Origin of the sequence: Rufibacter immobilis (assembly GCF_003721565.1) — a bacterium.
In the GTDB taxonomy this organism is placed as follows: domain Bacteria; phylum Bacteroidota; class Bacteroidia; order Cytophagales; family Hymenobacteraceae; genus Nibribacter; species Nibribacter immobilis.
The window spans coordinates 1-114,853 of sequence record NZ_RJJE01000003.1 but is presented as its reverse complement, the minus strand read 5'-3'; the positions used below and the strand labels follow the sequence as shown (position 1 = coordinate 114,853).

At 53.8% G+C, this 114,853-nt stretch carries 99 protein-coding genes (1 of these 99 cut by a window edge); 48 read left to right on the top strand and 51 right to left on the bottom strand.

All coding sequences use genetic code 11. The features are described from left to right. Positions 1-901 carry the 3' end of a TonB-dependent receptor gene (locus EFA69_RS05445; protein ID WP_123132090.1) on the top strand. The gene continues 1,361 nt to the left of window position 1, outside the view, so only the last 901 of its 2,262 coding nucleotides appear in the window; its start codon lies off the left edge, out of view; it ends in the stop codon at positions 899-901. Between the two features lie 245 nt (positions 902-1,146). Beyond that, complete coding sequence (locus tag EFA69_RS05440) at positions 1,147-1,332, top strand: SET domain-containing protein (protein WP_123132089.1); 186 nt, start codon at positions 1,147-1,149, stop codon at positions 1,330-1,332. 57 nt (positions 1,333-1,389) lie between these two features. Here the strand turns inward: EFA69_RS05440 and EFA69_RS05435 are convergent, their stop codons facing one another. Together EFA69_RS05435 and EFA69_RS05430 are read right to left on the bottom strand one after the other, a co-directional pair. Beyond that, a complete protein-coding gene (locus EFA69_RS05435; protein WP_123132088.1) occupies positions 1,390-2,577 on the bottom strand; it encodes a fatty acid desaturase family protein in 1,188 nt (395 codons plus the stop codon). A gap of 316 nt (positions 2,578-2,893) precedes the next feature. Then, positions 2,894-4,513 carry an FAD-dependent oxidoreductase gene (locus EFA69_RS05430; RefSeq protein WP_123132087.1) on the bottom strand — a complete coding sequence of 540 codons (1,620 nt, stop codon included), beginning with the start codon at positions 4,511-4,513 and terminating at the stop codon, positions 2,894-2,896. A 149-nt stretch (positions 4,514-4,662) separates the two neighbouring features. Here EFA69_RS05430 and EFA69_RS05425 point away from each other — a divergent pair, with 149 nt between their 5' ends. Together EFA69_RS05425 and EFA69_RS05420 are read left to right on the top strand one after the other, a co-directional pair. Further along, positions 4,663-5,232, top strand: coding sequence for an SDR family NAD(P)-dependent oxidoreductase (locus EFA69_RS05425; RefSeq protein ID WP_317125620.1), 570 nt, complete (start codon positions 4,663-4,665; stop codon positions 5,230-5,232). 200 nt (positions 5,233-5,432) lie between these two features. Further along, positions 5,433-6,074: a DsbA family protein gene (locus EFA69_RS05420; protein WP_123132197.1), complete on the top strand. Its 642-nt coding sequence runs from the start codon at positions 5,433-5,435 to the stop codon at positions 6,072-6,074. Positions 6,075-6,083: 9 nt separating this feature from the next. On the opposite strand, the gene EFA69_RS05415 is transcribed toward EFA69_RS05420, so the two are convergent. Next, the gene (locus EFA69_RS05415; protein WP_123132086.1) at positions 6,084-9,332 is read right to left on the bottom strand and encodes a DUF3098 domain-containing protein; all 3,249 of its coding nucleotides are present in this window, start codon (positions 9,330-9,332) and stop codon (positions 6,084-6,086) included. A gap of 129 nt (positions 9,333-9,461) precedes the next feature. On the opposite strand from EFA69_RS05415, the gene EFA69_RS05410 reads away from it, so the two are divergent. From EFA69_RS05410 to EFA69_RS05395, 4 genes are all read left to right on the top strand, one after another. Beyond that, on the top strand, positions 9,462-10,742 hold the full coding sequence (locus EFA69_RS05410; RefSeq protein WP_123132085.1) for a sensor histidine kinase: 1,281 nt from the start codon (positions 9,462-9,464) through the stop codon (positions 10,740-10,742). A gap of 177 nt (positions 10,743-10,919) precedes the next feature. After that, positions 10,920-12,122: an alpha/beta hydrolase family protein gene (locus EFA69_RS05405; protein ID WP_123132084.1), complete on the top strand. Its 1,203-nt coding sequence runs from the start codon at positions 10,920-10,922 to the stop codon at positions 12,120-12,122. A gap of 87 nt (positions 12,123-12,209) precedes the next feature. After that, entirely contained in the window at positions 12,210-13,316 is a 1,107-nt protein-coding gene (locus tag EFA69_RS05400) for a DNA alkylation repair protein (protein WP_123132083.1), read from the top strand. 3 nt (positions 13,317-13,319) lie between these two features. Then, the gene (locus EFA69_RS05395) at positions 13,320-14,036 is read left to right on the top strand and encodes a response regulator transcription factor (protein WP_123132082.1); all 717 of its coding nucleotides are present in this window, start codon (positions 13,320-13,322) and stop codon (positions 14,034-14,036) included. A 36-nt stretch (positions 14,037-14,072) separates the two neighbouring features. On the opposite strand, the gene EFA69_RS05390 is transcribed toward EFA69_RS05395, so the two are convergent. Then, positions 14,073-15,020, bottom strand: coding sequence for a hypothetical protein (locus EFA69_RS05390; RefSeq protein WP_123132081.1), 948 nt, complete (start codon positions 15,018-15,020; stop codon positions 14,073-14,075). A gap of 506 nt (positions 15,021-15,526) precedes the next feature. On the opposite strand from EFA69_RS05390, the gene EFA69_RS05385 reads away from it, so the two are divergent. Continuing rightward, complete coding sequence (locus tag EFA69_RS05385; protein ID WP_183906700.1) at positions 15,527-15,883, top strand: transporter substrate-binding domain-containing protein; 357 nt, start codon at positions 15,527-15,529, stop codon at positions 15,881-15,883. After that, positions 15,880-16,851: a cation diffusion facilitator family transporter gene (locus EFA69_RS05380; RefSeq protein WP_123132079.1), complete on the top strand. Its 972-nt coding sequence runs from the start codon at positions 15,880-15,882 to the stop codon at positions 16,849-16,851. The genes EFA69_RS05385 and EFA69_RS05380 overlap by 4 nt, the downstream gene beginning before the upstream one ends. A 68-nt stretch (positions 16,852-16,919) precedes the next feature. Here the strand turns inward: EFA69_RS05380 and EFA69_RS05375 are convergent, their stop codons facing one another. Together EFA69_RS05375 and EFA69_RS05370 are read right to left on the bottom strand one after the other, a co-directional pair. Continuing rightward, positions 16,920-19,121 (bottom strand): PAS domain S-box protein, encoded by a 2,202-nt coding sequence (locus tag EFA69_RS05375; RefSeq protein ID WP_123132078.1) that lies wholly within the window; start codon positions 19,119-19,121, stop codon positions 16,920-16,922. A 368-nt stretch (positions 19,122-19,489) separates the two neighbouring features. Beyond that, positions 19,490-19,795: a hypothetical protein gene (locus tag EFA69_RS05370; protein WP_123132077.1), complete on the bottom strand. Its 306-nt coding sequence runs from the start codon at positions 19,793-19,795 to the stop codon at positions 19,490-19,492. A gap of 203 nt (positions 19,796-19,998) precedes the next feature. Here EFA69_RS05370 and EFA69_RS05365 point away from each other — a divergent pair, with 203 nt between their 5' ends. The 8 genes from EFA69_RS05365 (at position 19,999) to EFA69_RS05330 (ending at position 28,372) form a co-directional block, all read left to right on the top strand. Then, on the top strand, positions 19,999-20,451 hold the full coding sequence (locus tag EFA69_RS05365) for a MarR family winged helix-turn-helix transcriptional regulator (protein WP_123132076.1): 453 nt from the start codon (positions 19,999-20,001) through the stop codon (positions 20,449-20,451). A gap of 44 nt (positions 20,452-20,495) precedes the next feature. Then, positions 20,496-21,815 (top strand): TolC family protein, encoded by a 1,320-nt coding sequence (locus tag EFA69_RS05360; protein WP_123132075.1) that lies wholly within the window; start codon positions 20,496-20,498, stop codon positions 21,813-21,815. Positions 21,816-21,833: 18 nt separating this feature from the next. After that, on the top strand, positions 21,834-22,910 hold the full coding sequence (locus EFA69_RS05355; RefSeq protein WP_123132074.1) for an HlyD family secretion protein: 1,077 nt from the start codon (positions 21,834-21,836) through the stop codon (positions 22,908-22,910). 234 nt (positions 22,911-23,144) lie between these two features. After that, positions 23,145-24,719: an MFS transporter gene (locus EFA69_RS05350; protein ID WP_148041269.1), complete on the top strand. Its 1,575-nt coding sequence runs from the start codon at positions 23,145-23,147 to the stop codon at positions 24,717-24,719. 12 nt (positions 24,720-24,731) lie between these two features. Continuing rightward, positions 24,732-25,406 (top strand): TetR/AcrR family transcriptional regulator, encoded by a 675-nt coding sequence (locus EFA69_RS05345; RefSeq protein ID WP_123132072.1) that lies wholly within the window; start codon positions 24,732-24,734, stop codon positions 25,404-25,406. Positions 25,407-25,564: 158 nt separating this feature from the next. Continuing rightward, complete coding sequence (locus tag EFA69_RS05340) at positions 25,565-26,152, top strand: glutathione peroxidase (protein ID WP_123132071.1); 588 nt, start codon at positions 25,565-25,567, stop codon at positions 26,150-26,152. A gap of 307 nt (positions 26,153-26,459) precedes the next feature. Beyond that, positions 26,460-27,998 (top strand): SulP family inorganic anion transporter, encoded by a 1,539-nt coding sequence (locus EFA69_RS05335; RefSeq protein WP_123132070.1) that lies wholly within the window; start codon positions 26,460-26,462, stop codon positions 27,996-27,998. A gap of 125 nt (positions 27,999-28,123) precedes the next feature. Further along, entirely contained in the window at positions 28,124-28,372 is a 249-nt protein-coding gene (locus EFA69_RS05330; protein WP_123132069.1) for a hypothetical protein, read from the top strand. 138 nt (positions 28,373-28,510) lie between these two features. Here the strand turns inward: EFA69_RS05330 and EFA69_RS05325 are convergent, their stop codons facing one another. Then, entirely contained in the window at positions 28,511-29,923 is a 1,413-nt protein-coding gene (locus tag EFA69_RS05325; RefSeq protein ID WP_221175675.1) for a PQQ-dependent sugar dehydrogenase, read from the bottom strand. Between the two features lie 159 nt (positions 29,924-30,082). Here EFA69_RS05325 and EFA69_RS05320 point away from each other — a divergent pair, with 159 nt between their 5' ends. Continuing rightward, positions 30,083-30,445, top strand: coding sequence for a hypothetical protein (locus EFA69_RS05320; protein WP_148041268.1), 363 nt, complete (start codon positions 30,083-30,085; stop codon positions 30,443-30,445). 241 nt (positions 30,446-30,686) lie between these two features. Here the strand turns inward: EFA69_RS05320 and EFA69_RS05315 are convergent, their stop codons facing one another. The 3 genes from EFA69_RS05315 to EFA69_RS05305 form a co-directional block, all read right to left on the bottom strand. Beyond that, positions 30,687-31,064 (bottom strand): DUF1456 family protein, encoded by a 378-nt coding sequence (locus EFA69_RS05315; RefSeq protein WP_123132067.1) that lies wholly within the window; start codon positions 31,062-31,064, stop codon positions 30,687-30,689. 74 nt (positions 31,065-31,138) lie between these two features. Beyond that, positions 31,139-33,637: a TonB-dependent receptor domain-containing protein gene (locus EFA69_RS05310; protein WP_221175674.1), complete on the bottom strand. Its 2,499-nt coding sequence runs from the start codon at positions 33,635-33,637 to the stop codon at positions 31,139-31,141. A 331-nt stretch (positions 33,638-33,968) separates the two neighbouring features. Further along, the gene (locus EFA69_RS05305) at positions 33,969-35,816 is read right to left on the bottom strand and encodes an outer membrane protein assembly factor BamB family protein (RefSeq protein WP_123132065.1); all 1,848 of its coding nucleotides are present in this window, start codon (positions 35,814-35,816) and stop codon (positions 33,969-33,971) included. Between the two features lie 239 nt (positions 35,817-36,055). On the opposite strand from EFA69_RS05305, the gene EFA69_RS05300 reads away from it, so the two are divergent. Further along, positions 36,056-36,346: a YciI family protein gene (locus EFA69_RS05300; RefSeq protein ID WP_123132064.1), complete on the top strand. Its 291-nt coding sequence runs from the start codon at positions 36,056-36,058 to the stop codon at positions 36,344-36,346. A 98-nt stretch (positions 36,347-36,444) separates the two neighbouring features. On the opposite strand, the gene EFA69_RS05295 is transcribed toward EFA69_RS05300, so the two are convergent. The 7 genes from EFA69_RS05295 to EFA69_RS05270 form a co-directional block, all read right to left on the bottom strand. After that, positions 36,445-37,428 carry an ABC transporter ATP-binding protein gene (locus tag EFA69_RS05295; RefSeq protein ID WP_123132063.1) on the bottom strand — a complete coding sequence of 328 codons (984 nt, stop codon included), beginning with the start codon at positions 37,426-37,428 and terminating at the stop codon, positions 36,445-36,447. Positions 37,429-37,561: 133 nt separating this feature from the next. Then, the gene (locus EFA69_RS20580) at positions 37,562-37,690 is read right to left on the bottom strand and encodes a hypothetical protein (protein ID WP_262696967.1); all 129 of its coding nucleotides are present in this window, start codon (positions 37,688-37,690) and stop codon (positions 37,562-37,564) included. A 15-nt stretch (positions 37,691-37,705) separates the two neighbouring features. Continuing rightward, positions 37,706-38,131: an HD domain-containing protein gene (locus EFA69_RS05290; RefSeq protein WP_245964505.1), complete on the bottom strand. Its 426-nt coding sequence runs from the start codon at positions 38,129-38,131 to the stop codon at positions 37,706-37,708. A 144-nt stretch (positions 38,132-38,275) separates the two neighbouring features. Continuing rightward, positions 38,276-38,512 carry a hypothetical protein gene (locus tag EFA69_RS05285; protein WP_123132062.1) on the bottom strand — a complete coding sequence of 79 codons (237 nt, stop codon included), beginning with the start codon at positions 38,510-38,512 and terminating at the stop codon, positions 38,276-38,278. A 264-nt stretch (positions 38,513-38,776) separates the two neighbouring features. Then, complete coding sequence (locus EFA69_RS05280) at positions 38,777-39,172, bottom strand: hypothetical protein (RefSeq protein WP_123132061.1); 396 nt, start codon at positions 39,170-39,172, stop codon at positions 38,777-38,779. A 495-nt stretch (positions 39,173-39,667) separates the two neighbouring features. Next, entirely contained in the window at positions 39,668-40,687 is a 1,020-nt protein-coding gene (locus tag EFA69_RS05275; protein ID WP_123132060.1) for a PorP/SprF family type IX secretion system membrane protein, read from the bottom strand. A gap of 5 nt (positions 40,688-40,692) precedes the next feature. Beyond that, positions 40,693-45,921, bottom strand: a complete 5,229-nt coding sequence (locus EFA69_RS05270) for an Ig-like domain-containing protein (protein ID WP_123132059.1) — start codon at positions 45,919-45,921, stop codon at positions 40,693-40,695. Positions 45,922-47,126: 1,205 nt separating this feature from the next. On the opposite strand from EFA69_RS05270, the gene EFA69_RS05265 reads away from it, so the two are divergent. From EFA69_RS05265 to EFA69_RS05240, 6 genes are all read left to right on the top strand, one after another. Then, positions 47,127-47,759, top strand: a complete 633-nt coding sequence (locus EFA69_RS05265; protein ID WP_123132058.1) for a hypothetical protein — start codon at positions 47,127-47,129, stop codon at positions 47,757-47,759. Between the two features lie 157 nt (positions 47,760-47,916). Continuing rightward, positions 47,917-48,183, top strand: a complete 267-nt coding sequence (locus EFA69_RS05260) for a hypothetical protein (RefSeq protein WP_123132057.1) — start codon at positions 47,917-47,919, stop codon at positions 48,181-48,183. Between the two features lie 114 nt (positions 48,184-48,297). Then, entirely contained in the window at positions 48,298-49,287 is a 990-nt protein-coding gene (locus EFA69_RS05255) for a hypothetical protein (RefSeq protein WP_123132056.1), read from the top strand. 319 nt (positions 49,288-49,606) lie between these two features. Continuing rightward, positions 49,607-50,032 (top strand): hypothetical protein, encoded by a 426-nt coding sequence (locus tag EFA69_RS05250; protein ID WP_123132055.1) that lies wholly within the window; start codon positions 49,607-49,609, stop codon positions 50,030-50,032. Next, a complete protein-coding gene (locus tag EFA69_RS05245) occupies positions 50,029-50,676 on the top strand; it encodes an SCO family protein (RefSeq protein WP_123132054.1) in 648 nt (215 codons plus the stop codon). The genes EFA69_RS05250 and EFA69_RS05245 overlap by 4 nt, the downstream gene beginning before the upstream one ends. 3 nt (positions 50,677-50,679) lie before the next feature. After that, entirely contained in the window at positions 50,680-51,081 is a 402-nt protein-coding gene (locus EFA69_RS05240; protein ID WP_123132053.1) for a c-type cytochrome, read from the top strand. A 110-nt stretch (positions 51,082-51,191) separates the two neighbouring features. Here the strand turns inward: EFA69_RS05240 and EFA69_RS05235 are convergent, their stop codons facing one another. Next, on the bottom strand, positions 51,192-51,623 hold the full coding sequence (locus EFA69_RS05235; RefSeq protein ID WP_123132052.1) for a hypothetical protein: 432 nt from the start codon (positions 51,621-51,623) through the stop codon (positions 51,192-51,194). 290 nt (positions 51,624-51,913) lie between these two features. Here EFA69_RS05235 and EFA69_RS05230 point away from each other — a divergent pair, with 290 nt between their 5' ends. Together EFA69_RS05230 and EFA69_RS05225 are read left to right on the top strand one after the other, a co-directional pair. After that, the gene (locus EFA69_RS05230) at positions 51,914-53,017 is read left to right on the top strand and encodes a PA0069 family radical SAM protein (RefSeq protein ID WP_123132051.1); all 1,104 of its coding nucleotides are present in this window, start codon (positions 51,914-51,916) and stop codon (positions 53,015-53,017) included. A 609-nt stretch (positions 53,018-53,626) separates the two neighbouring features. Next, positions 53,627-54,730 carry an endonuclease/exonuclease/phosphatase family protein gene (locus tag EFA69_RS05225; protein WP_183906699.1) on the top strand — a complete coding sequence of 368 codons (1,104 nt, stop codon included), beginning with the start codon at positions 53,627-53,629 and terminating at the stop codon, positions 54,728-54,730. Positions 54,731-54,930: 200 nt separating this feature from the next. On the opposite strand, the gene EFA69_RS05220 is transcribed toward EFA69_RS05225, so the two are convergent. Beyond that, complete coding sequence (locus EFA69_RS05220) at positions 54,931-55,926, bottom strand: cation diffusion facilitator family transporter (RefSeq protein WP_123132049.1); 996 nt, start codon at positions 55,924-55,926, stop codon at positions 54,931-54,933. Between the two features lie 400 nt (positions 55,927-56,326). Between EFA69_RS05220 and EFA69_RS05215 the strand changes: the two genes are divergently transcribed. After that, entirely contained in the window at positions 56,327-56,521 is a 195-nt protein-coding gene (locus tag EFA69_RS05215; protein WP_123132048.1) for a hypothetical protein, read from the top strand. 153 nt (positions 56,522-56,674) lie between these two features. Here EFA69_RS05215 and EFA69_RS05210 read toward each other — a convergent pair whose 3' ends face one another. Next, positions 56,675-57,328, bottom strand: a complete 654-nt coding sequence (locus tag EFA69_RS05210; RefSeq protein ID WP_123132047.1) for a response regulator — start codon at positions 57,326-57,328, stop codon at positions 56,675-56,677. A 269-nt stretch (positions 57,329-57,597) separates the two neighbouring features. Between EFA69_RS05210 and EFA69_RS05205 the strand changes: the two genes are divergently transcribed. Beyond that, entirely contained in the window at positions 57,598-57,957 is a 360-nt protein-coding gene (locus EFA69_RS05205; protein ID WP_123132046.1) for an STAS domain-containing protein, read from the top strand. Positions 57,958-58,004: 47 nt separating this feature from the next. Beyond that, a complete protein-coding gene (locus EFA69_RS05200) occupies positions 58,005-58,340 on the top strand; it encodes an STAS domain-containing protein (protein WP_123132045.1) in 336 nt (111 codons plus the stop codon). A 228-nt stretch (positions 58,341-58,568) separates the two neighbouring features. Here the strand turns inward: EFA69_RS05200 and EFA69_RS05195 are convergent, their stop codons facing one another. Then, entirely contained in the window at positions 58,569-61,652 is a 3,084-nt protein-coding gene (locus EFA69_RS05195) for a PAS domain-containing sensor histidine kinase (RefSeq protein WP_123132044.1), read from the bottom strand. A gap of 243 nt (positions 61,653-61,895) precedes the next feature. After that, the gene (locus EFA69_RS05190; RefSeq protein WP_123132043.1) at positions 61,896-64,868 is read right to left on the bottom strand and encodes a CheR family methyltransferase; all 2,973 of its coding nucleotides are present in this window, start codon (positions 64,866-64,868) and stop codon (positions 61,896-61,898) included. A gap of 270 nt (positions 64,869-65,138) precedes the next feature. On the opposite strand from EFA69_RS05190, the gene EFA69_RS05185 reads away from it, so the two are divergent. After that, entirely contained in the window at positions 65,139-66,212 is a 1,074-nt protein-coding gene (locus EFA69_RS05185) for a chemotaxis protein CheB (protein ID WP_183906698.1), read from the top strand. Positions 66,213-66,375: 163 nt separating this feature from the next. Here the strand turns inward: EFA69_RS05185 and nhaA are convergent, their stop codons facing one another. Continuing rightward, positions 66,376-67,563, bottom strand: coding sequence for a Na+/H+ antiporter NhaA (gene nhaA, locus EFA69_RS05180; protein WP_123132041.1), 1,188 nt, complete (start codon positions 67,561-67,563; stop codon positions 66,376-66,378). A 286-nt stretch (positions 67,564-67,849) separates the two neighbouring features. Here nhaA and EFA69_RS05175 point away from each other — a divergent pair, with 286 nt between their 5' ends. Then, positions 67,850-68,149, top strand: a complete 300-nt coding sequence (locus tag EFA69_RS05175; protein ID WP_123132040.1) for a hypothetical protein — start codon at positions 67,850-67,852, stop codon at positions 68,147-68,149. A 115-nt stretch (positions 68,150-68,264) separates the two neighbouring features. Here the strand turns inward: EFA69_RS05175 and EFA69_RS05170 are convergent, their stop codons facing one another. Beyond that, the gene (locus EFA69_RS05170; protein ID WP_183906697.1) at positions 68,265-69,503 is read right to left on the bottom strand and encodes an aminotransferase class V-fold PLP-dependent enzyme; all 1,239 of its coding nucleotides are present in this window, start codon (positions 69,501-69,503) and stop codon (positions 68,265-68,267) included. A 230-nt stretch (positions 69,504-69,733) separates the two neighbouring features. After that, positions 69,734-70,681, bottom strand: coding sequence for an isoaspartyl peptidase/L-asparaginase family protein (locus EFA69_RS05165; protein WP_123132038.1), 948 nt, complete (start codon positions 70,679-70,681; stop codon positions 69,734-69,736). 531 nt (positions 70,682-71,212) lie between these two features. Between EFA69_RS05165 and EFA69_RS05160 the strand changes: the two genes are divergently transcribed. Both EFA69_RS05160 and EFA69_RS05155 read left to right on the top strand, forming a co-directional pair. Next, entirely contained in the window at positions 71,213-71,557 is a 345-nt protein-coding gene (locus EFA69_RS05160) for a hypothetical protein (protein WP_123132037.1), read from the top strand. A gap of 62 nt (positions 71,558-71,619) precedes the next feature. Beyond that, a complete protein-coding gene (locus EFA69_RS05155; protein WP_123132036.1) occupies positions 71,620-72,003 on the top strand; it encodes a hypothetical protein in 384 nt (127 codons plus the stop codon). A gap of 28 nt (positions 72,004-72,031) precedes the next feature. Here EFA69_RS05155 and EFA69_RS05150 read toward each other — a convergent pair whose 3' ends face one another. Continuing rightward, the gene (locus tag EFA69_RS05150; RefSeq protein WP_123132035.1) at positions 72,032-72,514 is read right to left on the bottom strand and encodes a phospholipase D-like domain-containing protein; all 483 of its coding nucleotides are present in this window, start codon (positions 72,512-72,514) and stop codon (positions 72,032-72,034) included. A gap of 281 nt (positions 72,515-72,795) precedes the next feature. Between EFA69_RS05150 and EFA69_RS05145 the strand changes: the two genes are divergently transcribed. From EFA69_RS05145 to EFA69_RS05130, 4 genes are all read left to right on the top strand, one after another. Next, positions 72,796-73,479 carry a hypothetical protein gene (locus EFA69_RS05145; RefSeq protein WP_123132034.1) on the top strand — a complete coding sequence of 228 codons (684 nt, stop codon included), beginning with the start codon at positions 72,796-72,798 and terminating at the stop codon, positions 73,477-73,479. 320 nt (positions 73,480-73,799) lie between these two features. Further along, the gene (locus EFA69_RS05140) at positions 73,800-75,293 is read left to right on the top strand and encodes a peptide MFS transporter (RefSeq protein WP_123132033.1); all 1,494 of its coding nucleotides are present in this window, start codon (positions 73,800-73,802) and stop codon (positions 75,291-75,293) included. 216 nt (positions 75,294-75,509) lie between these two features. Beyond that, complete coding sequence (locus tag EFA69_RS05135; RefSeq protein ID WP_123132032.1) at positions 75,510-76,016, top strand: DinB family protein; 507 nt, start codon at positions 75,510-75,512, stop codon at positions 76,014-76,016. A gap of 104 nt (positions 76,017-76,120) precedes the next feature. Further along, positions 76,121-77,059 carry an alpha/beta hydrolase gene (locus EFA69_RS05130; RefSeq protein ID WP_123132031.1) on the top strand — a complete coding sequence of 313 codons (939 nt, stop codon included), beginning with the start codon at positions 76,121-76,123 and terminating at the stop codon, positions 77,057-77,059. A gap of 136 nt (positions 77,060-77,195) precedes the next feature. Here EFA69_RS05130 and EFA69_RS05125 read toward each other — a convergent pair whose 3' ends face one another. Together EFA69_RS05125 and EFA69_RS05120 are read right to left on the bottom strand one after the other, a co-directional pair. Next, a complete protein-coding gene (locus EFA69_RS05125) occupies positions 77,196-77,387 on the bottom strand; it encodes a cold-shock protein (protein WP_123132195.1) in 192 nt (63 codons plus the stop codon). 208 nt (positions 77,388-77,595) lie between these two features. Continuing rightward, positions 77,596-77,787: a cold-shock protein gene (locus EFA69_RS05120; RefSeq protein ID WP_062542011.1), complete on the bottom strand. Its 192-nt coding sequence runs from the start codon at positions 77,785-77,787 to the stop codon at positions 77,596-77,598. 446 nt (positions 77,788-78,233) lie between these two features. Between EFA69_RS05120 and EFA69_RS05115 the strand changes: the two genes are divergently transcribed. Then, the gene (locus tag EFA69_RS05115) at positions 78,234-78,431 is read left to right on the top strand and encodes a hypothetical protein (RefSeq protein WP_123132030.1); all 198 of its coding nucleotides are present in this window, start codon (positions 78,234-78,236) and stop codon (positions 78,429-78,431) included. Positions 78,432-78,659: 228 nt separating this feature from the next. After that, the gene (locus EFA69_RS05110) at positions 78,660-79,745 is read left to right on the top strand and encodes a fatty acid desaturase family protein (RefSeq protein WP_123132029.1); all 1,086 of its coding nucleotides are present in this window, start codon (positions 78,660-78,662) and stop codon (positions 79,743-79,745) included. A 97-nt stretch (positions 79,746-79,842) separates the two neighbouring features. Here the strand turns inward: EFA69_RS05110 and EFA69_RS05105 are convergent, their stop codons facing one another. The 6 genes from EFA69_RS05105 to EFA69_RS05075 all read right to left on the bottom strand — a co-directional run bounded on the left by EFA69_RS05105 (position 79,843) and on the right by EFA69_RS05075 (position 85,351). After that, positions 79,843-80,085: a hypothetical protein gene (locus EFA69_RS05105; RefSeq protein ID WP_123132028.1), complete on the bottom strand. Its 243-nt coding sequence runs from the start codon at positions 80,083-80,085 to the stop codon at positions 79,843-79,845. Between the two features lie 118 nt (positions 80,086-80,203). Next, positions 80,204-80,854, bottom strand: coding sequence for a CatA-like O-acetyltransferase (locus EFA69_RS05100; RefSeq protein WP_123132027.1), 651 nt, complete (start codon positions 80,852-80,854; stop codon positions 80,204-80,206). Further along, positions 80,835-81,509, bottom strand: a complete 675-nt coding sequence (locus EFA69_RS05095; protein ID WP_123132026.1) for a Crp/Fnr family transcriptional regulator — start codon at positions 81,507-81,509, stop codon at positions 80,835-80,837. Before EFA69_RS05095 ends, EFA69_RS05100 begins: the two co-directional genes overlap by 20 nt. 208 nt (positions 81,510-81,717) lie before the next feature. Next, positions 81,718-83,364: a M1 family metallopeptidase gene (locus EFA69_RS05090; protein ID WP_123132025.1), complete on the bottom strand. Its 1,647-nt coding sequence runs from the start codon at positions 83,362-83,364 to the stop codon at positions 81,718-81,720. Positions 83,365-84,263: 899 nt separating this feature from the next. Continuing rightward, positions 84,264-84,848 carry a hypothetical protein gene (locus EFA69_RS05080; protein WP_123132023.1) on the bottom strand — a complete coding sequence of 195 codons (585 nt, stop codon included), beginning with the start codon at positions 84,846-84,848 and terminating at the stop codon, positions 84,264-84,266. Continuing rightward, positions 84,842-85,351 (bottom strand): RNA polymerase sigma factor, encoded by a 510-nt coding sequence (locus EFA69_RS05075; protein ID WP_123132022.1) that lies wholly within the window; start codon positions 85,349-85,351, stop codon positions 84,842-84,844. Before EFA69_RS05075 ends, EFA69_RS05080 begins: the two co-directional genes overlap by 7 nt. A gap of 678 nt (positions 85,352-86,029) precedes the next feature. Between EFA69_RS05075 and EFA69_RS05070 the strand changes: the two genes are divergently transcribed. Then, entirely contained in the window at positions 86,030-87,070 is a 1,041-nt protein-coding gene (locus EFA69_RS05070) for an aldo/keto reductase (protein ID WP_123132021.1), read from the top strand. Between the two features lie 158 nt (positions 87,071-87,228). Here EFA69_RS05070 and EFA69_RS05065 read toward each other — a convergent pair whose 3' ends face one another. Continuing rightward, positions 87,229-87,663 (bottom strand): hypothetical protein, encoded by a 435-nt coding sequence (locus EFA69_RS05065; RefSeq protein WP_123132020.1) that lies wholly within the window; start codon positions 87,661-87,663, stop codon positions 87,229-87,231. A gap of 522 nt (positions 87,664-88,185) precedes the next feature. Between EFA69_RS05065 and arsC the strand changes: the two genes are divergently transcribed. Next, a complete protein-coding gene (gene arsC / locus EFA69_RS05060) occupies positions 88,186-88,527 on the top strand; it encodes an arsenate reductase (glutaredoxin) (RefSeq protein WP_123132019.1) in 342 nt (113 codons plus the stop codon). On the opposite strand, the gene EFA69_RS05055 is transcribed toward arsC, so the two are convergent. The 4 genes from EFA69_RS05055 to EFA69_RS05040 all read right to left on the bottom strand — a co-directional run bounded on the left by EFA69_RS05055 (position 88,517) and on the right by EFA69_RS05040 (position 93,497). Further along, a complete protein-coding gene (locus tag EFA69_RS05055; protein ID WP_123132018.1) occupies positions 88,517-89,815 on the bottom strand; it encodes a TCR/Tet family MFS transporter in 1,299 nt (432 codons plus the stop codon). The two genes, arsC and EFA69_RS05055, sit on opposite strands and share 11 nt — an antisense overlap. A gap of 323 nt (positions 89,816-90,138) precedes the next feature. Beyond that, positions 90,139-90,336, bottom strand: a complete 198-nt coding sequence (locus EFA69_RS05050) for a CsbD family protein (RefSeq protein ID WP_123132017.1) — start codon at positions 90,334-90,336, stop codon at positions 90,139-90,141. A gap of 163 nt (positions 90,337-90,499) precedes the next feature. Continuing rightward, the gene (locus EFA69_RS05045) at positions 90,500-91,570 is read right to left on the bottom strand and encodes a J domain-containing protein (RefSeq protein ID WP_123132016.1); all 1,071 of its coding nucleotides are present in this window, start codon (positions 91,568-91,570) and stop codon (positions 90,500-90,502) included. Positions 91,571-92,033: 463 nt separating this feature from the next. Next, positions 92,034-93,497: an aminoacyl-histidine dipeptidase gene (locus EFA69_RS05040; protein ID WP_123132194.1), complete on the bottom strand. Its 1,464-nt coding sequence runs from the start codon at positions 93,495-93,497 to the stop codon at positions 92,034-92,036. Between the two features lie 253 nt (positions 93,498-93,750). On the opposite strand from EFA69_RS05040, the gene EFA69_RS05035 reads away from it, so the two are divergent. After that, entirely contained in the window at positions 93,751-94,695 is a 945-nt protein-coding gene (locus EFA69_RS05035) for an NADP-dependent oxidoreductase (protein WP_245964504.1), read from the top strand. Between the two features lie 96 nt (positions 94,696-94,791). On the opposite strand, the gene EFA69_RS05030 is transcribed toward EFA69_RS05035, so the two are convergent. Continuing rightward, a complete protein-coding gene (locus tag EFA69_RS05030; RefSeq protein ID WP_123132014.1) occupies positions 94,792-96,141 on the bottom strand; it encodes an APC family permease in 1,350 nt (449 codons plus the stop codon). Between the two features lie 305 nt (positions 96,142-96,446). Continuing rightward, on the bottom strand, positions 96,447-97,466 hold the full coding sequence (locus EFA69_RS05025; protein WP_123132013.1) for a zinc-dependent alcohol dehydrogenase family protein: 1,020 nt from the start codon (positions 97,464-97,466) through the stop codon (positions 96,447-96,449). A 306-nt stretch (positions 97,467-97,772) separates the two neighbouring features. Between EFA69_RS05025 and EFA69_RS05020 the strand changes: the two genes are divergently transcribed. From EFA69_RS05020 to EFA69_RS05010, 3 genes are all read left to right on the top strand, one after another. Further along, positions 97,773-100,070, top strand: a complete 2,298-nt coding sequence (locus EFA69_RS05020; RefSeq protein ID WP_123132012.1) for a GH92 family glycosyl hydrolase — start codon at positions 97,773-97,775, stop codon at positions 100,068-100,070. A gap of 187 nt (positions 100,071-100,257) precedes the next feature. Beyond that, positions 100,258-101,220: a dienelactone hydrolase family protein gene (locus EFA69_RS05015; RefSeq protein WP_449415973.1), complete on the top strand. Its 963-nt coding sequence runs from the start codon at positions 100,258-100,260 to the stop codon at positions 101,218-101,220. A 113-nt stretch (positions 101,221-101,333) separates the two neighbouring features. Next, positions 101,334-101,645, top strand: a complete 312-nt coding sequence (locus EFA69_RS05010; RefSeq protein WP_123132010.1) for an antibiotic biosynthesis monooxygenase family protein — start codon at positions 101,334-101,336, stop codon at positions 101,643-101,645. Between the two features lie 72 nt (positions 101,646-101,717). Here the strand turns inward: EFA69_RS05010 and EFA69_RS05005 are convergent, their stop codons facing one another. After that, on the bottom strand, positions 101,718-103,658 hold the full coding sequence (locus tag EFA69_RS05005) for a PAS domain-containing sensor histidine kinase (RefSeq protein WP_123132009.1): 1,941 nt from the start codon (positions 103,656-103,658) through the stop codon (positions 101,718-101,720). A gap of 381 nt (positions 103,659-104,039) precedes the next feature. On the opposite strand from EFA69_RS05005, the gene mgrA reads away from it, so the two are divergent. Continuing rightward, entirely contained in the window at positions 104,040-105,029 is a 990-nt protein-coding gene (mgrA, locus tag EFA69_RS05000; RefSeq protein ID WP_123132008.1) for an L-glyceraldehyde 3-phosphate reductase, read from the top strand. Between the two features lie 137 nt (positions 105,030-105,166). On the opposite strand, the gene EFA69_RS04995 is transcribed toward mgrA, so the two are convergent. From EFA69_RS04995 to EFA69_RS04955, 9 genes are all read right to left on the bottom strand, one after another. Next, a complete protein-coding gene (locus EFA69_RS04995) occupies positions 105,167-105,832 on the bottom strand; it encodes a basic secretory protein-like protein (protein WP_123132007.1) in 666 nt (221 codons plus the stop codon). 69 nt (positions 105,833-105,901) lie between these two features. Further along, positions 105,902-108,208: a GH92 family glycosyl hydrolase gene (locus tag EFA69_RS04990; RefSeq protein ID WP_123132006.1), complete on the bottom strand. Its 2,307-nt coding sequence runs from the start codon at positions 108,206-108,208 to the stop codon at positions 105,902-105,904. A 200-nt stretch (positions 108,209-108,408) separates the two neighbouring features. Beyond that, positions 108,409-109,365: a phosphatase PAP2 family protein gene (locus EFA69_RS04985; protein ID WP_123132005.1), complete on the bottom strand. Its 957-nt coding sequence runs from the start codon at positions 109,363-109,365 to the stop codon at positions 108,409-108,411. 1 nt (position 109,366) lies between these two features. Further along, a complete protein-coding gene (locus EFA69_RS04980; protein WP_123132004.1) occupies positions 109,367-109,987 on the bottom strand; it encodes a sterol desaturase family protein in 621 nt (206 codons plus the stop codon). A 12-nt stretch (positions 109,988-109,999) separates the two neighbouring features. Then, the gene (locus EFA69_RS20500; protein ID WP_245964503.1) at positions 110,000-110,566 is read right to left on the bottom strand and encodes a DUF4833 domain-containing protein; all 567 of its coding nucleotides are present in this window, start codon (positions 110,564-110,566) and stop codon (positions 110,000-110,002) included. Positions 110,567-110,578: 12 nt separating this feature from the next. Beyond that, positions 110,579-111,313: a CDP-alcohol phosphatidyltransferase family protein gene (locus EFA69_RS20495; RefSeq protein ID WP_245964502.1), complete on the bottom strand. Its 735-nt coding sequence runs from the start codon at positions 111,311-111,313 to the stop codon at positions 110,579-110,581. Between the two features lie 12 nt (positions 111,314-111,325). Next, on the bottom strand, positions 111,326-113,932 hold the full coding sequence (locus tag EFA69_RS04965; RefSeq protein ID WP_123132003.1) for a DUF5686 and carboxypeptidase-like regulatory domain-containing protein: 2,607 nt from the start codon (positions 113,930-113,932) through the stop codon (positions 111,326-111,328). Continuing rightward, entirely contained in the window at positions 113,919-114,290 is a 372-nt protein-coding gene (locus tag EFA69_RS04960; RefSeq protein WP_123132002.1) for a GtrA family protein, read from the bottom strand. The genes EFA69_RS04965 and EFA69_RS04960 overlap by 14 nt, the downstream gene beginning before the upstream one ends. Next, a complete protein-coding gene (locus tag EFA69_RS04955; RefSeq protein ID WP_123132001.1) occupies positions 114,291-114,749 on the bottom strand; it encodes a phosphatidylglycerophosphatase A family protein in 459 nt (152 codons plus the stop codon). Positions 114,750-114,853: the final 104 nt, after the last annotated feature.

Sequence of the window (114,853 nt, the reverse complement as noted above, 5' to 3'; positions counted from 1 at the left end):
GCACAAGCTGCTGCTGGGCTACCGCTATGACTATGACAAACGGCACGGGCACATCCAGTCGCCCAGGGTAGCGTACAAGTGGTCGCCGGGGCCGCAGCATACGGTTCGCGCGAGTTTCGGGACAGGCTACCGGGTGGTGAGCCTTTTCACCGAGGACCACGCCGCCCTCACCGGGGCCCGCGAGGTGGTCATCACCGAGGAACTGAAGCCGGAGCAATCCATCAACAGCAACCTCAACTACATTTGGCAAGCCCCGCTGGATGCCTTTCTGGTGACCGTAGACGTGACCGGCTTTTACTCGCGCTTCAGCAACAAGATCATCGGCGACTTTGACACTGATCCGCAGAAAATCATCTATTCCAACTTGCGCGGCCATGCCGTTTCCAAAGGCATTACCGTGAACACCGAGTTCTCGTTCTACAACCCCCTGAAACTTTCGGCGGGCGTCACCTACATGCAGGTGTACCAGAAAGAGGCCGAAGGCGAGGGGCCGCTGGTGAAGCGGGTGCAACTGCACGCCCCGGAATGGTCGGGGAATTTCCTGGCGGGCTACACCTTTGCCGGGAGTTTTACGGTAGACCTCACCGGCACCTTCTACGGCCCCATGCGACTGCCCATCCTCCCTAATGATTACCGCCCCGAGTACTCGCCGTGGTTCAGTCTGGTGAACGTGCAACTCACCAAGAAATGGCAGAACGGGCTGGAGGTGTTTGGCGGCGTGAAGAACCTCTTCAACTTCGTACCGAAAGACCCCATCATGCGCCCCTTTGATCCGTTTGACCGCATGGCGGCTGACCCCATCTCCAACCCCCACGGCTACACCTTTGATCCAAGCTACAACTACGCTTCCTTGCAGGGCATGCGCGGATTTCTGGGCGTGCGGTATAATTTGTTTCAATAGGAAATGGCATTCTGTGTTTAGGGGCTCTTTTTCCAAAAACAGCCCCTAAACACACAGGAGACAGCAAGTTGTACAGGCGGAGTTACATTTGGCAGAGAAATTGGTTTCAGCAGAACAGGTAGAATACTTGAAGGAACCACCGTGAGCTGTACCTCCTTTTCTGCATAGAGGCGCAAGATTTAGCCGTGGAGTAAATAGGGGAGATATATCCATTTAAAAGTAGAGGGCAGCCGTATACCTTAAGTATGATGGAAAGCCAATATCCCGAAGGATCAACCGTATATGCAAACGAACAGCCCGAACAGAAACTAACCGTAAGGCGCTACGCGAAACGCGTTTATTACTGCACCGTGCAGGACCAGCCCAACCAACGGGAACTGGTGTATTACGGACGTGAACTCAGCTTTGGCCCAGATAGGGCCAAGCAATAACCAACTAAAAAGGAGAAGGCCACAGGATTATCTGTGGCCTTCTCCTTTTTAGTTGGTTTATACCAGAACAGGTTTGTCCAGCGGGTGCGCAGTTGCCTGGGGTAGCGGGCTTAGAATGCCTTCTCTTTCTGGACCGGCTTCTAGCGGTTCTTTTGCCTGCGCCTCATAGGCTTCTTTGCCCAACTTTCTGAGCATGCGGTAATGTGAGGCCAGGGCCGCCCTGAAACTTTTAATCTCCAGATAAGGCAGATGAAACTCCTCGGCGGTTTGTTTCACAATTCTGGATATAGCCGGGTAATGCACATGGCATACCTTAGGGAACAAGTGGTGCTCTATCTGCCGGTTCAGGCCGCCCAGCAGAAAACTGGCCACCACGCTTTGAGGGGCGAAATTGGCGGTAGTGCGCATCTGGTGGTTTGCCCAGGCTTCTTCCACGTTGCCCTGCTCATTAGGAACCGGAAAATCTGTGCCTTCCACCACGTGGGCCAGCTGGAATACCAACCCCATGACGGCCCCTTCGGCCAGGTGCATGATCAGGAACCCAAGAGCCGCCTGCCACCAGGCAAGATCCAGTACCAAGAGGGGCACCCCAATAAATACGAAGTAGTGGACAAACTTGTAGAAGAACAGGTTGAAATACTCCCGTTTAGGGTGTTGGTTACGGTGCTGGCCAATCTGCTTCTGGAAGAATTTCACGTAGTCTTTCCGCAGCGCCCAAGACAGCGAGGCTAAGCCGTACAGCCAGAAGGCATATACGTGCTGGAAACGCTGCACTTTATTAACCTTCTCGCTTTCATCTAACCTAATAAGGCCTGGAGCTACTTCAATGTCTTCGTCGTGGCCGGGTATGTTGGTGTAGGTATGGTGCACCACATTGTGTGAGATACCCCACAGATAAGGATTTGCCCCAATGAGGTAAAAGAGGTAGCTAAGGCCTTTGTTTACCTTGCTGCTCTTGGAGAAGGAACCGTGTATGGCATCATGGCAGATATTAAAGCCAATGAACGCCGCAAAGGCGCCCAGGGCCAAGGTTAAGCCTACCATTACCCCCATGCCAAACCAGCCGGAGAGAATCAGAAAGTAAAGGGAGAAGAAGCCCGCCAGAAAGAAAGCAGTCTTGATCCACATGAAAGTGTTGGCGTGTTTAGAGAGCCCGTGTTCCTGGAAATAAGCATCTACGTTTTTTCGGGCTGTGCCGAAGAACGCAGACTGATTGGTATTGATGAATTTTAATTTTTGTGACATGTGTGCTTGATAAAAACTGGAATAAACTTCTTGATGTGGTTATCCCAGTGCCTCAAGCGCTGCAAAAACAAATCAGAAAGGAGGAAAGAATTGGAAACTGCTCTTGAAGAATGGTGATCTATCTGAATATACACAAAGGTGCAGTTTCCGGTGGCGACAGATAGGAGGTAATCGTATTTGTACAACGCTACTACTACGGTATTAGTGCCACCCTCGGTCTAGTATTTCCTCTAAATATATGAAAGACCAAGGGTGGCACCTGAGTTCCTCTGCTAAACAGTTTAGGTATGGACTTGTTTCTCTGTGGTTTACTGTGCTACTGAACTGGGCCTTTCTCCCAGAGCGCCTTTCTTAAAAAGTATGCACCAACCAAGGCAGATGCGGCAAAGAAAAAAGCCGAGGTGATCTTTTTGTACCGATTGGTAGAAGCGGGTTTGTCTTCCATTCTGGAGAGGTCAAGATAAGCCGGGCCTTCCAGCACCTTTCCGTCTACCCCGAAGCGGCTGCCGTGGCAGGGGCAATCCCAGCTTTTCTCGGCTTTGTTGAAATGCACCAGGCAGGCCATGTGCGTACACACCGCCGACACCACGTGCAGTTTGCCGGTATCATCGCGGTACGCGCCGTAGTTCTTGCCGTCCATCTCAATGTTCTTCCCGTCGCCCGGCTTAATATCGGCTAGTTCCTCTACCTGGCTGCGGTACGGCAGGTCTTTGAGGTATTGGGCCATCACGTCTACGTTTTCCTTGATAAACTTGCCAGCCGCTTTCTTGGGGTTATGGCGGGTAGGGGAGTACATCTCGGCCCACTGGTTTTCCTTGCCCAGAATGAGGTCGCTGATGATCATGCCCGCCAGAGTCCCGAAGGTGAGGCCATCGGCCTCGTAACCGGTGCCCACGTAAATCTCTGAGTTTTTGTCCCGGCGGCCAATGTACGGCAGACTGTCGGCGGGTTTGTAATGTTGGGCGGCCCAGCGGTATTCCACATTCTTCACATCAAACCGCTCGCGCGCGAACTCCTCCAGTTTCCGGAAAGAGGCTTCGTTGTCTTCTTGGTGCCCCACTTTGTGTGGTTCGCCCAGAATGAGCAGAAACGGCTCCCCGGCATCGTTCACGTAGGTGCGCATGGAGTGGTGGTGCATGGCGTGGAAATCCCAGAAGGTGCCCTCGGGGTAGGGCGAGTTCAATGACACTGCCAGCGCGTACTCGCGGTAGGGCCCCAGCAGCGTGTGCAGGAACCAGATGCCCTTGGGTGTGTGGGTGGCGTGGATGACCTGTTTGGCGCGTACTTTCCCGTGCTCGGTGTGCACCACATTGGGCGAGCCTTCCTCCACATACGTGACCTGTGAATTCTCAAAAATCTGGCAGTTGGGCCCCGCGGTGTGGGCGGCCAGGCCTTTGACGTATGCCATGGGGTTAAACTGCGCCTGGTTTTCTACCCGCATAGCCGAACTGATGGGGAAAGGCAGCGCCGATTTGCTTTCGTCCAGATAAGCGGGCAAACCCGCCGCCTGGGCGGTCTCCGTCTCGGCGCGGATGAAGGCGTCTTCTGCCTCGTGCTCGGTGAGCAGGTAAAACGGGATGCGCTTGAAATGACAGTCAATCCCGAACTGCTGGGTCAGGCGCTCAATCTGGTCAATGGCCGCGCTGCGGGAGGCTACCAGAGCCTTCACCGTTTCAGGGTCGTACTTCTTTTCCAGCACGTTGAGGTAGGAGCCCACGGGCGCGTACAGGTTTCCGGTGGAGTACCCGGTGGTGCTTTCGGCTACCTTCAGGGCTTCCAGAACCACCACCCGTTTGCCCGCCGTGGCCAGCAGATGCGCGGCGGTCATGCCGGTGATGCCGCCCCCGATAATCACGACATCGGTCTCCATCTCCGTTTGTAAGGTGGGGTAGAAGGTTTGATCGGCGTCTTGCCGCCAGATTGAGTCTGTTTTCATAGGTTTATCTTAAGTGAAGCGTTGCGCGGTATTTGCTTTCTTTAACGGAACCGTCTGGAAAAAGTAAGTCTTTCCGCGCCATTGAGCTTCTGCCAAAGCCCAACTTCCTTTGCGCTTTCCCCGAATACACCAGAGAAACCCAAGACAAAATGAATCCCTACTATACATCAAGAGTTATCCTGATTACCGGAGGTGCCCAAGGCATTGGGCGGGGCATGGCCCAGGCGTTTGCCCGCGAAGGCGCCCAGGTCATCCTCACCGATCTGGACCCCGAGGCGGGCGCCGATGCCCTGACCTGGCTGGACAGCCAATACCTGAAAGCGCACTTTGTGGCCTGTGACGTACGCCAGGAGCCGCAGGTGCAAGCGCTTTTCCGGCAGGTGGCCGAACAGTACGGGAAGTTGGATGTACTCATCAACAACGCTGGCATTGCCTCCCCAGCCCGCAAGCCGCTGCACGCGTTACCCACGGCAGAGTTTGACCAGGTGCTGGGCGTGAACCTGCGCGGACCGTTCCTGTGCGCCAAGTACGCGTTGCCCTTGCTGGAGAAAGCCCAGTACCCGGCTATCCTGAACATTACCTCAACCCGCGCCTTCATGTCTGAACCAGATACGTTCGGGTACTCGGCCTCCAAGGGTGGGCTGGAGGCGCTCACGCATTCGTTGGCGGTGAGTTTGGGGCCGCAGCGCATCAGGGTCAATGCCATCAGTCCGGGTTGATCACGGGCCAGAGCCTCACCATAGACGGCGGCATGACCGTGAAAATGATTTACCACGAATAGCCGTTTAGGGGCTCTTTTTCCAAAAACAGCCCCTAAACGCAAAGCAGCTTGGCGGCAGTTATTTTGGATTTTACTCCCAAATACAAACCTTTCTCCTTTCTTTTGCGGTACATTGCTAAGAACCCAACTCAACTGCCTATGCAAAAGCTGCCCGAAAACCCTGTTCTGATGTACGTTACTGATCCAATGTGCGCCTGGTGCTACGGGTTTACGCCCATCGTGAGGAGGCTGAAGGCGCTTTGGTTCGGGCGGATTTCGGTGCAGGTGCTGGTGGGTGGTTTGCGGCCGTACGCCCAGGAGCCTCTGACTTCTTCAGACAAGGACAAGCTGGCTGTGAGCTGGCACCGGGCCCAGGAAAAATCACAGTTACCCTTTGACTACGGCTTCTTTCTGCAGCCCCAGGCGGTGTACAACACTGAGCCGGCCTGCCGCGCCCTGCTCACGGTGCGCCACTTGCGGCCAGGCTTAATCCTGGAGGTACTGCGCGCGCTGCACTCAGCGTTTTACGCCGATGGGCTGGACATTAGCCAAACCGAGGTGCTGGTGAAGGTGGTGCAGCCGTTCGGGATCACGGAGAACCTGTTCCTGGCCGTTTTTGAAACCGAGGAAATCTACCAGCAGACGCAGCAGGAGTTTGAATTGGTGGAGCGCCTGGGAGTGAGCACGCTGCCCAGTGTGTACCTAGACCATGCCAGCGGCCCCCGCCTTATCTCCCGCGGTTTCTGCCAACTCCCCGAGTTGGAGGACCGTCTGCTGCAGGCCCTGCAGATTCCTTTTTAGGGCGTCACATCATTTTCCTTCTCCCCGCAGCGCGGCGTAGTGCCGCCTGAATTTCTCCTCCAGTCCTTTGGCTTGTGGCAGGTTGGCCGCGTGGGTGGCCTGTACCAGGTTTTGCAGGCCGTACAGGTTCAGTTGCTTTTCCCGATCATCATAAGCCGGCTGGGTTTGGTAGTAAGTCAGGAGTTGGTCAAAGCGCTGGCCCAGCAGTTGGGCGAGTTCCTGGGCTTCCTTTTGCATGCCCGCCTGCGCCAACGGCCACACCAAGGCCACACTCTCAAAGTTGTGCGGTGCCCCGGCGTCTGGCAGGATCCGTAAGCATTTCTGGAGCACTTTGCGGGCGTTTTCGGGCTCGCCGTGGTGCAGATACGCCAGGGCCAAGGCTGCGAAGTTACGGCGGTAAACGGGCACTATCTGGTTCACAAAATTCTCCTCATAATAATTGTCTGGCTTGGAAAGGCCGGTGAACCGGAACTGCTGCATGAGGTTGCGGTAGGTGCGCACGCGGTCCACGAAGGCTTCGCTCTCGGGGTCTGGGTTGCGGGCGGGTGTCAGGCGCAAGGCCATGCCCTCCAGTTGCAGGAACGGTTGCAGACCCAGCTCGGCCGTTTCGCTGCCGGTAGAGGCGAAATAAATGGGGCGCCGCCACTGGTTAGAGGCCATGATATCCAGCAGGAACAGGTGTTTCTTTTCCAGGGCCTCGGCCTGTAGTTCCCACTGCATTACATCTGGCACCTGGGTGGCCCTTTCCTGAGCTACCGTCCGGTTTTGCAGCACCGCGTTTCTATGCACCTGCAACTGTAGCTTTTTGGTGGGCAAGATGCTGAGGGTTCGGCCGTCCTGGGTCTGTACCTGAAGGGCCGGGTGGCGCTGTTGGAGCAGGTGCAGGTACTGGTTCAGGTCCATGCCGCTGTCCTGCACGCTGGGGTTGGGCACGTAGGGCAGGTAATTGTTCGTGCTGTAGGCATAGTGCGGCATTTCCAGTGTGGAAGGCAAGGCGGCCGAAGCGTTTACCTGTCGTTTGGCTTGCTCAAGGTACCAATCGGTGTTGAGGTAGGTCATGACCAGCACGCGCACATCGGTCCTGAAACCTTCCACCTCCTGCGCGTACCACAGCGGGAAGGTGTCGTTGTCGCCGTTGGTGAACAGAATGGCGTTGGGGGCCACGGAGCTCAGCAGGTTCTTCGCCGAATCAAGGGCGTGGGACCGGCCGGAGCGGTCATGGTCGTCATAGCCTTCGGCCAGAATGAGGACCGGCACCAGAACCGAAAGCCCAATTGCCAAGCCCGTGGCCGGCGCTGCCTGTTTCAGGAGTTTCCGTAACCCTTCGGCCAAAGCCAGGACCCCAAGGCCCATCCAGAGGCTGAAGGCGTAGTATGACCCGGCAAAGGTGTAGTCGCGTTCGCGGGGTTCTACGGGCGGCTGGTTCAGGTACAGCACAATGGCGATGCCTGTGAAAAAGAACAGCAGGGCTACGGTCCAGGCATCGCTGGTTTGGCGCCTAAATTGGAAAAACAGCCCCGAAACGCCCAGTAGCAGCGGCAGCAGGAAAAACTGGTTCCGGGCTTTGCTGGAGGAGAGCGGCGCGGGCACATCGTGCTTCCGTTCCCAGGGCCAGAGCACCCCGGCGTGCTGCGTGTCATGCTCCCGGCCAATGAAATTCCACCCGAAGTACCGCCAGTACATGTGTCCCAGCTGGTAGTGCCACAGAAAACTCAGGTTCTGCCCAAAAGTGGGTTTCTGCCCCGCCTGCACGTTCACCCAGTGCTGGTAAGCCCGCAAATGCACGGGCTGGTCGGAGTACAGGCGGGGCAGCAGCGACTTGTCCTGGTCAGCGTACACCGGATCGTATTTGGCATCTACTGCCTCGTATCTGCGGTTTTTGGGCGCGTAAATGGACCCGGCTTGGTCAAAACGCTGCGCCTGCCCCTGAAACTGCGGCCCGTACAGCAGCGGCCGGCTGCCGTATTGTTCGCGCTTGAGGTAACTCACAAAGCTGAGGATGTTCTCGGGGTTGTTCTCGTCAATGGGCGGGTTGTAGCCGCTCCGGATAGGCACCATAAGGTAAGAGGAGTAGCCCACCAGTACCAGCACCACCGCCACCAGCGCCTGGTGCCACAGCACCTTTCCGGTTCTCTTCGCCCAGCGCAGCCCGTAGACCAGCCCGGCCACCAGAAGCACCAGAAAAATAACGGCCCCGCCCCCGTAAGGCAAGCCCAGGCTGTTCACGAAGAATACTTCAAACGCCCCGGCTACGGAGGGCAAACCGGTAATAACGCCTTCCATCACGGCCAGCACAATGGCCGCGCCCACGGCTAAAGCCGCTATAATGCCCCATTTGGAAGGTGTGCGGCGGCGCAGGTACACCAGCAGGGCAATGGCCGGTATAGCCACCAGGTTGAGCAGGTGCACCCCAATAGACAAACCCACCAGGTACGCCAGGAACAGCAGCCAGCGGTTCGCCTCGGGTTGGTCTGCCTCGGCTTGCCACCTCAGCGCCGCCCATACCACCGCCGCCGTGAAAAAAGAAGACATGCCGTACACCTCGGCCTCTACCGCGCTAAACCAGAACGAATCAGTGAACGCGAAGCCCAGCGCCCCCACGGCCCCGCTACTGAGCAGCAGCAGGCGTTGGTGGAAGGTAGGGCCTTCGGCCGAAAGCGGAAGCAGGCGCTGGGCCAGCAGTGTGATGCTCCAGAACAGAAACAGCACCGTGCCCGCACTGCTCAGCGCCGAGAGGAAGTTCATGCACCAGGCCACTTGGGTGGCATCGCCGAAGCTCAACAGCGTGAACAGCCGCCCGATGAGCAGGAACAGCGGCGCCCCCGGCGGATGCGGAACCTGCAGTTTATAGGCTGCGGCAATGAACTCGCCGGTATCCCAGAAACTGGTGCTGGGCTCCAGCGTGCGCACGTACACCGCCAGCGCCATGAAGGCCGTGCCCCAGCCCAACAGCGTGTTGCTCCGCCGGTACACCCGCCAGGCGGGCAGAAGAGCTGGGGTTTGCGTTTCCGGGCTGTTTTTCCTGAAAATGGCCCAAAACGGCACCAGCAAGCCCAACACCACCAGTGCCGGACCCAGCGTGAGCCCCAGAAAGCCGTAGCCGTGCGGGGTGCTATCCGTGGCCATCAAGAGGAAACCCAGGGCAATGACGCCAATGCCCGCTAACAGAGGAATGAACTGCCGTCTGGTGAAGAGGAGGGGAGCAATGGGCAAAATGACAGGTTTAGGCGACTGAGTTGGGCTGATTTTGAGGGCCATAGGTAGCAGAAGTAAGTCTGGTGCAAACTTATCGGCTGGGGCAACGCACTCTGGTTAACGGTTTGTAAAAAGATGTTAATGAGATGTTAATGACCCGGGAAGCACGCAGAAATTCTGTACTTTAGCCCCATGAGCCGTCAAAAGATTCAAAGGATTTTGGTGCTGGCGTGCGTGGCACTGGTGGCGCTGCTGAGTGTGCAGTTGGTGTGGCTGAACAAAGCCTACAATGCCCAGGAACGCGCCTTCAACCACAGCGTGCAGGTGGCGCTGACCAGCGTCTCTGACCAGTTGCTGACCAAGGCCGGAAAGGAAAACCTTACTTCGGCGGAGCCGGTGCAGCAGGTGGCCTCCAATTTCTTCGTGGCCGAGCTGAATGCCGACGTAGACCCTGCCCTGGCGAGTCAGTTGTTGCAGCAGGAACTGGCCAAGCGCCAGCTGCACGACCGTTACGAGTTTGGCCTCTACAACAGCCTGGATGACACGCTCATGTTTGGGAAGTACATCGCGGCTCCGCAGCGGCAACTCGCCACGGACAAAGCCCCGGTGATTCGGCATGAAGTAGCGGGAGCGGTGCCGATGTATAACCTGGCGGTGGTGTTTCCGGGCAAGACGTCGTTTATCCTGAAGGAGATGGAGTTCTGGTGGTATTCAACCGGCGCGCTGCTGCTGGTGGTGCTGTTCTTCGCGTACACCATGTTCCAGATTCTGCGCGAGAAACGTCTGGCTGAGCTCAAAACCGATTTCATCAACAACCTCACCCACGAACTGCAGACGCCCATCACCAACATCGGGTTGGCCAGCGAGGTGCTCCGCAAACGCTCCGAGACGCTTTCCCCGGACCGGTTGACCCGCTACCATGACCTCATTTATTCCGAGAACGAGCGCTTGCGGGCGCAGGTGGAGCGGGTGCTGCAGATGGCCACTCTGGAACGGCAGGAACTGGCGCTGAAGAAAGAAACCATTGACCTGCACGCGCTGCTGGAGGAGACCGGTCAGAACCTGACCCCGCGGCTGCAGCAACGCGCCGGCCATTTAAGATTAGACCTGCAAGCTACCAATCCCCTCATCCACGCCGATGGCTTGCACGTGGCCAACGCCCTCTACAGTTTGCTGGACAACGCCGAGAAATATTCTGCCCAGGCCCCCGAGATTGAGGTAAGCACCCAGAACACCGACCAGGGTATTTTGATCAGCATCCGGGACCGGGGCATCGGGATAAAGCAGGAGTTCCAGAAGTTTCTGTTTGACAAGTTTTACCGCGTGCCGCAGGGCAACGTGCACAACGTGAAAGGCTTCGGGTTGGGGTTGAGTTACGTGAAGGCCATCATGGAGGCGCACCACGGGCAGGTGACCGTAGAGAGCACCGAGCAGCAGGGCACCTGTTTCCGGTTAGTCCTGCCGGTGAGGTAAACCAGCAACTGGGCATATTTGTGTCTTGCCAGTTAAGGTTAAGGCTACTATTTAGCTGTGAACAGATAAATAAGGTGGGCTTGAAAGGCCTGATTCAGTTATTATTGAATAACTTGATTGTAGGGGAGGCTTGAGGCGGTGGTTGGGTCACATAAGCAACATAAATTAGGAGTAACCATGAAGAAAAATTTACTAGCCCTGCGCTGGGTTGTACTGGCGCTTTTTGTATTCAGCAGCTGTACTTCCTCCAATGAGGAAGATCCGCAACCCGCCGGGAGCCAGTATTTTGTTTCGGCTAAGTCGCTGGGTATCCTACCCAAGGCAGCCTTGCAGGTGTACGCCGCAACGGGCGGCTTCTCCCAGTTTGTACCGTACCTGAATTATGATGTGGCGTTCTATCAAGTGGTGTACAACACCACGTACAAAGGCACGCCGGTGCAGGCCTCTGGGCTCTTATGCCTTCCGCAGGGCACCCCGTCGCCGCCAGCCGTGGTAAGTGCCCAGCACGGTACCATTTTCGCCGATGCCGATGCTCCTTCCAATTTCCCCGGAGGGTTCTCAGGCTTTGAGATGTTAGCCGCGATTGGGTATGTGACCGTAATCCCCGACTTTATTGGCTACGGCACCACCAAAAACCTGGTGCACCCTTATTACGACGAGGAACACTCGGCGGCAGCGGTGGTAGACATGCTCAAGGCGGCAAAATTCTATCTGGAGCGGGAGAAAGTAGCCACCAACGACAACCTGTTCCTGATAGGCTATTCTGAAGGCGGTTATGTGACCCTGGCCGCCCAGAAAGAGATTGAGGCAAATCCCTCGAATGGCCTAGACTTAACGGCGGTGGCCGCCGGGGCCGGAGGCTATGATCTGACGGGGATGATGAGCACCATTGCCACCGTGCCCACCTATGCAGAACCGTCCTTTCTGCCCCTTATCCTACACGGCTATAACGTGACCTACAACTGGAACCGCCCTTACTCAGATTTCTTTCAGCAGCCGTACGCGGGTAAAATTCCGGGGTTGTTGGACGGCACCAAAGACCGGGAGCAGATCAACGCGGAGCTTACTACCTCGCCATCGGATTTGTTTAACCCTACGTTCTACGCCAACCTGAACGTATCTGCCGGTGAGCCGGTGCTCAAGCAGGCGCTCATCCAGAACAGTCTGCTGGACTGGGTGCCTAAAACCCGTACCCGCCTGTACCACGGTACCGAAGACGAAGCCGTTTTCTACCAGACCTCGGTGACCACGTATAACCAGTTTCTGTCAGCGGGGGCCACTAATGTCACGTTTACGCCTATCCAGGGCGGTACGCACAGAACCAGTATTGAACCCATGATGCTGGACGTGCTGCCGTGGTTTGCGTCCCTGAACCAGTAGTCCGCCTCAGATTCGGGACCGGAAAAAGGAATAGCGTTTTACGCCTGTTTTCCAGAAATTAGCCCCTAAACGCAATTGCCCCTGCTTATGGCCTCCCTCCTGAAAGATGTCTACTTGCCCCAGTTCTTCTCTGCTTTCGCGCGGGTGTTGCAAAAAGTGGTGCCAGCGGTAGACCCGGAGGAGTTCAGCCGTCGTATTTTTACCCCAGACTGGGAAGCCAAAGAACTGAAAGCGCGCATGCGGCACACGACCCTGGTGCTGCACCATTTTCTGCCCTCTGCCTTTGCGGAGGCCGTGCCGGTGCTGCTACAGACCATTGAACAGCTCAAAGCCGACCAGTTTCCCGTGAGGCACGTGGAGTTCATGTTCTTTCCAGATTACGTGGAGCTTTTTGGGTTGGAAGACCTGCAAACGTCCATCCACGCGCTGGAACACATCACGCAGTTCATCAGCGCTGAATTTGCGGTGAGGCCGTTTCTCCTGAAATACCCCGAACCGATGATGGAGCAGATGGTGGCCTGGTCTACGCACCCACAGCACACCGTGCGGCGGTTGGCCAGCGAAGGATGCCGGCCGCGCCTGCCCTGGGCCATGGCTTTGCCGTTTCTGAAGAAGAACCCGGCACCCATATTGCCCATTCTGGAGAACCTCAAAAATGATCCCTCAGAATTTGTGCGCCGCAGCGTGGCTAATAACCTCAACGATATCTCCAAAGACAACCCGGAACTGGTGCTGCAACTGCTGGCTCGCTGGAAAGGGCAGAGCCCCCACACCGATTGGGTGGTGAAACACGGTTGCCGCACCTTACTCAAACAGGGGCATACACAGGTCTTGCAGTACTTCGGGTATGAAAAAGAAGCGCCGCTGGCTTTGCAGAATTTTCAGGTGCACACCCCGGAGGTGGCTCTGGGCAACGAGCTGCAATTCTCTTTCGTGCTGAAAAACCTGGCGCCGCTGCCCCAGAAAATTAGACTGGAGTACGGCGTGTACTACCGGAAAGCCAATGCGTCGCTCGCCCGCAAAGTGTTCAAGATCAGTGAGCGCGAATATGCGCCCGTGGAGGAAGTGACCATCAGCCGCAGGCAAAGTTTCCGGTTCATCACCACCCGCAAATATTACCCGGGGGCGCACCGCTTGTCACTGATTGTGAACGGACAGGAAAGGGAAACTCTGGACTTCACGGTAACTCAGTAACCCATGGCGCACCTCCTCCTTGTAGAAGACGATCCCAATCTGGGCTTCCTGCTGCAAGACAGCCTGGAGAGCGCGGGCTACACCGTGACCCTCTGCCCCGATGGCGAAGCCGGCCTGAACGCCCTGTCCGCCGCGCGTTATGACCTCTGCGTGCTGGATGTCATGCTGCCCAAGCTGGATGGTTTCTCCGTGGCCCGGCAAATGCGCCAACGGCAGGTAGACGTGCCCTTCATGTTCCTGACCGCCAAAGCGCTCAAAGCCGACCGTTTGCAGGGCTTTGAACTGGGCTGCGACGATTACCTTACCAAACCCTTCGGGCTGGAGGAACTGGTATACCGCGTAAAGGCCATCTTGCGCCGCACCGCCCAGGTACCGCAGCCCGCACCCTTAGAAAAACTTCCCGCTCCGGCAGAGACCATCAGATTTGGGGCATCGGTGTTAGAGTTCCAGAACTTATTGTTGCACGTGGGCGGCCATACCCACACGCTCACCCACCGGGAAGCCGAGCTGCTTCGGCTCTTCGCCCAGCACCCGCAGCAACTGCTCAAAAGGGAGGACATTCTACAGCGCCTCTGGCAGGATGATGGCTATTTTGTGGGCCGAAGCCTGGATGTGTTCATCTCGCGCCTGCGGAAATACCTGCAACCAGATGCCCACCTAAAGATCACCACCGTGCATGGCCGGGGGTACAAACTGGAAGTAACCGGGCCGGACGTTTAGGGGCTGTTTTTCCAAAAAGAGGCGCTAAACAGATAATCAACTTTCTTTCTTTTCCTGTTTCTTCTGTTCTTTCTCCGCCTTTTTCTGGGCCTTGTTCGTTTTCATGATTTTCTTCATCTGCTGCATCACGTTGATGGAGCCCGTTTTCACGTTGTCCATGGCCACGGTGCCCACCACGTCGCTTTTAGGTTCCAGCACCGAGTACGTGACCATGCGGTAGGGCCAGTCTTTGTCCCCGAAGATGGTTTTGAACGCGGTTTTCACGGGTTTCTGGATGTCTGAGGTGGCCACTATGTCAATGGGGGTTTTGCTTTGGGCTTTGATGAGGTAGTCTTTTTTGAGCTTACCGGAGGTGAACATGTGGTCTTTGAGCTGCATCTTCACATCATAGCGCCGCACGTAAAAGTCAAAGTGGTTGGGGTTGTCTATGAGCAGCGTCATGGTCATTGCCATGTTGTCCAGCCCAAAATCGTTGATCTTCACGTCTATCAGTTCCTGGCCGGGCAGGGCCGGGATGATCAGGTCCAGGTCCTGGTTTATGTCAAATTCCCTGGGGCCCACCAGTGGCAGGTCACTGTACGCCTCCAGGTGCGCCTGTACCTTGCCGCCTTCCCGCACTTGCCTCCGCACCAGCTCACGGGTCACGTTGTGGTTCATGGTCATGGGGAGTTTGAGGACCTGGGCTTTCCCTTCCTGCTCTGCCCGGCTAAACGTCTTCTTGCCCTTCGCGATGGGGGTGCCGTAGAGGCTGAACTCATATTCCACGCTGTCCACAAAACCAGAGAGGAGCGAAGGCTTCACTTCGGCCAGTAGGTTCATGGTGGCTGTCTGCTCGTTTATCCGCGCATCGGTGACCCGCAGGTGGTCTATGTCCGGGGCCAGGAACGAGATCAGTTTGCGGGTGGGCGTAAGCGCGAAGAATATACCGCCGGCCACCAAGAGTACCAGAAGCACCAGTAACGTGATTTTGAGTCCTTTTTTCATGAGCAGGGAATATGGCGATGAAGTAAGCAGAAATAAGCGCTCTTAAGGCTAACGGAACCAGTTGCTACTAGTTGGTTACGGTTTGATAATTAAGTATTTATCCTGTGTGGGCTGCGGTTAGCAACAGAAAGAGAGCGAGGTGCCGCCGGGCGGGAGGGGAGGGCTTCACCGGTGTCTGGGGCGTTTAGGGGCTGTTTTTCCAAAAAGAGGCGCTAAACGGAAACCTGCTCCCAAAGGGCACCGCGGGGCAGCGGGAGATTAAACATCGGGCGCAGCCTTCCGTATTAACAGCAATTTCAGAAAGCTGACATTGGGCGGCATCCGGTTGCCCTGTTTCCTGCCGCTTCACAAGCGCCTCACCACCAGACCCCTTATCTCCATGATGCACCCGCCCATCTATAAGATCCCGCTCCTGGCCTTTGTGCTGTTCCTGCTTTCAGCGTGCGGCCAATACCCCAAAGATCCTCGGCATACCTTGGACCAAGTGACGGGGGGGCACCCTCATTGTGGGCTACTCAGAGAACCCGCCCTGGGTAGTGAAAGGCCCCAACGGCCCCACCGGCATTGAGCCCGATCTGGTGAAAGCCTTCGCCCAAACCCTGCAGGCCGACATTAGGTGGCGCAACGACACGGAGCAGAACCTGCTGGAGGAACTGGAGCAAAACAAGCTGCACCTGGTCATGGCCGGCATCACCCATGACACCCCCTGGAAAAAGAAAATAGCCTTCACCCGGCCTTACCTGGAGCAGGGCAAGAAGAAACACGTGCTGGGAGTCATAAAAGGGGAGAACGCGTTTGTGCTTGCCCTGGAGAAATTTCTGCACCAGCAGGAGCCTTTCCTTAAAACCCTCGCCACGCCATGAAACCCATAGACAGATTTGAGTACCCTAAAGAGTTGCAGGAAGATTTCAGGAAAGCCAAGCGGCTGGAGTGGATCACCATTTTCTACCTGCTGTCAACGGCGGCGCTGGTCATGGCCACCATGGGCAACTCCCAGGCCATGAAAACCGCCTGGTTTGAAGACATCCTGAGCCTTACCCCGGCCATTTCATTTCTGGTGGCCTCCCGGGTGTTCCATAAAGCGCCCAACAAGAACTTCCCGTACGGGTACCACCGGGTGGTGAGTGTGGCGTATCTGTGCAGCGCCGTGGCCCTGTTTGGGGTAGGGGCTTTCCTCATCTTTGACTCCGCCAGCACCCTGGTGAAGCAGGAGCACCCCACCATTGGCATGAAAGTGATCTTTGGGCACCAGGTCTGGCTGGGCTACCTCATGATGGCCGTGATGGTGTATGGCACCATTCCGGCGCTCATCTTAGGCCGAATGAAGCTGCCCCTGGCCGAAAAGCTGCACGAGAAAAACCTCTACACCGACGCCGACATGAACAAAGCCGACTGGATGACCGCCGCGGCGGCCATTCTGGGCGTGGCCGGCATAGGCATGGGCTGGTGGTGGGCAGATTCAGTAGCGGCGCTCATCATTGCGTTTGACATCATCAAAGACGGGTACACCAACCTGAAACAAGCCGTGTTTGATATCATGGACGAGCGGCCCAAAACCGTGAACGACCAACAGGACGATCCGCTGCTCCAGGAAGTCAAAGAGGTGCTGGAACGGGAGACCTGGATCAAAGAACACGCTTTCAGGATGCGCGAGGAAGGCCACATTTACCTGGGCGAAGGTTTTGTGGTGCCCAAACAGGAACAAGATTTGGTAGACAAGATTGAGCAGCTCACCCAGAAAGTGGAAGGGCTAAGCTGGCGAATTCAGGAGTTTGTGGTGATGCCCGTACGGGAATTGCCCCTTCCCAACGGGCAGGATGGCGAAGAATGACCAAACCCTTCTTTGCGTTTAGGGGCTCTTTTTGTAAAAAGAGCCCCTAAACGCAAAGAATGACAGAATTAGTGAGGGAAGCAGAGTTTGAAGGTAGTGCCCACCTGCGGGGTACTTTCCACGGAGATCTTGCCGCCCAGGCTTTCCATCTGGGTTTTCACCAGGTGCAGGCCCAGTCCCTTGCCTTCGGTGTGGAAGTGGAACCGCTTGTAGAGCTTAAAAAGGTTGTCTTTCTCTTTCTTCAGGTTAATGCCCAAGCCGTTGTCTTTGATCTGGAAGCAGAGGTACTCTTCCTCTTTTTCGGTCTGGATGTTGATCTCCAGCGGCCGGTCTGGGGAACGGTACTTGAGGGCGTTGGTGAGCAGATTCTGCAAAATGCTGGTCACGTAGCTGCGCACCGAGAAAATCTCCTTTCCCCCGGAAAAATCGGTGTAAATGGCGGCCCGGCAGGCTTCCACCTGCTGCTGAATACCCGAAATAACTCCCAGCAGCTCTGTCTTCAGGTCAATGGGTTCCTTCAGTTCCACCATTTGGCTCCTGATGGTGAGGATCTGGTTCAGGTCTCTAATCACGCCGTCTAGCCGTTCAGACGCTCCGTGCAGGTTCTTGATGATTTTGGCGGCCGTTTCCTTGTGTTCCAGGTTGCGGGGCAACAACTGCACCAGGCCCAGAATGTTGGCTACCGGAGCCCGCAGGTTATGGGAGACAATGTAGGCGAACTGCTGGAGGTCTTTGTTCTGGCGCAGGAGGTCTTCGGTGAGCATGATGCGGTCCTGCTGCGCCACCTTTATCTCAGTGATGTCTGTGGTGATGCAAACCACCCGTTTCAGTTCCCCGGCCTCGTCTAAGATAGGCGTGAACTCTAGGTGGAGCCAGGTGGTAGAGCCATCTTTGTTGTAACGCAGAATCTCCTCGCGTACCAGCACTTTCTCCACGCTCACTTTCTGGTGGATGCGGCGGTGCACTTCCATTTCAGTTTCGGGGCCACTCAGTACATCTGCGGGGTATTTCCCTTTGATTTCTTCCAGGGTAAAGCCGGTTTCCTGGCTGAAGGCCTCGTTCACCCATTCAAACTTCCCATGCTTATCTGTGACCACAATGCCGTTTTTAACTTTGCTGGCCACTACAGAAAGCTTCTGGAGTTCGCGTTCCGTTTCTTTGGCTACGGAAATGTCCCGTACAATGGCGTATATGCCTTCCACCTGGCCGTCTACCAGAATAGGAATAAGCGTGAGGCTGATGTCTATTCTCCGCTCCCTGTGATCAAGAAAGACCGTATCTAGGTAATAAGAGGTGCCGGAAATGCTGTTCTGGAACAGCTGGCGGCAATTTGCCTGCTGTCTGGGGTGAATGAAACGGTTGAAATGGTGGTGAAGGATGGTGTTTTCCTCCTGTTGCAAAAGCTGACACCCGCTGGTGTTCACCCCCTGGATTCGGCCGGTTCTGTCCAGGGAGAAGACGGCGTCTGGGTGGTGCTCAAACAGGGATTTATAGCGCTGCTCGCTTTCCTTCAACTTTTGTTCGGCCTCAATTCTGTCTGTGATGTCTCTGGACTTGAGCACTACTCCCTTGATGGCATGGTTGTCGGTCTGGTTGGTGACCACCGTCTCCAGCCAATGCCATCTCCCGTTGGCGGCCCTGAACCGGAAAGGTACATTCTCAATTGTAGAGTTGATCTTGGTCAGGTACTGGTAAAAGAGGTGTTTCACAAAATCAATATCCTCTGGGTGCACAAACTCAAAGCAGGTTTTCCCCAGCAGGTCTTCCTGCGGATAGCCCAGAATACGGGTAATAGAATCACTGACAAATTTGTACTCCCCCTCCGTAGACACAATATTGACCATGTCATAGCCATTGTCGGCCAGGGCGCGGTAGCGGGCTTCGGCGGCCAGCAGCTTTTGGGTAGTCAGGTCCAGTTGGGTGCGCTCGCGGGCCACGCAATAAGAGATTCTTTCCTCCCGGTCCCAGTGCAAGACCCATTCCAGGTGCACCAGGCTACCGTCTTTCCGGAGGTAGTGGTAACTGGTTTCCACTACCTCCCCCAAAAAGAATTTTTCCTCCCAGGCAGACTGTACTTTCTGGTAATCTGGAAAGTAAATTATCTCCAGAAACTTTCGGCCGATGAGCTCAGCAGGGAGGTAGCCTAAAATTTGCTGGCAAGAATTACTCACGAACAGGAAGGTGCCTTCTGCGTCAAAGGCACAACTCATCTCACGGGAAAGATGGATGAAATTCTGTAAATTGATTTTTTGCTTCTCCGGCTCCTCCATTACTCGTGCACGTACACCTGATTCAGGTAAAAATCTTGCGTGTTCTATTGGGCCAGCGGGCAGATAAACGCTTACTCCAGAAGGAAAGAAACGCCAAAAAGCTGGCTGCCACTAAAACAGCTTCTAAATAAAAAATAATGGGGGAATGCTGCAAAATTACAAATTATCTGGGGATTTAAGGCGAATGCTCTATGAAAAAGTCAAATAAGGGAAATATACTTCTGCGTGGCGGGGAGAAACGGCAGAATTGGGATTATTCCTGAAACTAACCTTCCACCCATGTCAGGCAGGAGGGGCTGGTAAACAGAAAGCATAAAAAAAGCCCTACCTGAAAATAGGTAGGGCTTTTTTATTAAGAGCGGGGGCCGTTAATCTACTTTCTCCCCTACCTTCTGAACCCCTTTCTTAGTGGTGTTCTTTACGGCTTTACCGGCTTTCTTGGCGCCTTTGCCCGTAGCCTTGGCACCGCTCACGGCCAGGTTCTTGGTTCCTTTCCCCACCGATTTGGCACCGTGGCCCACCTGGTGAGCTCCTTCCTTGGCTCTTTCCTTGTTGGTCTGTTTCACCTGGGTGGTGTCCTGCACAGGTTGCACGGGAAGATCAGTGGCTGAGGCGGTAGTTATCTGGAGGTTGGCTGCCACAAACAGGGCCGCTAAAAATGTTATCTTTTTCATTTTGCTTCAGTTAAGTGAGAATATCTGTTGCCTTCCTTAAAACGGTGCGCGTGCGGGAGGGTTGCTCTCTGTAATGAAAGAAATGCGTTTAGAGGCTCTTTTTCCAAAAACGGCCCCTAAACAGGAGTAGTGGAATTCTTTGCAAAGACTGGAATCTTTCATAATAGTTGCACGTTTAACTATTGTATACTTAACTTTGTGCCATGAACGAGAACCACCGTGAAAACGCCATCCTTTTCCTGCAGCAGATGTCTAAAGTGACTTTAGCGTTGAAGGGGTTCATGCGTCAGAAGTTCAAGGCGCATAACCTGGACATCACCTTTGAAATGCTACAGGTCCTGCGTTTCCTGTGGGCGAAAGACAATGTGAACCAGCAGGAGATTGCCAACGCCATCATCAAAGACAAGGCCAGCCTCACGTACCTCATAGACAATCTGGTACGCCGTAAGCTGGTGCAACGTACCGAAGACGGGCAAGACCGCCGCAACAAGTTAATTACCCTCACCCCGGAGGGCCGGAACCTGCAAAGTTTGGTCACGCCCTGGCTGGAGGAAATGTACGGACTGGTAGCCAAGAACATCTCTGAGGAGACGCTGGAAAACGGATTGCGCATTTTTGACAGCATCTATAAAAGCGTGCAGGAAACTGCTGAGTAAATTTTTTTGTAGTAATAGTTAAACATTTAACTGTAAAGAATTTTATGATTAAGGAACCAATCGTTTTGAGTCTGCTGCTGTGGCTGCTGGTTTGTCTGGGCGTACAGGCCCAGGAACTGGTGCCGCAGGTGCTTACGCTAGACGAACTTTTCACCTTGGCCGAGCAGAACAGCCAGCAGCTGCAGGTGTCGCGTACCGGCATTGAGCTGGCCGGCCAGCAGCGCGCCGTAGCCGAAACCCAGCAGCGTCCCAGCCTGAGTGTGAGCGCGTCGGGTAGTTACCTGGGCGACGTGAAGATCCTCAACCCAGACCTGTCGGAGGCTAGAAGCGTGGAGATGCCGCACTTCGGGAACTCCTTCTCGGTGCAGGCTAGCCAGGTGGTGTTCAAGGGCGGAGCCATCCTAAACAGTATTGAACGCGCCCAGCTGAGCCAGGAAGTAGCCCAACTGAACTTTGATAAGAACCGCGCCGACATAAAATTGCTGCTGGTGGCCCGCTACGTAGATCTGTACCGGCTGGCCCGCCAGCGTGAGGTCTACCAACGCAACATTGAGCTGGCCCAGCTGCGCATGAAGAACATCCAGAATCTGTACAAGCAGGGCATGGTCACGCGCAATGACTTGCTCCGCAGTGAGCTTCAGATCACCAACCTGAGCATGGCGGTGCAGGAAGTGAGCAACAATCTGGCTATCTCCAACCACCAGCTGCGGCAGATTGTGGGCTTGCCCGCCAACATCCAGATTGTGCCAGACTCCTCGTTCCTGCAGACCCAACTGGAAACCCGTGACTACCACACTTACCTAGACCTGGCCCTCCAAAACTTCCCAGACCTGAAGGCGGGGCAAGTGAATGTAGACATCGCCCGTAAGAACCTGCAGATTGCCAAGGCAGATAAATTGCCCACCGTCTCGCTGCAGGCGGGTAACTCGCTGTCACGGCCGCTTACCAACGTGAGTCCGGCCATAGACATGTACTCGCAGGGCTGGAACATGGGGGTAGGCATCAGCTATAACCTGTCTTCTTTGTACAATGCCCGCCACAGCATAGCCGTGGCTAACACTGCCGTAATCCAGCAACAGCAGATGCTCGCGCTGCAGCGGCAGAACATTGAGAACGAAGTGAACAGCGCTTTCATCAAACATAACGAGGCCCGGGACCGGAGCCGGAGCTTTGCCCAGGGCGTACGCCTGGCCAACGAGAACTACCGCATTGTGGAGAAGAAGTACTACGGCAACCTGGCCCTTATTGTGGACCTGCTGGATGCCACCAATGCCAAGCTGGACGCTGAACTGCAGAAAGCCAATGCAGACGCCAACATCTTCTACACCTATTACCAATTACAACGCTTAGCCGGAAACCTTTAATAGAAATCATTCATCATCATGTCACAGCAGAAAGAACAAACAGAAGCGCAAGCACAGCCTAAGAAACGGAAAGTGGGGCCAATGGTCCTCAACACACTGTTGCTGCTGGCGGTAGCCGGTGGGTTGCTTTGGGTGGCCAGCCTCTTCTTTGATTTTAGCCATCACGAAGTCACCAACGATGCCCAGGTGGAGCAGTTCATCACGCCCATCAACGCGCGCGTGGGAGGCTACATAGACCAGATCCGTTTCACAGAGCACCAACCCGTGAAGAAAGGAGACACTCTGGTGGTCATCAATGACAACGAGATCAGGATACAGTTGGCCCAGGCCGAAGCTGCCTATCTGGACGCCGTGGCCAACCGGAACGTGACCAGCTCCAGCGTGAACACCGTGAGCAACAACGTGGGGGTGTCTGAAGCCAACATCGCGGAGGCCAAAGCCCGCCTGGAGAACCTGGAAGTGAACTACAGACGCTATGAGAGTCTCCTGCAAGATGAGGCCGTGACACGCCAGCAGTACGAACAGGTGAAAACCGAGTATGATGCCGCCCGCGCCCGTTACCGCGGACTTTTAAAGCAAAAGCAGACCACCCAGCTCTCTACCCAGGAGGTGAAGTCCAGACTGGCCGTGAACGACGCCAACATCAAACGCGCCGCCGCCGCCCTGGACATGGCCAAACTGAACCTGAAGTATACCGTGATCACCGCGCCGTATGACGGAGTGGTAGGCCGCCGCACCATCCAGGAAGGGCAGCTGATTCAGCCCGGACAGGCTTTGGTGTCTATTGTGCGCGCCGGACAAATCTGGGTGGTGGCCAACTACAAAGAAACCCAAACCGGCCACCTGTCCATAGGGCAGAAAGTGGAGGTGGAGGTAGACGCCATCAAAGGGAAAGTGTTTACCGGCCAAATCACCGCTATCTCTGAGGCCACCGGGGCTAAATACTCCGCCGTGCCTACAGATAACTCCACCGGTAACTTCGTGAAAATCCAGCAGCGGATTCCCGTGCGCATTGACTTTACCTCCGCCAACAGCCCAACCGATCTGGACAAGCTCCGCGCCGGCATGAACGTGGAAGTGAAGGCGCTGCTGTAACCTGCGCCTGCGTTTAGGGGCTCTTTTTCCAAAAACGGCCCCTAAACGCCAAGAGGTGCTCAGGACTAGCAACCCGGGGTGCGCTCCGCATTTCGGCGAAGCCGCTGGTGGATTCACCTCAATCACATACTACTGCGTTTAGCGGCTAATTTGAGAAAAAGAGCCCCTAAACGGGAAGAAGAAAAGAACTATTGGCTCTGCCCCCGCAGAGCCACCAAAGAAAGGAAGTATAAAATGTCTGAAGTGAAAAAAGGGTTGTTCCATGATTGGGTACCCAAGCCGGTGGGGCTGTTGGTCCTGTTGGTGCTTACCTTAACCGTGCTTACCACCAACGGCCTGTACACTGCCAATATCACAGACATGGTAGGCGGGCTGGGCACCCTGGCCGAATACCTGACCATGGCCAACTTTGCCTCATCTATTGGCATGGTGGTGGCGTTCCCGCTGCTGTTGAAGGTAAAATCGCAGGTAAGGACGCGGCACATTCTCCTCATCTGCCTGAGCGCCACGGCAGCCCTAACGCTGCTCTGCGCCCACACCACCAGCCCCCAGGTAATGATTCTGGCCAATTTCCTGCTGGGTACGTTCAAGATGTTCGCCATGATGGAGGTAATCATCCCGGTGATGGGCATGATTAGCCCAGACGGGAACCGGGGCCGTTTCTACGCGGTGTTTTACCCCATCAGCATCATAGCGGGGCAGGCTTCGGCGTACTTTACGGCCCAGTTGGCCTATGACTATAACTGGCAGCTGGTGTACTACTTCATGCTGCCGGGGCTGCTGCTGAGCTTGGCGCTGGTAACTGTCTTTTACCACAATGAGCGGTCCATCCCCAAAGCGCCCTGGACCGGGGTAGACTGGCTGAGCCTGCTGCAACTGAGTGGTTTCCTGATGCTGCTCAACTACATTCTCTGTTTTGCCAAAGTGGAGGACTACTTCAACTCGCTCTACATCCAGGGGGCCTGTCTGGCGTTTGTGGTACTGGTGCTGTGGTTTATCCGGCGTCAGTTTACCTTGGCGCAGCCGCTGCTGAACCTGGCCATCCTTAAGCGCCGCAACGTGTGGGGCGCGCTGCTCATGGTCTTTCTGGTGGGGCTGTTCATGGGCACTGGTTCAATCCAGAGTGCGCTCACCGTGGGAATTCTCAAGTTCAACCCGGTGACCAACGCGCAGATCAACCTCTGGATGGTGCCAGGCATTGTGGCGGGTGGTTTTTTCCTGTTCTTCTGGAACAAGTATCAGCGGAGGCTCAAGGAGATGGTGCTGGTGGGGTTTGGGGTGTATACCCTGGCGCATGTGGTCATGTACGTGAACGTGCATCCCGGGGCGGGTGTGCAGGATTTTTACCTGGCCTCGGCCATGAAAGGCTTTGGCATGGTGGTGCTGTTTGCCACCCTGGGGGTTTACGCCGCCGATAAATTGCAGATGCAGGAAATGTTCACGGCCTCCACGTTTCTCATCATCTTCCGCTCGTTTGTGGGGCCGGCATTTTTCTCGGCGCTGGTGTCTTATGGCATGTACCACGGGCAGATAGACAACCTGAACCAACTGGCCCAGAACATGGACGCGCTCCATCCCGCCGTGGCGGCCCGGGCCTTGGCGTCTGGGGTGCAGGGGCTGTACGGTTCTGTGACGGTACAGGCCGTGCTCCTGACCGTGCAGGAAATGTTAGGTTATGTAATTCTGGCGGGCGGTGCTATCTTAGCGGGAGTTGCCGTGTTCCGGTTTGGCAAAATAAACCGCCGCAAACTAGTGAACTGGCGTAAAAAGTGGCGGGCCGCGGTGGCGTTCCAGACCATTACCTCTTAAAAACCAGACCAGATGGAGTACAACTATAAGCAAATCCAATTGATGGAAACAGCCGAGCGCCTGTTTGCCACCAAAGGCTACGCCGCTACTTCCATCCGGGACATTGGCCGGGAAAGCAAAGCTAATTCGGCTATGATCTCGTATTATTTCGGCTCCAAGGAAAACCTGCTGCAGGCTATTCTGGACTACCGCACCACCAACCTGAGCCAGTTCCTGAACGAGATTGTGCACCGCCATCTCTCGGCCCGCAAACGGATGCAGCAGGCGGTGAAGGTCTACGTGCAGAAATGCATTGAGCGGCGGTATTTCTTCGCGCTGCTCATTCAGGTGCAGATGCTGGAGAGCGATTCTCAGGCGCTGGCGCATTTCTACGCCCTGCGCGACCGCAACGTGCGCTGGGTGCAAACCATCATTAGGGCGGGGCAGGCCAACGGGGTGTTCCGGAAGAAGCTGGACGTGCCGTTGCTTATGAGTACCATCTCGGGTACGGTGAACCACTACATCCTCAATCAGGCCTACTTCAGGAAGATGAACCAGTTACAGGATTTGCCCGAGGCCGAGTTCCTGCACCACCTGCAGCGCGAACTCAGCCGCCACCTGGACCTGATCCTGCAGAAGATCCTGTTCAAGAAGCAAAAGAAGGCCAAAGGTATCTCAGAGGATAGTACGGGGAGTACTGCTTCCTAAGCCGCGTTTGCGTAATGTTGTGGGGTTTCAGGAAAGGTTTGCCCATTGGCTCCTTCGCTGGTTTAGTGCCGTTTTTTGAAAAACAGCCCCTAAACGGAATCACCCAGAAACTCTCCTGCGCGTAAAACCCCAGACGCATTAAACTTGTTTAGCCCCATATGGACCTACGGAAAAAGATCATGAAATGGCTCTACCCGCTCATCATGCGGCTGAGCAAAGGCACCAGCAAGGGCCGGGTGTTGCAGAACGAGAAAAAAGCCTCTCCGGCCCAGCCGTTCTACAACCTCAGCGCGGTGCTCAGCAACGGCCAGCCGCTGGACATGGGCCAGTTCAAAGGCAAGAAGGTGCTACTGGTGAACACGGCCTCCAACTGCGGCTACACCGGCCAATATGAAGAGCTCCAGCAGCTGCATGAGCAGCACAAAGACCAGCTGGCCATCATCGGGTTCCCGGCCAATGACTTCAAAGAGCAGGAGAAAGACGATGACCAGACTATCTCGCAGTTCTGCCAGGTTAACTTTGGGGTGACCTTCCCGCTGGCGAAGAAAAGCGTGGTGGTGAAAGACCAGAACCAGAACCCGGTGTACCGCTGGCTCACCCAACCCAACCAGAATGGCTGGAACGGCCACGCCCCAGACTGGAACTTCAGCAAATACCTGCTAGACGAGAACGGGGTGCTCACGCACTACTTCGGGCCGGCCATTTCGCCGCTGGGCGAGGAAATGCAACAGGCGCTGAAGAAATAAGTTCTGGTTTTTATTACGCACGTCTGCGTTTAGGGGCTGTTTTTTGAAAAACAGCCCCTAAACGCAGACGCAGTTTTTTTATGGCGCGATGGCGCAGCCGGTGTGGGGAACTCAGGTTTCAGGGCTGGGCACTTTTCCGTACTTTTGCGGCTCCTTATGAGAAACACCTTCCTTCCGCAAAGCCCAGTTACTCCACCGTGAGGCGGGGCAGCGCCTTTCCTGTTTCCTTTTCGTTTTAATTCGGCGGGCCTTCTTTGCCGCCGGAACCTCCTTTCTATACTTTACTTGTAACCTTGATCTTTAAAGGATGAAGCCATATGTACGTTTATTTGATTTTAGCCAGAAAGTGAATTACCGCGCGGAGATTCTGGCCGGGCTCACCGTGGCCATGACCATGATTCCGGAGTCTTTGTCGTTTGCAATTCTGGCCGGTTTTCCGCCGTTGGTGGGGTTGTACGCGGCCTTTATCATGGGCCTGGTGACGGCGGTGCTGGGCGGAAGACCCGGTATGGTGTCTGGTGGGGCGGGGGCCACGGCGGTGGTGCTCATCGCGCTCATGCAGAGCCATGGGCTGGAGTATGTGTTTGCGGCCGTGGCGCTGGCGGGCGTGTTGCAGGTGCTGGTGGGCGTGTTCAAGCTGGGTAAGTTCATCCGGCTGGTGCCGCAACCGGTCATGTACGGGTTTGTGAACGGACTGGCCGTCATCATCTTCATGTCGCAGATAGAGCAGTTCAAGACCGTGGTGAACGGCGAGGTAACCTGGCTGTCTGGGGCACCGCTCCTCACTATGGCGGGTTTGGTGGCCCTCACCATTGCCATTATTCTCATTTTCCCCAGAATCACGAAAGTCGTACCGGCCTCCCTGGTAGCCATTGTGGTGGTGTTTGCCGTGGTGCTGGGCTTTGACATAGACACCAAAACCGTACGGGACATTGCCGAGGTGGGCGGGGGCTTGCCGCCTTTGCATATTCCGGCGGTGCCGTTCACGCTGGAGACCCTGCAGATCATCTTCCCGTACGCGCTCATTATGGCCGGGGTGGGCTTAACCGAAAGTCTGCTCACGCTCAACCTGGTGGATGAGATTACGGGCACCCGCGGCAACGGAAACCGTGAAAGCGTGGCGCAAGGCACGGCCAATGTGCTCAACGGCTTTTTCTTTGGCATGGGCGGGTGCGCCATGATTGCCCAGACGCTGGTGAACCTCTCGGCGGGAGCCCGCGCCCGGCTGGCGGGTATCATTGCAGCCTTCACCATTCTGCTCGTGATTTTGCTGGGTGCGCCCCTCATTGAGCTGGTGCCCATGGCGGCGCTGGTGGGCGTGATGGTGATGGTGTCTGTGGGTACGTTTGAGTGGATCAGCTTTAGAATCATCAATAAAATGCCGCGGCAAGACGTGTTTGTGGGCATGTTGGTGGCGGTAATCACCATCTGGCTGCACAACCTGGCGCTGGCGGTGCTCATTGGCGTAATTATCTCGGCCTTGGTGTTTGCCTGGGAAAGCGCCAAACGCATACGCGTGCGCAAGCACCTGGATGCTGACGGGGTGAAGCACTACGAGGTCTACGGTCCGTTGTTCTTCGGGTCAACCGCGGTGTTCACCGAGAAATTTGACGTTGCCGATGACCCAAATACCGTGATCATTGATTTCAAAGACAGCCGCGTGGCCGATATGTCTGGGATTGACGCCCTGAACAAACTCACGGAGCGGTACCAGAAAGCCGGAAAGAAACTGCTGCTCCGCCACCTGAGCCCCGACTGCCGCCTGCTCCTGCAAAACGCCGATGCCGTGATTGAAGTCAACATTCTGGAAGACCCCACTTATCACATCGTCACAGATAAAATCTAGGGCCGGTTGTTCTTTGGGTGGAGGCAGGACATAGAATGGTCCCTTCTTTACGTACACCCTAGACAGCCCCGCCTGCGGAATGAAACCAAGAAGCGGCAGCGGCTTTTTACCCAACCACAGAAACAATGGATGAGCAATTATTAGCGGCTGTGCAGGAGGCCGCGCAAAAGAAGAAATTCACCAAGATACAGTACGTGACTAACCTGCAGGAATACCTCACCGTGACGGCCCTGATTAAACAGGTGCAGGAACGGGAAGACGGTATTTACCTGGAGCTGGCCACCGGCGAAGAGATTAAGTTTGACCAACTGGTAAAGGTAGGAGACACGCCCTCCAACAAATACAACAGCCGCGATTTCACCTGTGACTGTTAACTGTTGCCCCACTTGCGTTTAGGGGCTCTTTTTCCAAAAACGGCCCCTAAACGCGCAGTCAAAGTAAAAGGCATGTCTGTAGAAGTGTTTTCCTTCTGCAGACATGCCTTTTCTGTTCACTACTTTGTACGGTTGAACCTATCGGCGCCAGCCGGGCACCAGCTTGTAGACCTTGCCGGTAGTGCCTGTGGGGCCGGTGAGGCTGGAAACGGTCAGGTAGAGTTCGCCCTGGTTGTCTTGCCCGAAGCCTTTAAGATAATAACCCAGGTCATTGGGGCGGCCTTTCAGGTTGACTTCCTGGTAAGACCATAGGCTGCGTTCGCCCATGGGAGTGGCCATGAACAGCTCCCCGTTGGGAGTGCCGGGGCCCTGGGAGAACGTCCCGAAGAAGTATTTGCCGTGGTAGCCCGGCAAAGTAATGCCGCGGTACACGTTGCCGCCAATGATGGTGGTGGCCCTTCCGCCTTTGGGGTTGCGGTAGTTGTTCATCTCAATGACCGGGTCTGAGAGCGGCACGCCGTAAGCATCTACGGTGGGGCAGTTGGCAAGCTCCTGCAAAGGGTTGGCGGCGTCAAAGCAGTGGGTGCCTTCCTTCACGTTCCAGCCGTAGTTGCCGCCGCTTTTCACAATGCTAACCTCCTCGTAGAGCAGCTGCCCGGCATCGCCCACGAAGAGCTGGCGGCCCCCGGCCATGTCAAAGGAGAAACGGTAAGGGTTCCGGAACCCGTAGGCGTAAATCTCGTCGCGGCCCGGGCGGCCCACCAGCGGGTTGTCTCTGGGAATGGCGTACGGGGCGCCGCGGTCCACGTCCAGCCGCAGAATATCCCCGAACAGGTTGGCTTCAATGTCCTGGCCGTTGCCGCCGGCGTTGGCTTTGTACCAGTCTTCCACGTGGCCGGGAGCTACGTCATTGGCCCCGCCGCCATCACCAATGGCAATGTAGAGGTACCCGTCTGGCCCAAAGGCAATGGTGCCGCCGTTGTGGTTCGTCTGCGGATCGTCTAGCTGGAGAATGACGCGTTCAGTACCTATGTCGGCTTGGTTGGGGTTAGACGAGGAAACCCTGAATTCTGAGATGCGGCTCAGGTTGTTCCAGGTAGTAGTGGGCGTGGGCCCGCCCGCTCGTGGCGGAAGCGTGTAGTAAATGTAGAACCGGCCGTTTTGGGCATACTGCGGATGGAAGGCCAATCCCAGCAGTCCGCGCTCATCATAGTTGGGGGAAAGGGGCACCATTTTGCTGCTCACGTCTATGAACGGCCGGGAGAGTTTGCGCCCGTTCTGGTCAATGACCCAGACTTTGCCCACCTGGTCAATCACGAAGAGCCGGTTGGTTTGGTCCGGGACGGCCACTACGCCCAGCGGGGAGGCCAAGCTATCGGCGACCAGCTGGAGGTCCAGGGGAGCGCCGCCGGTTTGGGGACGGGCTCTGTCTTCCAGAATTTCCTCAATTTCTTCGCAGCCGGGCAAGGTGAGGGCCATGCTGGTAAGCACCAGGAGCAGGAGGGAGGCAAAGGTGAATCTAGCTTTAGGAGCTGTAAAGGTAATCTTCATGAGATTTGGTTTTGTGACATTGGGTTTCATTTGAATGCAGATGCACAGGAACAAAGGCTTACCCGGTTAAAGAAGTTGGTAAGCCCGCCGGAGACCATGAAGTAGAACTGTTCCTTCGGCCTTGGGGCCAAAGAGTACGCTGGTAAGAAGAGAAGTACTGTGAAAAGGCTAGAAAGAGGTCATTCGCAAATCAGAAAACAAAGCCGAAAAGCCGCTTTGCCAGATGGGGTGCAGAGGATGGAAAAAGGGGAAGCGATGTGCTCACAAGACCATATTTCTTGCAGAGTTGGGTTGGCTGAATATGTGCTGGAACAGGAAACGGCCAAAACTAAATCATACGCTCTTAGGAAAGAGGAGAGGAGCCAAGATTTGCAGCTACAGGCATTTTGTGCGCCCTATCTGCTGGTTTACAGTATGAAGATTGCTTTTGTTGTTGGTAAAAGTAAAAGTAATTTTGAATTAATGCTATTATTGGTAGAAAAATATGTACCAACAGTAAATGCGTTTAGGGGCTCTTTTTAGAAAAAGAGCCCCTAAACAGAAACTCCATGAGCAAGAACCGTGGAGTTTCTGTTTAGGGGCTAAAAGAAGAAAGAGGAATCTGGTCAGCAACAGGCAAGTTGAAAAGAGCCATCTGCTAGTGAGATATATGCGCTGAACTCAGGCAGAATAAAATGGTACGCCCACCTTGACAACTTCTATTAGAGGCAAGTTTTCTTGCCCTGCACTTGCTTAGGTGACCGAAGGAGTTCTGCTGTGGTATTTACCGTTTACCTCTGGGCGGACGATTGTCCTCCCGGCGGTCCCGGCTGCCTCTCTCCTGATCTCTGTTCCTGTCATTTCTGGGTCCGAAGTTTTTGTCACCTCTGGGGGCGCCAGCGGAAGGGCCTGAATTCTGCTTGGGAACTGCGGGCTTGGCCGGGGCCTGCGGGCCGCGCAGGTGAATGACCAAGCCATTAAGGAAATTGCGCAGCAGCTGATCGCCGCAGGGTTTGTAGTTAGGGTGGTCTTCCTGCCGGAAAATAGCGCCCAGCTCGCTCTTGGTCACGTTGAAATCCACCAGCTTCAGGATACTGATAATGTCATCGTCCCGGAGTTGGAGCGCCACGCGCAGTTTCTTCATGATATCGTTATTGGTCATAGCCTTGCCTTAAATGGTGCACGAAAGTACGTATACGCAGCAAAAAAGCAAGCCAGCCATGGGAGTTGAATAGATCAACCCTTCTTTTTAGGATCTGGCGTAGTGAATTTCTCCAAGGCTTTGTTCCGCTTGAATTCCATTTTCCCAAACCGGTAGTTCACGCTCAGCCGCACAATGCGGTTGTAAGTGTTGTTGAGGTTCACGTTGTTGGAGTTGGCGTTGTTCACGGTGGTTCTTATGGAGTTATTGCCGAACAGGAAGTTCTCCACATTGAGACTCACCCCGCCTTTGCGTTTCCAGAATTCCTTGCGCAAGCCCAGGCTGTACGAGTACTGGTAGGTGCTGCGGCTTTGCAGAGACAGGCGCGGCGAAGTAAACGAACCGGCTGTCTGCACACTAAAATCATTCACGAAACGGTAAGACGCGTTTCCGCTGAGGTTGTACATAAACCCCGACCGCTGAATAGCTCGCTGCCCCACAAAGCTGTTGAGGTCATTGTAGAAAAGGTTCAGGTTTAAGCCAACCTGCCCTTTCTGGTTGAAACGGGTATTGGCAGAAAGGCTGGTGCCGTAGGTGGCATTCTTGCCCAAATTGTCAAAAGTGGTGTTGAGCGTGTCATTGTTGAGCGAGACCGGAAACTGGTACTGGGCAATGTCATTATTGGTTTGCCGCCAGTAAGCCGAAACATTGAGGCTGGTGCTTTTATAGAGCCAGCTATAGTTGATCTCAGTGTTGTGGGTGAGTTCGGCCTCCAGGTTAGGGTTCCCGTACCGGATGTTCAGCTGGTTGCTCTCGTTGCGGTAGGGATTGAGCTGCGAAATGCCGGGCCGCTGGATGCGGGTGGCATATGACAACCGCAGCCGCTGGTTATGCGGGAGAATTTTCATGAACATCACGTTGGGCATGAAATTATGGAAAGGCTTCTGCAGGTTGGTGGTGATGTTGTTGGTGGCGAAGTCACCGGCTACGTGGGTATACTCATAGCGCCCGCCTACCCGTATGGTATAGATCTTTTTAAGCCGAAGGGTATAGGAAAGGTAAGAGGAGTACACGTTCTGGTTGTATTGAAACTCGTTGGAGCGGGCGGGGTCTTCGGCCAGCGGGGCGGTTTCTGAGCGGGAGAAACGGAAGTCATAGTCACTGCCGGAGTTACGCAGCACTGCCCGCATCCCCGCCTCCAGCCTACCCAGTTTCTCTAAGGGGTGGCTGTAGTCCAGTTGCAGATTCACTTCCCGGTTCTGGCTGTGGTTATCGCTTTTCTCCAGGCGGGTGACGGTTTCCTGTCCGTTTTCCTCGGCCAGCGCGTAATCGCTGCGGTGTTGGTTGGTGTTAAAGCTGGAGATAAAATCCAGTTCCCGTCCTTTTTGCCGGAACCGTTTCTTGTAGTGCAGATTGGTTTCAAAGCCCTGGCCTTTGTTGGAGTTGTCAATATCTCGGAAGCGGAAGTTGGCCAGTTGCTCCTCCCCGGAAGGAGTGTACTGGCGGGTGGACAAGGTGCGGTCGGTGAGGTTGCGTGAACCGTTCAGGCGCACGTTCACGCTCAGGTTGTTGTTCTCGTCAAAGTCATAATCGCCGCCCAGCTGGCTGAAGATGGACCGGCCGTTGTTCTCAAACGTGCTGCTCTGTCTAATAAGCTTGGAGGGCGTCTGGATGAGGTTCTCCTCCCGAAAATAGACCTGGTCAGATTCAGAATCGCCGTTGCGGTCATTGAAGTTGCCGCCCACGCTCGCTCTCAGGCCTAGTTTATTCTTGCGGTAATTGAGGTTGGTGTTCAGGTTATTGGTGCGGTTGCCGGTGGTGGCGGTCACTTGGCCGGTCATGCCTTCCATGGAGCTCTGTTTGGTGATGATATTGACCACGCCCGCCGTGCCCTCTGCCTCATACTTAGCCGATGGGCTGGAAATGACTTCCACGCTCTTGATCATGTCTGAAGGGATCTGTTGCAGGGCTTCGGCCAGGTTGTCTGAAAGCATGGTGGAAGGCTTGCCGTTGATCAGGATCTTGATCTTGGGGCTGCCGCGCATCTCCACGTTCCCGTCTATGTCCACAGCCAGCGACGGTACTTTCTTCAGCACGTCGGCGGCCGTACCGCCAATGTTGGTGATGTCGTTTTCGGCGTTGTACACCAGCCCGTCATCGGTTTCCTGAATGAGGTTCTTTTCTCCGGTCACCACCACTTCCTCCAGGGCTTTGCTGTCGGTCTGCAATGGGATCTGGCCCAGTTGCAGGGTTTTCTCAGCGGCGGTAACGGTAATGGGGTGCAGCTTGGTTTGGTACCCGATGAAACTGATGGCCAGGTCATAGGCGCCGGGCGCCACGTTGGGGAGCGTGAACGTACCGGTGGCATCACAGGGGGCGCCGCCAATAGGTTTGCCGCTTTTGTCCTGAAGGGCCACCGTGGCAAATTCTACCGGGGCTTTGGTGAGGGCATCTACTACTGTACCCGTTACAGAAACACCCGCTCGCTGAATTATAATTGCCCTACGTTCCGCGCGGGAGGGCAGGCTCCAGCCAATGAACAGCAACAGGATCAGAAGGAGCGTAGGTAAGCGCAGAATCATAAGCTGTAGCATGTGTTTCATGGAACAGGGGCGGCAGTTGTGGACAATGAACAGAAATGGACTATTTACACAACGTGCACGCAGTCTACCTCTGGCTGAATCCTATAGACAAAGAATAAATCCATAGGTTTAATCCCTGACTTTAAATTTATTAAAAATATTATTGGCCGAGGCTTGCTTTAAGGTTTAAAAAACTAACAAATAGTTGAATTCTGTGAAAATATAACAGCCAGCTGTGGTAGTAGCATTGAGGAACAAGTGCTGTTGGATCAAGTTGGGGCTTAAAAAAAGAGGAGCCAGACATTTTAGCCTGGCTCCTTTTTAGGTAGGACTTTTTATGGTTCTAATAGGTGAGCATTTCCACTTTACCGTCCATGGTGGCGGCAATGAGGCGCCGCTTGGGCAGCACATTCACGGTATTCACCATGGAGTTGTCAATTTTATGGGCCCAGTTTACCTGCTGGGTCTGCGGATTGATGCTGTACACCACGCCGCTCTTGGTCCCGAAGAACACGGCCCCGTCTTTCTCAATCAGCATGGAAGGCACGTGCTCATACCCGAAACCGGCGTTCATTTTCCAGGCCAGTTTGGGAGCGGTTTTGTTTGTCTCAAACGCCACTACCTGGTCTTGCATGGTTTTGCCGTACACCAGTTTTTTATCGGCCGACAGGCCAAGGGATTCGCGCACGGTGGCTTCTTTGCTGCGCCAGAGGGCTTCTCCGGTTTGGCTGTTCAGGGCGGTGATGAAACGGTCTGGCGCCACAATGTACACCACGCCGTCATGGGCCACTGGAATACACATGGCCGGGGAGAACATGCGGTTAGGGGAACCGTTGTTCCATTTCCAGGCCAGGGAGCCGTCTTTCTGGTTTACCGCGTACAGATGGCGGTCCCAAGCCCCGAAGATGATTTTCCCTTCATAGGCCAATGGTGTGCTCACCACGGCTCCTTCCAGCCCGGCAAACTCCCAAACGGGCTTACCGTTGGCCGCCTCCAGGGCTCTGAACTTCCCGTCGCTGCCGCCAATGTAGACCGTTTTGTTTTGCACCAGCGGAGAACCCAACACTGAGGCACCGGTAGCGGCTTTCCAGGCGAGTTTGCCGGTTTTGGCTTTCAAGGCGTAGATGTTCCCGTCGCCGGACCCGAAGATGATGAGATCTTTGTACACCGCCGGGGAAGAGAAGATACCGCCGCCGGTCTGGAAGGACCATTTCAGTTTTCCGTCTTTCTCAGAAAGCGCTTCCACTTTGCCCACGCTGTTGCCAAAGATCACCAGACCTTGCGCGTTCACGGGCGTGGAGATCACGTTGGCGTCTGAGTGGTAGCTCCAGGCTTTTTTGGTGGCGGCGTAGGTGGTGTTCACGTCAAAGGAAGGACGGTCATAGGTTTTGCCGTCATTGTAGTTGCGGGTGCCCAGGGCCAGGCGGCGCCATACGGGTTTGGTGCCCACGCCCGGGGTTCTTTCTGAGAACAGCACGGAGTCTGCGCGCATCTCCACCAGGTTGTACCCGCCAATGGCTTCTTTGGCCCGCAGGTTAGAGCGGCCCATGGTGCCCGGCAGGCCCTCAGAATCTACCACGGTGTTCTGGTGGCCGTGGCCGCAGATGGTGTACTGGGTGTTATACTTCTTGAGGCGGTCAATGGCGTCATACCAGTTGTCCAGGCCATTGTCCAGGGGGTAGTGGTTTACAAACACAATGGGCTGCGTTTTGGACGTGGCAGCCAGTACGCTGTCTAACCAAACGGTGGCATCACGCGGAATATGGCCGTCTGACATGCGCACGTATGGGCCCGAGGCGCAGCCAATAAACTTGATGCCTTTATGCTCAAATACAAATTTGTCTGACCCAAACTCCCGGATGAAACTCACCCCACCAGACTCTGACCAGCCGGTGTCATGGTTACCAGGCACAATGTAATAGGGTATTTTCAGCTTGCTGATGATCTGTTTGGCATGCTTGAGTTCTTTGTTGGTGCCCATCTCGGTGATGTCGCCGGTGAGCAGCACGAAGTCAATGCCGGGCAGTTGGTTAATGTCGGCGATGGTGCGCTCCAGGTCTTCTTCGGCCCCGCCGCTGGGCGAACCAATGTGGGTGTCTGTGACAAACGCGAATTTGAACGACTGCGCCAGGCCGGGCTGCGTGGCAAGCCAGGCGCAGAACAGCAGGAGCAGGAGGGGAATTTTTTTCATGGGTAAGGTAAGAATGATTTAAGCGGGCTAATATCCGCAAAAGGTCATGGATATTCCAAACTTCACAGCGGGAGGCGCCTTTTTTTGCCAGGAAATTGCGTTTAGGGGCTCTTTTTTGGAAAAGAGGCCAAAACTGGAGCCGGGAAAACAGAAAAGGGCAGAAGAACCGCTACCAAAACCCAAACCGATAAATCTGAGTAAATTCCTTACTTTAGGAACTTCAACCAACGTTATTCCCCGTGCCACAATTCCTGATTACCGCCCTAGATTACACCGATGCCCAAGCTCTGGACCGCCGCATGGCTACCCGCCCGGCGCACCTGGAGATGGCCAAAAAGCTGAAAGAGTCCGGCAACTTTCTGCTGGGCGGTGCCATGCTCAATGAAGAAGAGAAAATGATTGGGTCCACGCTGGTGCTGGAGTTTGACAGCCGAGAGCAGATTGACCAGTGGTTGGCGCATGAACCCTATATGCTCCAGAAAGTCTGGGAGAAAGTAGAGGTCACCACGTTTAAGGTAGCCAATATCTAATCTTCCTTTTCAGGGGACCTTCTCAGGCTCTCTTAAATTCGGCCGTATTGCGTTTAGGGGCTCTTTTTCAGAAAAGAGCCCCTAAACGCAGTTATGTCTTACAGATACCAACCAGCCTCCGGAGCCAAGGATAAGTAAATCTTATCGCCGGGGGTGGCTTGGGTGGCGGTGGTTTTGATTAACAGAACTGTGTCTGCCCACTGCACTTCCAGCTCATAGTAGCTGCCATAAAATGTGACACTACGAACCTGGGCCTGTACCGCCTGACTGCTTGCTGAGGTGATGGTAAATGCCTCGGGCCGTACCAGCAGCCTCTTGTGTTGGTGCTCAGGGGCCGGAACGCCCTTCAATACCTGCGCCAGCTCCGGAGAAAGCAGGTTGTATTTCCCGAAGAGGCTGGCCACGTACTCATTGATGGGTTGGCGGTAAATCTGCTCCGGGGTTCCGGCTTGGAGCAGCTTCCCGTTCTGCATGACCAGAATTTGCTGCGCCCAGGAAAGCGTATCCAGCGGATCATGGGAAATAAGCAGGCACGTGATCTCCAGTTGCTCGCCAATGTCTCTGATGATGGTTTTGAGCAGGTTCTTATGGCCGGTGTCCAGGTTGGAGAACGGTTCATCCAGGAGCAGGAGCCGGGGCGAGGTGAGCAGCAGCCGGGCCAGGGCAATGCGTTGCCGCTCTCCGCCGGAGAGTTGGTCGGTACGGCGGTGGAGCAGGTGCGTGATGCGGCAAAGGGCATAGAGCGCGTCTGCGGCTTCCTGCTCCAGAGAGTTGGCATAGCGCAAGACCTGTTCTACCCGCAGAAATTCGGGCAGTTCATACTGCTGCGAAAGGTACGCAATACCCGGATGGCCAGCCACCAGTTTCTCGGCGGGGCCCAGCACCCGTTCCTCCTCAAAAAAGACTTGTCCTGCGTCTGGCTGTATAAGCCCGGCAATGATCTTGAGCAGGGTACTTTTGCCAGAACCGGTTTCGCCAGCTATGGCAATTCGCTCAAACTCCCGCTGGGTAAAGCTGATGTCTTGTACTACCGCCTCGTCTTCGCCCTGCTTGCTAATTCCTGCAACTTTAAGAAACATCATATATTTACGAGGGAAGACCTTTTGCCTGTGGATGGTTTTCCGGATTTGAGAGGGGATGGATACCCTATGGAAAATGGAACCTGTTGGTGTTTCGTGCTGACCTGGTGTTTTGACATTACTGATGCCCAGATGCTTATTCTTGCGGGGTTTGGGAGGAAACCGGCGTTAGCTGTAACTCCTGCGCATGAGGGGCCAGGGCCTGAATAATGAACGTGATGTGCTCCGCCAGATCTACCTGAAGCAATTCGGCGCCCAGCCTCACTTCCTGCCGGTCAACTTAAGCCGCGAAACTGGCCTGTTTCAGTTTCTTCAGCACCGATTTCGCTTCCAGCCCCTCCAGCCGTTGCGGACGTACCTGGGCGCAGGCCACCACAAAGCCCGTGATCTCATCGCAGCCCAGCAAGGCTTTGTCCAGCAGGCTCTCGTGCGGCACGCCCCAGTGGCTGTAATGCGCCGAGATGGCATGGGCCATTTCTTCCTCGCCGCGTTCGCGCAGCAGGTTCACGATCACCTGGGGATGTTGCGTAGGGTGCGCTTCATAGTCGGCGTCATGCAAGAGGCCGGTGTTGCCCCAGAGTTCTTCGTCCTGGTTCAACTTCTGGGCATAGGCGCGCATAACCAGTTCAACGGTGCGGGCATGGCGTAAAAGGCTCTCGCCTTTGGTATATTCCTGCAAAAGCTGAAGCGCTTCTTCTCTGGTCATGGATGTGTGCGTTTAAAACCGATAAGTTACTTCCTGCGCCCTTACGGTGCAAGCCAGACATAGACCGCTCTGCGTTTAGGGCCTATTTTTAGAAAAACGGCCGCTAAACGATAGGTGCGTGCCTCAGCCCTGTAAGCTGTGTTTTTAATGATGGTGGTGATGATGATGGTGATCGTCGTCCTCAGGTTTATGGCGCAGGTTCTGGATAGACCCAAACACGAAAAGGGTGCCCCAGCAGAGGTACAGGTAATTGAAAGAGGCGATCTCTTTGCCCCACAGGTGCAGCAGCAGGTGCGCCAAGGAAGACATGATGAGGCCGGTGACCGCAATGAACTGGAAGGAGTTCATCGCTTTGGGATTATAGAGCTTGTACCATTCCATAGGCAAAGGTTTTGATGGTTTCTTCCGGTTATAAACTCGGAAGAAATTCTTGGTATTACATTACTATACGTGAAACGGGCATGGGAGGCAAAAGGGGAGAGGAGCGCCTTTGCTCATGCGGGCATACACACCGCGAAGGTAGCGGTTTCTTTCATCGGTTCAGAAAAATGGTTTCCGTAATTAGAAGGATGCCCTAACAAGAAGAGGCCCCACTTGGTGGGGCCTCTTCTTGTTCACAAATCAAATCAATCTATCTTATATCTTCTATTTCTTTCTGGTGCCAGGCGTTACCTCCTGCACCAATGAAAGAAAGTTAGCTTCTGGTCTGGTTTTGAACTCAGCGTAGGCCTCTACCTGGCGGCTGGTCAGAATCCGGAAAAGCTTGTTCTCAAACTCTTCGTCAATCTCCCGCAGACGGGCTTCTTTCATTTCCGCGTCGTTTTCATAGGTTTTGGCTACCTCAGCGGCTTTTGACAGTCGTTCAATGTTAAGGGCGCGCACCTGAATATATTCATTCTCATTCATGCCCATAGAGGAAAGCATGAGCCGGGAAATGGAAGTAGAGGTTTTCTCCACCGCATCGTTTTTAGGGGCATTCTGTGCCGAAGCGTTAAAGGCCACCGCTGCAAAAAGGCAAAGAGAGAGAGTAAAGTTTTTCATGGATTTTGAATTTTAGGAGGTGGAGGTTTTTGTTAGTATGGTTGTAGGAGCTTGGAAATATCTATTCTCTGTTTTTGTGTTTTTTACGGTGAAGTGCTATTTGAGTTACTGTAAAGGTGTGGTTAATTGGCTTTTATTAGAAAGTTTAAACTATAATATTAAATGAGTGATATTGCTTTGAGATTCAAAAGATGCTTTGTTTAATATTGTATATATAATATTATTAATATTGAGTTAAAGCTTGTCTGTTTGGGGGCCTTCCTACTTTAAAAGGCACAGAAGCAGATTGTAGAAAAGGAAGGAGGAGCGTGAGTTGATTAGCTGGCGGGTTTGGAAGAGGAAAGCGACGGCCGGTGATGAGGGGAAGTGTCCTTACACAAGTAGTGCAAGCACCTTAAGCATTTAAAATGGGTTTAAAGCAGTAGTGCCGTTTAGGGGCTCTTTTTCTAAAAAGAGCCCCTAAACGGCACTACTGCTTTAAGAGAAACCTTCCGGTTACCAGAGCCACTCAGGACAAAGCATGCGGGCTTTGTTTCTGAGCTTGATGCCCACAATGAACTCATGGCTGCCTGCGCTGGCGGCGTTCAGGCCAGAGGTGGTTAAGTCATAGGAATAACCAAAGTCCAGGAAGTGGTTCACGTTAACCCCTGCGATGGCAGCAACGGCGTCTTCATGTCTGTAGGACATACCAGCCCAGAATCTGTCGGCGTAGGTGGCTTTGAAGTTCACATCCACTGACAAAGGGCTAGGGCTGGCCAACTTCAGCATCACAGACGGCTCAAATGACAAGTCATATCTTACTCTAATGCGGTACCCGCCGGTAAGGAAATAGTGCGGCTGTAGCTTCTGCTCAGGGGTTCTGCCACCCTCCGGCTGCGACACCTGCGTGGTGAGGAGCTGGGAGGCAGAGGCGCCCACATAGAAGTAGTCTGAGTAAATCCAGGTGCCCAGGCCTAAGTCAAAGTTGGTTCTACTCATGGTGGTAGGGCGCAGGAGCGGGTCGTTGCCGTTCACCATTTGAATGGCGTTCCCGTTCAGGCGGCTCTGCACCAATCCCCCGGCCAAACCCACCGACATGTTCACCTTTCTGGAGATGGGGTGGTGGTAGGCGTAAGTCAGGTTCAGGTTGGTAGTACTCAACGGGCCCGTCTTGTCTACCTGGGCAATGGCGCCAAACCCGTGGTGCGGACGCGACTTGTGGAATTTAGTAGAGCTTGGGTTTTTAGATGGTCTTCTGGAGATGTATCCCTTTCCGGCGCCCGGACCCGTGGGCGAGTTCCGGTCGCTCATCCCGAAGGAAGAGTGTCCACTCACGTAATACGTCACCGGGGCACCTTCCACGCCTACCCACTGCCGGCGGGTACCCATGCGTACATCCGTATAGCTCTCAATGCCGGAGAGGGCAGGGTTCAACAGGAAGTTGTTGAACAGGTACTGGCTGTATTGAGCCTTCTGCTGCGCCATGGCCGGTGAAAGCAATACGAAGAAGAATAAAATGGTGGCAAGCTTTTTCATTTTGCTTACTTGATAATAGTGACGTTACCTGTTAATGGATTCTCTTTTTCACCCAGGTGGATGATGTAATAATAGGTGGCGGCTGGCAGTGGCTGACCGTTCATGCGGCCATCCCAAGGTTTTTCATAGCCACGTGATTCAAATACTTTGTTACCCCAGCGGTTGAACACTTCCACCTGGCAGTTAGGATACTTCTGCAGGTGCGGGATCTCCCACACATCATTGGCACCGTCGCCGTTAGGGGTAAAGCCGTTGTATACTTTTACTTTCTCCAATACTTTCACAAACACTTTGTCTGTTGAAGTACAGCCATCTTGCGTGGTGACAGTCACGGTGTACTCTGTGTCCTGTGTAGGTTTCACCACCGGATTGGCAATGTTGGAGTTGTTCATTCCAGTGCTAGGGGACCAGCTGTAAGAAAGTCCGCCGCTGGCTGAAAGCGTCACGAAGTCGCCGCTCACCACTGTCTGGTCTTCTCCGGCATTGGCGGTTGGGGCTGGGATATGCACCGTTACCGGTACCCGTACGCTGGTGCAATTCTGGGTGACAGACCGAACATAGTAGGTAGTGGTTTCTTTCAATATTGGAGTGGTGAAGCTATGGCCTGAGCCTAACTGTCTGCCTCCTTCGGCTTGTCCATACCACTCTACCACGGTAGAAGCATCATTGGTCACGGCCGTCAAAGTAGCGCTGTTGCCACCGCAGATAGATACATCCTGCACAGTAGGCGGTTGAGGCACGGTAACTGTGATTTTTACCACGTTACTTTCTGCTGAAGTACATCCGCCAGAGATCACTCTTCTGCGGAACCAGGTGGTGCGCTGTAAATTACCCGGAGTGTAGTGTTGCTCTGAGTTGGTGCCAAACGCTGTCCCGAAGCCAGAATCTGGGCCGCTGGTGCTGCTTTCCCACACATAACCGTAAGATCTGTTTCCACCGGCGGGAGCCGTACCCGTTAAGCGGGCAGGTGCTGAGCCCACGCACACCGTCTGGTCAGTGGAGATGGTGTTGTTGGTTATGGCAGAGAATACTGTCACTTTCACCAGGTTGGAGATGTGAGTAGTATTGCCGGAGCTAACTTTTCTGCGGAACCAGGTAGTTTGGTTAACAGCGGCAGGAGCATAGCTTTGGCCTGTAGGGTTGCCGTTAGTAGCGGCAGGATTATAAGGAGCGGTCACAAAGCTGGAAGAAGAACCACTGGTGCTCATTTCCCAGACAAAGTTGTAGTTGCCGTCGCCTCCGGTGGGCTGTGAACCTACCAGCAGGTTAGGGGCAGTGCCCACGCAAATGGACTGGTCTGCAGAGATGGTGTTTTGTGAAATGGCTGAATTTACCGTTACTTTCACCACGTTGCTTGGTGCCTGGCAGCCTGATGAAATGACTACCCTTCTGAACCAGGTGGTTTCAGTCAACGCAACAGAAGCGTAGGTTTTAGAAGTTCCATTCTCTGTGATCGCTTTGAAATTTTTGCCATCTAAGCTGCTTTCCCAACGGTACGTGAATGTTCCGGTGCCGCCGGTTGGCGTAGTGCCCGTGAAAGCGGCCGGTTTGGTGTTGATGAAGATTACCTGGTTGTCCTGGATGTAGTTGTTGATGATGGAAGGGCTCACCAGAATCTTCACTGGTTCACTCACGCTAGGTACGCAGTTCCCAGATCTTATCACACGTCTGATCCAAGTGGTTTCATAGAGTTTACTTGGCGTGTAGGAGTCTAATTTGCTAGCTCCGGAGGCAGTTGTGTAGGTGATGCCGTCTGTGCTGGTTTCCCATACCCATGTGTAGGTGTCAGTACCTAATCCGCCAGTAGGAAGTGTGGCCGTTAAAGTAGCAGCGTTGGTTCCGGCGCAGATTTCCTGGGCACCAGACACTACATTGTTCCCAATGGGGTCTTGTACTGTAACTTGTACCGCGGCTCTTGGTCCGGGGCAGCCGCCGGTTACAGCCTGTACATAGAAGGTAGTGGTTTGTAAAAGAGCACCAGTGGTATAAACCGGGCCTCTGAAAAGAGCTGTTCCGCCGGTGGCACCGCTGAACCACTCGTAGCTGGTGTTCGCAGCAGGGTTCTTCACCTGTACAATGGCCTTTTCTGAGTGGCATACCGTGGTGGCAATGGTATCAGGAGCGGCTGGAAGTGGAGTCACAGTTACTTTCACCTCTACTCTGGCAGAAGAAAGACAGCCGTTTGACGTAACCGCCTGGGCGTAGTAAGAAGTATTTTGCTGTAAGGCTTGAGGAGTGGTGAAAGTATTCCCTTCGGCTAACAGATTGCCACCAGTGGCTACATCAAACCATTGAATTTTCTGGTTGGAAGAGGCCGGAGTGGCGGTAAGGGTGGCCACGGCGTTCTGGCAAACCACAACGTCTTTGGCAATTGGCAGAGCTGGCAAAGGCAATACGCTTATTTTTACCGCTGAGCTTACTATTTGGCAACTGCCAGAGATGGTAATTCTGCGGAACCAGGCATTGTTTTTCAGGATATTAGGGGCGTAGGTAGCCTCATTGGAAGTGCCAGGGGCAGTGTCAAAACCAGTGGTGGCGCTTGAATAGCTAACCTCCCACTTATAGATGTACTTGCCGTTTCCGCCTTGAGCAACCGGGGCATTAATAATGGGGGCAGAAGCTCCCTCGCACACCATCATGTCAGCAGGCATGGTTACTTTGGTCAGGGCCGGAGTCACTACTACTCTGATCTCGTTAGAATATTCCACGCAGGTGCCCATGGTCACTTTGCGGCGGAACAAGGTGGTTTCCGTCAAGGCAGTAGGAGCATAATTCTGGTTTGTTCTGGTGCCGGCTGCCAGACCGAACACTGTGCCTTCCTTGTCCACTCTGCTTTCCCATACATAGATAGGGGTGTCATCGCCACCGGTAGGTCTTGTGCCGGTAAGAGAAGTGGGAGTGCTGCCAGTGCAGATCTCCTGTACGCCAGCAATGGTGTTGTTGGCAATAGGAGGCTGTACGGTTACTTTTACCTCAGTACGGGCCTCAGAGCAGTTGCCGGTGGCTTTGCTTTGCACAAAGAAAGAAGTAGAGGCAAAAAGCACTTCTGTGGTAAAGGTATCACCAGTGAAGATAGGGGCTTTTGCGGTGGCGCTGATATACCACTCATATGGTCCGCCGGGAGCCGTGGCAGTTAAAGTAGCCGTAGCGCCGGAGCAGATGGTAACACTGGCTGCCTTGGGAGGGAAGGAGATCATATTGATGGAAACCAACACGGCTGTTGACGTTTGAACGCAGCCATCAATGGTCACTTTGCGACGGAACCAAGTATTCTCCTTCAGTTCTGCGGTTTCATAAGACTGTTTATTGTTATCTCCTGCTGCTGAGGTAAAACCTTCGGTGGCGCTGGTGGTGCTGGTTTCCCAGAGGTACGCAGGAGTTCCTCCGTTTCCCCCGGCAGGCACAGAGCCAGCAATGGTAGTAGTGGCGTCATAGCAGATGGTTGGAGCTGCCGCAAGAACAATGTTATTCGTAACCTGAGGTACTACTGTGATCTGAACAGGGTCAGAAATATCTGAACAGGTGCCGGAGATGACAGTGCGTCTGAACCAAGTAGTCTTGCCAAGAACCCCCGGGTTATAATTAGCCCCATTGTTACCGCCTTCTACATCTTTATTGGCATCTATGAAAGTAACGCCATCCTGGCTGCTTTCCCAGAGATACGTATAGTTGCCGGAGCCGCCTTTCGGGGTTCCGCCCGTTAAGGTAGCCGCAGGTTCTGTTTCGCACAGGATTTGGGGGGCGCTGATGGTGTTTCCACTGATCACGGGTTGTACGGTTACTTTTACTGCCCTGCGGGAAGAAGAGAAACAGCCTTGCGGGGAAAGAGTAGCCGCATAATAGGTAGTGGTAGCGGTAAGGGCCGGCGTAACAAAAGTGTTGCCGGTGGCCAGCGTATCACCGCCGGTGGCAGTGGCGTACCAGTATACTTTGCCCGCAGAGGTGGTCGCTTTCAGGGTAGCGGGGCTGCCCACGCAGGTAGCCACACCGGGAGCTGATGGGATAGCCGGTAAGGGCTGCACTGTTACAGTAACCGGGGTACGGGTAGGGTTGGCGCAACCGCCGTTAAGCGCGGCCTCAATATAATAAGTAGTGGTTTTGGTAAGTGTCGGGGTGGTGAAAGTAGCACCGGTAAATAATGGCGTGGTGGCAGTGGCGGTGGCGAACCATCTGTAGATAGGCGCGTCTCCCTCAGCCGTTAAGGTAGCGGTGGTGCCGGAGCAGATAGTGGCTGGGGCTGCGGTGGCTGCCGCAGGAAGGTCTTGCACCACAATAGTTTTGATAATAGAGTCGCCCAAGCAGGTGGAGCTGGTTCCGGAAGGGGTTACCGCCAACGTGATTTTATAAGATCCTTTCTCCTTGAAAAGGATGGAAGGGCTTATGGAAGAGGCGTTGGTGGAGTTTGTGAATTCCCAGCCGGTGCTAGGAGAAATAGTCCAGAGTCGGCGGTAGCCGCTGGTGTTACCACCCACGTTGTTCCCGTTAAAGCCGCCTTTGGTCTGGTCGTTCAGTTTCACCGTTTGGTTAGGGCAGATTGCGCCTTCTGGGGAGATAGAGAAAGCCGGAATTGGTTTGGTGGAGATAATGATACCGCTAACCTCGGCTTGCTTGGGAATACAGCCGTAGGCCACCGCGTACATCGTGAAGCCCTTCGGCTTGCCTTCTGAAGATTTGGTGAAGGCATGGGTAATAGAAGAGGGTATAGTCTCCTGTGTGAATCTCAGTGTATCAGTTCCGTCATCAAACCAGATTTTATAAGTGGTGTTGGTGGCATTGGCTTCAGTACCGGTAATACCGAAGGTGAAGGCTGCCGGGGCGCATTCAGACGTGTTGTTAGGGCTTTGGATACCAATGCCCGGCGTGCTTCCATTGAAAACAGAATAGGTTTTAGTCTCCGTACACCCGCTTGCGCTGGTCACGGTGTACTTCAAGTTGAAGCTACCCTGGCTGGTGTACGTGTGGGTGGCACCGGTAAAATTTGCCGGATAGGTGTTGGAACTGCCGTCTCCCCACTCAATGGTGTATTGGCGGTTGGTAGATGAGGTTTTAGATTCGTTTGTCACCACCAATTGGTAGTTGACAGATCCGCCCACCGAGCTACACCGGGTGAAGTTCTCCTCATTGGCGTCGGCCAGGGAGGCATCAGGTTGGTCTGGGCAGGTTTGGGCGTAGGAAGCGTAGCTCAACAGGAGCAGAAAGCCCAGTGATTGAAAGAACTGTTTTATAGGCGCCATGGTGCCAGCTAAGAAATGTTTGGTTATAGTTTTATTTGAAAGAGGGGAAACCAACGGTGCAGGGTTATGCGGTTAAGGTGTCCATTCTTTAAAAGGTTAAACCGCGAGCGGTGACGTCTGGCCTATAATCACGGGGGAATGATAAACGGCAGCGCCTGCTATAGGCTGGAGGTAGCAGTAGGTATCAGAAAAAGAAACTGATTGACTAAAGAGAGTGTATGGCTGTTTCATATATAGCTTTTTTTAATTGTACTTACTGGGTATTTTGATCTTTGTCTCTTGTAAGCACTCTTGAGCCTGAATACAGGAAAAATAATGTTACAAGGGGGTATTTGTGGGCAGTAACATTAAATTTTGAAACTTTAGTTCAATAATTACGTCAAAGGTAGATTTATAATTAAAGATTTAAAATATAAACTTTTCAATAATCTGATTGTAGTTAAGTAATATGAGTGCTTTTTGTCTTACTATTTTTTATTATTGTACTATAATGAAGGCGCAGACAATATTCTGGCTTTCAAAAAATTATTCTGAGTTTCTGAAAAGCTTGTAAAATCCAACGCTGAAGATTAATCCGTAAGTTGAGAATGTTCAACTGGCGGTGCGGTAAGTTTAACTGGAAAAATGACCAACTCACCGAATTAATCATGCAGGAAAAAAAATAGCTATTACCTTTGACGCAGTTAAAACAACAAAGACAGTTTGTTGTGTGAGGGTTAGGAAAATATCAAGGGGCGGCGGGTCACTCCTGCATTGCAGGAGCGTCAAAAGTGCTGGTGCTTATTGGGGGATATGCTACAGATGCTAATGACATTTTGCCCCGCCCGCCCCTACCTTATGTAAAGCCTCTTCTTCCAATGGAAGGAGAGGCTTTTTTTGTTCCCGTACAATTCCCTTTTTGCACAAGTCACTCCCTGGCTAAGGAATGCGCATCGTCTGCTGAGACAGCCAGCAAGTAAAGGGGAGAACTCTTCTTTTGTAGGCTTTTGAACACTCATCTTCCATTCATTTTTTCACTGTTGCCGGTTTTGGCGCTGCCCGCTCTGTGCGTTTAGCGGCTCTTTTTCTGAAAACAGCGCCAAACCGTGCACTGGGGTGCTAAACGGGAAATTGAACGCCCCACCAGAGTGTATCTTATTTAGGTGTAGCGGGGTACGGGTGCGGCGGCTTTTTTGTACCTTTGATGGCTATAACGCAGAAGCTACATGAAGCAGAATATCACCGAGAACGAGAGGGAGGTCATCAAGCTCATTCAGTTCTTCAAGAAGAGAGGCGAACGCCTGGCCGCCGAGGGAACCCTTACCCAGGAGCATGAAGACCTGAACGCCGCCTGTGAGCGCCTTACCCAGAAAATATACCACCACGCCGACTTCAGGGAGCAGGTCCTGGAAAAACACGAGACCCTGAAAGGGATCATTGATGACAACGCCCAGTGCCCTACCTGTGGCAAAGTGGATCTACTCAAGCGGGCAGGGGTGGTGAGCAATGAACTGGGCTGGAAAATGAACCGCTACAAATGCCGCCGCTGCAATATTGAGTTCACCTGGAACCGCCCCAACAACCCCTGGGATATGATTCCGTTTCTGGAGCTTTGCCTGCAGGAGCTGGATACCAACCTGGCGTCTCAGCAGATGGAGGAAGGTTTGCAGACCCGGGCCCAGGAGGCGCGTGATCACATGGCCGTGAGCCTGGAGCAGTTGCGGGCCGCCATCCAGTCGGCAGACGCAGAGAAGCAGCAGATGGAGGAGCAGGACAAAGAGATGGCCCGCATGCTGCATGAGTTCAAGAAATACCTCATGATTGAGAAGATCAAGCTGGAGCCCTTCAGCGAGAACTAAGCCAACTCCATTTTTTAGGCAAAACCCGTTTAGGGGCCGTTTTTCCAAAAACAGCCCCTAAACGGGTTTCTTCATTATTTGGTAATAAACCTTTCTGGCGGGGTGCGTACAAACACGTAAGCGGCTACAGTGGCTGCTTGCCCTAACGCACACAACCATGCCCATTGAGAAAGACATCATCACCAACTCAGACGAGAGCAAAAAACTGCCCGACGAGAATCCCCAGCCCACCACCGGCGGAAATTCTGAGTATGACCAAACCGCCAAGCCAGACATGGGCGGCAGCAAACTGCAAGCAATAGAGTCAGATTACCTGGACCAGGAGCCCGAGGGGAAATTCTCAGAAGGCAACGTGGCCGCCGAAGACGAGGAAGACACCACAGAACTGGACGGCAGCAACGCCAACAACCTGCGCACCAAATAAGGCACGCGGCGCGGCAAACCTGGTTTTTGCCTTTTTTCGGAAAATCGGCCCCAAAACCGCAACCCCTCACTTGCCGTTAACAGAAGCTGTTTGTTGCACTTAACGTTTAACACCATGAACAGAAACGATAGATCACAGGACTACGGCCGCGGCCGTTCACATAACCAGCGCGCAGACGAGGACCAGTACCGCGGCGCCTACCGCCAGGACAACGACCGCCGAAACGAATATGACCGCCTCAACCGCCAGAACTTCAATGACCGTGACATAAGCCGCGACTACCGCAGCAACCAATACCGCGGTTCCGCCGAAGACAGACGCCGCGAGAGAGACCATGAGCTCCCCCGCGACTACGGCAGAGACCCCAACCGCCGCGGCGAACGCTTTGACAATATGGGCGCCCATGAAGACAACAACGGTCTGGAAGGCTCTACCCGCAACTACGGTAACATGGGCAGCTACGGCGGCGCGCAAGGCTGGGGTTCTTCCAGCAACGGCTACCATGGCAACAATTCAGACGGGTCTAAATGGGCCAGCGGCCACGGCCGCGATGAAAACCGCCACGTGAACCGCCAGGTGTACGGCGCCTACCGCGACCATAACAGCTTCGCCCCCGGCGAACGCGAGCAGTACGATGGCTCTGGCCGTCCGGGAAGCCGCGGCGCCGACAATACCAGAGGCTGGCAACCCTCAGACCGCGCCGGCTCCAGAGGCGGCGTGCGCGACATTGGCACCAACGACATCTCCCGCCGGGGCGATGACAGCCGCTACGAGATCTACGACGATTCCCAGTCGCACTACAACCGCGGCGAGTACGAGCGCGGCCGGCAGTTGGGCAACCTGGACAGCAGCGGTTATGACCGCCGCACCCGCTCAGAGTACAGCAACCAGCTGGATTACAACCAAGCCCCCCGCGACCACTACAACCAGCAGGGCGAAGGAACCCGCAGTGAAGACTACGGCAATACGGCCGGTTCCCTGAGCTGGGGCTACGGCGGAAACTTCAAAGCCAAAGATGACCGCGAGCGCCGCTATGATCCCATGAGTGGCCACGTGAGAACCCAAGGCTCCCAACCGCCTTCCGGCGATGACTTCAGTTGGTAAACTGGTAACGTTGATGTTTTAGAAGAGGCTGCCCTTAGGGCAGCCTCTTTTGTTTTACGGGCTAACGGTTGCATGGCCGTTTAGCGGCTCTTTTCTCAAAAACGGGCAAAAACCAGGAAGCTAGTCTGAATAAGTGAATGAGAAGTGGTCAGATCAGGGTAGGTCTATAATTTGCTATGGTTGCGTTTAGCGGCCGTTTTTCCAGAATAAAGCCAAAACTAGATGGAGCCTTGTCTCCAAGACCGTGCATAATCTGGGCCAAAGCCGTGCGTTCTAACGCTGTAGCGGCTACCTTTGCACCCAAATCAAGAATACGCTCATGAAGAACCTTCGGCTTGCGCTGTTTGGCTTTGCGTTGCTGGGGAGCGCCTGCTCTCCCTCGCCGCAGCAGAAAGTAGATACGCTGCAACAGGAAGTGCTGGCCCTCCATGATTCGGCCATGGCCAAAATGGGAGCCTTGTACGCTGGCAGAAAAGATCTTGCCTATCTGAAAGACTCTGTGTTGGTGCAGGACACCCTGGCGCAGCGGAGTTTAACCACAGGTATAGACCACCTGGCGCGCGCCGATGAAGGCATGATGCAATGGATGCGGGCCTACCGCAACCCAGACGACCAAGCTCCCGAAGAGGCCTTGCGTTACCTGGAGGAGGAGAAAGTGAAAATTGAAAAGGTGCGCCAGGAAATCGCGCAGAGCCTGCGGGCAGCAGATTCCCTTAAAGCCCACTATAGAAATACGAGTAAATGAGAAACACATTTGTAGCCATTGGGTTGGGCCTGGCCTTGGCCTATGGCTGTACTTCATCAACGGAGCAGAAGAAACTGCCTATTCTGGGGCCCCGGGAGCCGCAGGTAACCACCGTAGACGGCAAACCGCAGGTAGACACGCTGTACCATTCCATCCCAGACTTCGCGTTCCTGGACCAGGACAGCCAGATGGTGACCCAGCAGACGGTGGCCGGCAAAATCTACGTCGCAGATTTCTTTTTCACGTCTTGCCCGTCTATCTGCCCCAAAATGAAGAGCCAGATGCTGCGGGTGTATGAGAAATACAAAGACAACCCAAAGGTGGCGCTGCTGTCGCACTCCATAGACCCCACCCATGACACCGTGGCCGTGCTGCGCGACTATGCCCAGCGCCTGGGGGTGAAGAGCAGCACCTGGCATTTCCTGACGGGCAACCGCGACACTATTTTAGACATGGCCCAGAAGCACTACTTTACCAGTGCCATGGTAGACAACACGGTGCCCGGCGGCTTTGAGCACAGCGGTGCCTTCCTGCTCGTGGACGGGCAACGCCGCATACGTGGGCATTATGACGGCACCAATGCCGAAGACGTAGACAAACTGCTGCGCGATATGGACGTGCTGCTCGCCGAGAAAGAGAAATAGCCTATGTCTTTACCTGCCAAGAGTATTTTGTTGGCCTGTTTTTTGGGGATTCTGCTCTCGGCCTGTTTTACGGAACGGGGCCAGGAGGGGGAGTTACTGTATGGCCGCCACTGCGCCAGTTGCCACCTGGAGAACGGCGAAGGGCTGCGGGGGGTAATTCCGCCGCTGGTGAATTCAGATTACGTGGAGAAAAACCGTGATCTGTTGGCTTGCCTAATCAAGAAGGGAATCCAGGGGCCTATCCTGGTCAACGGGAAGCAGTACAACCAGGCCATGCCGGGAAATCCGCAGCTAACGGAGGCAGACCTTACCAATATCATCAACTACCTGCACAAAGAATTCAAGTCGCCGCAGCAGCGGGTATCCTTTGGCGAAATACGGGAACAAGTGAAGAACTGCCCGTAGATGTTTTAAAAGGCAACAGGCACTAAAAAAAAGGAGCGCGACCCTAATGCCAGGGTGGCGCTCCTTTTTTGTTATCTCAGGCTGATGCCTTGAAAGCTCAGCCTGCCAGATTAACGGCCAGTGGTTCCGCCGCCGGTTGTTCCACCAGTAGTGCCGCCACCCGTGGTTCCAGTGGTTCCGGTAGTACCAGTAGTGCCGGTAGTTCCGCCAGCGGTAGTGCCAGTGGTGCCACCTCCGGTAGTTCCGGTAGTACCTGTGGTGCCGGTAGTTCCGCCACCGGTAGTTCCACCGCCAGTGGTGGTGCCAGCGGTAGTACCCGTAGTACCCATGCCTCCGCCGGTAGTGCCCATGGTGTCTGTGCCGCCACCCATGTCAGTGGTTGTGCTGGTGCCATCGTTCATGGTGCCACTGTCAACTGAAGTGTTGTCTGTGGTAGTGCCATTGGCCTGGTCTTCTTGGTTGCCGCTACCGCCGCAGGAAGAGAAAGCCATCATTGCCGCCAGAGCGCACGCAGCACTCCAATTTAATGCGTTAATTTTCATAGCTAAGTGAAAGGTTAAGTGTGAAGTATAAATACATGCCTCTTCCTACGAGATTGCAATTTATTTAGTCTGCCTCAGTTGTGAATAATCAAGGTAAAAATTAAAAAATACGTATAAACACGTACGCCGCCCTAAGGGAATCTGCTGATGCTCTCCTTCTGGTTTAAGCCGGTTTCTACCCTCTGGTGAAAACAAAAGCATAGGCTTTTGGAGGAGAAACGTACCGGATAACTATTGCTAAAATTTATAGCTTTTCTTGCAGAATAATAAAATAGCTAATATTTTTAGCTATGGAAACAGGCGCTTCAAAAGACCGGCAGAGAAACCGGCCCTTCCAAGACAGGGAGTTGGCCAAGGGTAGGGGAGCCCAATACAACCCCACCAACCCTTACCTCAAAAACGAATATGTAGTAGAGCATCTGGAAGGCCTGGATGAGCCCTGGGAGCAGAAGTCTGTTACTCAATTTTTCCTGGAATACCCTAAAACGATAGTGAACGAGGTAGACTCCCCAGACCTGGGTTTGATGTATTCCATGAACCCGTACCAGGGCTGCGAGCATGGCTGTGTTTATTGCTACGCCCGCAATACCCACCCCTATTGGGGGCTAGGGGCCGGACTGGATTTTGAGCAGAAGATCATTGTAAAAGAGAACGCGCCTCAGGTACTGCGGGCGCAGCTGGAGCACCCTAAATGGGTGGTGCGGCCCATCATGCTGGCGGGTAACACAGACTGCTACCAACCCATAGAAGCGAAGAAGAAAATCACCCGCCAACTTCTGGAAGTACTGTTGCAGTACCGGCACCCGGTCAGCATCATCACCAAGAATGCCTTGATCCTGCGCGACCTTGATTTGCTCACCCAACTGAACCAGCACCAACTAGTGCACGTCAATGTTTCCATCACTACCCTGCAAGAGGAACTAAGGCAGAAGCTGGAGCCCCGCACCGCCACCGGGGCAAAGCGGTTGCAGGTAGTGAAGGCTTTGTCTGAGGCGGGTATTCCGGTGAACGTGATGGTGGCGCCCATTATTCCGGGGCTCAACGACCAGGAAGTGCCGGCTATTCTGGCGGCCTCCGCTGCCGCGGGAGCCTTGTCTGCGGCGTACACCATTGTGCGGCTGAACGGGGCGGTGGGCGAGACCTTTGAAGACTGGATTCACAAAGCCTTCCCAGACCGGGCCAATAAGGTGCTGAACCAAATACGCTCCTGCCACGGTGGTAACCTCAATGATAGCCAATTTGGGAGAAGGATGGCAGGGGAGGGGAGATGGGCCGAAACCATCAGATCCATGTTCAAGCTCTTTTTGCAGAAGCATTTCAAAGGCCGAAGCATGCCGCCCTATGATCTCACAGCCTTCACTCCCAAATCTGGGAAACAGCTTTCCATGTTCTAGTCCTAATTTTGCCATTTCCACTCCAGATTGGGCAATGTCTAAGCACACAGTTATAATTTTTACTTTAAGTGAACCGTTGCAATTAGCTGGTTAATAGGTCTGAGCTTTGTTTGGTGTGACAGCTTGTCAGTGTATTAGAATCCTTGGCAATATCTATCTGCTTGCGGTAAGTGCATAGAGGAGGTAGAACCTAATTGGCGGAAGAAAGAAAGGAATCTGTTGTTGGTTTCTGCTGGTAAACTAAGGGGGGACTTTGGAAGGTCATAGGTATATAAGAACGCCCCCAATGTACGTTCCACAGTTAATGTAATAAGGTTAGCTTTGATATATAAATCATTTCAGTCCAATAGAATAAATTGGATTATTTTAAATATTGCTTTAAGTGCAAAAGGGAGCGCTGCGGGGGCTGGCAGTGGAAGGCAAGCGGAAAGGAGTCTTTTGTACGGACAGCTGCCAGAAGGGTTGTGAAGGGGTGGTCAGGCTATTCTTTGCCCTTTCTTCTTTCCATAGAATTTTTTCAAAACAGGGCGGGTCTTTGTATCTTTAGGCATGGGGAACACCCTAACTCATACAAGCGCTGTGGCTGGGAAGAAAATCAAAAGAAGCTTCTTGTTTAAATTCATTGTGTTTTTGAACGTAGGTGTGGCGGCCTTGTTGCTTCTTTCCCATGTCTCCTCGTACATCAACCCCAGCTCTTTCTGGCTGGCCAGTTTAATGGCGTTGGCGTTCCCGGGCCTGCTGCTCGTGAACCTGCTGTTCATTCTGTACTGGCTCCTGATCAAGAGCCGGGCTCTGTTCCTTTCGCTGTTTGCCGTGCTCATAGGGTTTGATAACCTGCGCTCACAGGTGCAGTTGAACCTCTTCAAAAACGAGGTGCCTGCCCAGGCCCAGAAGCTGCGGGTGCTTAGTTTCAACGCCCGGTTGTTTGACCTCTACAACTGGACCGGCAACCCTAAAACCCGCGACAAAATCTTTAAGATGGTGCAGGACGAAACGCCCGATATCCTCTGTTTCCAGGAGTTCTACACCTCTTCCAAACCCGGCCGAAACAACCTGGATACCCTGCTCCATCTGCAAAAGGCCAAGAACCTGCATGTGGCCTACACAGAGACATTGCGCAACAGTGACCACTGGGGCATTGCCACCTTTAGTACCTACCCCGTGGTGGGCAAAGGCAACATCCTCTTTCATGAGGAAACGAACAACCTCTGCATCTTCACCGACCTGAAAATAGGCCAGGACACGGTACGGGTGTACAACGTGCACTTCCAGTCTAACCGGTTCAAACGCGAAGACTATGAGTTCCTGGGCAACCCCAACGCCAAACCCTCCAATGATGAAAAGATAACCGCCTCGCGCAACATTATCCGGCGCCTACAGGTGGGCGCCATGAAGCGGGCCGGGCAGGTGAAGGTGGTGTCTGACCACATCAAAAACTCTCCCTACCCCGTCATTGTCTGCGGCGACTTCAATGACCCGCCCGCCTCGTTCACGTATAATAGAATTAGCAAAGGCTTGAAAGATGCGTTTGTGGAAAGCGGCTGGGGGCTGGGCAATACCTACAACGGTTTGTTCTCCGTGCTGCGCATTGATTACCTCCTCCATGATCCCCGCATGGTAGGGTCCGGCTACCGTACCATCCGGCAGAACCTGTCAGACCATTACGCCATTGTGAGCGATCTGTGGTTGAAGCCCGCCCAGGCAAAAAGATAAAGAATGGTATATTCTCGGGATGAAGGGCTGGGGCTCCCCGTTTCTCTGGTTGTTCCTCCGGAAACTCAATCTTGGTAAAACACCGTTGCGTTTAGGGGCTGTTTTTCCAAAAACAGCCCCTAAACGCAACGGTGTGAAGTGGGGCGCCACCCGTACAGAGTAGTGAAAGAAGCCGATGCAAGGGCCCATGAAATACCTGATTACAGGCTGTGTTTCTGGTTCTCGCTCACGTTGTCCAGAGTCCATTCCACGCGGCCCACAAATTCATGTTCGCGCAACCGGCAATCAGATTTGGTGCAGAGGCGGCAGCTGGCGGGGGGCAGGCAGGGGTCCAAGTGTACGAAGAGCTCTACCACGTCGCCCATTTCCTGCGTGATGATCTCCTGCAGAATCTCCACCTCCTTATGCGACTCCTGTAGGTTGAAGTACCAGGGCAGGGTAAGGTGGCAGTCTATGTGCAGTTGGCTCCCGTACTTGATCACACGCAGGTTGTGGAGGTCTATCCAGTTTTCGCGGCGGCGCTGGTTCAGGACGGTAATGATGCGGTCCATGAGCTGGAGGTCGGCCTCGTCCATAACCCCGGAGATGGAATGGCGCACAATGCCGTAGCCGGTGTAGGTAATGAAAGACCCGAAGATGATGGCCACCACAGAGTCTAGCCAGAGGATATTGGTGAAGTAAATGCAGCCCAGGCCAATCACCAGCCCCAGGCTGGAGTAGGCGTCAGACAGAAGGTGCTTGCCGTTGGCGATGATGGTGAGCGAATGTTCCTGCGTGCCTCGGCGCACTAAATATCTGCCTGCGGCGTAATTCACCGCCCCGGTAACGAGCGTGAGCAGAATCCCTAAATCCATCTTCTGGATGGGCTGGGGGTAAAGCAGGTTGTACACAGACTTTACCATGATGGCAATGCCCGCCAGGGAGATAAGAGCGCCTTCCAGGCCAGAGGAGATGAGCTCAATCTTGCCGTGCCCGTATGGGTGGTCCAGGTCTTTGGGCTTGGCCGCCAGATAAACACTGTACAGCGCCACCCCGCCCGTTACAAAATTGATGATGGATTCCAGCGCATCGGTGAGAATGGCGTTGGAGTTGGTGAGAAAATAGGCGCCAAACTTCACGCTCAACAGAACCAGGGCCAGCCCCAGCATGAGGGCCATGATGCGTGTAGAGGAAACCGCCTTTGTGTGGGTGGGCATGGGTAAGCTGCTAATGGAACCTTGCCTATCAAACGGAAGAGAGGCAAAAGGGGCGCAAAAATACGGCTTTTTTCACCAGAAGGCAGGGCGCGCCCGAAGTTTTGTGAGAAGAAGCAGATTCTTATGCCAGACAGCCCGCAGTGCCGTCGCCTACACGCTTACCCGAAAATAAGCGCCAGCAGCCAGGAGACCAGAGAGGCCAGCAAACCCAGGAAGAAAAACAGAAAACCGAACGTGAAATGCATAACAGTGTGCCTTAGAGTTAAGTAAAGATAAAAATTAAAATTAAATGCAACAAATTCATTAGAACAATCATATAAGGCACTATTGGAGTGCGCGTGATTAACAATTAATTTCGCTGTCGGTACATGAATAAACTTTACAGCCTGTAGGTACTCTTATGAATTCTTCTGTTAAAAAGGCGGTGGCGGGCAAGCCTATTGAGAAATTACTGAAAAACAGCGTGCTTTTACCAGTAGATACCGGTAGCATCAATGATGCGTTGGCAAGGCTGCAAGATTTACGACAGCAGTACATCCAAGCCCCTCAGGCAAAGGGCAAAGAGGTATTTAAGCTGCCTGCTTTAAAGAAATAGATTTCTGATTTTTAGTCATTTGCCATCTTCCCCACCGGGAGGACGGTTTTTCTCTGCGTAACCCGTAAAAAGCCGAAGGTCCCGTTTAGGGGCTGTTTTTTCAAAAACAGCCCCTAAACGGGACCTTCGGCTTTGGGGGAGAAGAAAATTTCTTTAGTCAATAAGGCCTTGCTGAAGGGCGTACTTGATGAGGGTGGCCGTGTTGCGGGCTTTGGTCTTCTCAATGAGGTGCTGGCGGTGCGACTCTATGGTGCGCTTGCTGGCAAAGAGTTTGTCTGCAATCTCGGCGTTGGTGTAGCCTTCGGCAATAAGGCGCAGCACCTCCAGTTCGCGCTTGGAGAGTTCAGGGTTGTTTCTTTTGAGATTGCTTTCAGAAACGGTGGTACCTTCAGAGTTTACCCGGTTCAGGAGTCTGAGGGCCACTTCTGAGCAGATAAAGGAGTTGTCATTGGCCACGGTTTTGATGGCGTGCACCAGTTCATCTCGGCCGGCGGTTTTAAGCACATAGCCCATTGCCCCAGATGACCGCACTTTGTGTACATAGCTTTCTTGGTCCAGCATGGTCAGGATGAGGACTTTGGCGTTAGGGTGTTTCTGCTGCAGGTGCCCCAGCGTCTCAAAACCATCCATGATGGGCATGTTCAGGTCCAGCATGATTACGTCTGGGGTAGTAGTTTCCAGAAGTTCCAGCAATTGTTGTCCGTTCTCGGCCTCTCCCACAATCTGGATCGTTTTCTCAGATTTAAGCAAAGATTTCAACCCATCTCTGATCAAAGTATGATCATCAACCAAAATTACTTTTATCATCTTAGTTTTATTGATAGTAGTGTATTAGTACTAAGTGCAGACTGCGCAAGATAGTATTATTATACATGTAAACGGTAAGTGAAAGTTCAGGCGAAATTGAAAATATAATCTAAAGAACTAAATTCAGTATTTACGCCAGATTACACGGCAAGTTTACGTATTAATTCATTCCATAAAAGGAAACGGCTTTTGTAGTTTTGTGTAAGCTTCTTTTATAGAAAAGGGTGCTGTAAAATTATTTTAAACGAAGGTAAAGTAGATGGGAAACTATGGAGATCCAGAGCAAATTCTTAGAGGCCGGGTTACTGGTTTCCCTCACAGGTGTCCTTCATGAGGCGGCGGCTACTTCTCTGCAGAAAAGGCTGGAGGGGGTAATTTGGTACAACCGTCATTTCCTGCTCCTTGATTTTGCCAATGTAACCCAGGTGACCGCCGCCGGGTTAAGGCTCCTGTTGCCAAGCGTGCAGCAGGTGCAGGAAAAGAACTGTGAATTCATTGTCATCAATTTAAATGAAGAAATATTGGCGCTGTTTAAAAAAACCGGCTTCAATATTTTGGTGACCATTAAGGATTCTTTGGATACTGCAAATACGTATATAGCTAAAAAATATAACAACAGAAGAAAGTAACCAAAACGCTTTGTATTTCAATGGTATTTTCTTAAATTAAAGATATTATGAACATTACCATTGAAGAAGACGGACATGCTTATATCCTGCACCTGAACGGAGAGCTGGACGCTTCTACTTGCCTGCAGGTAGACAGGGAAATTGAGCTGGCCCTAATTCAACCCATAGAACAGCTTTGGCTTGATTTTGAAGAAGTAAAATACATTTCCTCTGCGGGTTTAGGGGTACTTATTTCGCACATGGCTACCCTGGAAGCCCGGCAAATCAATCTGGTTTTGTACGGCATGAGCAGCCACGTTAAGAATGTGTTTGAGCTTCTGGGGCTGCACACCATCATGACCATTGTGCCTTCCAGAAAAGACGCTTCCCTGCAATTGAAGTAAAAGCCGCGGGTGTTTTTATGAATGCTTCTGCTTTCTGTTCCTCTAATTGTTTAGCGGAAAATTTACATTAGGCAAATCTCCAGCGCCGCTGAGTTACCGGAAGCCCCGGCCGCTGATAAAGTGAATGGGCGCTGCTTTTTTAAGCGTTTTTAGGAGGAAGTTATTAGATAGAAGAAGCCCCAGACCTGTAGAGGTTTGGGGCTTCTTTTTTGGGCCATGGCAGGACAGTTACTTGCCCAGCGTAATGGTGACAACGGTGCCCTCGCCGGGGGCGGAGGAAATGTCCATGGTGCCTTGCAGGTGCTTAACCCGGTTCTGGATGGTGGCCAGCCCCATGCCTTTGAAGGAGGGGTTGGAAGTGTCCATGCCTATGCCGTTGTCTTCTACCCGCACCATAATCTGTGTGCCCTTGTCTACCACCTGCACCACCACCTCAGTGGCTAAAGCGTGCTTCATGGAGTTGTTGAGCAGTTCCTGCACTATCCTGAACAGGGCGGTCTCCAGCAGGCTGTCGGCGGGGCCGTTGAAGCCCGTGACAATACACTGCACGTTGAACTGCTCCGTACTGAGCCGGCGCGACAGGTCTTTTAACGCCACCTTGAGCCCGAAATCCTGCAACGCTTTAGGAATCAGTTCATGGGCCAGGGTTCTGGTTTCTTTGATGGCGTCTTCCAGAAACATATTGATGCGCTGCAGGGTAACGCCCGCGTCTGGCTCTGCAATGGGTTTTCTGAGGATGAGGTCTTCCAGATTGAGTTTGGCAGCGTACAGCAGCTGGGCCAGGCTGTTGTGGAGCCCTTCGGCAATGCGCTTGCGTTCCTCTTCCTGGGCAGAAAGCACGGCATTCATCACTAACTTCTGTTGGTGGAGCTGGCTTTTCACATCGGCGTGCTGGCGTTGGCGCTCCAGCGTGATGTCATGGATAATACCCAGCGCGCCGGTTACTTTCTGCTCTGGGCTGGGCGGGAAAGGCAAAAGATTGATCTCGTAGTTCTTGCTGGTGTGCAGGTGGGGTATTTCATGTACCGTGAGCCGGTTGCCCTGCAGAACCTTCTTGAGACTCAGCCGCACCAGTGCCTGTACTTCCTTCGGGAAAAGGTGTACCAGACTGGTGCCCAGCGCCTGCTCCTTTTTCACAGACATGATCTGCTCCATGGTTTTGTTCCAGGCCGTGATCCGGAATTGGTGGTCAAAAGACAGAATGCCGTCTATGCTGTTCTCCAGCAGGTTCTCAGAGAACTCTTTTTCCTGCTTAACCTCCTCCTGGGCATCTATCAGCTCTGTGATGTCAATGGCAAAGGCAATCCCGAACTCCTGGGCAGGGTCAAAGAGCCCGAAATTCTGGAAATGGGTGTGCTTGCCTTGGTGGTCAATGCGCTTGATGAAGTTGATGGGCTTACCCGCTTTGATCTCGTCCACCATGTTTGTCAGCTCTGGGAAAAGCGTGAACAGGTTCTGGCCCACCAGTTCATTGTCGGCGATGTCCAATCTCCTGAGGCCTTCGCCGCGAACTTCCAAGTAATTGCCCTGGTGGTCTAAGATGGCCAGCACCATGGGCAGTTTCTGAATGAGCTGGTCCAGGATGTAGTTGCGCCAGCTGGCTTCCGCTTCGGCTTTCTTCTGCTCGGTTACGTCCAGGCAGAACCCAATGGCGCCGCCGGTGAGGGGATCATGGAGGAAGAAGTTCTGCTTGTACACCTTCTGGCCCTCCACCTCCAGCTCGCCCACAAAGGTGGCTTTGCCGCCGGTAAGTACGTTCTGGATGTGCGGCATAACCCCCTGATTCAAGGCCGACATGTGCTTGCCTACCAGATCCTGGTCTTGGTGCCCCAAAGACTTTAGCCCCAGGCCGGTTGCTTCCTCAATGATACCCGTAGGGGAAATGCGCCACAGGATAATGGGCAAATTGTTGAGCAGGCCGTTAATGGTAGCCTGTTTTCTCAGGAGCTCCTGGGTGTTGCGCAGCCGTTCAGTGATGTCCATGGCCACGCCTACCAGCTGCGTGGGCTGGCCGTGGGCATCGCGCTTAAACACGGTGTCTCTGAACAGGATATTGCGCCAGCTGCCGTCTTTGGCCTTTATGCGGGTGTGGGTTTGCAGATACTCGCCTTCGGGGAGGTTGGCACAGCGGCTTTTCCGGTTAAGCAGGAGAGAAGCGTCTTCAGGATGGTAGAGGGTGTCCAGCAATTCGCGGGGGTGGCCTTTGATATCGGCGGGGGTATAACCCAGAAATGCCAGAAAGTTGCGGTTGTTATAGATGTTGCGCCCCAGCTGCAGGTCTTCCACGTACAGGAAATCGGGCATGGCCTCGGCCATGGTTTTCATGAGGTGCTGGCTTTCCTTCAGTTGCTCATGGACCTGGTGTTGCTCCGTCACGTCTTCAGAGGTGAGCACAAAGCCATCGTCCATTTTAACGGCCACCAGGTTGAGCCAATACTCTTTGGTGCCCTTTTTGATGTGGGCGGTAAAGGTCTGGGGCTGGCCCTGCTCCACTACCTGTACGTAACGGACAAACCTACCCGAGGTGATTTCCTCCGGGGCCTCCTGGGCCAGGGTAGTGTGCCGCAGCGCCTCGTAGGAGGTGTTCATGAACGTTTCGGCCACGTGGTTCATGAGCAGCCATTCAAAATCTATGATCTCGCCTTTGCTGTTGCGCACGGCTTTGAATACCTGTATGCCATTGATAGAGCTCTCAATAATGCTGGACAGCAGCTGCTCATGCTTTTTGAGGGCTTCGTCTGTTTTTTTGCGCTCCGTGATGTCCAGGAACACCAGCCGGAAAAGGGGAGGCGTTTCCTGTTTCTGGATCTGGAGGAGCTCTACCTGCGCGCAGATGTAGTTACCCTGTTGGGGAACCATCTGTATCTCTGCGCGCTGAGATACGGTTTTCTCTTTTGCCCGGAGGAACAGGTTGTAAAAGTCATGGCTGCTTTCCTGGTGCACGAACTGGCTGAACCGGCGCTCCAGCAGGTTGAGCCGCGTTACCCCCAAGAGCGATGCGCCGGTGAGGTTGGCCTCCACAATTACCCCGTTCTGGTCTAGGGTGAAGTACCCCACCGGGGCAGAGTCATACAATTCTTCATATTGCCGGCGGGACAGTTCCAGTTCTGTAGCGGTCTGTTCCAGTTGGCGGTTCTGCATCTCCAGCTCAATCTGGTAAATCTGCAGTTCCTGAATCATGACCCGCACCTCCTCCGCAGACATGCCCGCCGCCTCTTCCACGGTGACCAGCCGCTGCAACTTCTCTGCCTTCTCCCGCAGTTTAGAGTTCTGGTGCTCTCCAATGGGAGATGCGTTCCTGTTTGTTTGCATAATGTACCCCGTCTTGGACTCTTGTTGCCTGTGCTATACGTATCAATTGCCCGGCTACCGGCGGGCGGAAGGCGCGTGCCGCCAACGCCAGTTTGGCCCTGTTTTCAGAAAAAGAGCCGCTAAACGCCCCGGTCTGGCTCCGGTTCCCTGGTGCACTGCGTCTGTTTTGCCTGTTGCCCTTAATTTAGGTCACGCCTGAAGTTGCTTTGCTGCCTGTTTACTCTTCTTATAATGCGAAAAGGCTTACAGTACCTCCATGGTTAGCAGAATTCTAAAGGTCTTGTTGTCATTATACGCAACGCGGCGGGTGTTCAGGCGCATTCTGCGGTGGCCTAGCCCTGCAAAGTTGTGTTCCAGTTGAAAGTCCTGCACGTTCTGGCCTTCCAGCAGCACCTGTTCCATTACGTCATGCAGGGCGGGTATGTCCCATTGGCCGTTGCCCAGGTGGTAGAGCCATTGCCCCTTTATCTGCTCAGGTATAAGTCTGAACGTGTCTATGAACGCCTGGCTGGCTTTCTCTACTCGCATGAGGTGGTCCAGCACAAGGAGGGGTTCAGGCATGAGGTCAATGAGGGCAGAGGCGTACAGGTTGGTGGCTTCCAGGCCGGTCTCCATTTCTTTATAGGCCGTAATGTTGGTGAACGTGATCACGGCACCGTTAATAAAGTTGTCTACCGTGCGGTACGGCATAATGCGCATAGAATACCAGTGCCTTTCATCTGCGGTCTGGAGGTGTACTTCTTTGGTGCGCAGCCGTTCCAGCACCTCTTTCACGTCTTTGGTAATGTCTGGGTACTTGAGGTTGGAGGCAATGTGGGTAATGGAGCGCCCAATGTCTGACCTAATGAGGTTGAAGATCTGGGTGGCCTGCGGCGTGAAGTTTTTGATGTTGTTGTGCTGGTCCAGGAAGATAGTGGCTATCTCTGTGCTGTCCAGCAGGTTCTTCATGTCATTGTTGGAGTTCACCAGCTCCTCGGTCTTGGTCTGGTACTGGAGGTTAATGGTCATGAGCTCTTCGTTCATAGACTGCATTTCCTCTTTGTTGGTCATAGACTCCTCATTGGTGCTTTGCAGCTCCTCATTGGCGCTCTGCAACTCCTCATTGGTAGACTTGAGCTCTTCCAGGGAAGAGTGCATTTCCTCCACGGTGGTTTGCAGGCGCTGCTTGGTGAACTGGAGCTCTGCCTCCAATTGGGAGATAATGTCGTCTTTCTGGGCGTTCTCTTCTTTGCTGGCCTTGGTTCTGCGCGCTTTCTTCTTCTGGTTGGGTATTTCCTCAAACACCACCATCAGGAAGTTCTTCACAATCTCCGGCTCGGTGAGGGGTTTTACCATGAGCCGTATGGTTTGGGTGCCTACCTCGTTGCGCACCTGCACGTTCTCTACGGTAACCACCTCCCGCAGCAGGTTGGCTTTGTGGATGGCGCTGCTCAGTTCATAGGTTAACCCCTCGCGGGCCATGTCAAAGATGTTGAGCTTGGCCTGGCCCTGGGCCGGCTCCAGGTAGCGGCCTGTGCGGCCATGTATGTAAAAAATATCGCCTTTGCCATTGATGATGACAGAGGGCGGGGCAAACTGATCTAGCATGATCCGGTTTACCGCCGTAGACATGGTGGATTCTCGTTTCAAAGTGATGTCTGGATCTGGCAAATTTTTAATGGGTTCTGTGGTGGAATAGGAAAAAGGGAAATCCAGGCGCGAAAGCGGCACCGCCGATTCACTGCGCTGGTAGATTTTCCACTTGGTGTCCAGCGGGCTGAACAGGTCTGGATAGCCCCCAATGGTTTCTGAAGAACCCAGTAATAGAATACCGCTGGGGTTTAAGGAATAATGGAACACCGGAAACACCTTGCGCTGTAAATCCTGAGACAGGTAAATGAGCAGATTGCGGCAACTGAGCAGATCCAGTTTAGTGAAGGGGGCGTCGCGGTTAATGTTGTGCACGGCAAACACAATCTTCTCGCGCAGCTCCTTGCGTACTTGGTACTGGTTTTCCTGTTTCACAAAATACCGCTTCAGGCGCTCCAGGGAAACGTCGGCGGCAATATTCTCTGGGTAGTAGCCCAGGCGGGCGCGCTCAATGGCGTTGGGGTCAATGTCTGAGGCAAAGATCTGGACCTTGAGGTGCTGTATCTCTGGGTTTTGCTCAATGCACTCCAGCAGCAGAATGGCAAGGGAGTAGGCTTCTTCACCGGTAGAGCAGCCGGCCACCCACACGCGCACGGTGTCGCCCTCTTTTTTCTCCTGCAGCAGTTGGGGCAGAAACCTGGTCTTGATCAGCTCAAACGGCTCCACGTCTCTGAAGAAGCGGGTTACGCCAATGAGAAACTCCTTGAACAGCAGCTCCACCTCGGCGGGGCTGTCTTGCAGGTAGCTCGCGTATTGGCTAAACTGTTTGATCTGGTGCAGGTTCATGCGCCGCTCCATGCGCCTAAAAATGGTATTGCGCTTGTACTGGGAGAAATCATGCTCGGTCTGGTGCCTGATAAGGGAAAAGATCTTTTGCAGTGTCTGCTCAGATTTTTTGCTGTCTGGCAGCGGGCGGCCCTGCTGGATAGGCATTTTGGCAATGCTCACCAGCTTGTCTGGGATGGCCTCCGGCGGAAGCACGTAATCTACCAGGTCTGTTTTGAGGGCGCTGCGGGGCATGTTGTCAAACAAAGCTGTCTCGGGTTCCTGCACCGCTACAATGCCGTAATTCTCCACAATGGCTTTGATGCCCAGGCTGCCGTCTGTGCCCACCCCGGAGAGGATCACGCCCACCGCCCGTTCCTTTAGGTCACGGGCCAGGCTCCGGAAAAAGTAATCTACGGGCAGGCGCTGCCCAGCCGGCAAGGTAGGCGGGTGCAACCTGAAAAAGCCGTTCTCCAGCTCCGTTTCCTGCTGCGGCGACACCACGTACACTTTGTTGGGTTCCAGGGCCAGCCGGTCTTCTACCTCCACCACGGGCATGTGGGTGTGCCGCTGCAAAATATCGGCCATGTTGCTCTTGTATTCAGGTGCCAGGTGGGGCACCACCACAAAAGCCATTCCCGGGTTGAGCGGTACGTTCTGGAAAAATGCCTCATAGGCTTCCAATGAGCCCGCCGAGCCGCCTATGCCCACCACCCAAAAGCCTCCCGGCTTTCCTTTGGCCGCGTGGCCGGGAAGGAGCGGGGCAGCAGAGGCCGGGCGTTCTGGGGCACCGGAAACTGACTCATGTTTTTTTTCTCCCATGTAGAGGCGTTGTTAGGTGTAAAGGTAAACGTTAAAGGCTGCGTGTACAGCAGCCTTTCCCTGGTATGGACAATTCCCTTGCAAAGGTACACACCCGCTAAGCCCAATTTACAAAATTTTGGGCCTGCCTGTAGCTTACAGGAGTCCTGGAGGTGGAAATGCCGTACAAATACGCTACAGAGCTGTTGTTTATTCCCGGGTTTCTGGTGCCGCCTCAAAATTGCCGGGAGCGGGCTGGCTGTTTTCCGCCGTCGCCCGTACAATTGCCTAATGCGACCAACTCCCACCTCTATAACCAACCACCACGACATTGTGGTCATAGGCACTTCGGCCGGAGGCATGAGCGTTCTGGTGAAACTACTGGAGCAACTGCCCTCAGATTTGCCTGCCTCAATCTTTATTGTACAGCACCTGGCGCGCAACTCCAATGCCCATGTGCTGGTAGACCGCCTCAACCGCCATACCGAACTGGTCTGTGAAGTAGCCGAACATGAAAAAGCCTTTGAGCCCGGCCATGTGTATTTCTGCCCCCAAGACCACCATCTGCTCTTGGGCCGCGGCCGCATGCTGGTCACCAAAGGGCCGCGGGAGAACCTGTTCAGGCCAGCCATTGACCCTTTGTTCCGTTCGTCGGCCGCGGCCTACGATTCCCGGGTCATTGGCATCATCCTCACGGGCATGTTGCAGGACGGCACCGTGGGCATGCAGGCCGTGAAGCGCAGCGGCGGTCTCACCATGGTGCAACTACCCGCCGAGGCCGAGTACCCCGACATGCCCCAGAGCGTGATGAATGAAATGGAGGTGGACTACGCGGTGCCCGTGGGCGAAATGGGGGTGCTGCTGCAGGAATTGGTTTCGGTGTCCGCCTCTACAGACCACAAGGTGCCCGAAGACATCAAGTACGAAGCCACCATTGCCGAGCGCATCATGACCAACGGCAACGGCCACTCAGAAGACATGGGGGTGATGGGCCCTCAGGTGCCGCTTACCTGCCCAGACTGCGGCGGCGCCCTCTGGGAAGTGAAGAACGGGCATCTGGGGCATTTGCGCTGCCACGCCGGGCACACCTTCACCCCAGAAAGTTACCTGATTGGCAACATGGAGGCCCTGGAGGAAACCATGTGGGTAGCCTTGCGCATGCTGGAGGAACGCCGCACCATGCTCAGCTCCATGGCCGACCAAGACCGCAAGTGCGGCAGCCAGTACTGGGCCAGCACCCAGGAAGAACGCGCCGAAGAACTCAAAGTCCACATTGAGCGCATCCGGAAGCTGTTGCTGGCCAACGCCAACGCCAAAAACCTGGACCACCAGCAGGGAGACGAGCCAGAAGCGGAGCGGGCCTAAGCGCGTTTAGCGGCCCTTTTTCCAGAATCAGGCCCAAACCGGTTTTTTGTTCCGCCGCCCTGCCATCGGCCAAGGCAGTAAACCCCTGGTGGAGGTAGGGCATTTGCGTTTAGGGGCTCTTTTTCCAAAAACAGCCCCTAAACGCAAATGTCCTCTCCCTGCCTTACACCTGCACCTGCGGGGCAATGGACCACTTGGCGAAAAGCCGCAACAGGATGTACCCGGCCAGACCCGAGAGGAAGGAGGCTACCAGAATAGAGAATTTGGCTTCGGTCTGGTACGCGGGGTTGTCAAAAGACAGCAGCGCCACAAAGATGGACATGGTAAACCCAATGCCGGCCAGCAGACTCAGCCCCAGCACCTGCTTCCAGGCCACGCCCTGGGGCAGAGAACTGATGCCCGCCTTCACAGACAGCCACGAGAGCAGCATGATGCCCAGCGGTTTGCCCACAAACAAACCCAGCACAATGCCCATGCCCAACCCACTGAACAGCCCCTCTACCATGCCCGCCTCAAAGGCGATGTTGGTGTTCACCAGCGCAAAGATGGGCATGATGAGGAAATTGACGGGTTTGGTGAGCGCGTGCTCCAGTTTCTCCAGCGGCGATTCCTCTGCCCCCGGCGTGGTGGGCAGGGTTAAGGCTGTGAGTACCCCGGCAATGGTGGCGTGCACCCCGGAGTGGTGAATGAAGTACCACATAAACACCCCCGGCACCAGGTACAAGACTATGTTTTTCACGCCCAGGCGGTTAAAGACCAGCAAAAGCGCAAACACGCCCGCCGCGTACAGCAGGTAAGAGAGGTGCATCTCTGTGGAGTAGAAAACGGCAATAACCAGAATGGCGCCCAAATCATCTACAATGGCCAGCGCCGTGAGAAATACCTTGAGCGAGAGCGGCACCCGGCTCCCCAGCAAAGACAGAATACCAATGGCGAAGGCAATATCAGTGGCCATGGGAATTCCCCAGCCACTGGCCACGTCGGTGCCCTGGTTCATGAGGGCGTAGATGCCGGCCGGAACCAGCATGCCGCCTATGGCCGCAAACACCGGCAGGGCCGCTTTCCCAAAGGAAGACAGTTCGCCTTCCACCAGCTCGCGCTTAATTTCCAGCCCCACCAGCAGAAAGAAAATGGCCATGAGCCCATCGTTCACCCACAGCAGAATTGGGTACCGCAAGGCCAGGTGTTCAGAACTATACCCCACTTCCCGCGCCAGAAACTGTTCAAACCCCGGCCCCAACGGTGAGTTGGCAACAGCGAGCGAAACCACCAGACAGATGATAAGGATAATGCCGCCGGCAGAGGCGGAACTAAAGAAATCACGGAAAGAACGTAGGTTGATTCTGATCATAAGCACAGGGATAGAGAGGTTCGTAAATAGTTTGTTTCCTATATCTAACGCAGTCTTTGCCCATAGTGATACCTTTAAATTTCATGTGCTGCGAAAAGCGCCGCACGCCGGCCTTAGTTTTTGAGCCATAGGGAAGAATGGATAAATAGTTGGGATGGAAATAGTTATAAATGAAAGCGTGAGCGTCTGCCGGGGCCGGCGGGTGAAAAATACGCTAAAACTTACCGTATAAATACAACCTAATGGGAAAGGAGTCGTTAAACGGTAGAAATAAAATGGGAAGGGTATGCGTGAGGAAGAAAAAGTGCTGAAAGCCATTTACGGCCTGGTGAAGGGAGATAAATCGCCGGTGCATTTGCCGGTGTCGCCGGTAACGGTAAGTCAGGGAATGGAGATGCCGTTGGAGCGGGTGTTGGCCTGCTGCCGGGTGCTGGAAAGCCACGGGTACTTGCTCAGCAGCAAAGGCCTCATGGGGAACCAGTACTACTACATCACCAAGACCGGGATAGCCGAAGCGCAGAACCCCAGTCTGCCTCTGTACCTGCTCTCGGGCACGATTCCGCCTTCCCTCGGCCGAAGATCCTGATTTAGCTATAAAGATAAGATAAATACCTGTAATGCGTTTAGGGGCCGTTTTTGAGAAAACAGCCCCTAAACGCATTTTTTATTCGCAGCCCCGCAGAGGGGGCTTGTGCGGATTTTCAGGCTTTGAGGGAATTTACCGCCTCTAAAACTTTGGTCACCTCTTCTGGAGTATTGTAGATGCCGGGCGTGAAGCGGGCGTAACTGGTGAGGTAGGGGGCGGCGGTGCAGACAATCTTCTTCTCCAGCAGGCGCTTCACCACATCCTCGGTTTCCATGCCTTCCACCTCAAAAGCGATAATCCCCGCCGAAAGCGCATCGTCTAGCGGGGTGTGCAGCGTAACGTGGGGCATGGCGGCCATACCTTCTTTGCAGAGGCGGTTAAGGGCGTGTACCCGCTCATACACCTGCTCTTTGCCAATAGCTTCTATGAACCTAAACGCCGAGGCTAGCGCCCAGCGGTTCTCCAGGGAGTGGAAACCACCCGGGGTCATCTGTTTCCCGTCCATGCGTTCGGGGCGGTTTTCTTCGGCAATGACTCTGTCCATCACATCGGTGAAGCTGGGGATCAAGGGCAGTACGTGTTGCCAGGCGGCAGAGGTGGCGGCAATAAGCCCGGTGCCGCGGGGGCCGTACAGCCATTTGTGGCACCCCGAGATGAAATAGTCGCAGCCCAGTTCCTCAAAGGTTTCCAGCTCAATCCCGAAGCCGTGCACCCCGTCTATCAGCAGCAGCACTTTATTTTCCTCGTCGCGGTGTTGGTTTAGTCTGGCAATGGCCTGGGCAATTTGCGGCACCGGGGTTTTAAGGCCGGTGCTGGAGTGAACCCAGGTAATGCCCACAATGCGCGTCTGCTCAGAAATGCCCTGCACCACGGCGGCCACCATTTCTTCCTGCGTCACTTCCTGCAACTTCTGGTACATGGGTACCCTTCTGAACGTAGCCCCGGCGCGGTGCGTGGCCATCCTGATTGCCTCATGGTGCGAGTAATGGTCGTGCTCGGTGGTCAGGATCTCATGGTGCTTCTGCAGCTTAAAGCCCGAGTAGATGGTGCCCAGGCCCATGGTGGTGCTGTCAGTGAGGGCGATGTCATTGGGTTCTGGGTGACCCAGATAGCGGGCGGCGGCTTCGCGGGCCTCCTGCATGAACTGGTCTTCATACTCTTCGGTGTACTGCACCGGGTTCTGGTTGAGCGCCCGCCGGTGCCGGGCAATGGTTTTCCTTACAGGTTTGGGGTGCGAGGCGATAAACTGCGAGGAAGCCAGGTGAATGTACTCTTTGCTCAGGTTAAACTGCGCCTTAACGTTTGCCCAATCCGTTTGCTGCCGCGTAGTGCTGTCTTTCTCTTTTGTCTGCATAGGCTTTTTGCTGTTTGTCTGTGTCCTGTGTAGCGGCCGGGTGTACGCAGTAAAGATTATCTTGAAACTGCTCCAGTGGTGCCGGGCCCGGCGTTCATTTTCTGGCAGTGCCTGCATTTGCGTTTAGGGCCTCTTTTTGGGAAAAGAGGCCCTAAACGCAAACACGGCTAGCACTCAGGGGGAGGTGCGTACTCAGGGAACCACTGTCAGGAGTTTCTGTCTCCTCTGAGTTATTTGCTTAACTGCACTTCTGGGTCATTGATGGTAGATTCTTCCCGCCACATGGCAATGTACGCGGGGTCATCCTGCCGTTTGCAGGCCCTGAACATGAGGCTGGTCTCAAAACTGAACTCCACGTTGCCTTCTGGGTCTAGGGCTATGAAGTTGCGGTCGCCTTCTATGCGGTCTTTGTAGATGGACATGGCCTGGCTGGAGGCTTCTTTGAGCGAAAGGCCTTTGTACTTCATAAGGGCATAGACTTCATGGGCCACATTGGCCCGCAGAATACCTTCGCCGTCGCCGGTGCAGGAAACGGCGCAGACCTCATTATTGGCATAGGTGCCCGCGCCAATGATAGGAGTGTCGCCCACCCGGCCGGGGTGCTGGTTCACCAAGCCGCCGGTAGAGGTGGCCGCGGCCAGGTTGCCGTGCATGTCCAGGGCAACGGCCCCAACGGTATCATTGCCTTTGGTCTCTTCTTCTTTTTGAGCCTCTTTCAGATCTTTTTCCTTTTCCTCAGTCTTAAAATAGCCATCGGGTTTCATTTCCAGGCCCTGACTTTTGGCAAATTCCTCGGCCCCGGTGGCGCAGAGCAGTACGTGCTTAGACTGCTGCATAATGGTTTTGGCCAGCGTAATAGGGTGTTTCACGTGCTTAACGCCCGCCACGGCACCGGCCTGCATGGTTTTGCCGTCCATGATGGCGGCGTCAAACTCATTGCTCTCGTCTTCTGAGAGGCTGCCGCCCTTGCCGGCGTTGAACAGCGGGTTGTTTTCCATGCTCCTCACGGCGGCCTCCACGGCGTCTATGGCGCTGCCTCCCTCTTTGAGGATATGCCAGCCGGCCATGAGGGCGTTCTCCAGTCCCTGTTCATAGGCGGCCTGTTTAGATTCACTTAAGTCTTCACGGCTCTGGTTTTCGGCGCCGCCGTGAATGGCGATCACCCACTTCTTTTCCATGATGATATGGTTTGGTTAGCTCCCGGCCTCACTGGGCCGAAGTGCTTGTGTGTACGGGCTGCCGTAGGTTCTGTTAAGCGGGGAAATACGGTAATGTAAATAGGACTTTTACTGATGTTCTTTTTTAAAGGAGCGGGCAACGTGTAGAAGCCAGTAATGAAGTGTAAATACTTAAAAGCTTCTGCCGGTGGGCGATAACCTGAAGAGGTGGGGGTGATGAAAGCTAAAATCAGTGTTTTATCTTCATAAAAGCAGTGTTTGTTCCGGCACTTACCGGGGGATGATAAACGTATGTATACTGCAGCGGGAGGCCCTGAATTGGATTATTGCAGGCTGTGCCAAGCAGGGCAAGTGGTCTGTTCTCCCGGTTAAGAAACAAACATGATGGTCCTTCATCCTAAATATATGGCTTCCTGGGTTAGGCTTCCGTTGCTGGGCAACAGGCTCAGGTGCACCCTTGCCTGGCGGCTAGGGAAGGAGGACAACACCAGGGGCTGGTGGACAGGCAGCCAGCTATAAGAACAACCACATATGCAGAGAATCATCACAGAGAAAATAGGGGATAAGCAGATTATTCTGCTGCAGGGCAACGTAGATGCCGCCGACCACCGGCTGTTCCGGCGCTTCCAGAGCCCCCGGAACCTGCACCAGGAGTACCGGCTCTGGATTGACTGCACTGATCTGGAGTGTATCAAAGACTATGGGTTTTGCCACTTCGTGAACCAGTTGCTTTTGCTCAGAAACTCAAAGGCCAGCATCACCCTGATGCACCTGAGTACCCAGCAACGGCAACTGCTGCGGCTACTCAAACTAGATTCCGTTTTTACGGTGGTAGATGAGCTCAAAGACGCTTACCAACTGGTCATGGTGTCTTAGGTGCATCTGCCCAGGCAAATTTGACCAGAACCAGATGTATGGCAGTGGGATGAGGCGCGCAGATGCCTCTTCAAGAAGAAGAACAGGAGGAAAGCAGCACCATGGGATTGGAACAGTTCAAAGACGTAGACGAGGCCTTGGCATTTTTTGGCCAGCAGGGGTATACCCACACCTTCACGTGTTGCCCCAACGGCTGGACCTGCCAGGAAACCCAAGCCCTGTACACCCCAGATGAGCTCCAGATGGAACACTGCCAGCGGTTTCAGCAATGCGGCGGCGCCTTCCACGTGGCGGTCTTATACACCGTGGTAGCACCAGACGGCACCAAAGGCATTATCCTGGATAACTGCACCACCTACGGCAACGCCCTTTTTGGCGAGTATCTGGTAAAACTGAAACTGCACCAACTGACGCCCCAAGCGCCTAAACGAGCCAACGCCCGCTAAGCACCATCGCCCTGCGGTTGGGCGGCTCCTACCTGAAAACCGTCATTTCCTGCCACAGACGGTTGAATTCTTTGCAGTAACCCGCCACCACTTTGCTGTCTGCGGTAACCAGCACATTCTCATGGTTGTACAAGGCGGCGCTGCGGGTCCAGTTGTAGGAGCCCGTGAGAACGTATTTCTGGTCTATGATGGCAAATTTGTGGTGCATGTGGTTGGCCGTGTTGTCTATCTTGACGGGAATACCCGCGTGGGCCAGTTGCTTTATGTCTGAGCCTTTGTCAAAGAGCTTCTCGTTGTCGGTGAGGAGTTGGATGTTCACGCCCCGCCGGTGGGCCGCCAGAATCTCGGCGGTGATGCGGTCATCTGAGATAGTGAAAACGCAGATCTTCAGTGATTTCCTGGCCGCTTGCAGGCTCTGTAGAATGGCGTGCAGGCAGGTGTCGCCGGGGCTGAAATAGGCGCCGCACGGGAGCGTGGCCGCCGAGGAGAAGAACGGAAGTTTGAATGCCATAGCGGGCAAGGTATCTAAAAATGCTTGAAAGGCCAATGGCCTGCCGGGGTTGGAGCGGGCAGGGTTCCCTGCATGATGTTTTCAATATTCCATGCCTCCTCTGCGTTTAGGGGCTCTTTTTCCAAAATAAGGCGCTAAACGCAGAAGCGGGGCGTTAGTAAGGCGGTTAAGCAGAAGAAAACCGACCTGAGAAACAGGTAAAGACGTTTTCGCTTTCGCCCTATTCCGGAAATCCTTAATTTTATCAGTCACAGGTAAAATTTACTCTTACTCATTCGCGTATGAAAGCCACTTTCCTTTCCCTCGTCCTGGCTGTTTTAGTGCTCTCCTCTGGTTTGGCGCAGACCCCAGCCGCAGCTCCTGCTCCTGCTCCTGCCAAAAACCGGGTGTATACCTTACAGCAGCAGTTTAGCTCGCTCAAGTACCGGTCTTCTACCCAAATGCAGTACAACCAGCCGCACAAAGTGGTCAAACTCAGCAGCCTGGACGCATTCTTCCAGAACGTGCAGGACACGCTCAAGGCCCGCCAGCAGAGCATTAAAAACGCCGCCAAAGAAACTGCCGCCGCCCTGGCCAAAACCCAGAAAGAACTCTCTGACCAGAAGACGCAGGTGCAGGTGTTGCAGGAAGTGAACGCCCAGAAAGAGAAGCAGATCCAGCAGGGGGCGCATGACGTGGCCAGCCTGTCGGTGCTGGGGCTGGACATGGACAAGCAGGTGTACGTGCTCCTGAGCCTGGGCATCATCTTGGCCCTGGGCGCGGTGGCCGGTATCTTCGCGGTCATGTACAAGAACAGCAACAAAGTGACGCAGGAGAAAATAGCGGCGTATGAGGAACTCACGGAGGAATTCAAGGCCCACAAGCAGCTGGCCCGCGAAAAGGAACTCAAACTCAAGCGTGAGCAGCAGTCTGAAGCCAATAAGGTAGAAGAACTGAAACAGCAGCTCGCGCAGCTTCGGAATTAAGAACGATCTTTAATCAGTAGCCGTAAAGGCTTACCGCCTCCTTCCGTTTAGGGGCTGTTTTCACAAAAACAGCCCCTAAACGGAAGGAGGCTTTTTCGTGGTGATTCTTTCCGGTCAGAGCCATCCGCGGGGCCCCGCGACTTTTGGGAAGAGCAATCGCATGAGCGGATAGTTTACGCTTAATGCGAAGTGCGCGGGTTTAGCGGCTCTTTTTCCTGAAACAGGCCCTAAACAGAATTGATGGGCGCTGCGCCAAATGTGGGCATTATCGCTTACCTTGTAAGGTCAACATTGAAACAACCTTCTGTTTAGCACCTGCTATGGATTTAACTGAACCACAGATTCCGGAGGCGCCGGCCGCTACCGGACACCCCCGGCAGCTTTACATGCTGTTCTTCACCGAGATGTGGGAGCGCTTCTCGTTCTACGGCATGAAAGCCCTGCTGCTGGCCTACATGGTTTCTGAACTCAAATTTGATGAACCCAAAGGGTACGCCATTCTGGGTTCCTACGCCGCGCTGGTGTACACCATGCCCATGTTTGGCGGCATGATGAGCGACCGCTTTCTGGGCGCGCGCAAAGCCGTGCTGTTTGGTGGGGTGCTCATGACCATTGGGCACCTGGTGCTGGCCCTGCCGCAGGACTGGAGCTTTTTCTACGGCATGGCCTTCATCATCTGCGGAAACGGTTTCTTCAAACCCAACATCTCCAGCCTGGTGGGCACCCTCTACGCCGACAATGATCCGCGCAAAGACAGTGCTTTCTCTATCTTCTACATGGGCATCAACATTGGCGCGGCCATGGGGGGGCTGCTCTGCGGGTACGTGGGGCAGCAGATTGACTGGCACTATGGGTTTGGGTTGGCCGGGCTGTTCATGATTCTGGGGCTGGTGGTGTTTGCGCTGGGCCGGAAATCTTTGCAGCACCGGGGCTTGCCGCCTAACCCCGTAGATCTCAGAAAGCCCCTGGTGGCGGGCATAAGCAAAGAAGTGGTGATCTACGCGGCCACGCTGGTGGTGATTCCGCTCATTGTGGCGCTCTTCCACCGTTATGAACTCATGGACTACATTATGTTCGGGTTGGGGGGTATCTCTGTGGTGTACATCCTCACGTTTGCGTTCAGGATGGAGGCCGAGGTGCGCAATAAGCTGTTTGCCGCCTTAATCCTAACCATTTCCTCCACCTTGTTCTGGGCGTTCTATGAGCAGAATGCCGGGGCGCTCAACCTGTTTGCCATGCGCAATGTAGACATGCACGTGGCCGGGATAGCCTTGCCCGCCTTGGCCGTGAACAATTTCCTGCCGCCCGCCTGGGTCATTGCCCTCAGCTTCCTGTTCTCCCGGCTGTGGCCTTTCCTGAACAGCCGGGGCATAGAACCCAACACGCCCAGCAAATTCGGGCTTTCGTTTGTGCTCATGGGCATCGGGTTTTACGTCTTCTACCTGGGCTGCGCCGCCAGCCAGGCCTCCGGCTTAATTCCGCTGTACACCTTTGTGGCGGGGTATTTCTTTATCATCTGCGGCGAGCTCTGCCTTTCGCCTATTGGCCTTTCCATGATTACCAAGCTGTCGCCGGCCAAAATTGTGGCGCTCATGATGGGAATCTGGTTTTTCGCCAGCGCCGTGGGCGAATACCTGGCCAGCAAGATAGGGGCGCTCATGAGCGTACCTGCGCACGTGGTGGACAACCCGGTGCTTTCGCTGCCTTTCTACGCCAACATCCTGAACCAGATCGGGCTTTGGTCGTGGGCTATAGGGGTGGCCTTGCTCTGCCTGGGCTTCTTCATCAGAAAACTGATGGGCGAGGTGCGTTAAGCCAGGTTTTTCATTTTTAGGAGGTGAAGGCAGTTTTCTGCGCCTTTTCTGGTAAAGCGTTTGCGTTTAGGGGCTGTTTTTCCAAAAACAGCCCCTAAACGCATTTAGAGGGAGAGTTTTGAGGTGCCAATTCCAAATCCTGAGAATTGTATTTTCTGCTCCCGTTCTTTTTTCTACCTTACTACCAAGAACGAACTTTACTAACCTATAGAAGCTATGGAGTTGAACCACAAACTACTGCGGCAGTTTGAGCAGGAAGCCGCCAATACCAGAAAGATGCTGGAACGGGTCCCCGAGGAACATTTTGACTGGAAACCGCATGCCAAGAGCATGTCTCTGCGGGATTTGGCCGCCCACGTGGCAGAGTTGCCCGGTATGTTCATTGCTTATGTGCTACAGTCTGAGGAGCTCGATTTTACCAAACAGAAATACACTCCTTTCGCCGGTACCACGCACCAGGAACTCATGGCGCATTTTGAGGACAATTACCAGAAGGCCGTGAAGGCGCTCAACGGCACCAACGTGGTGGAAATTGGCAAAACCTGGACCATGCGCAACGGCGAGCACGTCATTGTTTCCCTGCCCAGGCAGGTTGTGATCAGGAACCTGGCCATGAACCACCTCATCCACCACCGGGGGCAGTTGAGTGTGTACCTGCGCATGCTGGACGTTCCGGTACCGGGCATGTACGGCCCTTCGGCTGATGAAGCGTTTGGTAGTTAATCGCTTCCCTTTCAGCGTTTCGTCACCTGACCGGAGCGCTGTTTAGGGGCTGTTTACAGAAAAACGGCCGCTAAACAGCGCTCTGGCTTATTTCTTCGCAAAACATGAGAAAGTTGATTTTACTGTTGGCACTGAGTGGTATCACTATCACCGGTTTCGGCCAAACCAAACCCATGGAAATTCCTTTGTACAAAGGCGCGGTGCCCAATGCCGTAGCGGGACCCAATGAGGAGAAATTGGAGATAAGGCCTAATAAAAGCCAAAGCATTACCAAGGTGCGCACGCCCACGTTAACAGTCTTTTTGCCCGCCAAAGGCAAAGCCAACGGTACCGCCGTGGTCATTTGCCCGGGGGGAGGCTATGCGAAGCTGGCGTTCAGCCACGAGGGGTTGGATGTGGCGCATAAGTTGACGGAACGGGGTGTGGCCGCTTTCGTCTTGAAATACCGTTTACCTGATTCTACCGTCACTTCCAATCTGGAGATAACCCCGCTACAAGATGCCCAACAGGCGCTTTACCTGGTGCGCCAACGGGCGCAGGAGTGGGGCGTGAACCCGGAGCGGGTGGGTATTATGGGCTTCTCGGCGGGCGGTCACGTGGCCTCTACCGCGGGTACGCACTTCAACAGGCCGCAAATTCCCAATAGGGAGAATTTCTCGCTGCGGCCAGATTTCATGGTGCTGGTGTACCCGGTCATCAGCGGTGACTCGGCCATCAGTCATAAGGGTTCCTTCGCCAATTTGCTGGGGAAAAAGCCTGCGGCTGAGAAGTTGAAGACCTATTCCAATGAAACCCAGGTCACGGCCCAGACGCCGCCCACGTTCCTGCTGCACGCCTCAGACGATAAAACGGTGCCGGCCCAGAACAGCTTGGTCTTTTACCAGGCCCTGCTGCAACACAAGATTCCGGCGGAGCTGCACATTTACCAGAACGGGGGCCACGGCTTCGGGCTGAACAATAAAACCACCCAGGACCAGTGGCTGGAGCGCTGCCTCAACTGGATGGCCAGCAATAAACTTCTGGACGGCAGGCCGAAAAACTAACGACTTTGCCGAGGCTGATTAGGGGCTGTTTTTCCAAAACAAGGGCAAAACCATGGGTGGACACCCTTTCACAAGCGGGCATAAAAAAAGCCTCTCCGGGCAGGAGAGGCTTTTTTTATCTTGTTTATAGCTAAGACTAAGCCAGTTGTACGTTTACGGCGTTCATCCCTTTTTTGCCTTCTTTCAGCTCATAGGTTACCTCGTCGTTTTCTCTGATTTCGTCAATCAAAGCAGAAACGTGTACGAAATATTCCTGGTTTGAGGCACTGTCTTTAATGAAGCCGAAGCCTTTATCGTCATTAAAGAATTTTACTTTTCCTTGATTCATGTTGTTGTTCATTGTACTCTGATGACATTCCCCGGCGCCCATTCGTTCCTTTTCCAGAAAATAAACCCAATTAATTTAGGTGGGGCTGCCGGCGAGGAATGATTTATGGTTGATTTGGCCTGTTTGTTGCCGCCAGGACCAGGCAGGCATAAAAAAGCCTCTCTGTAGTAGAGAGGCTTTTGTGATATTTTGTCTTTATAGCTAAAGACTAAGCGCGCTTAACGTTGATTGCGTTTAGTCCTTTTCTTCCTTCTTGAAGATCATAGACTACTTCGTCATTTTCTCTGATTTCATCTACTAATCCAGATACGTGTACAAAGTACTCCTGATTTGAATTGTTGTCTTTGATAAAACCGAACCCCTTAGAGTCGTTGAAGAATTTTACTGTTCCTTGATTCATAAATTTGTTAAATATACAGCTACTACGCTCAAAGGTAGACATAAGTTCAGGTTTACCTAGAAAAAGATAAATTTTATTTAGGTTAAGTTAAATTACAGCCCGTAGGCAAGGTTTTAGGAATTGGATTTTTATTCCCGTACCTTTGTATCGGAAAGCAATCATTATCTCCATTCCCTTTCAGAGGCAGTCTCTGGAGGGGGCAATTCTGATAATCCTTGGAACCTGCCGTGCGGGTTTTCCCTCCTCAAGCCCTCCTCTGTTCTTGTTTCTACTCCAGAAAGGCTTTTTTACTGCCCGCAGCCCTGGCTTTTGCCGCACTGCCTAAACCATATGACAAAGCATTGAGTAAAACCTGCGTAGGCGGCAGATTTTTGTTGGCAATATTGCGCTAAGGCAGAACCGGCACCGGCCTCCTTAGAACACCATGTTTCATTTTAACTTACACTATGGCAAGATCACAGAACAGCTTCATAAAAAAACAACTAGAGCAGAAAAGGCTTAAAAAGAAAAAAGACAAGGAAGAGCGCAAGCAGGAGCGCAAAGAGAACTCATCTGGCGGCAATCTGGAAGACATGATTATGTACGTAGATGAGAACGGCAATTTTTCTTCTACGCCCCCAGAGAAGAAGAAAGAAGAAAAATAACCGCCTGGGGCCTTGGCTCCACCGCCACTACCGCTCAGGAATACGAAGCGCACGGGAAATGCTCTCCGGCAGGGGAGCTGTTCCTGGCACGCAATTTATTTTTCCTTTTCCTGAAGCAAATGAATTTATACAACCGTATAAATCGTTATCAGCGAAAGATGTTATGGATTTGATTGACGATGACCGTTGAGATAGCTCTATAGCCTTGCTTCAACTTAATTGTCCTTCATGGCCACACCTAAATTTATTGCCCCCTCCACGTCGTTCTACTCTGAGTTAAAGAACCGGACCAACGCCTATTTCGCCGAAAAGGGGAGTCACCCTTCCGGCAACTATAAATTATATATCAAAGCCGGCGTGCTGTTCGCCAGCATGGTTTTTCTGTACACGCACCTGGTGTTCTTCACGCCGCCGGTTTGGCTGGCGCTGGTAGAATGCGTTCTGATGGGCGGCGTGACGGCGGCCATCGGGTTCAACGTGATGCACGACGGGGGGCACGGCAGTTTCAGCCGCAAGAAGTGGGTGAACGAACTGGCCGGGCTTTCTCTGAACATGCTGGGCGCCAACATCCACATGTGGACCACCAAGCACAACATCATCCACCATACCTATACTAACATTGACGGCGTAGACGATGACCTGGATGCCCGCCCGTTCCTGCGCCTCTGCGAGAACCAGGAGCACCTGCGGTTCCATAAGTACCAGCATTTCTATTTCTGGGGCGCCTACGCCATGCTCTACCTGTACTGGATCTTCTTCACTGACTACGTCAAGTACTTCACCCAGAAGGTAGGGGATATCCCTATCAAGAAAATGAGCCGCAACGACCATCTTTCCTTCTGGGGTTTCAAGGTGGTGCACTTTCTGCTGTTTGTGGTGGTGCCTATTTACACCCTTGGGTTCCTGCCTTGGTTAGTGGGTTTTCTGGTGTACGGCATGTTTACAGGGCTGGTGCTCAGCATTGTGTTCCAGCTGGCGCACACAGTAGAGCATGCGCATTTCCCTATGCCCACAGAGGCCACCAACCGCATTGAAGATGAATGGGCGCTGCACCAGTTGAAAACCACCGCCAATTTTGCCACCAAGAACAAGGTAGTTTCTTGGCTTACCGGCGGACTTAATTTTCAGATTGAGCACCATTTGTTTCCGCGTATTTCGCACGTGCATTACCCGGCCATCAGTAAGATCATCAAAGAAGCCTGCGCCGAGTTTGGGGTAGCCTACCATGAGTACCCTAAAACCAGAACGGCTATTCTATCACACATTGCCCACCTGAGGCAGTTGGCGGTGCAGCCAGTACTGGTGCAACAATAACCAGAACCCCATATACAGACAAACGCGCGTCCCGCCTTGGTTTCCAGGGCGGAACGCGCGTTTTAGGCCTTTTTCTGGAAAAAGAGCCGCTAAACGCTTAGCGGTTCTGCCCTATCTGCTGCAGGAGTTCCTCGTCAGAAACAGACTCTAGCCAGTTGCTGGGCAGTTGCAGCCGTACAGTCTGGGCCTGCCCGCTGGGGGTACAGACTACCGTTACGTTTCCTTCTTCGGTTTCAGAGAGTTCAGCGTCTTTTTGGGCGGCTTTGCCCTCTAGTCCGGCGTAGGCCTGCACGCAGGTCCAGGTGAGGTTATCTTGGTCGGTTACTTCCCGTTGCGTCATGTCAAGGTTTGGTTAAAGATGAAGATGATAGCTTCTAACGGAAGTTTCCTATAAACGATGGGCGGAAATTCCCGTTTAGCGGCTCTTTTTCCCAAATCGGGGGTAAACCAGCTTTTCCTTAGGCACATGATTCCTGCACAAACCGGTTCAGCTGTTCCAGGAAAAGGTGCACGTGGTAACCATCGGCGAGGGCGTGGTGCAGGGCTACGCTCAAGGGCAAAGTAACGCGGCCGGGCTGCACCTCAATCTTCCCGAAGGCAATCTTAGGAATACCCGCCTCCTCCGGATTAACGGAGGTGGCGTGCTCAATGCCGGTAGATTTAAACCAGGGCAGCGTGGTGAGGTGCAGCAGATCGGGGCCCTGGTGCCCAATGAAGAACTGGTCGCTGTCTTTGGCCTCCTCAATAATCTGGCGCGAGCTGGCGCAGAATTCCTGCAACGTGTTCTGGTGGGGCAGGCTCACAAAGGCAATGGTCTGGTTGTGCTTGAGCACGGTGGTGGAAAGGTCCAGCCCGTCATACAGCACCACCTGGTCGCCCTCCAGCCGCAGGCGCATAGTTTCCGTGGCGCGGGCTGCTTGCAAGGTGGCGTACAGGTACCCCAGAAAGATAGACGTGCCTTGTTGCTTGCAACTGTGGTAGAGCGGCGTGATGTCTACTTCTGTGTGTACGTTGAAGAAAGGCTGGGTGAAGGACCTGAAGAAGCGGTACTGCTCTGCGCGGGCCCAGTTCTCCAGGTCAAGGGTTTGTTTAGTGTACTTCGAAATCATACTTCTCAATTTTTTTCTGAATAAGAGCACGCTCCAGGTGCATGACCAGGCCGTTTTTCACCTGCACCAGTTTCTCCTGCTCCAGCTGAGCCAGGAGGCGGTTGAGGTTGCGCTGCGAAGTGCCCAGCAGTTCGGTGAGCAGGGCTTTGGAAATCTGCAGTTCGTTGAGGCCAGACAGTTCGCGCAGGACAATAAGGAGCGTGTAGTGCAGCCGGTTGGTGTTCTGGATGGAAGACTGCAAAGAGGTGTTGAGCATTTTAGAAGCCATGGACCGGTGCATGAGCAGGTTAAACTCCTGTTCCTGGGCCAGCAGCTGCAGAAACTGGGCACTGGTCATGTAATGAAACCGGCAGGGGGTGAGGGCTTGCACCGTGCAGAAATGGGGCATGTGCATGAGGGCCTCCACGTCGCCTTCCACCTCCCCGGGGCCAAACACGCCCAAAGTGAACAACTGACTGGCGGCGGTGGTACGGGTAACCTTCACCAAACCCGAAGCCAGAATGAAGACTCCTTTGGGGGCGGTTCCCTGTTTTAGCAGAATGTCCTGGGGGTTCAGGTGCACCTCCTCAATCTGGTAACGCTCCAGCAGGGCGGGGTGCGCCTGCATGAACTGCGTGATGCGGGTGCGGTACTCGGTATAGAACTGCTCTTCCATGCCACAAACTTACAGGCTTCGCGCGCCGCGCCCAAGGACATTTGTCTTTCTCCCCAGGAAAGCGCCAAAGCTCCTGCGCGCTTATGGATTGCGGCTAACCTGAAATCTGATACAGACCCTGCTTAACGTCAGCGCCAGGTAATTTTACCTGGCGCTGACGTTGGAACTGGAAATCATTTTATGGACAAGAGAAGCATTAGATAAATGGCTATGGCACCAGCTTTTGGGTGACATAGAAATTGGCGTCTACCTTAAGGTCTGGGGTACCATTGGCGAGTTTGGTGTCTTTCCAGGTATCAGTTTGCGGTTGCAGCCATTTCTCCTGGCCGTTCAGCCACACTTTTACTGGCAGATTGAAGCCGCTCACGCTATTGGCCCAGCGGTACGAGAGGCGGTTTCCGTTGACGCGGTACTCCAACACCGGTATGCGCACATCGCGCAGGTACTGGTTGAAGAAGGTGCTGAGGTCTTTCCCTGTTTGTTTACTCAGGTAGTTCTCAATCTGGGCGGCGGTCACGGTTTGGTGGTAGAACTCTTTGTTGAGGCCCCGCAGGATGCTGCGCCACTTCTTGTCATTGTTCACCACCTGGCGCAAGGTGTGCAGCATGTTGGCCCCTTTGTTGTACATGTCGCCGGAGCCGGAGTGGTTTACGTCATAATAGCCAATGATGGGCCGGTCATTGCGGATGCCTTTGCGCGTGCCAATCACGTACTCGCTGCCCGCCTGTTTGCCATAGAAATACTCCACAAAGAGATTCTCTGAGTAGGCCGTGAAGCTCTCATGAATCCACATATCGGCGATATCTTTGTAGGTGATGTTGTTAGCGAACCACTCATGCCCGCTCTCATGGATGATGATGAAGTCGAACTTCAGGCCCCAGCCGGTGCCGCTCAGGTCGCGGCCCAGATAGCCGTTCTGGTACTTGTTGCCGTAGGTCACGGAGCTTTGATGTTCCATGCCCAGGTACGGCACCTCTACCAGCTTAAAGCCGTCTTCATAGAAAGGGTAGGGGCCAAACCAGTGCTCAAAGGCTTTGAGCATGCGGGGCACGTCCTTGAACTGGGCTTTGGCCTTCTCCAGGTTATCGCGCAGCACATAGTAGTTGCAGTCCAGAGGGCCTTTCTCACCGGCGTAGGTCTCAGAAAAATGCACGTAATCGCCAATGTTCACATTCACGCCGTAGTTGTTGATAGGGTTCACCACCGCCCAATGAAAGGTTTTGGTGCCGTCTGCCAGCTGTTCCACCTGCCGAAGTCGCCCGTTGGAGACGTTGGTCAGGTGGCCGGGCACGTTTACGCGTATGATCATGCTGTCTGGCTCGTCATACATGTGGTCTTTGCAGGGCCAGAAAAGGCTGGCTCCATCGCCCTGCACAGAGGTGGCAATGAAAGGATTACCCTTTGTGTCTTTTTTCCAGGTCACGCCGCCGCTCCACGGCGGATTGGTACTCACCTGCGGTTTGCCGCCGTAGTGCACTTCCACGGTTTGCAGAGAGCCGGGAGACTGCTGTTCCTTGAGCTGGATAAACCAGGCATTGCCTTCCTGCCTTACCGGTAGTTTCTGCCCGTTCTGCACCACCTGGTTGATGTGCATGGGAGCCTGTAAGTCTATCTGGAGAGTCTGCTGGGGTTTCAGGACTTTATATCTTACCAAATTTACGCCCTGCATGCTGCTGTCTTGGGGGTTCACTTTTATGCGCAGGTCATAGTGCACCAGGTCCCACCACGCCCGCTCCGGGGTAATGGAGCCGCGCAAAGTGTCTTGCCGGGTAAACGTGGGTTTGGTCTGCGCACGCGCCATAAAAGCGGAGAAGCATAGAAACAGGAAAAGGCAGTAAGGAAGGTGTTTGTGCATGAGAATTTTCTGTTTTGAATGCCTGAATTTAAGGAGTGAACCCGAATACCTATTCAGTAGTGGAAAGTCTTTTCTTTTGAGGGTAGAATAAGTGAAACTATTAACGGGCTGCTGAGTTTGCCGAAGGATTGCAGCAGGTGCACGGCTTTGGCAGTTGCCTTGGATTGGTTGCTTTTCTAGGGCTTTATAGACTGTGTTGTTCCATAGTTTCTGCTATGCGCTCACGGCCGCGGGGCCCCGTCTTCCCTTCTCGCACTGCCCTTTCGGCCATGCCAGTGTTTTCTGCTCTTTGCTTCTGCTTTTCTTTGGCCAAAAGCGAGGCGCTCCAGGGAAAGACTGGAAATGGGTTCTTCAGGCTTGAAGGTGCTGCTTTGCTGTATTGCTCATGCTGCCTCTTTGACAGAAGATGCCTCTTCATTGATGACTCTTATATCTTGAAGCTTCCTTTATGACTTGCACGCATATCGTCCCCTTTGAAGGGGGTAGGGGGATGACCACCCCTCGTTGAAGGCAGGGCCATTAAGCTCTCTCGCTCGCCTCTGGCGAGTGTGGGCTACGTGCGGCGTCCCGCCGCGGGGGGTGGTAGTGAAGGTTCCTTCTTAGCGGCCAAAGGCCGCAGGTATCTCACACTCGCCAGAGGCGAGCGAGTTTGTCACAGGACTTAACGGCCCTGCCTTCTGAAAGGGTAGGGGATGACCTCTCCTGCTGAACCATTTTCCCCCCTCGCTCGGCTCTGGCTGCTGGGTGTACCGCTGGGGAGAGAATTGTATTGCCCTGAGGCTACTCAATACCATACACCCGCTAGTAAGGGGTATGGTTTCTTGTATAGAGAACTTAACGGGGTGCCTATCTGCACAGGTTAGGAGTTGATTTAGCAATATAAGTAATTGCACCTTGGGTTACTTATTCTCCAGCAAGGCAATGGCCTGGTCAAGCTTGTGCAGGAGTGGTTCTAGCTCAGTCTTCAGGGCATGGCGGTTGGCGGCGTAGACCAATACGTTGATGACGGCTACAATTCCCAGATTAAAGGCCAGCATCCCTTTGCTAGACGGAAACCCCAGGAAATACAGCAACAGGCAAATGTTCAAGGGCATCATATACCAGTACATCGCTTTCTGGAGCAGCCGCATCTGTCTGTGCAGGTACTCTCTATACTGGTGCAGATACTCTTGAACGGGGACGGCAATGTTCTGCGGCTGTTGGCTGCGGTTCCGTCTGAGCTGGTAGATAATGAACATACAAAACGGCACCGCTAAGCCAGCGCCCAGTTTAGTGAGCGGGAAAGGAAAGCGCCAGGAGACAAAGGCAAAAAGCGGAATCATGAGCAGGGCCACGCCTATCTCGCGGCGGTCCCGATCCCTTATTTTCTGGTTCAGATCCTGCGTCTGCCGGTTCACTTCCTGCAAAAGAAGATCCTGGTTTACCTCGATTGGGGGCATGGAAGAGCCATTCTGCCAGAGGTTCTTTAAGTCCTGGTCTAGCATAGCGTAGGTTGTAAACAGGTGAACAGTTTTTCTCTGATGCGTTTCATTTTCACGGCCACGTGGTTCTCTGTGAGGCCGGTTACGGCGGCAATCTCTTTGTAGGGCAAATCCTCCAGGTAGAGCAGTACCAGAGAGCGGTCGGTTTCGGGTAGTTTCTGGATGCAAGCCCGCAAAGCCTGAAGCTGGGCTTCCTGCTCGGGTTCCGGAGGTGTTGCAGGTAAATTGGCAAACTGAATGCTGTCCAGGGGGCGGGTTTGCTTCTGTTCGCGCTTTATTTTGTGGCGCGCCTGTAAACACACGTTTAACGTGATGCGGTAGGCCCAGGTCTGTACCTGCGCCTGCCCCCTAAACGTGGGCAGCGACTTCCAGATCTGCAACACCGTTTCCTGGAACAAATCCTGCGCCTCCTCATGGTTGCGCGCGTACGCCTGGCAGATGCGGTACAGGCGCTCTTTCTGCGTGTGCAGCAATTCCAGGAAAAGCGTCTCTAGGGGAGGTTCCATGCACGGAAGTTTAGCCGGTTCAGTAAGTTAGTGCGCTCACCCCAGCAAATATGACAGAGATACCTAGAAATATTTTTCAAGAGTAGCAGAACAGTTGGTTTGGACCTAATTCTGGAAAATAAGCCGCTAAACGCATCAAGTGTTGTCTATCTCTCGCTTGCCTCCTGCACGCTAATAATAAACGTGAGACAGCAGTTCTGTTTTGGCAGCTTTTTCCCAAAAAGAGCCGCTAAAAGGAAAGGCATCATCTGCTTTGAGGTAAATTTCATTCAAGGGAATATTCCTTCAATTCAATTCTCTGAAACCATGAACTACAACTCCCGCCGCTTATATCTTTGGTCGCGGGTTATTAAGAGAATACTATGAATACATATTTATTGGTGCCTATTTATAATCAATACCTTAGTGCCATACTGTGTTTTAAGCCACAGCCTTTTCTTTGACTGTATGCTGCCCATCGCGGCCAGAGGCCGCAGGTATCTCACACTCGCCAGAGGCGAGCGAGTGCCTTTTTGGGCTGTTTCCCAATAACAGCCCAAAAAATGTGTCACCCAAAGCCAACTGCCGGTTTCCTGCAGGTCACCACCGGCCCCACGTTCATTTAGCTTATCCAAACATCCCAATACAACTAATTTCGTTCAACTAAGGGGACATCCACTTCTCTAATCTACTACAACTATGAACTATAATTTTTTGGCAGACACTGGCGTGCTGGTGTCAGAGCTGTGCTTGGGAGCCATGACCTTTGGCGGCGGTGATAACGCAGGCATGTGGTCGCAGATTGGTAAACTGCAGCAAGACGAGGTGAACAGTCTGCTCAGAACTGCCGCAGACGCGGGCATCAACTTCATTGACACGGCTAATGTGTATTCCTTCGGGCAGAGCGAGCAGTTGCTGGGCGAAGGGCTGAGACAAGTAGGCCTGAACCGGAACGATCTCTTCATTGCCACCAAAGTACGCGGCAAAATGGGTGAGGGCGTGAACCAGCAGGGGCTGTCCAGGTACCACGTGTTCCAGTCGGTGGAGGAGAGCCTGAAGCGCCTGCAGATGGACCACATTGACTTGCTGTATGTACACGGCGTAGACGAAGCCATGTCTATTGAACAGGTGGTGCACACGCTGCATGATGTGGTCATGAGCGGCAAGGTGCGGTATGTGGGTGTCTGTAACTGGCCCGCCTGGATGGTCATGAAAGCCATTGGCATAGCCAAGCAGCACGGCTGGCACCAATTCAAAGCCATGCAGTACTTCTACACCCCCGCCAACCGCGATTCTGAGCGCGATCTGCTGCCGCTGGCCCTGGACCAGAACCTGGCTTTCATGCCTTGGAGCCCGTTAGCCGGCGGGTTCCTGTCGGGTAAGTTCACGCGGGACCAGACCAGTACCGGCGGGGCCTCACGCCGCGATACCTTTGACTTCCCCATCATCGACAAAGAAAAAGCCTATGACATCATTGATGTGCTCCTGCAGCTAGGGGAGAAGCACGGCGTGTCGGCGGCGGAGATCACCCTGGCGTGGGTGCGGCAGCAGCGTGGCGTAACCAGCACCATCATTGGGGCCAAAAAACCGGAACAGCTTACCTCCAATATCCATTCCACCACGGTATATCTTGCTCCGGACGAAATTGCACAGATCAACAGCGCCAGCCAGCACGAGCCCGGTTATCCTAACTGGATGGTAGAGCGCCAGCGCATGGGCCGCTTCCCAGACCGGAAGTAGCGTTTTTAAAGGCAGGCAAGGGTAGGGCGAAAGTGCGTTTAGGGGCTGTTTTTCTAAAAACAGCCCCTAAACGCACTGTTATTTTGCTTCAGCCTGCGGGGCTGGGGCAAGGTAGAAAAGGAAAACTGCGGTGATGCAGTAGGGCAATAGTATTAGGCTCAGGCCACTGCTTTGCCGTTAAAATGGCTGGGCGTCTTGCGCAGCCAGTCCAGGGCATCTGCCGCGGTATAAAAAAATTGCAGTTCGTAGCACACCTCAGACGTCATGAGGCAACATTCAAGGGTGCGAGCGTGGTTGGGATCCTGAGGCACCACCACGGCAAGCTGCTGTACCTCGGTCTGGCACAAAACGGGAATGATTCTATGTGACAGCCAGAGCAACTCCAGCGGCGACGGATAGCCCCGGTGGGTATTGTCAGACATGATTTTCTTTATGTTGTATTGGCGGATCATGTCTAAAAAGAGGAGGGTGCCACTTCTGTAATCTGCGGTAGAGGGCGGTTTCACCCAATTTAACTTTAAAATCTGATCAAGGGTATGTAAGGTTATTTCGTACAGCGCCGTGTGCTGTAGCAGAATGGTATCTTGTTTCATAGTGGGGGAGTTTGAGTTGGGTCATATATGATATTCCTAAGTTTTGGATAGATGGTATGGTTCTCTTGGTTTGGTTAAGTAGTAGTAAATAGTCCACTTTGTGATACAGTGGCTGGCTGTAAGGGTTTATACTTATATTTCAGGCAAAAAGGTGTGGTTTTTGGCCGATTTGTGTAATTTTAGATGCTATAGAGACGATTTAATATCATGATAGCGGAATAAAGCCCGAAGATTATTAGATTAGCTGATTTTCAGATCTAAGAAATAGTCAAGTTTTACTACTGGATTTTGAGTATTGCATTTGTATTGGATTATTTGGTAACGCCTTCTCTCAGGGAGGGGAAAGCATCATTCTCACTGTGTACCACAGCCATCTGCTTCTAGGTACAACCTGCCAGAATGTGCAGATTGGGTAAGGGAGGCTGGGGGAATAAGCAGCGGGTTTTAAAGAGAGAAGCTGCAAGGTGGGTATAGGAAAAATGTGAGCAACTTGCGTCTTTTGCAGGAAACCCTCATTTGTCCATGCTTACCATCTACCATAACAACCGCTGCAGCAAAAGCCGCCAAGCCTTACAACTGCTCCAGGAGAACGGACATCAGCCCAAGGTGGTGCCTTACCTCACCCAAACTCCCACCGCGGCTGAACTAAAGGAGCTCCTGACCAAACTGAAACTGTCACCGGAAGACATCATCCGGAAGGGGGAGAAACTGTACAAAGAGGTATACGCGGGCCAGCACCTCACCCAAGACCAATGGCTGGAAGTACTGTCCCAAAACCCGGTGCTCCTGGAGCGGCCTATCGTGGTGAATGGAGACAAAGCCGTAGTTGGCCGCCCACCTGAAAACGTCCTGACTATTCTTTAAGGCCGAGTGCCATTGAGGGAGCGGCTTCCGGGGCGGGAACCAAAGGAGCGTCGGAGTTGGGAGCTTTCAGGAGGTTGAGGTCATGTTTGGAAAGGGACCTTACCGCCAGCACCACGCTGACCACCGTAAGCAAGGCGCCCATGAGAAACGGAGCCCCTGGAAAATAAACGCTTGCACCTTTCTGCGTGAAATGGGCGAACAGGTACGTCATGAGCGGCGGGCCCACAATAGAGGTGGCGCTCACCAAGCCCGTTAAACCGCCCTGCAACTCGCCCTGTTCATTGGCGGGCACCTGCGACGAGATGATGCCCTGTAACGCGGGCCCGGCAATGCCGCCCAGGCAGTAAGGAACCAGAATGGCAAACATCATCCAGCCCTGCGTGGCCAACCCGAAGAGCAGGAACCCCACCGCGTAAAGCGCCAGCCCATAATACACCGACCTTTTTGCTCCCAGCCAGGGATTGATGAACCTAATGAGCCCGCCCTGCACCAGGGCCACCATCACCCCCAGAAAGCCCATAGAATAACCTACCCAGGCCTCGTTCCACCCAAATTTCTCCATGGTATAGTAAGACCAGGTGCTTTGCGTGGAGTGGGCGGCTATGTAAATAAAAATGAGCGAACCCACCAGACCGGCAATCACTGGGTAGCGCTTTAACTGCAGCAAAGAGCCCACAGGGTTGGCGCGTTTCAGGTTAAACGGACGGCGGTTCTCCGGAGCCAAAGATTCTGGGAGGATAAAGTACCCGTACAGCCAGTTGAGCAGGGTCATGGCGGCTGCGGCGTAAAACGGCACCCGCGCACCGTATTGCCCCAGTACCCCGCCAATGACAGGACCAATGATAAAGCCCAAGCCGAAGGCGGCCCCCACCATCCCGAAGTTCTGCGCCCGCTTCTCTGGAGTGCTGATGTCGGCGATGTAGGCGGTGGCGGTGGTCATGCTGGCCCCCGTGATCCCGGCAATGATACGGCCCACAAACAGCCAGCCAATGTTGGGTGCCAGCGCCAGCAGGATGTAGTCAATCCCAAACCCGAACAGCGAGAACAGCAGCACCGGCCGTCTCCCAAACCGGTCTGAAAGGTTGCCCAATACCGGCGAGAACAGGAACTGCGTGATGGAGTAGGCGAACATTAGCCAGCCCCCGTAGAGAGAGGCATCGCTCAGGCTGCCGTTGATCAGTTCACTGATGAGTTTGGGCAACACCGGAATGATGATCCCAAACCCGATCACGTCAATGAGTAAGGTCACGAAGATAAATCCCAGTGCCGCTTTGCGCTGCTCTTTCATAGTGATTCTGTTTTTAGCAAGTGAGTGCTAAAAATAATAGGAATTTTGCAAGCGGCAATGCCGAGGGAGCAAAGAAAATCAGGTAACCGGTATTTCAGGGCAGGCACTAGGTTGGCCAGAACTGGAGGAGAGGAGGGGATTGCGTTTAGCGGCTCTTTTTCCGAAATCTGCCTCTAAACAGTAGGCAGGGGTGAGGCTTGGGCACAGTAGACAAGGAGAGTTAACAAGACTAAACCGGTTTGCTCAGTAATGAACCGGCCTAAAACAGAAATCCCCGCTCTACCGAACAGGCCAAGCAGGGGATTTAACTGGTACTATACCTCTTAGAGGGAGCCTAACCAGGTTTTCAGCTCATGTTCTGTCTTCCCTAGTTTTTGCTGGAGCTTTCCAATCCACTTGTCCTCCTGCCCCTCATCATAGGTCAGGTCGTCCTCGGTAAGATCGGCGTAGGCCATTTTTATTTTGCCCTTGATTTCGTTCCAGTTGCCCCGGGCTCTATATTCCGTTTCGTGCGTTCTCATATAGCTAAGGTTAGATATAGATATGTAAAAATATACGCAGCGAAGGCGGCTCAGGTTGCTTTCTACGGAGAGATGTTGGCCTGCCGGCGAGGGTCTAGTATCTCTAAAATAAGCAAATTAGCTTAGAAACAGATGCTTACCCGTTAAAATTATTTCAAAGGGATTACGCTGGAAGACTTTTGAGGAAATCACGGAGGTAACTAGTGTCCTGGAACTGGGCCAGAGCCACCTGCAAGTGCTCTATTTCCTCCCGCAGCCCTTTCTTGGCCGCTCTGAATTTGGTTTCCATCTGCTTGGGGGTTCCCCCGAACTCGTGGTACAGTTGCGCATCGGGACCCATGTAATACTGACTCTGTTTTTCCTCCAGTTCCTGTATCTGGTCCTGCAGCAGGCGCACGTAGTAGGCGAGTTGGTCCTGGGGTACCTGTTGCAGCAGTTGTTCCTGCTCATGCATGAATTCCATCTGCAGCCGAAGCAACTCAAAAAAGTCGTCTTGGTGGTAGGCAATGGTCACCTGCTTCATGGCTTCTTCTTTCCAGACACGGGCGGCGGGGTCTTGTTCAGTGTCGGGGTGGAGGAGCTTGGCCAGGGTAGTGTAGAGGCGGCGGCTGGCTTTGCTGATGTTCTGGAGCTCGGCTTTGATTTTGGCTTCCTTGCTTTGCTGGGCTATGGCTTTCTGCCGGTGCACCCGCTGGGCCTCGCGCTTCTCCTGCTCTTCCTGCATCTGCTGGTCCAGTTTCGCCTGAAAGGCTTCCATGTCGGCTAAATCTTCCAGCTGCACGTCCAGGCCCAGCACGTTCTTGAGCAGTTGCTGGGTTTCCTGTTTGTCTGCTGAGGTGGCTTTCGCCGAAGGGGGCGTAGGGTGTGTGTACCGTTGCAGCAGAGGGGCCAGTTCCTGCGCCTCATAGTGGTGCACCAGCACACTGGCTTGCTCTTTAATGAAGTGGGCCAGCTTCTGCTGTTCCAGTTTGGGCAGGTCTGCCTGGGTGTGGGCCTGGTCCAGCAGTTGCACCAGCGCTACCCGTTTCTCCACCATTTGCCGCATTAAGGGCTGAATTTCCTTCTGTACGCGCGCCCGGGCCTCCTCCGTAATTCGGCTGCGCTCCGCCAACCGGCCCTTCAGCTCGTCAATGGTCTGGATGCTGGCGTTGAACTGCTGCTGCAACTGAGAAAGAGAGGTTTTCTCCTGCGGCGTGAATTGCGGGAGGTGTTCTGGCGAAGGATGGTCGGGCATGGTTTGTCTTTGGCTGTTGCCTTGGCGTTTGTCTATGGGTTTATAGGCTGTATTGTTTCATCTTTTCTGGTAAGCGCTCACGGCCGCGAGGCCCCGTCTTCCCCTCTCGCAAGCCCTTGCGGCCAAGTAATGCAGCTTTCTCTTAGCTTCTGCCTATCTGTGGCCACAAGCGAGGCGCTCGAAGGAAAGACTGGAATAGGTGCGTTTGGCAAAGGCAGTATTTACGGGAGACTGATCGAATATTCTATAAGAGAACCATATCCCTGAACACTGGCCTTACAGGCTGGCGCGAGTCTCCAGACTCGTGCCTTTGGATGAAGGGGAGTCTCCAGACTACCCTCGCTGCCCCGCAGCGAAACCGGGACAGCCTAGTGTATGAGAAGCAGGTGACATTTAGGAGAAACCTGCTTTTGCGTTTAGGGGCTGTTTTCCCAAAAACAGCCCCTAAATGCAAGGGTATTATTTAGACTTTGGCCGGAATCTGCTCGAGGGTTTTCAGCAGGAAACCCCAGAATTTCTGTACGGAGCTGATCTGTACTTTTTCGTCTGGGGAATGGGCGCCGGTAATGTTCGGTCCGAAGGAGATCATCTCCATACCGGGATAGTTGGTGCCCAGAATGCCGCACTCCAGACCGGCGTGGCAGGCGTTCACGTGCGGGGTCTCCTGGAAAGTTTCCTGATAGAGGCCGCTCATGAGTTTCACAATGGTGGCGTCTGGGTTGGGAGTCCAGCCGGGGTAGGAGCCTTTGAAGGTAACGGAGGCGCCGGCCAGTTCAAAGGTGCTCTTGATGGCCTCGGCCAAATCCATTTTCTCAGAGTCTACCGAGGAACGGGTGAGGCACTGGATAGAATAGGTGCCGTCTTTCACCAACACACGGGCCAGATTGTTGGAGGTCTGCACCAAACCGGCAATGGCGGGGCTCATGCGGTATATGCCGTTGGGGCAGGCATACAGTGCGCGCAGCAGCTGGTTCTGGAAATCATAGGAAATGGCCTCAGACGGCAGGTCAATCGGCTCAGCCTGTAACTGAAGGTTAGGGTCGGTGAGGGCGTATTCGGCTTGCAGGATTTCGGTCTGCTTCTGCACAAACTGCTCAAATAGTTCGGCCTTGGCCTCTGGCACCGCAATGTCTGAAAACGACTCGCGGGGGATGGCGTTGCGCAGGCTGCCGCCGTCAATGCTGTACACGCGGGCGCTGAACTGGTGAGCAGCCAGGTACAGGAGGCGGTTCATGAGCTTGTTGGCGTTGCCCCGGCCCAGGTGGATGTCCATGCCCGAGTGGCCGCCGGTGAGCCCGGTAACGCTGAGGCGGTAGGCCGCAAAATCAAACGGGATCTTCTCCTGGTTATAAGCTCCCGTGGCGGTCACGTCTACGCCGCCAGCGCAGCCAATGGTGAGTTCGCGGTCGTCTTCAGTATCTAGGTTCAGCATGATGGAACCCTTGAGTAGGCCGCCTTTCAGGCCCATGGCCCCGGTCATGCCGGTTTCCTCGTCAATGGTGAACAGACATTCCAGCGCGGGGTGGGCAACGTCTCTGGAGGTGAGCAGCGCCATCATGGTGGCTACGCCGATGCCGTTGTCGGCGCCCAGGGTGGTGCCTCTGGCCTTTACCCAGTCGCCGTCTACGTACATGTCAATGCCCTGGCTGTTGAAATCAAAATCGGTATCGGCGTTTTTCTGGTGCACCATGTCCAGGTGGCTTTGCAGCACCACGGTGGGGCGGTCTTCCATGCCGGGCGTGGCCGGTTTCCGGATGATGATGTTGCCCACGGCATCGGTGATGGTGTCAAAGCCCTGGCTGTTCCCGAAGTCCTGGATGAACTTGATTACGCGCTCTTCCTTCTTAGACGGACGCGGAACGGCATTTAAATCGGCGAAGTGGCTCCAAAGGGCGGTAGGTTCTAGGTTTCTTATTTCCGTTGACATGGCTGGTAAGTAAGGGGAATACACAACATGTGGCCTGTGGCTCCGGGAGCTGGCCTTGCTTTCTGCGGTTAAAGGTAATGAATACGGGCCGGAGTGCCACCCCGTCTGGATTTTTCCTGAGAACAGTTTGCGTTTAGGGGCTCTTTTTCCAAAAAAAGCCTCTAAACGCAAACTGTTCAAAAAGGAGGCCCTTTACAACCTAGCCACCCCAATCCAGTAAAATAACTATCAACTAGTAAAAACACGCATGGCCATGAAAATGAGAGCAGCCTATTATGAAGCGTTCGGCTCCGCCGATCAAATAAAAGTGGGGGAACTGGAAGTGCCGGAACTGAAGGAAGGGGAGGTGCTGGTGCGCATTAAGGCCGCCGCCGTAAACCCCGTAGATTCCGCCGTGCGCGAAGGGCACCTCAAGCAGTTCCTGCCCATCAACTTCCCGGCTATTCCGGGTTGGGACGTGGCCGGGGTGGTAGAGGACCGCGGCTTCAGCGCCCGTAGATTTGCCGTGGGCGATGAAGTGTACGCCTACGCCCGCCGCCCCTTGGTGCAGCACGGCACCTTCGCGGAGTACATTGCGCTGCCGGAGAGCTACCTGGCGCGCAAGCCCCAGAACCTGTCATTTGAGGAAACTGCGGGCATCCCGCTGGTAGGCTTAACGGCTTATCAATCTTTGTTTGACGCGGGTAACCTACAGGCCGGGCAGACCGTGCTGATCCTGGGCGCTTCGGGCGGCATTGGCACCTTGGGCATTCAGCTGGCCAAGAACTGCGGAGCCACGGTGATAGGGGTAGCCAGCCAGAAAAACCACGCCTTCATGCAGGAACTGGGCGCCCACCATACCATAGATTACAACGGACAGGACGTGGGCGAGGCCGTGAAAGCCATAGCGCCAGACGGGGTCGACCTCATCTTTGATGCCGCCAGCGGCGAAACCCTGACCCAAAGCCTCAAAGCCTTGAAACCGGACGGCAAGCTGGTCTCCATTCTCAACCAAGGCCAGGACCTGGACAAGAACCTCAACTTCCAGTACGTGTTTGTGGAACCCAACTCTGCGGAGCTGGACATTCTGTGCGAACTGGCCGAGGCCGGAAAACTAAAAGTGCACGTGAGCCAAACCTACCCCCTGGACCAGGCCGCCGAAGCCATGCGCCAGATTGAAACCCACCACACCAAAGGCAAGATTGTGATAGTGCCCTGAAAGTTAGACACCAGAGATAAGATGTAAGACACAAGATTCCAGCATTTCCTGTTTTTGGCCTCTTTTCTGAAAATCAGGCCAAAAACAGGAGCATGGCTAAACCGCATTTTCCTTCTGGAACGGCCACTCCTGCTGCACTTTGGCTTTGACCAGGTACACCACTGCGCCCAGCGTAATCACCACCAGCCCTGAAATAACCATGGTGGTACCGGTGGAGAGCAGAATGGCCGCCCACATGAGCAAGGCAATGATGACGGGCAGCGGGAACAGCGGCATCCGGTACGGGAAGTCAGCGGCGGGCCTTTTTTTGCGGAGCAGCAGCAGCCCCACCGCTTGGCCCATGAACTGGATAAGGATACGCATGGCCAGAATGGCACTGATGACTTCGGCCAACCGGAACAGCAGACTAAACGCAAAGGCCACCCCGCCCAGGAAAAGCAGCGAGATGTGCGGGAAATGTTTGGTGGGGTGCAGCCGGGCGAAAACCTGGAAGAATGCCCCGTCTACGGCGGCGGCGTACGGAATACGGCTGTAGCCTAGCGTAGCGGAGAACACAGAGGCAAACGCCACCCACAGAATGAGAATGGTGGCAATGGTGGCCGCCGTCTGGCCCATGAGGCGCTGCACAAACACGCTCACCACAAACTCATATTCCTTCGCCTCGTGCCAGGGCACCACGCTTACCACGCTCACGTTCATCATGAGGTAGAGCACGGCTATGCCCGCAATGGAAATAAACATGCTCCTGGGGATGTTCTTCGTCGGGTTCTTGATCTCGGCGCCCAGGTGGCAGACGTTGTAATAGCCCAAATAACTGTACACGGTTTTCACGCTGGCAAACCCCACGGCGGCTATAAACCCATAGTTAACGGTCAACCCCTCGTTCATCTCCCTGATGGGCTGCAGGAAATTGCCGTTGAACAGTCCGCCGCCAATGATCCAGCCCATGGTGAGCAGCACCCCGCCCCAAAGCAACACGCTTATCTTGCCAATGGCCTCAATCTTGCGGTAAAGCATGACCACTATGAACACCACCAATCCGCCGCTCACCAGTTTAGACGTGAGGGTAGTCAGGGGCACCAGATACGAGAAATAGGAGGCAAACCCAATGGCCGCCGAAGCGATGACCAGCGGGGCCTGAATCATGGTTTGCCACACAAACAGAAAGCTCATGAACCGCCCCAGGCCTTTCTCGCCGTAGGCTTCCTTGAGGAAATTGTAACTGCCGCCCGCCCGCGGGAACGCTGCGCCCAACTCACTCCAGACCATGGCATCCACCAGAGACAATGCCGCGCCCGCCAGCCAGGCGTACAGAAAGTAGGGGCCGTTCATCATGCCAATGACCATGGGCAGCGTGATAAACGGGCCAATGCCCACCATGTCAATCATGTTGATGGCCGTGGCTTGCGCTAGCCCCAGGCGTCTTTCTAAGTGCGGTGCAGACATGTAGAAGTAGAGTCAGAGGAGGAATCTTTTGAAGAACGATGTGAAAAAGTAAATGGCTCAGCGGAATTATCCGGCCTGCGGAAGAAAATGGGAGATTTACCGCCGCTGATTTGCGTTTAGCGGCCGTTTTTTGAAAAAGAGGCGCTAAACAAGAGTGAAGGAAAACAGAGTCAGGAAGTTGGGTTATAGGAAGTGCTCCGCTTACAGTAGTTGAAGCAAGGGGGGAACTCTTTCGCCAAAATTATTTCCGTTTAGGGGCCGATTCAGGAAAAACAGCCCCTAAACGGAAATACCAGAAGCTCAGATTACAGCGTGACCACAATCTTCCCGAAGTGAGAGCCGTTGCTCATGAACTCCAGCGCCTGGTGCATCTGGTCAAACCCGAAGGTCTGGCCAATGGCGGGTTTTACTCCGTTAGCGGCAAAAGCGGTGAAGATCTCCTCCAGCATCTCTACGCTGCCCACGTAAATGCCCTGCAGGTTCACCATCTTGAGCGGCGAAAGGAACAAGCCCTCAGACTGGCCCGGAGCGCCGCCGCCCACGGCCCCAATCACGTAAATGCTGCCGCCCGGTTTGAGCGCCTCCAGTGACTGCGGCAGCGTGTCTTTGCCGCCCACTTCCAGAATGAAATCCACGCCCTGGCCGTTGGTGAGTTCCAGCGCTTTCTTGCCCCAGTCTGGGGTTTCTTTGTAATTAATGACCTCATCGGCCCCCAGGGCTTTGGCCTGCTCCAGTTTCTCGTTGCTGCTGGACGTGATAATGGCTTTGGCCCCAAACAGCTTGGCAATCTGCAACCCAAACACAGATACTCCGCCCGTGCCCTGCAACAGAACCGTGTCTCCGGCTTTGATGCCGCCCTTGGTCACCAGAGAATGCCAGGCCGTTACGCCCGCGCAGGGAAACGCCGCCGCTTCCTCAAATGTGAAAAAGTCGGGGATCTTGGCCACGGCATCTTCACTGAACACCACGTACTCGGCCAGAACCCCGTCGGTGCTGCCGCCCAGGGACCGGTGCACTTTCTGGGCCGAGAATCTGCCGCCGTGCCAGTCTGGGAAGAAGTTGGGCGAAACGCGGTCGCCTACTTTGAGGTGGTGTACGTCGGGACCCACTTCGGTGACCACGCCCGCCCCATCGCTGAGCGGAATCATGGGCAGTTTCTCGCCGGGGTAAGCGAAGCCGCCTCTGGTCACGGCCGTGTCTCTGAAGTTAAGCGAAACCGCTTTAATATTGATTTTTACCTGATTTCCGGTGACGGTGGGCTCGTCAAAAGTATCGGCTTTGAGGTTCTCCCAGCCTTTGGGAGCGTGCAGTTTATAGGCTTTCATGGGTTTCCTGGATATTAAGTTATAAAATTAAGGTCTTCGTCTGGGCAGAAGAATGCTGTTCCTGTTACGAAAACAGCCAAAAGTAAGGCGAAGGAGGCTTGGAATTACCCAAGTATCTTCTGAGATACTGGTATAGGGCAGGAGAGCGCCCTGCCGGAGAAAGCCGGTAGCAAGTTGCGTTTAGCGGCCGTTTTTCTGGAAAAAGGCAAAAACCAGCCCAAAGCCTTTGTGCTTCCTGTTTCTCTTTTAACTTTGACGGTCAAACATTTCCCCAAAATACGCTAGCCAAGCAATAGGCATCTGTTCATGAGAAAACTCTTTCTGCTTCCTGCTTTCCTGTTTTTCGCTTTCGCCTCGTTCTCCCAAAAACCGAAGAATGATCTGGTCCGGTGGGTGAACCCTATGATTGGGACGCACAAGATGGGCCACACGTACCCCGGGGCCACGGCGCCCTTCGGGATGGTGCAGCTCTCCCCCGACACCGACACCATTCCGTATGAGATGAACGGGGCCTACAACAAAGATGTGTACAAGTACTGCGCCGGCTACCAGTATGATGACCCTACCATTGTGGGCTTCAGCCACACGCACTTCAGCGGCACCGGCCACTCAGATTTAGGCGATTTCCTGCTCATGCCCACCACCGGCAAACTGCAACTGAACCCCGGCACTGAGGCCCGTCCGGAGAGCGGCTACCGTTCCAAGTTCTCGCACAACAATGAGCGCGCCGAGCCGGCTTACTACAGCGTGAAACTGGACGACCATAACATCCAGGCCGAACTCACTGCCACCAACCGCGTGGGCATGCACCAGTACACGTTCCCCAAGAGCGATGAGGCGCACATCATCCTGGACCTCATGCACGGCATCTACAACTACGAAGACAAAAATACCTGGACCTTCCTGCGCATTGAGAATGATACCTTAATCACCGGTTACCGCCAAACCAACGGCTGGGCCCGCACCCGCACAGTGTACTTCGCCATGTCCTTCTCCAAGCCTTTTGTCCAATACGGAAACAAAGACTACAGCAAAGGGCAAGTGTACAAAGGCTTCTGGCGCAAGTTTGACCAGAGCAAGAACTTCCCCGAGATGGCCGGCAAACAGCTGCGGGCTTACTTCGATTTCAAGACCACCGAAGGGGAGAAGATCAAGGTGAAATTCGCGCTGTCGCCGGTGAGTACGCAGGGGGCGCTGGCCAACATGCGCGCCGAGATTCCGCACTGGGACTTTGAGCGCGTGAAAGACGAGAGCCAGGCCCTCTGGAACCAGGAACTGGGCAAAGTACGCGCCAGCCTGCCCACCAAAGACGATTACATCAACTTCTACACCGCGCTCTACCACACGTTCCTGGGCCCCACCACCTACATGGACGTGACCGGCCAGTACCGCGGCCTGGACCAGAACAACCACCAGGCCCAGGGCTTCACCAACTACACCACCTTCTCTTTGTGGGACACCTACCGCGCCCTGCACCCGTGGTTCAACGTGGTGCAGCCCAAACGCAACGCCGACATGATAGAGTCTATGCTGGCGCACTATGACCAGAGCGTACATAACATGCTGCCGGTGTGGTCGCACCACGCCAATGAGAACTGGTGCATGATTGGGTACCACAGCGTATCGGTGATCGCGGATGCGATTATGAAAGGCACCTACACCGGTGATGCCAACCGCGCCCTGGACGCCTGCGTAGCCACCGCCCGCCAAGGCTATTATGACGGCCTCAACTTCTACATGCAACTGGGCTACGTGCCCGAAGACAAGAACGGTTCCTCCGTCTCCAAAACGCTGGAGTACGCCTATGATGATTGGTGCATCGCCCAGATTGCCCAGAAACTGAACCGCCAGGACATTTACCGGGAGTTCAGCCAGCGCGCGCAGAACTGGAAGAACGTGTATGACAAGAGCATCGGGTACATGCGCCCCAAACTGAGCAACGGCACCTTCAAAAAGGAGTTCGATGTGCTGAGCACCCACAACCAGGGCTTCATTGAGGGCAACGCCTGGAACTACAGCCTCTACGTACCGCAAGACCCCGCCGCCATGATTCAGGCCATGGGTGGGAACAAACGCTTCGTGCCCCACCTGGATTCTTTGTTTACCATGCACCTACCCGATGAGTTTTTCGCCCATACTGAGGACATCACCCGCGAGGGCATCATTGGCAATTACGTGCACGGCAACGAACCTGCGCACCACGTGGCCTACCTCTATAACTGGACAGACCAACCCTGGAAAACGCAGGAGCGCGTGCGCATGATCCTGAAGAAACAGTACCAACCTACCCCAGACGGCTTGGGCGGCAACGATGACTGCGGCCAGATGAGCGCGTGGTACCTGTTCAGTTCGCTAGGTTTCTATCCGGTGGCGCCCGGCGCGGGAGAATATTCCCTGGGCAGCCCGGCGGTGAAAGATGCGACCATCCAGCTGGAAAACGGCAAAACCTTTGAGATTGAAGCCAAGAACCAGAGTGAGAAAAACGTGTACGTGCAGAAGGTGGAGTTAAACGGCAAGACCTTAACGCAACCAGTCCTGCACCACACAGATTTGGCAAAAGGCGGCAAGCTCACATTTTACATGAGCAGCAAGCCGAAGAAGTAGGAGCCAGGCTATATCCTTTTCCCTGACTGAACTACCCAGGCGTTTAGGGGCTGTTTTTGGAAAAACGGCCCCTAAACGCTTTCCTGTTTTATTGCAGATACCTGGAGCGGGAATTTATCCGGTGACAGAGAAGAGGCTTAGTCTCCAGACCGGCCGACCCCAGTAAAGGCCAGGGCATGGGTAAGAGTTGCCAGTACGTTTAGGGGCTCTTTTTCCAAAAAGAGCCCCTAAACGCAGACTGTTCTTGCCAAAGATCTGCTGCCAATTCTGTACCTTGAGGGAAACAAACAGAACTATGGATCAGCGCATTATCAATCTCTTTGACGAGTACACCCACGCCCCGCTCACCCGCAAAGAGTTCATCAGCCGTCTGGCTAAACTCACGGGCAGTCTCACGTTGGCCATGTCGTTGCTCCCCCTGTTGGAGAACAATTACGCCCAGGCTGCCACGGTGGAGGATAAGAACATTAAAACCGAAGACATCACGTATGCCGGGGCAGATGGGGTGACCATGAAAGCATTTCAGGCGCGGCCCGAAGGAAAGAAGAAGCTGGGCGCGGTGCTGGTCATCCATGAAAACCGAGGTCTGAACCCGCATATCAGGGACGTAACCATGCGGGTGGCGCAGGCGGGATATCTGGCCATTGCGCCAGACGCGCTCTCGCCCTTCGGCGGCACGCCTGCCAATGAAGACGAAGCCCGCGCGTTGTTTTCCAAGCTGAATACGCAGCAGAACCTGACCAACTTCCTGAGAGGCCTGGAGTACCTGCAAAAGCATGCCTCCGGCAACGGGAAAACCGGCTGCGTGGGCTTCTGCTGGGGCGGCGCTTTGGCGGCGCAACTGGCCATCCATTCCCCGGAGCTGGACGCGGCCGTGGCGTACTATGGCCGCCAACCCGAAGCCGCCGATGTAGCCAAGATCAAAGCCGAGTTGCTGCTGCACTACGGCGGTTTGGACGAACGCGTGAACGCGGGCATTCCGGCGTTTGAGCAGGCCCTGCAAGCGGCGAAGGTTAAATACCAGTTGTATGTATACGAAGGAGCCAACCACGCCTTCAACAACAATACTTCACCGGCGCGCTATCATGAAGCCGCCGCCAAACTGGCCTGGGAGAGAACATTGGCACTGTTTGGCAGAACCTTGAAGTAAACACATCGGGTATCCTGGAGGTAACAGGAAACATACCCCCAGAAAACCGAAAAAGGCGCAAGTTCCGTTATCTTAGTACTAAATCCTATCAAAGAGACGCAACCTGTACTACTATGAACGCTTATATAGTGAACGCCAGTTTTGAGGCAGACAAAGAACATGAAGCCTATTTGGCCCGCAAATGCCAGCATGATTATGAAGAAAGCCAGGGTGCCAAGGGCCTTCTCTCCTTTGACATCTGGAAGCGGGAGCACCCCGCTACCGTTGAGTACGTGTTGGTTTCCAAGTGGACCAGCAAAGAGGATTTCAAAGCCTGGATCTCGCGCGAAGAGCATGTGCAGGGCCACAAAGAGCAACGCCAGCACCCCGTAGAGGACCGGCCTAAACTTACCAAGAAGCTCAGCTACTTTGAGGCAGTTTTGTGAAAAACAGCCCCTAAACAGAACGCCTGCCTACAGAACCGTAGACAGGCGTTCTTTATTTCTCTTGGTTACTGTTTAAAAGTTTTGCTGGTGGAAGATGACTTTGAACTCAGAACCTTTGCCAACTTCACTTTCCACGGAAATGGTGTCGCCGGAATTTTCCAGGATCTTTCTCACCAGGTATAAGCCAATGCCGGAGCCTTCCACGTGGTCATGCACCCGTTTGTACATGGCAAAGATTTTGGAGGTTTGCTCTTTGGCAATGCCCAACCCGTTGTCCTTCACCGTTAAGACGTGTTCTCCAGTGGGAGTAAGCTCTGTAAAGATGGTAACTACCGGTGGCCTATTGGGGGCGGCATATTTTATCGCGTTTGACACCAGGTTGTAGAGCACGCTGCGCAGGTTCTTGCGGGAGTAGGTAAGGTGGCTGAAATCCTGTTTTTCCAGGCGGATTTTCGCTTTGCTGCTGTCTATGAGGCTGCTCAGGCTTTCTTTGATGTCATCCAGCAATTCTGCGATCTGTACTTTCTCGCGCCTTTCGCTTTCCTGTTGGAGCTTGCTGATGTCGGTGAGGTCTGTGATCACTTTTTTGAGGGCGTTCACGGAGCCGTGCATCATGGTGAGAATCTGCTGGTGCTTTTCCTTTTCATCGCCTAAGTCTTCCTGCAAGGCACTCAGGAGTCCCTCCAGGTTGGTGATGGGAGATTTCAAGTCATGGGAGGCGGTGTAGACAAAGTTATCCAGGTCATTGTTGATGCGCAGGAGCTCTTTGTTTTTCTGCATCAGGTCTTCGTTCCGGCGGCGCTCCGTAAGATCGCGGGTGATTTTGGCGTACCCAAGGAGCCGGTGCTCAGAGTTGTAGATAGGCGACAGAACCACGTTGGCCCAGAAGGCGGTGCCGTCTTTCCTGATGCGCCAGCCCTCGTCCTCAAAGCGGCCTTTCTCGCGGGCCTGCGCCAGCTCATACTGCGGAAACCCGTTCTCCATGGCCTCGCGGGAGTAGAACTTGGAGAAATGCTTGCCTAAAATCTCGGGGGCTTTGTAGCCTTTAATGCGTTCTGCCCCAGAGTTCCAGCTAACCACCAAGCCGTCTGGGTTGAGCATGAGAATGGCGTAATCCTTCACGCTGTCAATGAGCAGACGGGTTCTTTCCTCGCTTTCCTTCAGGTCTTCATTAATGCGGAAGAGTTGTTCCTCCAACTTCTTTTTGTCTGTGAGGTCACGGGTGATCTTGGAGAAGCCAATGAGTTCTTTGTCTGCGTTGAAAATGGCCGTGATGATCACATTGGCCCAAAACGCTGAACCGTCTTTCCGGTAGCGCCAGCCTTCGTCCTCAAAACGGCCGTCTTCCACGGCTTTCTTCAGTTCATACTCGGGGTAGCCGGTCTGTACGGCCTCACGGGAGTAGAACTTGGAGAAGTGCTTGCCTATGATTTCGCTGGCGTTGTAGCCTTTGATTCTTTTGGCGCCCTCGTTCCAGGTGGCTACCTGCCCAGCGGGGTTGAGCATGAAAATGGCGTAGTCAGTTACTCCTTCCACCATTAAACGGTACTTTTCCTCGCTTTCCTTTACCTCCTCATAGGCTTTGTAGAGATCGTCCTCGGCTTTTTTCCGCTCAGACAGGTCACGGGTAATCTTGGAGAAACCCAGCAGCACCCGGTCCTGGCTGTAGAGCGGCGTAATGATCACGTTGGCCCAGAAGACCGTGCCGTCTTTGCGCACGCGCCAGCCTTCATCCTCAAACCGACCCTGTTTCTGGGCTTCCCTCAGTTCATAGGCAGGGTAGTCGCGCTCTTTGGCCTCTGAGGTGTAGAAGTTGGAGAAGTGCTTGCCAATGATGTCCTCTGCCTCAAATTGTTTGATGCGCCTGGCCCCTGCGTTCCAGGTGGCAACGTTGCCCTCCGGGTCTAAGAGAAAAATGGCGTAATCTGTGACGCTATTGATCAGTAACCGGTAAAGGTCATCTGTCTGATGAACGGGCTGCGAAATAGAGTCAACTTCTGAAGAGTGGTTCATATGGGTTGTAGTAAACAGGATATGACCATGTCAGAATCCCTTTCTGAAGAACCACGGGCCTTCCTGTATATACTTTACAGTAATATAGGTAATTATAGCTGAAAAGGCTTCAGGAAACACGTGTTACGTCCGTCTTTCTTCAAACTATTCTGAAAGTTCTTTGTTATGCGCTATCCTACTATGGCTTGTTTGTCCTAGCCCTCGCCTACGGTTTTTACTTTCCTTTGGTTTTTGCAGTTCTGGTATTTAAGTAACAAATCTCTTGGGCAGTATAGGACTGGAGCCGGCGGAGGTGCTAAGTAAGCCAGAAGAACTTGTGCCCAACGCTTTGCCCGCACCGGTTAAAACTGTACTTTTCAGCTTCTACCAATGAAGCTAACTATGTCTTATACTCCCTCTTCCCAGCGCTACGGCGCCATGGAATACCGCCGCTGCGGCAAAAGCGGTTTACAGCTGCCCGCCTTGTCTCTAGGGCTCTGGCACAACTTCGGGCACGTAGACGTGCTGGAGAACAGCCGCCAGATGCTGCGTGACGCCTTTGATGCCGGGGTTACCCACTTTGACCTGGCCAACAACTATGGCCCGCCGCCCGGCTCCGCCGAGGAAAATTTCGGGAAGATTCTGCACCAGGATTTCAGGGGCTACCGCGATGAACTCATTATCTCCACCAAGGCGGGGTACAAGATGTGGGAGGGGCCGTACGGCGAGTGGGGTTCCCGCAAATACCTTATCTCCAGTCTGGACCAAAGCCTCAAGCGCATGAAGCTGGACTACGTGGATATTTTCTACAGCCACCGGCCAGACCCCAACACCCCGCTGGAAGAAACCATGGGTGCCCTAGACGCAATTGTGCGACAGGGGAAGGCGCTCTACGTGGGCATCTCCAACTATGAAACTCCGGAGGCCACCCGCGCCATTCAGATTCTGAAGGAACTGGGCACGCCCTGCCTCATCCACCAGCCCAAGTACTCCATGTTTGTGCGCTGGGTAGAGGAAAGCCTGCTGGATCTGCTGGAGCAGGAAGGCGTGGGCTGTATTCCATTTTCGCCGCTGGCGCAGGGGCTGCTCACCAGCAAGTACCTCAAAGGCATTCCTGAAGGTTCCCGCGCCGCCAAGCCCCATGGTTTCCTGAAAGAGGCAGACATCACGGAAGAGCGCCTGGGCCAGATACGTCAGCTCCATGACCTGGCCCAGGGACGGGGACAGACGTTGGCGCAGATGGCTTTGGCCTGGCTACTGAAAGACCCGCGGGTGACCTCAGTGCTCATTGGAGCCAGCTCGCCCGCCCAATTGGCAGATTCCCTCAAATGCATGCAGAACACCCAATTCAGCCAAGACGAGCTCAACCAGATAGAGACTATTCTGCAATAGCTTTGTATTGCGTTTAGCGGCCGTTTTTCCTAAATAAGACCTAAAACAGCGCAGGCTTTCTCTAAGTTGGGAGAAAGCCTGCGCTGTTTTATTCGGCTACGCCGAGGTTACCTTGGAACGCTTCGGTCTGCGGTACATCAGATTTTTGGATTGGCTTTGTAGGCTTGCCAGAGTTCCTCCACCGTTTTGCCGGTCAGTTCTTTCCAGGCAGCGGGGGTGTAGGTTTTCTGGCGCATGCGGGCATCCAGTTCGTTCACCAGTTTCTTGTTTACGTGTTTTTCGGCCCACAGCAGAAAACGGGCAGTGATGCGGTAGCTGTTGTCAAAGTTGTGTTTGTCTGTGGGTTCAGGCAAAGACCAGTTGGCACCGGCGTTGTCTACCCCAAAGGTATGGCGCACGTAATCGGCGATGCCTTCGGTGATCCAGCCGGGGCCGCTGTCGGGGGGATAGGCTTGTACCAGGTGCATGCCTTCGTGCGTGATCACGTCAATGTCTGTGGGGCGCTTGCGCAGCCAGGCCGAGCTGATGGTGATTTTGCCTTCGTGGGCGTAGGCTACGCCGGTGTAGGCGGTATCAATGGTAACGGTCACGTCTTTCACCGTTTTTTTGTTGAACCGCTTGGCCTCTGCGGGGTAGGTCTGGAAGAAGGCCTTGATCAGGTTCTGCTTCACCGTGGGGTTGAGCGCCGGGTCCTGGTTCACGAAGGTAAGCGTGTATTTGCCTTGGGTGTGGGTTTCTGATTGGGCCAGTACCGCCGTAACGGTGCCCAGACAAAGGCCGAGGGAAAGAAGAAGGTGTTTCATGGGTTGGTGCTGAGACTTGCGTTTAGGGGCTCTTTTTCCAAAAACAGCCCCTAAACGCGAAGACGAATGTTATTGCTTGACGGAAGAGAAGGAATAAGGGAATGCGCTGTCTTGGGTGCCGCGTTGGGTGTTGGGTTTATCGCCCATCTCAAAGCGGAGCTTGCCGCCTTTGAGCAACTCAAAATGGTCTAGCCAGTTCTGCCCGTGTTTCTTGCCGTTGACTTTCAGTTCCTGCACGTACAGGTTCTGCGGACTGTTTTTAGGCGCTTCAATCTCCAGTTTCTTGCCGTTCTCCAGCGTGAGCGTCAGTTTGGGGAAGAGCGGCGCGCCCAGCACGTATTGGGTGGTGCCGGGGCAGACGGGGTAGAAGCCCATGGCGCTGAACACGTACCACGCGCTCGTCTGGCCGTTGTCTTCGTCGCCGCAGTAGCCGTCTGGCGTAGGTTTGTACATGCGGTCCATGGTCTGGCGGGCCCAGTACTGGGTTTTCCAGGGAGCGCCGGCGTAGTTGTAGAGGTAGATCATGTGCTGGATGGGCTGGTTGCCGTGCGCGTACTGGCCCATGTTGGCAATCTGCATTTCCCGTATCTCATGGATCACGCCGCCGTAGTAGGAGTCATCAAACACGGGAGGCAGCGTGAACACAGAATCCAGCTTTTTCACGAAGTTCTCCTTGCCGCCCATCAGGTTCACCAGCCCCTGCACGTCATGGAACACGCTCCAGCTGTAGTGCCAACTGTTGCCCTCCGTGAAGGCATCGCCCCACTTGAAGGGGTTAAACGGGGTCTGGAAAGTGCCGTCCTGGTTTTTGCCGCGCATGAGCCCGGTGGCCGGGTCAAAGAGGTGGCGGTAATTCTGGCTGCGTTGGGCGTAAAGGTCAATCTCGGCCTGGGGCTTTTTCAGGGCTTTGGCCAGCTGGTAAATGGTGAAATCATCATAGGCATACTCCAGGGTGCGGGCGGCGTTCTCGTTGATCTTCACGTCATAGGGCACGTAGCCCAGCTTTTTGTAGTACTCCGCGCCCTTTCGGCCGATGGCTGAGATGGGCCCCTCGTTGTTGGCTCCGTGCACCAGCGCCTCGTAGAGTTTCTCAATGTCATAGCCGCGCAGGCCTTTCAGGTAGGCATCGGCCACCACGGAAGCCGAGTTGTTGCCCACCATGATATCGGCGTAGCCGGGGCTGGACCATTCCGGCAGCCAGCCGCCCTCCTTGAAGTCATTGATGAGGCCTTCCTGCATTTCTTTGTTGATGCCGGGGTACATGAGGTTGAGGAAAGGGTAGAGCGCCCTAAACGTGTCCCAGAAACCGGTGCCGGCGAAGCGGTACCCGTCATGCACCTGTCCGGTGTAGGGGCTGTAGTGTACGGTTTTGCCGGCGGCGTTCACCTCATACATCTTGTGCGGGAAAAAGAGCGTGCGGTACAGGCAGGAGTAAAAAGTGCGCTGCTGTTCCTCAGTGCCGCCTTCCACCGTGATGCGGCTTAATGCCTGGTTCCAGCGGTCTCTGGCTTTCTGCTTGGTGGCCTCAAAATCATCCTGCGCCAGCTCCCGCTGTAGGTTCAGTTCGGCCTGCTCAAAACTGATGAAAGAGGAAGCCACCTTCAGGTTTACCTGCTCGCCTTTGGCCGTTTTGAACCCGATGATGGCACCCGTGTGGTTGGCCATGAGTTCCAGGGAGTCTTTTCCGGCCAGCGCCTTGCCCCTGAACGTGCGGGCCAGGGCAATAGGCTTGTCCACGTAAATCACGAAGAAGTTTTTGAAGTTCTTGGGGTTGGAGCGGGCGGCGCGGGTGGTGTAGCCCATGATTTTCCGTTCCTTGGGCAGCACCTTTATATAAGAGCCTCGGTCCAGCGCGTCTATCACAATGAAGGAACTGTCTGCCTTGGGGTAAGTGAAGCGGAACTGGGCGGCGCGCTCCGTGGGGGTGAGTTCGGCGGTCACGTCATGGTCGGCCAGGTACACGCCGTAGTAGTAAGGCTTGGCGGTCTCTGATTTGTGCGAAAACCAACTGGCGCGGCCGTCCTGGTCAAAGCGCATCTTCCCGGTCACGGGCATAATCACGAACTGACCGTAGTCGTTCATCCAGGGCGAGGGCTGGTGTGTCTGCTTGAAACCCCTGATCTTGTCGGCGGCGTAGGTGTAGGCCCAGCCGTGCCCCATGGTGCCGGTCTGCGGAGTCCAGAGGTTCATGCCCCAGGGCACGGCCACGGCGGGATAAGTGTTCCCGTTGGAGAGCTCGGGCTTGGAATCGGTACCCATGAGTGGGTTCACCAGCTCGGCGGGCTCAAACGGCGTTTTGCTTTTCTTTTGCGCGAAGGCCAGCGGCTGCACCAGGAGGGAGGCGCACAGGAAAAGAAGGGGTAGGCGGAAGGTCATGCGTTTAGGGGCTGTTTTTCCAAAATCGGCCTTAAAATAGCAGAATTATTTAGGATACCGCTGTTGCCTAAACGTGTGGGTGAAGGGATGGCAAAGCCCAAAGCACGTTAACGTGGCTACAAAAGCGGGCGCCTTGCGTTTAGGGGCTGTTTTTGGAAAAACAGCCCCTAAACGCAAGGCGCCTCATAAAATAATTTGGTTTACTCTATGGCTTTTATAAACCGCTGCACCGCCCGGTAAACCGCTCCTTTTCGGGCCATGGCCCAGTTGAAAAGCCCAATGCCGGTAGCCGCACAGACAACCCCGAACAGCACGTCCAGCACGTAGTGGTGCGAACTGTAGACGGCCGCAAACCAGATGCCCCCCATGATGACGCCAAACACCACGTTCACCCACTTGAGCCGGTTCTTGAGCCCGTAGTAAAACACAATGAGCGGGTACGCGGAGTGCAACGAAGGCATGGCCGCGAACACGTTGGAGCCTTTGGCGTACATCCCCCGGAAAAGGTCTATCCCAAAATAAGCGTCGAACCGGGCCAGACCGGCCATGTTACCGGGCGTGTGGGCAATGAAGTCAAAGCCGTACTGCTGAATATACCACGGTGGCGCGGCGGGGTACAGGTAGTACACCACAAAGCCCATTATATTGACCAGCAGGAAGGTGAGCGAAAAGTAGATGAACTGTTGCCGGTTTTTAAAGAACAGAAAAGCGGCAAAGCCCATGGGCACCGGTACCCAGCACAGGTAAAATACCCCCGAAAGGATGTCCAGCGCCGTGTTGGGGTGCCGGAGCCAGTACTCATTGGGCGTAAGAGCAATACCATCATACATTACCCCAAAGAAGGCTTTTTCGGCCTCATAGAGGTCTTTGATGTGCACCTCATTGAACCAGTAGTTGGGGAAGGCCTTCATGTAATCGAACAAGATCCAGAAGACCATGAAAATGGTGTAGCCCAACGCAAATTTTCTGGTGACAGGAGAAAGGTAATATAAGGAGTTAAACAGAGCCACCAGCAGCAGTTGCTCAGGTTTGAACCCAATTAAGACGTAGGAGAGCAGCAGGTAGCCCGCAGAAATGGCGGTGACCACCAGGGCTGCTTTTGCAGAAACGCCGGTTTCCTTTTTAGTTTTACTGGCTACCGTTGAAGTGGTACGCATGTTATTTTTTGATGAAATCAGAGCGGAAGATTTTGTCCCACAGCGGCGAACTTACCCCGTAGCCTTTGGAGGCGTCTGAATAGTGGTGCAGCATGTGGTGCTTCTTCAGGTTTTTCCAGAACTGGCTTTTGAAATTGAAATGATGCAGGGCGTAGTGCGAGAGGTCATACACCAGGTAACCGGTTAAAAAGGCGGCAAAGAAAGCATGCAGTTCCCCGCCCTGCAAAAATAACCGGAAGAACAGGTACAGCACCGTAGCCATAGGAATACTGGCCGAAGGCGGCATCACCAGCCGTTTGGCATCATTGGGGTAATCATGGTGCACACCATGAAAGATGAAGTGCAGCCGCAACGCCCACGGTGCCTTAGGTACATAATGAAACACGAACCGGTGCAGCAGGTACTCCGTCAAGGTCCAGACTACCAGTCCCAGAGCGTAGTAGCCTATAAAGGGGAGCAAGGGCAAACTTTGTCTGTACAGGGCATCCCAGCAGAGGAGCAGAATCACCGGTACGTAAATATACAGGGGCACAGTGAAGTGTACCTTAGACAGGGCCTCCATCCAGTCGGCCTTGAACATTCTGGTAGATTCTGTGGAATTAGAGATATAGTTCTTCTTCATAAAGATGAGAATTTATGGTTTGAACCGTTCAATAATTTCTTTTCTGGTGGCGGCCTCCTGCCCCGTAAATTCTGCATAGACCACATTGGGTACCCAGAAAGTGCCCCCTTCAATCCGGACGAACACGCGGCTCAGGATAGACTGCTTCTTCCCAATGGCAGTGTACACATGAAATCTGCCATCTGCGCCTTTCATGAGGTACAAGGTGCGTTTGTCATAGCAGACAAACTTGAGTTCGTACTTCTCGGGGGTTATCTTCTTTACATGCAGACCATAGGCAAATTTCCGCTGGATAAAGTTGAGATCCTGCCGGTGGCCCCCGTCGGCGTAGCGCATCCAGTAAATCCGGATGGGTTCTTCTTGGTTCAGGTTGCCTTTGCTGTCCAGGTTCAGTTCATAGACAATGGTATTGGTGTTAGGGTCCCGTTGCACGTAAAACAGCAGGTTAGGGATCCCCTTGGGCACGGGCAGTTCCTGTTGGGTATTGGTTTTGGTGGTTGCCTGCGCCAGCACCCGTTGCTGACCGGTTGCTAACCAAACGGCCATTCCTACTAAAACGGAAAAAAGAAATCTGCGCATATGAAGAATGGTCTATTGACCTTTTAAGGCCTCTTTTTGCTCCAATGCCTTCCTGGCATCCAGCAACCGGTTTAACGCGGTGATGTTGGTTAACACCGCCAGCACGGCCAACGGAAACGTAAACACTGACATGGTTTCAAACACCTGAAGATTGGTGCCGGGCAGTATCACTTTATAATCGCCGCCAATCCAGGTGGCCAGCAGGCCGCAGAGCATGGAGGAGAGGCCAATCAATACCACCCGCTCCGGGCGTTGCATAAGCCCGCCTTTACATTCTACGCCCAAACCCTCGGCCCGGGCGCGGGTATAACTCACCATCATAGATCCAATCATGGCTACAAAGGCCAGCAGTGAGCTCAGGAAATAGTGGTGGGCAATTAGGTAGTAGCAGATGCCCAGAAACATGATGAGTTCTGAGTAGCGGTCTATTACGGAGTCAAAGAGCGCTCCATAGGAGGAACTCATTTTCCCCAGGCGGGCCACCTGCCCGTCCAGCATGTCAAACAAACCGGCAAACAGGATCAGAAAGCCTGCCCAGCCCACATAGCTGAGATCACCGCGGTTGCCCTGTTCCCCGCCCAGTATAAAGATTACGGCTACGCCTATGTTCAGCAGAAATCCGGTAATGGTGACGGCGTTGGGAGTGAAGCCCACGGAGATCATGAACCGCACAAAAGGATTGATGATCTTGTATATGCCCTGCTGTAAAGCGTCTCTTAGGCTGGTTTTACGAATGGTGCTTTCCATGTGCGCTATTGCTTAGAAGTCAAATTTGAAGCGGCCTCTGATGCCCACTTCAGAAACGCCGGGGTTGTCAAGGTACGTCAGGCGTTTAACCACGTCTACCCGGAAGAACTTGAAGATATTGCCCACGCCCAGGCTGGCTTCCACGTACGGCTTCTTGTCCAGGGAATAAGTGGTGGGTAGGCCGGTCGCATAAGCTGGGAACGCCAATAGGTCTTTGTTCACCTCTGGATCATTCTCTTCGCGAACCTTGCCGTAGAGAACCTTCACGGTTGCAAATTCGCGCAGCTTGGTTTTCTTGATCAGGGGCAGCTTGTTGAAGATAAACCCGTTGAAACAATGGTCTATGTTAATACTGGCATACTGGTCACTGACAAACTCCAGGAAGTTCATGAGGTTATAAGACTGTATCTGGTAAGAATACGTCTGGTTTGCCCGGTGAATGGCCAGCAGCGGAAACGGTACTTTCCCAAAAATATACCCGCCTTCCGTGATCACATCTGAATATCCCAACTGTGACATATAGAAACGTTTGGTCACGTTCAGGGTGAGGCTCTGGTAATCATAGTCGCCGTTAAATAGCCCTTTGATTCCGGCAGCAGCCCGCAGCGTGAAGACCGGATACCGGTTCACAATAGGGAAGCGGTACAGCTTGCCCTGCACGTATTCTTCATGGGGCGCCCAGCGAAGTTCCAGCCGTACCTCAGAGGTGGTGATGTTCTCTATCTGCTCCGAACCGTTAGGCGCTGTTGTTCCTTCGGCCGGTGCAGTGCCTTCGGCTTTCAGGTATTCCAAACTTCCCGCCGGTGTCTGCTTCCAGTTCTTGAAACCTACCCTGAACGAGAAGCGGTTCCGGAATTCGTGGAGGTAGTCAATGTTGTAGGTCTCGTTGTAGAGCCATTTGTCATTGGTGCCGCGCTTGAACGACAGCAGGAAGTTGTCTTCCTGGATGAACTGCAGGTCTTGGCCCGGAATCTTGGTGTCTTTCTGGTAATTCACCCGCAAGGCCCGCACCGGAAACTCAAAGATGGACCGGTTAGAGAAGGAGTAGGTGCCACCCAGGTAATACTTCCATTTCTCGTCTTTGAAACCGTAGGCCGCATAGGTCTCAAACATAACTCTTTTGCTGAAGGTAGTGGTGGTTCTACCGCCTACCCGCAGCCGGAAGCCTTCCACCGGGTTAAAGCTGTAGAACGTATTTACAGGACCAATCTCAAAATAAGGCCCGGCATGTTTGTAACCGGCTATCAAGAAAGTGGCGTAATCCAGGGTTCTTTTAAAAGACCGGGTGTTTCTCAGGCTGTCAATGCTTTGGTAGGTATTGGCCTCTGCAAAAGAAAGGCTGTCATGACGGTTAGTAGCCCAATACTCATCATCGTGCCGCTCGGCTTCTTCGGCTTTCACCAAAGGATCACCTTCATAAAAGCTGGCAGGTTGTGGTTGGTTAATTTTGAAGTCTTTGAACGAGACCGTCCGCTCGCCGTACACGCCGCCTTTGCTGTTCTGCACTACGGCAAACTCAGATTTCAGGACGCTCTTGCTCAGGTTGTAGCGGCCGTTGGGTAGCCGGTCAAAGTCAAGGTTGATGTGGAGGTCACGCACCCAGTTGATGTTCACTTTCTTGCCTACTTCCATGTCTACCTTTTGCACGGCATAGTTTCCGTCCATGGTCACGTACAGTTTACCCGTGAACAGAAAGTCAGTCTCGTTCTTAGGGCTGAAGGAAAGCTCAGTTAGTTTTTGGCCGTCCACTACCACGGTATCTGTGATGTAAAACCGGTAGAAGGTAGGAGCCAGATCAGCAATAGGGCTCAGGAACTGGTTGGTAAGAATGGTGATGTTGTTCTTGTAGATGTCAATGTCCTGGTACATGTGCTTCACGTAGGAATTGATCACCACAAACTCACCGAAGTCAACTTTCTTCTCTGCCTGCACCACCGTTTTCTTTTTTTCAGGATCTTTGCGGTAATACTGCTGTGAAAGTGACTCCTGCATGTACAGCGGAAGTATGGCAGTGCCCGCCAGAGTGGTGGTGTCTATGTTCTTCGTCACGAAGTCATAGCGTTTGAGCAGAATATTGTTGCGCAGTTTCTCAGGAGTATTGGTCAACGCCAGTTGCAGCTTGTCATATTGCTGGTACTGCACGTAATCATAGCTCTCCAGGCGGTTCTTGTTCTTGTTGTCTACCACCAACCGGATGAGGTCTACCGCAGGGTTGTTTTTGTTGCTGTAGTTGCGGCTACGGCCTTTGATCACCACTTCGTTCAGTTTCTTGGCATCACTCTCCAGCCGCACGTTCAAAACTTTTGTTTCGCCGGGGGTAAGCTCAATGGTTTTGGCTTTATACCCCAGGTAGGTGAACTGAATTTTAGTAATGGCCTGGGTTGTTTTAAGGGAGAAGTTTCCCTCCACGTCTGAGGTGGTGCCCAAACTGGTGCCCGGTACAAAAATAGAGACGCCAATAAGCGGTTCATTGGAAACCGCGTCTTTGATGGTTCCGCGCACAGAAGTGGTAATTCCCTGCGCTTGAACTGAATTGAAGTTTACTCCGGCAGCTAGAAAGGCTACGCAGCAAACCAGTATATGTAAAATACTGACATATACATTCTTACTTGAATACATATCTCTTTTGTAGAATAAAATTGTAGAAAAAGCCGACCAATAGAGAAACGGTGACTTTAGAGAAGATATAGTTGAGACCCAGATAGTGGGTGAACATGAACACTCCTGAAGCATTGAGTAGAAAGCTACCGCTCCAGACCAGGAAGTACTTGGTGGCTTGCGTGGGTATTGCTCCATGGGCAGCATGGAAAACCCAGGTTCTGCCTATAGAGAAATGTATAATTCCACCAGAGATGGTGCCTGAAACAGTGGCGGCTACATACCAAATGCCTAAAAGTTCGACTGCAAAAATGGTCACCAGAAAGTCAACTCCTGATGCAATCAGGGAGGCGGCCTGGGACCTTAGGAAGGTGAGCATCTAAAATAGATCCAGGTAGACAAGAAGTTGCAAGAGTACGTTGGCATAGATTCCGGAGAGCACGTCATCCATCATCACGCCCCAGCCTCCAGCCAATTTCTCAGTTTTTCTTATGTAGAAAGGTTTCACAATGTCAAAGAATCTAAATAGGACCAGAGCGGCTAAAATGTAGTTTACCTGAACCGGAATGAACAGAAGGCTGATGCACATTCCCGCCACTTCGTCTATCACTACTTTTTTGTCGTCTTTGCCCCAGTAAGGTTCTACTTCATTGGCAGACCAAACGCCTAGTATGGTAATCAGCAACGTGATCCCAACCTGTCCTAGCACAAGCTCATTCCCACCGCCCAGCAAGAAATACCAGCAAAGGCAGGTAGCCACTGCGGCCACCGTGCCTCCACCTTTGCCTATATACCCAATGCCCAGGCTGGTGGAAATAAGTTTGTGTAGTTGAATCATATAGAACTTACTAAATCCTCTGTTTCCCTACAGGGTGTCGACGAGCTCCTGGTAGTAGTCGAGGCCGAGGTGGGTGATGAGGTCCTCTCCCATCATGTGGCGCA

Bases quoted from the DNA above. Each gene is read 5' to 3' on its own strand.
- EFA69_RS05090 (WP_123132025.1), bottom strand. From the start codon at position 83,364: ATGCACAAACACCTTCCTTACTGCCTTTTCCTGTTTCTATGCTTCTCC.
- EFA69_RS05425 (WP_317125620.1), top strand. From the start codon at position 4,663: ATGAATCCCTACTATACATCAAGAGTTATCCTGATTACCGGAGGTGCC.
- EFA69_RS05370 (WP_123132077.1), bottom strand. From the start codon at position 19,795: ATGAAAAAGATAACATTTTTAGCGGCCCTGTTTGTGGCAGCCAACCTC.
- EFA69_RS05310 (WP_221175674.1), bottom strand. From the start codon at position 33,637: ATGCTACAGCTTATGATTCTGCGCTTACCTACGCTCCTTCTGATCCTG.
- EFA69_RS05030 (WP_123132014.1), bottom strand. From the start codon at position 96,141: ATGTCTGCACCGCACTTAGAAAGACGCCTGGGGCTAGCGCAAGCCACG.
- EFA69_RS05125 (WP_123132195.1), bottom strand. From the start codon at position 77,387: ATGAATCAAGGAAAAGTAAAATTCTTTAATGACGATAAAGGCTTCGGC.
- EFA69_RS05095 (WP_123132026.1), bottom strand. From the start codon at position 81,509: ATGGAAGAGCAGTTCTATACCGAGTACCGCACCCGCATCACGCAGTTC.
- EFA69_RS04995 (WP_123132007.1), bottom strand. From the start codon at position 105,832: ATGAAACACCTTCTTCTTTCCCTCGGCCTTTGTCTGGGCACCGTTACG.
- EFA69_RS05285 (WP_123132062.1), bottom strand. From the start codon at position 38,512: ATGGAATGGTACAAGCTCTATAATCCCAAAGCGATGAACTCCTTCCAG.
- EFA69_RS05035 (WP_245964504.1), top strand. From the start codon at position 93,751: ATGAAAATGAGAGCAGCCTATTATGAAGCGTTCGGCTCCGCCGATCAA.
- EFA69_RS05065 (WP_123132020.1), bottom strand. From the start codon at position 87,663: ATGAAACAAGATACCATTCTGCTACAGCACACGGCGCTGTACGAAATA.
- EFA69_RS05265 (WP_123132058.1), top strand. From the start codon at position 47,127: ATGAAGCAGAATATCACCGAGAACGAGAGGGAGGTCATCAAGCTCATT.
- EFA69_RS20500 (WP_245964503.1), bottom strand. From the start codon at position 110,566: ATGCGCAGATTTCTTTTTTCCGTTTTAGTAGGAATGGCCGTTTGGTTA.
- EFA69_RS05360 (WP_123132075.1), top strand. From the start codon at position 20,496: ATGATTAAGGAACCAATCGTTTTGAGTCTGCTGCTGTGGCTGCTGGTT.
- EFA69_RS05240 (WP_123132053.1), top strand. From the start codon at position 50,680: ATGTCTTTACCTGCCAAGAGTATTTTGTTGGCCTGTTTTTTGGGGATT.
- EFA69_RS05135 (WP_123132032.1), top strand. From the start codon at position 75,510: ATGGAGTTGAACCACAAACTACTGCGGCAGTTTGAGCAGGAAGCCGCC.
- EFA69_RS05110 (WP_123132029.1), top strand. From the start codon at position 78,660: ATGGCCACACCTAAATTTATTGCCCCCTCCACGTCGTTCTACTCTGAG.
- EFA69_RS05260 (WP_123132057.1), top strand. From the start codon at position 47,917: ATGCCCATTGAGAAAGACATCATCACCAACTCAGACGAGAGCAAAAAA.
- EFA69_RS05075 (WP_123132022.1), bottom strand. From the start codon at position 85,351: ATGGAACCTCCCCTAGAGACGCTTTTCCTGGAATTGCTGCACACGCAG.
- EFA69_RS05080 (WP_123132023.1), bottom strand. From the start codon at position 84,848: ATGCTAGACCAGGACTTAAAGAACCTCTGGCAGAATGGCTCTTCCATG.
- EFA69_RS05290 (WP_245964505.1), bottom strand. From the start codon at position 38,131: ATGACCAGAGAAGAAGCGCTTCAGCTTTTGCAGGAATATACCAAAGGC.
- EFA69_RS05390 (WP_123132081.1), bottom strand. From the start codon at position 15,020: ATGAAAAAAGGACTCAAAATCACGTTACTGGTGCTTCTGGTACTCTTG.
- EFA69_RS05330 (WP_123132069.1), top strand. From the start codon at position 28,124: ATGGATGAGCAATTATTAGCGGCTGTGCAGGAGGCCGCGCAAAAGAAG.
- EFA69_RS05070 (WP_123132021.1), top strand. From the start codon at position 86,030: ATGAACTATAATTTTTTGGCAGACACTGGCGTGCTGGTGTCAGAGCTG.
- EFA69_RS04985 (WP_123132005.1), bottom strand. From the start codon at position 109,365: ATGCGTACCACTTCAACGGTAGCCAGTAAAACTAAAAAGGAAACCGGC.
- EFA69_RS05280 (WP_123132061.1), bottom strand. From the start codon at position 39,172: ATGAAAAACTTTACTCTCTCTCTTTGCCTTTTTGCAGCGGTGGCCTTT.
- EFA69_RS05105 (WP_123132028.1), bottom strand. From the start codon at position 80,085: ATGACGCAACGGGAAGTAACCGACCAAGATAACCTCACCTGGACCTGC.
- EFA69_RS05165 (WP_123132038.1), bottom strand. From the start codon at position 70,681: ATGGAAAAGAAGTGGGTGATCGCCATTCACGGCGGCGCCGAAAACCAG.
- EFA69_RS05140 (WP_123132033.1), top strand. From the start codon at position 73,800: ATGGATTTAACTGAACCACAGATTCCGGAGGCGCCGGCCGCTACCGGA.
- EFA69_RS04980 (WP_123132004.1), bottom strand. From the start codon at position 109,987: ATGAAGAAGAACTATATCTCTAATTCCACAGAATCTACCAGAATGTTC.
- EFA69_RS04965 (WP_123132003.1), bottom strand. From the start codon at position 113,932: ATGTATTCAAGTAAGAATGTATATGTCAGTATTTTACATATACTGGTT.
- EFA69_RS05160 (WP_123132037.1), top strand. From the start codon at position 71,213: ATGCAGAGAATCATCACAGAGAAAATAGGGGATAAGCAGATTATTCTG.
- EFA69_RS05335 (WP_123132070.1), top strand. From the start codon at position 26,460: ATGAAGCCATATGTACGTTTATTTGATTTTAGCCAGAAAGTGAATTAC.
- EFA69_RS05220 (WP_123132049.1), bottom strand. From the start codon at position 55,926: ATGCCCACCCACACAAAGGCGGTTTCCTCTACACGCATCATGGCCCTC.
- EFA69_RS05255 (WP_123132056.1), top strand. From the start codon at position 48,298: ATGAACAGAAACGATAGATCACAGGACTACGGCCGCGGCCGTTCACAT.
- EFA69_RS20495 (WP_245964502.1), bottom strand. From the start codon at position 111,313: ATGGAAAGCACCATTCGTAAAACCAGCCTAAGAGACGCTTTACAGCAG.
- EFA69_RS05050 (WP_123132017.1), bottom strand. From the start codon at position 90,336: ATGAGAACGCACGAAACGGAATATAGAGCCCGGGGCAACTGGAACGAA.
- EFA69_RS05365 (WP_123132076.1), top strand. From the start codon at position 19,999: ATGAACGAGAACCACCGTGAAAACGCCATCCTTTTCCTGCAGCAGATG.
- EFA69_RS05325 (WP_221175675.1), bottom strand. From the start codon at position 29,923: ATGAAGATTACCTTTACAGCTCCTAAAGCTAGATTCACCTTTGCCTCC.
- EFA69_RS05175 (WP_123132040.1), top strand. From the start codon at position 67,850: ATGCGTGAGGAAGAAAAAGTGCTGAAAGCCATTTACGGCCTGGTGAAG.
- EFA69_RS05045 (WP_123132016.1), bottom strand. From the start codon at position 91,570: ATGCCCGACCATCCTTCGCCAGAACACCTCCCGCAATTCACGCCGCAG.
- EFA69_RS05185 (WP_183906698.1), top strand. From the start codon at position 65,139: ATGCGACCAACTCCCACCTCTATAACCAACCACCACGACATTGTGGTC.
- EFA69_RS05145 (WP_123132034.1), top strand. From the start codon at position 72,796: ATGAAAGCCACTTTCCTTTCCCTCGTCCTGGCTGTTTTAGTGCTCTCC.
- EFA69_RS05150 (WP_123132035.1), bottom strand. From the start codon at position 72,514: ATGGCATTCAAACTTCCGTTCTTCTCCTCGGCGGCCACGCTCCCGTGC.
- EFA69_RS05380 (WP_123132079.1), top strand. From the start codon at position 15,880: ATGAAACCCATAGACAGATTTGAGTACCCTAAAGAGTTGCAGGAAGAT.
- EFA69_RS05375 (WP_123132078.1), bottom strand. From the start codon at position 19,121: ATGGAGGAGCCGGAGAAGCAAAAAATCAATTTACAGAATTTCATCCAT.
- EFA69_RS05155 (WP_123132036.1), top strand. From the start codon at position 71,620: ATGCCTCTTCAAGAAGAAGAACAGGAGGAAAGCAGCACCATGGGATTG.
- EFA69_RS05055 (WP_123132018.1), bottom strand. From the start codon at position 89,815: ATGAAAGAGCAGCGCAAAGCGGCACTGGGATTTATCTTCGTGACCTTA.
- EFA69_RS05040 (WP_123132194.1), bottom strand. From the start codon at position 93,497: ATGTCAACGGAAATAAGAAACCTAGAACCTACCGCCCTTTGGAGCCAC.
- arsC (WP_123132019.1), top strand. From the start codon at position 88,186: ATGCTTACCATCTACCATAACAACCGCTGCAGCAAAAGCCGCCAAGCC.
- EFA69_RS05295 (WP_123132063.1), bottom strand. From the start codon at position 37,428: ATGATGTTTCTTAAAGTTGCAGGAATTAGCAAGCAGGGCGAAGACGAG.
- EFA69_RS05245 (WP_123132054.1), top strand. From the start codon at position 50,029: ATGAGAAACACATTTGTAGCCATTGGGTTGGGCCTGGCCTTGGCCTAT.
- EFA69_RS05100 (WP_123132027.1), bottom strand. From the start codon at position 80,854: ATGATTTCGAAGTACACTAAACAAACCCTTGACCTGGAGAACTGGGCC.
- EFA69_RS05355 (WP_123132074.1), top strand. From the start codon at position 21,834: ATGTCACAGCAGAAAGAACAAACAGAAGCGCAAGCACAGCCTAAGAAA.
- EFA69_RS05415 (WP_123132086.1), bottom strand. From the start codon at position 9,332: ATGGCCCTCAAAATCAGCCCAACTCAGTCGCCTAAACCTGTCATTTTG.
- EFA69_RS05235 (WP_123132052.1), bottom strand. From the start codon at position 51,623: ATGAAAATTAACGCATTAAATTGGAGTGCTGCGTGCGCTCTGGCGGCA.
- mgrA (WP_123132008.1), top strand. From the start codon at position 104,040: ATGTCTTATACTCCCTCTTCCCAGCGCTACGGCGCCATGGAATACCGC.
- EFA69_RS05350 (WP_148041269.1), top strand. From the start codon at position 23,145: ATGTCTGAAGTGAAAAAAGGGTTGTTCCATGATTGGGTACCCAAGCCG.
- EFA69_RS05230 (WP_123132051.1), top strand. From the start codon at position 51,914: ATGGAAACAGGCGCTTCAAAAGACCGGCAGAGAAACCGGCCCTTCCAA.
- nhaA (WP_123132041.1), bottom strand. From the start codon at position 67,563: ATGATCAGAATCAACCTACGTTCTTTCCGTGATTTCTTTAGTTCCGCC.
- EFA69_RS05010 (WP_123132010.1), top strand. From the start codon at position 101,334: ATGAACGCTTATATAGTGAACGCCAGTTTTGAGGCAGACAAAGAACAT.
- EFA69_RS05275 (WP_123132060.1), bottom strand. From the start codon at position 40,687: ATGAAAAAGCTTGCCACCATTTTATTCTTCTTCGTATTGCTTTCACCG.
- EFA69_RS05420 (WP_123132197.1), top strand. From the start codon at position 5,433: ATGCAAAAGCTGCCCGAAAACCCTGTTCTGATGTACGTTACTGATCCA.
- EFA69_RS05020 (WP_123132012.1), top strand. From the start codon at position 97,773: ATGAGAAAACTCTTTCTGCTTCCTGCTTTCCTGTTTTTCGCTTTCGCC.
- EFA69_RS05195 (WP_123132044.1), bottom strand. From the start codon at position 61,652: ATGCAAACAAACAGGAACGCATCTCCCATTGGAGAGCACCAGAACTCT.
- EFA69_RS05395 (WP_123132082.1), top strand. From the start codon at position 13,320: ATGGCGCACCTCCTCCTTGTAGAAGACGATCCCAATCTGGGCTTCCTG.
- EFA69_RS05250 (WP_123132055.1), top strand. From the start codon at position 49,607: ATGAAGAACCTTCGGCTTGCGCTGTTTGGCTTTGCGTTGCTGGGGAGC.
- EFA69_RS04960 (WP_123132002.1), bottom strand. From the start codon at position 114,290: ATGCTCACCTTCCTAAGGTCCCAGGCCGCCTCCCTGATTGCATCAGGA.
- EFA69_RS05400 (WP_123132083.1), top strand. From the start codon at position 12,210: ATGGCCTCCCTCCTGAAAGATGTCTACTTGCCCCAGTTCTTCTCTGCT.
- EFA69_RS05190 (WP_123132043.1), bottom strand. From the start codon at position 64,868: ATGGGAGAAAAAAAACATGAGTCAGTTTCCGGTGCCCCAGAACGCCCG.
- EFA69_RS05345 (WP_123132072.1), top strand. From the start codon at position 24,732: ATGGAGTACAACTATAAGCAAATCCAATTGATGGAAACAGCCGAGCGC.
- EFA69_RS05120 (WP_062542011.1), bottom strand. From the start codon at position 77,787: ATGAATCAAGGAACAGTAAAATTCTTCAACGACTCTAAGGGGTTCGGT.
- EFA69_RS05340 (WP_123132071.1), top strand. From the start codon at position 25,565: ATGGACCTACGGAAAAAGATCATGAAATGGCTCTACCCGCTCATCATG.
- EFA69_RS05210 (WP_123132047.1), bottom strand. From the start codon at position 57,328: ATGATAAAAGTAATTTTGGTTGATGATCATACTTTGATCAGAGATGGG.
- EFA69_RS04990 (WP_123132006.1), bottom strand. From the start codon at position 108,208: ATGACCTTCCGCCTACCCCTTCTTTTCCTGTGCGCCTCCCTCCTGGTG.
- EFA69_RS05405 (WP_123132084.1), top strand. From the start codon at position 10,920: ATGAAGAAAAATTTACTAGCCCTGCGCTGGGTTGTACTGGCGCTTTTT.
- EFA69_RS05435 (WP_123132088.1), bottom strand. From the start codon at position 2,577: ATGTCACAAAAATTAAAATTCATCAATACCAATCAGTCTGCGTTCTTC.
- EFA69_RS05305 (WP_123132065.1), bottom strand. From the start codon at position 35,816: ATGAAAAAAATTCCCCTCCTGCTCCTGCTGTTCTGCGCCTGGCTTGCC.
- EFA69_RS05270 (WP_123132059.1), bottom strand. From the start codon at position 45,921: ATGGCGCCTATAAAACAGTTCTTTCAATCACTGGGCTTTCTGCTCCTG.
- EFA69_RS05205 (WP_123132046.1), top strand. From the start codon at position 57,598: ATGGAGATCCAGAGCAAATTCTTAGAGGCCGGGTTACTGGTTTCCCTC.
- EFA69_RS05215 (WP_123132048.1), top strand. From the start codon at position 56,327: ATGAATTCTTCTGTTAAAAAGGCGGTGGCGGGCAAGCCTATTGAGAAA.
- EFA69_RS05005 (WP_123132009.1), bottom strand. From the start codon at position 103,658: ATGAACCACTCTTCAGAAGTTGACTCTATTTCGCAGCCCGTTCATCAG.
- EFA69_RS05315 (WP_123132067.1), bottom strand. From the start codon at position 31,064: ATGACCAATAACGATATCATGAAGAAACTGCGCGTGGCGCTCCAACTC.
- EFA69_RS05115 (WP_123132030.1), top strand. From the start codon at position 78,234: ATGGCAAGATCACAGAACAGCTTCATAAAAAAACAACTAGAGCAGAAA.
- EFA69_RS04955 (WP_123132001.1), bottom strand. From the start codon at position 114,749: ATGATTCAACTACACAAACTTATTTCCACCAGCCTGGGCATTGGGTAT.
- EFA69_RS05410 (WP_123132085.1), top strand. From the start codon at position 9,462: ATGAGCCGTCAAAAGATTCAAAGGATTTTGGTGCTGGCGTGCGTGGCA.
- EFA69_RS05025 (WP_123132013.1), bottom strand. From the start codon at position 97,466: ATGAAAGCCTATAAACTGCACGCTCCCAAAGGCTGGGAGAACCTCAAA.
- EFA69_RS05440 (WP_123132089.1), top strand. From the start codon at position 1,147: ATGATGGAAAGCCAATATCCCGAAGGATCAACCGTATATGCAAACGAA.
- EFA69_RS05170 (WP_183906697.1), bottom strand. From the start codon at position 69,503: ATGCAGACAAAAGAGAAAGACAGCACTACGCGGCAGCAAACGGATTGG.
- EFA69_RS05200 (WP_123132045.1), top strand. From the start codon at position 58,005: ATGAACATTACCATTGAAGAAGACGGACATGCTTATATCCTGCACCTG.
- EFA69_RS05430 (WP_123132087.1), bottom strand. From the start codon at position 4,513: ATGAAAACAGACTCAATCTGGCGGCAAGACGCCGATCAAACCTTCTAC.
- EFA69_RS05130 (WP_123132031.1), top strand. From the start codon at position 76,121: ATGAGAAAGTTGATTTTACTGTTGGCACTGAGTGGTATCACTATCACC.